We start from the raw sequence: 111,984 nt of genomic DNA on the forward strand, positions 1-111,984 counted from the left end.
AAAGACACTTATCAGTGCCCCCACATCAGTGATTTATGCCTGTCAGAGCCTGTCCTTCAGCCAATGCATTTCGAAGAGATAGAGAGGCCCACCACAAACCCAACCATCTCTCCTCCGTTCATCGCCAGAGGATATTCATCCTCAAATACCGAATGTGAGAGTGACCGTCTCCTCCCACGACCGGCGCTGGCTCAGCGTGAGATCGAAATGTCTCCCGGTCCTTCGCTGAATAGAGACAGTATAAGGTCAGACAAACAGGGCGGGGATGAGAGAGAGAAAAAGAAAGCTATCAACAATCGCACCACCCAAAATTCAGCACATCACAAAAATATTAAATTATTGAAATAATTCACCTAATTAGCCAATCCGCCACCACAAAAACCGAAAAAATCCCCATTCCCGAAATCGACCTCTTACACATTTCGCCTCCGCTCTGCGTCGAAGAATGCATCCTTAAGAGAAAAATGTTTCCGACATACAACCTAATGTCGTAAAAATTTCCTTTTACAATTACTTAGTTTGGTGTACTAAAGGTGGTGTATTTATGAAAAATACGCCTATTGATTGAATCATACTAAAGAATTTTTGCCTTAGAGCAAAGCATTTGAAGTGCCCTTTAAACAAGTCGACCAGTGCCTACGAGGAAATTGCTATGCGACACGTATGGGTCGGATTTGGGATATTTTCCGGCATCATCAATTTGCTCGGCTTAGCTGGCCCGTTGTTTATGCTGGAAATCTACGATCGCGTGATTCCAAGTCGCAGTATCCCAACGATGGTGGCACTACTGGCTTTAATTGCGGGCTTATATGCTTTCTCAGGCTTCCTCGATATTCTTCGTACGCGCATGTTAGCTCGGATGGCCGCAACAATCGACTTGCAGATTTCAAACCGGGTGTTCGCGGCGATTGCAGGTTCACCTTTATTGATCAAGACGAACAATGACGTACTTAAACCCGCGCAGGAGGCTGACCAGATCAAGGCCTTCTTAGCTGGACCGGGGGTGGCAGCACTATTCGATCTGCCATGGACACCAGTGTTTCTGGCGATCTGCTTCTTCCTTCATCCATTGATTGGCTGGCTCGTCGCAGGAACAATGGCTGCGCTCGTCACGTTGACGCTGCTATCAAATATGCTGACGAAACATCGCTCCGCAGAAAATGCCGCAGCGCTCGCACAACGGAACCGCCTGGGTGAAGCCGCGCATCGAAATGCGGAGGCCATTGCGGCCATGGGAATGCTAAATCAGGCGACTAACCGGTGGAACGCTGCTCACGAAAACGCCAGTTCCATTCAGCGAACAACCGCCGATCTCTCCGCCCTTTTTGCAGGCATATCAAAATCAGTTCGACAGATGGTGCAGTCGGCCACTCTCGCGCTTGGCGCCTGGCTTGTCATTGAGGGACAGCTATCGGCAGGCGCAATCATCGCAAGCTCCGTTATCGCCACAAGAGCCTTACAGCCGATCGAACAGATTATTGGCGTCTGGCGCCATATGGTCTCGGCACGGCAGGCGTGGCAGCGACTAAAAGCGTTGTGGACTCATTTTCCCATTACCCCAACAGATCGAACGAGGCTGCCGGTACCGACACAAACGCTACTAGTAGAATCCGTGTTCGCCGCACCTCCAGGCGAGCGGCAGCGTATGACCATACAAAATGTGAGTTTCAGAGCGGAGGCTGGAAGTGTTGTAGGTATCATCGGCCCGAGTGCTTCCGGCAAATCTACCCTCGTTCGAGCAATTACAGGCGCTTGGCCCATAATACGTGGTCGCGTCTGTATTGACGGGGCAACGCTAGATCAATGGCCTGCTCACGAGCGTGGTCGCCACATCGGGTACATGCCACAAAGCTCAGACCTTTTCCCAGGCACTGTAGCGGAGAACATAGCCAGACTTGATCGCTCTGCCGATCATGAAGATATTATCGCCGCCGCACAGGCTGCCGGTGTACACGACATGATCGTATCCTTGCTTGATGGCTACGAGACACAGGTAGGTGATGGTGGGACAAATCTCTCGGCCGGTCAACGCCAGCGGGTCGCCCTTGCCCGCGCCCTATTTGGCAAGCCTTTTCTAGTGGTACTGGACGAGCCCAACTCCAATCTTGATGTCGATGGTGACAGGGCACTGACCGAAGCTATTGCCGGCGTCAAAGCCCGGGGCGGTATCGTCCTCGTGGTAGCACATCGTAACAGCGTCATGTCGCAAATCGATTTCTTGCTCGTTGTGGAAGATGGCATTGCGCGCGCCTTCGGGCCGAGAGATACCGTCCTGAAATCCTTACAGCAACAAACCCCAAGACAGCGCCTCTCGACCGCTCCAGCTCTAACAGTTGTCGTAGGAGAGGATCCGTAACGATGGCAACCCATACAAAATCTGACCTGACACACTCGCTGCACCGGCACCTTGTCGCTGGCGCGGCCGGTACCATCTTCCTATTTGCCGGTGTCGGAGGATGGGCAATGAACACCGAACTGTCCAGTGCGATCATCGCCCCAGGTATCTTGATGGTGGATGGAAACACCAAGAAGGTGCAGCATCTATCTGGAGGTATCGTCTCTGAACTTCTAGTCAGAGAGGGGCAGACTGTTGAAACAGGTGATGTCTTGATACGGCTTGATGCAACCGTCGCAAAGGCGAACCTGATCACCACTTCCCACAAACTCTACCAACTCTATGCCCGTCAAGCACGACTGGAGGCAGAACGTGATGCACAACTGCTCGTCGTTGTTCCTTCAGCGCTTCTGTCACGGGTATCACTTTCAGATGCAAATATGTTGATGGCCAGCGAGCGACAGCTTTTCGAGGATCGCCGTATCTCACGAGAAGGCGAGAAGACCCGGTTGCATGAGCAAATAAAGCAGATTCAACAGCAGATCATTGGCGTTGAAGAACAACGGAATGCGAAAACCGAAGAAATCGGCCTCATAGAACAGGAACTCTCTGGCCTTCGCAGGCTGTATGCATCAGGCGCTATTCCGTTAAGCCGCGTGAACAATCTCGATCGTAACGTAGCACGGTTACGCGGCGAGTACGGGCAGCTGATGGCCTCTATCGCCTCGGCACGGACCCGCATTTCCGAAACAGAGGTGCAATTGCTACAGATTGATCAGCAAATGCGTACGGAAGTGGCGACGGAACTTCGCGACGTGGAGAACCAGCAGATCGAGCTCCGCGAAAAGGAGACCACAGCTCTCAATGAACTGAAGCATCTCGATATCAAAGCGCCAATTGCGGGCGTAGTCCATCAGCTTGCTGTTCATACCATCGGTGGAGTGATTACCGCCGCCGAACCTCTTATGCAAATCGTCCCACAAAGCACGCTCATGGTGGAGGCGCGCATCGCACCGCAGGATATTGACCAACTCACTATCGGCCAATCCACAACACTACAGCTGACTGCGTTCAACCGTAATACCACGCCGGAAATCGCGGGGGCAGTTATCCGCATCTCCGCCGACCTAGAGATAGACCAAATGACCGGAACAAGCTTTTACAAGGCAGGAATTGCCATACGGGACAGCGATATCCGGCGAACCGACGAGATAGGTCTGGTTCCCGGCATGCCCGTAGATGCCTTCATACGAACGGGAGAGCGTAAAGTCATTTCATACTTCACCAAGCCTGTGCGCGATCACATGCAACGCGTGTTCCGGGAAGAATGACGATATTCGCGACATTGTTCGTCGCGAGAGAGATACGGACGCAGCAGCCCAAGCCTGGAAAGCATAGCTGCAGCGCCCGTCCGAAACCGGCGAAATAGTTCGCCGGAAACCCAAGGAGTGTAACATGCCTACACGTAGTGGAACAGATTCAGCAAACACTATCGACCTGAGATATGAAACCCTAACCCCTTCTGCAGGTTGGCCTGCATATCAAGCTTGGTGGTCCGTTTACGCTCAAGGCGGCAATGATACGGTATATGGCAGTGCGTACAATGACTGGATCGACGGTGGCTCTGGCAACGACACCCTCCGCGGCTATAACGGCAACGACAATCTGGAAGGTGGCGCCGGAACCGACTACCTCTACGGTGGCTACGGCGATGATCGCCTTTCGGGCGGAGCCGACAACGACTATCTCTACGGCGAGGCTGGAGAGGATTGGTTGGACGGAGGAGATGGTAACGATCGGTTGGAAGGCGGCGCCAACAACGACGTTTTGGTCGGTGGTGCTGGAACCGACGTATTGCTGGGCGGATCGGGAGATGATCAAATCTTCGGGGACGCAGGTGCTGATACTATGAATGGCGAAGCCGGCGATGATCGCCTTTGGGGTAACTCTGGAAACGACCGGTATCTATTCAATGGACAAGGCTGGGACACCATCAATGATGGGTTAACAAACGGTGGCACCGCTAGGACCGATACAACATTTGATACCAGCGACCGGCTGATCGTCAGTTATGCTACAAGCGACGTAAAGTTCTACACTTTCACGGATAACAAAAATCTTCTTGTCACATCGGAGACTGATGCCAATGACGGCACGGTCGACAACGCAGTGATCATTGAGAACTATTTTGCCGGTGGACACTATGTCGTGGAAATACTACAGACAAGTGACGGTGTACACTACCTTCCCGATTACTTCCCACTCGCTGCCTAATAGCAGCAGGAAACCGTGAATTAAGGAAGGGGATCGGCGATCCGATCCCCTTTTCTGATATATTATAAGAATAATCTCCTGTTCCCCTTATACAGCCGCAAACTGGGTGCGCCAGCTTAAATATCCCTCAAATACTCGGCCCGCTCCTTTTGATAGCGCGCATAATCTTGCATCCAGCCTTCGATTTGCGCATAACGCAGATCAGCCTTCATACCCACATGATCAACCGCCACTCGGGTTTCTGGTATTGGAGGCAGCGAATTAAACTGCCTTTGTGTCAGGGCCGTACCGGCCTTCTGTATTCGGCCCCCAACCAGATTGGCGATCTGCTCTGCAATTTTTTGGGCAAAATCAGGGCCAGATACGCCATCCAGACCCGCTAACTGGTTACGGAGCCGCTTGCCTAAAGCGTCGTCGCTCGTCACTGCTCCCTGATTATCGATGGTCGCAACTACATTTCCAGCAATAACGACGTTCGCATAGGGTTTAAGGCCGGCATAATTGGAAAGATCAGGAGCTTCATGGGTGCTATACTCGCTTTCCAGGCTGCTCATACTAGTCTCGATAAGCTGTTTCTTTGCTTCCATAAATTCATCGTATTGATCCTGGGGCAGAGCAGAGATGTTCATGGGCTTAGCATTCGATAAATCGAACACGTACAAGCTGGTCAGTTTTCCCTGGAGCTTAAGAGTGACCGTCGAAAGACCAGAAGGATTGTCGCTCGCGCCCAATGACTTGCTTCCATCCCCCGGCAGTTGCGACGTCGCGTATGCGTCAGCGGATTTAGTATCGTTCTTCTCTAGTCCACCGTAGCGACTAGCGGAGCTATAATATGTTACCGATCCAATCGTATTCATAGCAAATCTCCTACATTACTCCCCAATCATGCCGGATTGAACTTGCCTAAAACTAACCATTACCCAGATAAATACTTAATAGCATCGCAGCATTTATTCTAATACGATAATCAATCGCACCCAAAAAAATTGCCGTAATATAACATTGCTCTTTTTTGCTCGAGAAGGCTAAATGACATCGTCAGTGGACAGCCACGCCACAAATCTTCATCATCCTGGCCTGCTGCCGGTTTTATGAACATCGAGTTAAGGTGTTCCTCCTGAAACCGGAGAGCATGAATGCAAAGACGTATAAGCTTGAAGCAGTGAAGTTGGTCAGGGAACGTGGGGATCACTGTTGCGCAGGCTGCTCTTGATCTTGATGTCCACGAGAATGTCTTGTGCAAATGGTTCGGGAATACGGCGACGATCCCAGCCAGTGTATTCCTACGGCGCCACTGCGCCACTGGCGCTGACCGCAATCCTGGCGGCATCCACGGTCGCACTTGCCTTGCTGCAGACCCTGTCCGTGACGCCAGATGCCTAAAACGTATATACTGCCCGGAATTTGGTCCGGGCAGGTCTTTTTTGAAAAGCCGATTTTCTTGCCGTCGCTCGGGTTACTTGCGGTAGGCTAGCCCACCCCAGATGCGGCCTTCGTCTCTGTGGCGGCCGCCGTGTACTGCGCCGATATAGGCAGCCGCAGCGGAAACGAGCGCGGAAGCGGCCAGCAGGAATGCTGTAAGAATACCTGCGACCCGTGCTTTTTCTGCGGCATCCGCAGCCTTGGTCTTGGCATCGTCCAATGCCTTCTGCGCATCAGCCTTCACGGTCTCGACCTGCTTCTGGGCTTCATCGACCTTTTTCTGTGCTTCCGCCCTGACGGCCTGCACACGTTCAACCGTCTGGTTCACGCGCGTTTGCGCATCGGTCTGGCTGATGTTTGTGCGGGCAGCGACCTGATTGGCGAGCCATGTTTTGTCGGCATCAGATATCTCGCCTGTTGCCATCAGATTGCCGAGGATCCCGCTAATCTGGCGCTGGTAGTCACCGGCGCTCTGTTCACCCGTCAGAGGGGTGGCGGGCGTATCGGTCCTCAGTAGCGTATCCGTGAAATAGTCGATCGGGTTGGTTCTCAGGCCTTGCGGAAGCATCTGCTCAATGCTGGGTGCTGCAGCCTGACCGGCTCCTTGCGCCAGACCACCGGCTGCACTGCCAGCGCCGGAAATGATGCCGCCTGCCAGTTGGCCAGCCCCTTGAACGGCGCCGCCGACTGCGGAACCCGTGGCCTCGACGGCGGTCTGCGCCACGCTGCCGACAGCCTTGGCGCCACCGGACAGCACGCCGAGCGCGAGAAATGCCGAGACGACCGTCCCTAGACCCCATACGACCAAGCCATTCACACCATCGCGGACCGTCAGTTCGTTCCTGTCGGCAGCGCCGGCAGGCCGACGCATGCGGCCGGCAATATAGCCGCCCAGCATGTAGGAGCCGACCATGGAAATGATGACGAAGAGCGCGGTTATGATGAGCCAGACTGTGCTGATCTCGCCGCCATCGTCAGCCGAGATGGAACTCAGGCCCAGGCCGCCCGCAAATGCGGTGAGGACTGCCATGGCGCCCGAGGAGATGACGGCACCGGCGAAAATCGCCGGCCAGTCCACATAGCTGCGGTTTGGATTTGTTTCGATACCCGTTGGATCAACCATCAGCGTAGCCCCAGCAATGAGAGAATGAACAGAACAACGACGACGAGTCCGACTAGATAGATGATGGAATTCATGCGGTATCTCCTCCGAAAGGATGACCAATCCTCCGCGTAGCGGGTGATTATATGCAGCGAGAAATGTGAGCCGAGTGCTCCTGCACCAAACTCATCGCACCCGAAAAAGTTTCACGACTTCTCGTTGTTTCGGAAGGATTTTGCGCAAATTCAGCCGGCGGGCGACGGTGTGCGCTCGGATGAGGAGGAGCCTGGTCACTGGGCGAATATGAGCCTTGCGAGGAAATCCGGGCGCGAGATCGCAAGAGGGTGCTCGCCGGCCTTTAAGCGCGGCCTTGCCACCGTGGCGGTGCGCACTGCTACGATTTGATACATAAGTGCGGGTTTCAGGAAACATGCCGGATACCTGCCGGGCACATCATTACCTGATCTATTTCGGATCAGGCAGGATTTCCCATGAAAAGCCAGATTTTCTTCGCCGTCGCCCTATCGGTTGCGGCAGCGGGTTTTGGAACCGTTTATTCAAGTTCAGCGGACACGCTGCCGGAAAACGCCTCTCCCATCTATGGTGTCACTCTTCCTGACGGATATCGTGACTGGACGTTCATCGCGCCCGCGCAGGAAGCGCCGCCGCTGGACGAGCTTCGCGCTGTTCTGGCAAACGATGTCGCCGCCAACGCCTACAAAAGCGGAACCCTGCCCTTTCCGGATGGCTCGATACTGGTGAAGCTTGCCTATAAGCGGCAGCAATCCACGGAGTTTCCGCCGGCCACGGTGCCGGGAGCGGCAACCACCGTGCAGGTGATGGTGAAAGATTCCAAGAAATATGCCGGCAGCCACGGCTGGGGCTTCGGGCGGTTTGTCAACGGCAAGCCGGTGGATGCCGCGCAACATGAGACCTGTCTCTCCTGCCACGAGGGCAACGTCAAGGACCATGATTTCGTCTTCACGCGCTATGCGCAGTGACAAATGACGGGGACATGCGGTTTCGCTTTAGCCGCCGTGCGCCGGTGGCGGCTTTTACACTCGATTACAAATTCACCGAAGCGCCGACACATCAGGGATACGTGAGGCCGGGAAATTGGCGCCATCGCCGGGTCGCCTTCGCCGCCCGGAGCCCCGAACTCCTGCCTGAAAGGAAAAGATGATGACGTTTCTGGTCATTGCCTATCTCGGAGGGGCGCTGACAATTCTCAGCCCCTGTATCCTGCCCATCCTTCCCTTCGTTTTTGCGCGGGCGGGGCAACCGTTCCTGCGCAGCACGCTGCCCCTGCTTGCGGGAATGGCGGCAACCTTTTGCGCCGTCGCGACGCTGGCCGCGGTGGGCGGCAGCTGGGCAATCAGCGCCAATGAATATGGCCGGCTCGCGGCTCTTGCGCTGCTTGCGGTCTTCGGCGTCGGGCTGCTCTCGCCGCGTGCGGCCAGCATCATCACCCGTCCGGTCGTCGAACTCGGCAACCGGCTCGCCAATGCCGCCGGCAAGCCCGGGGCAATGCCGACAGTTGCGGGCTCGCTGTTACTCGGCATCGCCACCGGCCTTTTATGGGCGCCCTGCGCCGGACCGATCCTCGGGCTCGTGCTGACGGGTGCGGCCCTGAAGGGGGCCAATCTGGAAACCAGCCTGCTGCTTGCCGCCTATGCCGCCGGGGCTGCGACCTCCCTTGCCGTCGCCATCCTCGTCGGCGGCAGGGTATTTGCAGCCATGAAGCGGTCGCTGGGTTTCAGCGAGCGGATCCGGCAGGTGCTTGGCGCGGCGGTGCTTGCCGGCGTCGCGGTCATCGCGCTCGGGCTGGATACGGGTTTCCTGTCGCAGATATCCTATGCGAGCACGGCATCCTTCGAACAGCGGGTGCTCGATCGGCTCCACACCGCCGTAGCGCCCGAAGTGGCGGCGGCGGGCGTCAGCGCCGCCACGGCACGGTCGGAGCTGCCGGTTGAGGGCAAGGCCCCATCCCTCGACGGCGCCGTGGAGTGGCTCAATTCCCCGCCGCTCACGCGTGAGCAATTGCGCGGCAAGGTCGTTCTCGTCGACTTCTGGACCTATTCCTGCATCAACTGCATCCGGACCATTCCCTATGTGCGTGCCTGGGCGGACAAATACCGGGATCAGGGCCTCGTGATCATCGGCGTTCACGCCCCCGAATTCGCCTTTGAAAAGAAGATCGACAATGTCAGACAGGCCGTCGCCAACTTCAAGATCGATTACCCGGTGGCAATCGACAATGATTACAGGATCTGGCGCGCCTTTGATAACAGCTATTGGCCGGCGCATTACCTGATCGATGCCAGGGGCCAGATCCGTTACCACCATTTCGGCGAGGGCAATTATCGCCAGACCGAAGAGGCGATCCAGGATCTGCTGCGCGAGGCCGGCAGCAGCGCCTCCGCCAGCGCACCGGTGAGCCCGCAGGCGACAGGAGCCGAAGCCGGTGCGGATATCGGGCAGATGCGCTCGGGCGAAACCTATATAGGCTACCGGCAGGCTCGAAGCTTCGCATCCAACGAGGCGATGCGTGCAGACACGCCGCGCGACTACTCCGTCAAGACGCCTTCCCTCAACGAATGGGGACTTTCCGGCACTTGGACGGTTGGCGCGGAGGCGGCCACACTTGATGCGGCTGATGGCGGCATCACCTATCGCTTCAGCGCCCGTGACCTGCATCTGGTCCTTGGGCCGGATGCAGCCGGAAAACCGGTTCGTTTCCAGGTCACCATCGACGAGCATCCGCCGGGTGCGGACCATGGCGCCGATACGGATGCCGAGGGCAATGGCGTCGTCACCTCAACCCGTCTTTACCAGCTCGTCCGCCAGTCCGGCGCCGTCGAAGCGAGAACCTTTACCATCCGCTTCCTCGACCCCGGCGTGCAGGCCTATGCCTTCACTTTCGGCTGACCCGGATTTTCCTCCCGTTCCCATCAAAACCAAAGGAGAAATATGATGCACCATCGTCTCATGCCAAAATTCGCACTTGCCGTCGCAACCGCACTGATCGCTTTTGCCGCACAGGCGGCAGAGGTGAAGAATATCGTCATCGTCCATGGCGCGCTGGCCGATGGTTCGGCCTGGCGCAGGGCGACAGACATCCTTGAAAGCCGTGGTTTCAACGTCACGATCGTGCAGGAGCCCATCACCTCTCTTGCCGATGACGTGGCGGCCACCAACCGTGTTCTCGATCTCCAGCAGGGGCCGAGCCTGCTCGTCGGGCACAGCTACAGCGGGATGGTGATCTCGGAAGCGGGTAACCGGCCGGATGTGGCCGGGCTGGTTTATGTCGCCGCCTTCCAGCCGGAGAAGGGAGAGAGCCTTCTCGACCTCGCCGGCTCGAAACCGCCGGCCGGCAACGGCATCAAGCCGACGAAGGATGGCGCGTTCCTTTATCTCGATCCCGCCGTCTTTGGACAGGATTTCGCCGGCGATCTGCCGCGTGAGGACGCGGCCTTCATGGCAAGAAGTCAGGTCTTCGCCGCCAAGGCCGCCTTTGCCGCCAAAGCCGGCGAACCCGCCTGGAAAACCAAGAAAAGCTGGTCGATTGTCGCAACGCAGGACCGCTCGATCAACCCCGATCTCGAGCGCGACATGGCCAAGCGCGCCGGCAGTGCGGTGACCGAGATTGCGGCAAGCCATGCGGTCTTTGCCTCCCAGCCCGAAAAGGTCGCAGACGTCATCGAACAGGCCGCCCGGCAATCCGCCAAATAAACCGCGCCCGCCTCGAGTCCAACACAGCCGCCCCAGACACCGGGGCGGCTGATTGCGTAAGGAGGGCGGACCGAATGTATCAGTCTGTATCCGGAATGCCGCCTGCTACAAAACCATTCACATTCGTCCTCCTTGCGACACATCGAGGATACACGCACCGCGTTACCTGCCCGCATCCAACATGGACAGGAGAGACAGCAATGAATTCCGAGATCAATTTCCAGCGCCGCCGCTTCTTCGGCATCGCCGCAATGACAGTTGCCGCCGTCGAATTCGGGGCCGCAGGCCTTGCTCATGCCAAGGGCGAAGCGCCTTCGCCTCAGCCGTCAACCGGACGCGACGGAGCCACCTCCTTTGGCGCCCTGAAGCAGGTTGAAGCGGGCGTACTCAGCGTCGGTTATGCAGAAGCCGGCCCCGCAGACGGCCCGGTCGTGCTGCTGCTGCACGGATGGCCTTATGACATCTACAGCTATGTCGATGTCGCACCCATCCTTGCATCGGCTGGATATCGGGTACTCATCCCCTATCTGCGCGGATATGGCACGACCCGTTTTCTCTCGGACGACACCGCACGCAACGGACAGCAGGCGGCGCTTGCGGTCGATATGATCGCCTTTCTCGACGCGCTCGGCGTCAAGCAGGCCGTCGTTGCCGGTTATGACTGGGGCGCTCGCACCGCCGACATCATGGCGGCGCTCTGGCCCGAACGTTGCACCGGGCTCGTATCGGTCAGCGGCTACCTTATCGGCAGCCAGGAGATCAACAGGAAGCCGCTTCCGCCCAAGGCGGAACTCTCCTGGTGGTATCAGTTCTATTTCGCGACGGAACGCGGCCGTGCGGGCTATGCCGCCAACACCCGCGACTTCGTGCGCCTGATCTGGCAGACGGCATCTCCGACCTGGAAATTCAGCGACGAGACCTTCAATCGTTCGGCCCCCGCATTCGACAATCCCGACCATGTGGCCATCACCATCCATAATTACCGCTGGCGGCTGGCACTGGCCGACGGAGAAGCCAAGTACGATAATTACGAGCGCCAGCTTGCGAAACTTCCCGTCATCACCGTGCCGACGATAACGCTGGAAGGCGACGCCAACGGCGCGCCGCATCCGGATCCTTCCGCCTACGCATCGAAGTTTTCCGGCACGTACCAGCACCGCAACATCAGCGGCGGCATCGGCCACAACCTGCCGCAGGAAGCACCCGAGGCTTTTGCCAGGGCTGTTCTGGACGTCGCAAAGCTTTAAACTTGCCGAAGCCCGCGAACCGTTGTCATGTGACGCAGGGAACGCGGTAGCGGGCCACTCGAACCGTCCGGACGACGAAGGCATCCAATGGAACATATCGACCATATTCTCGTCGTAGACGACGACAGGGAAATCCGGGAGTTGGTTTCCAGCTACCTGAAGAAGAACGGCCTGCGCACGAGCGTGGCGGCCGACGGACGGCAGATGAGAAGTTTTCTCGACGGCAATACCGTCGATCTCATCGTGCTCGACGTGATGATGCCTGGCGATGACGGGCTGGTCCTATGCCGTGAGCTGCGAGCGGGGAAACACAAAGCCACGCCGGTCTTGATGCTGACCGCCCGCGATGACGAGATGGATCGCATTATCGGGCTCGAAATGGGAGCCGACGACTATCTGTCGAAGCCCTTCGCTGCCCGTGAGCTTCTTGCGCGGATCAAGGCCATCCTGCGCCGCACGCGGATGCTGCCTCCCAATCTGCAGATCAGCGAGGCCGGGCAGCTCCTGACCTTTGGTGACTGGCGCCTCGACACGGTGGGCCGTCACCTGCTCGACAGGGAGGGCACGACCGTTGCCCTGAGCGGAGCTGAATACCGGCTTCTCAGGGTCTTCATCGATCATCCCCAGCGCGTCCTCAACCGGGACCAGCTGTTAAATCTCACCCAGGGACGCGATGCGGAGCTTTTCGACCGGTCGATCGATCTTCTTGTGAGCCGCGTGCGCCAGCGCCTGGGGGATGACGCGCGCGAACCCATCTACATCAAGACCGTACGGGCGGAGGGTTATGTCTTTGCGGTGCCCGTGGAGATTTCGGAGCCGAGGATATGAACGGCCCGCGCCTGCTCGCCGGCTGGTGGCCACGCTCATTGCGGTCCAGACTTTTCATCATCCTTTTTGCCGGCCTCGCCATTGCCTACGGCCTGTCGTTCAGCATCCTCTTTGCCGAACGATATATGTCGGCAAAGGCGGTCATGCTCGGCACTCTGGAGCAGGATCTGGCGGTATCGATCGCCATCATCGACCGCCTGCCTGCGGAAGAGCGGGCGCAATGGGTCCATCGCCTGAGTCGCAGCAATTATCAACTCGTCCTCGGCCCCGGTCTTCCCGGTGTTTCCGACATGACCGGCCGCGGCGCTGAAATTGCGCAGAGGATCGAGGAAGCCGCGGGACACCGTTTTCCCGTCAGGGTCGAGTCCATTCCCGGCGACGGCAAGCGGCTTCAGGCACACCTGACGCTTTCGGACGGCTCGCCCCTGACGATCGACGTGACACCGCGCGGCGTGATGCCCCTGGCGGAATGGCTGCCTTATGTCTTCGCCGCGCAGATGGCGCTTCTCCTCCTCTGCACCTGGTTTGCAGTGCGACAGACGACCAGACCCCTCAGCGCGCTTGCTGCGGCAGCCGAAGCGCTGGATCCGGGGGAAAAGGGGTCGCCGATGAGTGAGGGCGGCCCAAGCGAAGTTGCTCACGCCGCCCGCGCCTTCAACGCCATGCGCGATCGCGTCGCGCAATATCTCGAGGAGCGTGTCCAGATTCTTGCGGCGATTTCGCACGACCTGCAGACGCCCATCACCCGGATGCGGTTGCGGGCCGATATGGCAGACGATACGCCGGAAAAGGAAAAGCTGGTCAGTGACCTGCGTGAAATCGAACGCCTGGTGCAGGATGGGATCGCTTACGCACGCAGCGCTCACGGCAACGGCGAGAAATCCTCCCGTATCGATCTGGCCTCTTTCATCGACAGCATTGCCTACGACTATCAGGATACCGGAAAAGCCGTAACGGTTGCCGGCATGGTGCGCGGCACCGCGTCGACAAAGCCCCATGCATTGCGAAGAATCCTGACGAACTTCATAGATAACGCCCTCAAATTCGCCGGCAGCGCCGAGATTAAAGTGGACCGGCGTGGTGAAGGCACAGTGGTCATCACGGTGCTCGATCGGGGGCCGGGCATCCCGGACGAGATGCTGCAAAATGCCATGCAGCCCTTCTTCCGGATCGAAACATCGAGAAACCGCGATACGGGCGGAACCGGTCTCGGACTGGCGATCGCGCAGCAACTCGCCGGAACGATCGGCGGCTCGGTTCGCCTCTATAACAGGCAGGGCGGCGGGCTTGCGGCCGAGGTGGCTTTTCCCTGACAGGGAAACGGGTCGACGATAACCAGTGACAAAGCGCCGATACTTTTCGATACAGTTTCGCAGTTTCCGGAAACATGCCGGATACGCTGATCCATCACAAAGCTCCTATCACGAAACGCCGCAGCAGCGGCAAATGAAAGGAGCCTCCCATGACCAAGATCGAGACTGTTCTTTATACCGGCAAGACCCACACGACCGGCGGGCGTGACGGATCGGCGCAAAGCGATGATGGCGCGCTGGGCATCAAGCTCTCGCCTCCGGGCAGCGGAAAGCCGGGCACGAATCCCGAACAGCTTTTTGCGGCCGGCTGGTCGGCATGTTTTATCGGCGCCATGACAAAGGCGGCGGCGAAACGCCAGCTCCGGCTTCCCGCCGACACCGCCGTCGATGCGGAAGTCGATCTCGGCACGACGGGCGGCGAGTTCTTCCTGCAGGCTCGCCTGTCGGTAAGCCTGCCCGGGATCGATCGTCCCGTAGCACAGGCCATCATCGAGGATGCCCATCAGATCTGCCCCTATTCGAAGGCAACCAGGGGAAACATCGATGTTACGCTCAAGCTCGCTTAAGCCGATTGTCTCCGCCCGTGCGCTTGTCATCGCCATCGTGTTTACGGCGATATTTGCAGCACCGTGCGTATATGATGCAACATCCGACGAGCCCTCGCCGCTTGCGGGACTTCTGGGCGCGGTCTCATCGATGTGACCACAAGGGAACGGCTCGGCGCCCGCCGCAGCCGTTTTCGCGTTTCCACTTCTTCCTGCCATCCCTCTGATCAACTCAATGAAGCCTGCTTGGACCCATGCGGCGCGCCTCCAGCGCGTTCCGCGGCAGCCAGACGAGCCGGATTTCCAACCATCTTAAACGAGGCCAGATCAATGCGATCAATTGAACACATCTATATCGACGGTAAATTTGTGGTGCCAGACGGCAATGAACGGCTGGACCTTTTCAATCCGGCAACGGAAGAAAAAATCGGCGATGTCCGGCTTGGCAATGCCGATGATGCAAAGGCCGCAGTGGCAGCCGCGAAACGGGCTTTTCCCGCCATGGCAACATCCACCAAGGCGCAGCGTATCGACATGCTGCGCAGCCTGCGCGATACGATCGAAGAGCGACCGGATGAGCTTACGCAGGTCATGACCGAAGAATACGGCGCGCCCGCTTATTTCACGGCTTTCTCCGTTCAAAACGCAGCGTCGATTTTTGATGTTATGGCTGAGACCGTGGCGAACTACGACTTTGACCGGGTCGTGGGCAAAAGCACCGTCAGGATGCTGCCGCGCGGCGTTCTCGCCGCCATCACGCCCTGGAACAGCAATTTCGGTTTTATCGCCACCAAGCTTGCGCATGCAATCGGTTCAGGCTCGTCCCTCGTCATCAAGCCGGCCGAACAGAGTGCGTTTCAGACGGATATTCTGGTGAGAAGGCTGCATCGGGCCGGCCTGCCGGCAGGAGTTTTCAACATTGTCAACGGCACGGGTCCGGTGGTCGGTGCGGCGCTGACGCAGGATCCCGACGTGGCGACCGTCAGTTTCACCGGTTCCACCCAGGCTGCAAAGATCATTCAGCGAGCGGCGATTGACGGCATGAAAAGGGTGGTTCTGGAGCTGGGAGGCAAAGCACCCACCATTATCCTGCCGGATGCCGACCTCGACAAGGCTATACCTGTCGCCCTGATGTCGGGCTTTGCAAACAGCGGCCAGGCCTGCGTCGCGGGTACCCGCATTCTGGCTCCGAGGTCCCGTCTCCCCGAGATTGCCGAGCGGTTGAGGATGGCGGCTGAAAAATTCAAAGTTGGCGATCCCCGTGATCCGGAGGTTCGGGTAGGCCCTCTCGCCAGCCTTGCCCAGTGGGAAAGGATCCAGACTTACATCCGGCTTGGTGTCGAAGAAGGAGCAACCCTGCTGACAGGCGGAACCGGACGCCCGGCCGGGATTGAAAAAGGATGGTTCGCCCGCCCGACAATCTTCGCAGATGTCACTAACGAAATGCGCATCGCCCGCGAAGAAATCTTTGGTCCCGTCCTGTGTCTTCTCGCCTATGAGGACGAAGATGAGGCCGTCAAAATCGCCAATGATAGCGACTACGGATTGCAAGCCTATGTGCTTGGATCCGACATCAGACGTGCCGAACGCATCGCCGAGAGGCTGATGGCCGGCCGCGTCGTCATCAACGGCGCACCGCATGATCCTCGCGCGCCCTTCGGCGGTTTCAAGCAATCCGGTATCGGCAGGGAGATCGGCGCCTTCGGTCTCGACGGCATGCTCGAACCGCGAGCCGTTCTCACCCCGTAACGCGAGAAGTCTGCAGCGCCGGTCCCGGCGCACTCTCCGTTCTGCTTCAGGCCGACTTTGTATCCAGAAGTGTCAGCCGTGCGAAATCCGACGTTTGGTGACGCAACAGCAGGTCGAAAGAAACAGCCGGGATACGATCAACATCTACCTGTTCCGGACGCGACACTGCGTTAGTAATATCGGATCTCCATCATGAATAACGATATTGCGCCACTTGATGGAGAAGTGTTGTGTCGAGAGTTTTCCATCGAAACCTAAAACGGTACCTCGATGTAGCCTGTCTGGTTGCTGATACAATAAGCTACGGTCGAGGACGGCAATCACATCGATCAGACCTGAAATTTCGTTTCGTTGTTCGAAGGATCCGGCTTCGCATCGACGCGATTTTCCGCCTCGGCCTGCTGCGACAGGGGAAGCTCCAGTTGGATGTCCTCCATCTCGGGCAGGCTGGCGATGCCGTCACGAAGGGCAAGGTCTTCATAAGATGGTTTGAACGGCATCGGAATCTCCTTCCGCGCGGGAAATTGGCCGCCATCCGCTTTTTCCGGCGGCGACCCTTTACCGGTGATCAGCTCTTCACGAAGGCCAGCAGATCCGGATTGATGATGTCGGCATGAGTTGTCAGCATGCCGTGCGGATACCCCTTATACACCTTCAGCGTGCCATTCTTCAGCAATTTGACCGACAATTCGGCAGAATCTGCGATCGGCACGACCTGGTCGTCATCGCCGTGCAGAACGAGCGTCGGCACCGTGATCGCCTTCAGGTCTTCCGTCTGATCGGTTTCCGAGAAGGCCTTGACGCCGTCGTAATGGGCCTTGGCGCTGCCCATCATGCCCTGACGCCACCAGTTCTGGATAACACCGGGAAAGACTTTGGCATCCGGACGATTGAAGCCGTAAAACGGACCGGTCGGCACGTCGAGGAAGAACTGGGCGCGGTTTTCGGCCACACCCTTGCGGAAGCTGTCGAAGACTTCGATCGGCAGACCGCCGGGATTGGAAGGCGTCTTCAGCATCAGTGGCGGAACGGCGGAGACGAGAACGGCCTTGGCGACACGGCCCTGCGGTTCGCCGAATTTTGCGAGGTAACGCGCGACCTCACCACCGCCAGTCGAGTGTCCGATATGAACAGCATTCCTGAGATCGAGATGTTCGGCAACGGCGGATGCATCGGCGGCATAATGATCCATGTCGTGACCGTCGCTCACCTGCTGGGAACGGCCGTGGCCGCGACGATCATGGGCGACGACGCGGTAACCGTTGTTTACGAAGAACAGCATCTGCGCATCCCAGTCGTCGGAGGATAGCGGCCAGCCGTGATGGAACACGATGGGCTGGGCATCCTTCGGACCCCAGTCCTTGAAATAGATATCGACGCCGTCCTTGGTCTTTACGAATGATTCGGTCATTGGAAATGCTCCTTCGTTGCGGGATGGGATGGATTTTGAAAAGGCTGTTGATGGCATTGCCATCGCAGCGGAAAGCGCGGCACCGGCCAGCAGAAGACGTCGTCTCGAAAGCGCCAGCGCAATTGGATCGTCGGTCATGTCGGTTCCTGCCTGGCTTCAGCGGGAGCGACGGGTGGTTTCGAACAGGAACCATGTGCGGCGCTCGGTCTCGTCGATCCAGTTTTCGATCAGGCTGGTGGTGGCGTGATCGTTGAGGTCGGAGGTGAGGTTGTGCGTTTGTCGCAGGATGGCGGTCAGCTGCTTGTTGTCCTCGCGCAGTTCGGCGAGCATGTCCTCCGGGGTGACGAAGTCGGCATCATTATCAAGGAGACGCTGGAGGCGGCCGATATGACCGATGGAACGGATGGTAGTGCCGCCGACCTTGCGCGCCCTTTCAGCAATGTCGTCGGTCATCGCGAATATCTGCGCTCCCTGTTCGTCCAGCAGCATGTGATAATCACGAAAATGCGGGCCGGAAACATGCCAGTGGAAATTCTTGGTCTTGATGTAGAGCGTGAAGACATCCGCCAGCAGGGCGGTCAATGCGGCGGCGATGTCGCGGCTCGCTTCGGCACCGAGGTCAGTCGGCGTTGCGAGTGGAAGCTTGCGGTTGCTGGCAACTGTGGTCATGTCCATGATCGTTCTCCTTTTGCAATCGACCGCCCGATGTTGAGCGCCCCTGTTGCGGCTGTCTGATCGGCACCGAGGATAGAAAGAAGAATGGCTCGGGAGAAATCGGCTGGTGGTACAGTCCACCCGATACCTAAGTGTAGTTTCGGCGGGTTCTCACCCGGGATAGTTTTTGCCTGTCGCCCCGCCCCAGGGCGATTGGCTCGCAGAAGCCATGAACTCCGGTGTCCCCTCTCCCGGAGCCGCGGATCTCCTCCCGATCCGCCAAGGCCGCCCCCGCCGCAGGAGGCGGCCTTTTTCGTTCCGCCCTCCAGGGAGCAGGCAACCTATGCCTGAGTATGATGTTTACCCATCCGCAGTTGCGCTAGCGTCAGCGGGCACGACAATCGTCAATCTGCAAAATCGAAGGAACTCCGACATGGCAGAAGAGCGGCCGGAAGGTATCGAAAAATACGATCATCCCGCTGGCGGCTGGGATGCGTTGAAAGCTGTCGCGAAAACGCTCGCGCATCAGCAGATCGTCGCACAGGGCACGATGACGCTCCTCAAGGCCAATAAGCCCGAAGGTTTCGACTGTCCCGGCTGCGCCTGGCCCGACCCCAAACACACCTCATCGTTCGAGTTCTGCGAAAACGGCGCCAAGGCAATCACCTGGGAATCGACGGCGAAACGATCCGGACCCGAATTTTTCGCGCAGCATACGGTTTCCGAACTGTGGCAATGGACCGATCACAAGCTCGAGGATGCCGGCCGGCTAACCCTTCCCCTGCATTACAATTCCGAGAAGGACCGCTATGAACCGATTGCCTGGGACGATGCCTTCAGCCTGATCGCACGGGAACTCAACAAGCTTGACGACCCCGACAAGGCTGAGTTCTACACGTCCGGCCGGGCATCCAATGAGGCTGCGTTTCTCTACCAGCTTTTCGTGCGCGCCTATGGCACGAACAATTTCCCTGACTGTTCCAACATGTGCCATGAGGCGACAAGCGTCGGCCTTCCGAAATCCATCGGTGTCGGCAAAGGCACGGTGACGCTGGAGGATTTCGACCATGCCGATGCGATCTTCAGCTTCGGCCACAATCCCGGCACCAACCATCCCCGCATGATGACGACGCTGCATAATGCCGCAAAACGCGGCGTGCCGATCGTCGTGTTCAATCCGCTGAAGGAACGCGCGCTGGAGCGCTTCGCCGCGCCGCAGGACCCGATCGAGATGGCGACGCTCTCTTCGACGCCGATCGCCTCCGCCTATCACCAGCTTCGCACCGGAGGCGATCTCGCCGCCCTCAAGGGCATTATGAAGGCGGTGTTCGAACTCGATGCGGAGAGCCTTCAGGCGGACCGCGGCGGCGTACTCGACCGGGCTTTCATCGAGGAACATACCGCAGGCCTCGACGCGCTTCGCGCCGATATCGACGCGACGTCCTGGGATATGATCTGCTCAGTCAGCGGGCTGACGAAGGAGGCTATAGAGAGTGTTGCGAGGATTTATGTGAACGCTTCTAACGTCATCATCTGTTACGGCATGGGTATAACCCAGCACGCCAAGGGTACCAGCAACGTACAGCAGATCGCCAATCTCCTGCTGCTGCGTGGAAATATGGGTCGCCCCGGGGCGGGAATAGCGCCCATTCGTGGCCATTCCAATGTTCAGGGGGACCGTACCGTCGGCATTACCGAAATCCCGAACAAGGCGCTGTTGGACGGCATGGAGCGCGCTTTCGGTTTCCGCCCATCTGCGGAGAAGGGTCACAACGCGATAGAAGCCGTGGAGGCAATCATCGCCGGCAAATCCCGCGCACTTATCTGCCTCGGCGGCAATCTCGCCGTCGCCATGTCGGATACAGGCGCGACCTTCGAGGGCATGCGCAACCTCGATCTGGCCGTTCATATCGCAACGAAGCTCAACCGCTCTCATCTTTTGACAGCAAAGACATCGCTGATCCTGCCTTGCCTTGGACGCACCGATCTGGATACTCAGGCGTCAGGACCGCAGGCTGTAACAGTCGAGGATTCGATGTCGATGGTGCATGCCTCTCGCGGTTTCCTCAATCCACCAGGGGAACCGGTGAGGTCAGAGCCCGCCATCATCGCCGGCATCGCCAAGGCGACCGTCGGAAACCGTCACGGAATTGATTGGGACTGGCTGATTGCCGATTACGACCGAATCCGTGACAAGATCGAAGAGGTCTTTCCAGATTTCAGGGATTTCAACAGCCGGGTTCGGGTAAAAGGCGGTTTTCGCCTTGATGTCGCGGCCTCCTTCCGCCGTTGGAACACGCAGAGCGGCAGGGCCAATTTCCTCGTCGCCACAGGACTTGAGGAAGACCCGCTCATCTCCAATCCGGAAGCACTCGTGCTGACCACGATCCGCAGTCACGATCAGTACAATACGACGATCTATGGCATGGATGACCGTTATCGCGGCGTCTTCGGCCGAAGGGACATCATCTTCATGAACCGGCACGACCTTGCCGCGCGCGGCCTGAAGGATGGTGATCGCATCGATATTCACGGCATCGGCCCGGAAAATGAGGACCGACACCTCGTTCAGGGTTTCACGGCGGTCGAATACAATATCCCGAAGGGATCGGCCGCAGGCTATTATCCGGAGATGAATGCGGTGGTGGCGCTCGGCCATTATGACCGCCTTTCCGGAACGCCCTCCTACAAGGGTGTCCCGATCACGGTGAGTCCGGCAGCCGCCTGACGCCCGGAGGCCCGGCGCGCAATGCAACGGTCTTTGCACGCTCTTTTCCCCACCGTTTGGGCTGGACGTCACCTCGGGCCATCAGGCATGGCCTGTGGAAGACGGGCCATATATGCGGATTTTTCGATATATCGCCGTGCCGTTTTACCGCTATCCTGATGTTTCGACGACGGTGGCAACCAAGACCTATGTATAGGTCAGGTTGTGCTGAAAAAACCGTATTGTCGGCAAAAATCGCATCGGGGGAACAATGTCGATTGCGTCAAGGATGTTTCGCGCGCGCGAACCGGAAGGTGGAGCGCACCATCTGGCCTTTGGCCTTGGGGCGCTGGCGCTGGCGGCCGCGGTATTTTACGTTGATACCTATACCGACATAGAAGGCGCGATCGCGGTGCTTTATGTCATCACGGTCCTTTTGGCCGCGCAGACTGTAAGCTGGTCGGGACTGATCGTGATCTCCTGCGCCTGCGCCATTCTTTCCCTCCTGTCCTATGCAGCGACCCACGCGCAGGATGCGGATTTCCAGTCGGCGCTTCGGTTGGTCGTCGCCCTTGCGGCACTTGCCGTCACCACCATGCTGCTTTTGAAAACCGAGACCGCCCGGCTGGCAATGTTGTCCGTCAATGCGGCGCTGAAGGAAAGCGAGGAGCGTTATCGCTCCATTTTCGACCGTACGCGCGTCGCACTTTGGGAACGCGACTATTCGAAGCTTCACGCCCTGCTGATGGGCCTCAAGCAACGGGGCATCACCGACATGCGGGCCCATGCCCGCGCCAATCCGGGTTTTACGCAGCAATGCATCGATCTCATCACCGTCGTTGCATCGAATGAAGCCGGAAAGGAAATGCTGGGTTACGATTCCTCTATCCGCGGCACCCTTCAGCGATCAGTCGTGTCTTCGTCCGGCAAGTTCGTCGATGTGCTGCAGGCGATCATCGACAATCAGGGTGTCTTTGAAGACAAGGTGGTGGTGCGCACCGACAGCGGCGAAGACAAGCTGGTGCTTCTTTCAATCAGTTTCCCCGCGGAGGCGGCCTCCTTCAATCGTGTGGTGGTCAGCATGGTGGATATCACCCAGCGCGAAATGGCGCTGAAGGCGCTGGCCGAGGCACAGGCGGAATTGACAAAGGCCTCGAAGGCGGCGGCCGTCGGAGCCATGTCCGCATCGCTCTCCCACGAACTGAACCAGCCGCTTGGCGCCATCATCGTCAATGCGCAGACATTGCTGCGCTGGCTCGATCGCGATCCGCCGGATCTCGCCGCCGCCCGCCGCTCGGCCGAACGCATGATCCGCGACGGGCAGCGCGCTAGTGAAATCATCCAGAACACGCGCAGCCTGCTCGCCCATACGAGCGGCAAGGTGGAAACCTTCGACCTCGATGAGTTCATCGACGAAACGCTAAGCCTTCTCGAACATGAGCTGGAACGCAGCAGAACCACTGTGCATGTGGAAAAAGCGGTAACGCCGCCGATAACAGCCGTCAGGATCGAATTGCAGCAGGTCCTCATCAATCTTCTCACAAACGCCATTCAGGCCATGGAAGAGGCGGGCACCGGCAATCGCACCATCACGGTGCGGAAGGAACGTGAAGACAGTGACAATATTCATATTGCGGTTCACGACAACGGACCGGGTTTCCCGGCGCAGATGAAGGAAAAGCTGTTTTCGCCGTTTTTCACGACCAAGGAAACGGGAATGGGCATGGGGCTTTCCATCTGCCGCACGACACTGGAAGCACGGGGCGGCAGGCTTACCGGTGACAATCATCCTCTCGGCGGGGCGGTCTTTACCATTTCCATGCCGATCAGCCAGGAGATGGAACATGCCTGAGCCACGCAAGACGACAAAGGAGCCGCCGTCACCCATCGTGTTCATCGTCGACGACGATGTGTCGATGCGCGAGGCGCTCACCGATCTTTTCCGCTCCATGAAGTTCGATGCCGAGGCTTTCGACAGCGCCGGCGCCTTTCTTGAAAAAGCCAATCTGAACCGGCCTGGCTGCCTGCTGCTTGATGTGCGGCTTCCGGGCATAAGCGGCCTGGATTTCCAGATGCAGCTGGAACGCGTCGGCAACCGGATGCCGATCATTTTCATGACCGGCTTCGGCGATATTCCGATGAGCGTGCGGGCGATGAAGGCGGGCGCCGTGGATTTTCTGACCAAGCCCTTCAAGGAACAGGACATTCTCGACGCCGTCGCGGCCGCGATGGAGCGGGATGCGTCACGACGCCGCGAAAGCGCCCAGAACGACGCCGTCACCTCCCTTGCCGAACAGCTGACGCCAAGAGAACGCGAGGTCATGGGCGCCGTTGTCCGCGGCCTGATGAACAAGCAGATCGCCTACGAGCTCGGCATAAGCGAGGTCACCGTGAAGCTGCATCGGGGCAATGTCATGCGCAAGATGGAGGCGAGATCCCTCGCCGATCTCGTGCGCAAAGCGGAGCTGATCGGCGAGAAGCTACGGCCACCTGTATCTTAGTATGGTATCTTTGATAGCGGCATGGGCGCATAGAAGAAGAAAGAAAAACAGAAAAGGTCGCTTTCATTGCCCCCCGTTCCCGTCATTGCTGTCGTCGACGACGATCCCGCCATTCGCGAAGCCATGGATGATCTGATCATATCCTTTGGTTACGAATGCCGCCTGTTTGCTTCTGCCGAAGAATTCCTGGAATCGAAGCAGCAGGCGGGCATCGACTGCATCGTCGTGGACGTGAAAATGCCCGGTCTTTCCGGCATCGAGTTGCAGAGCGAGCTGAACCGGCGCGGCGACCATCCACCCATGATCTTCGTCACCTCCTATCAGGATGAGCGCACCCGGAACGCGGCTTTGAACGGCGGCGCATTGGCCTTTCTCGGCAAGCCAGTCAATATCGTCAGTCTGATCGGATGCCTGCAATCCGTGCTCAACGCGCAATCCTGACGACAATCTTTCCCGAGTGAAATCCATCGCTATTTCATGCTCCGACGCCTGCGTCCGGGCATGCGTTGTCGTTGGGCGAGCGCCATTTCCTGGATTGTTTCGCCGCCAAGACGTTCCGCTATACGAACTAGACCTCTGTATAGATGCCGGCCCCGCCTCTCCGCCGTAACCTTTGCTCCAGTCAAGCGCCTCCCTTCCGGACGCTCCCGACGACACCACCACCCATTTCAGGAGCAGGGCATGACCTCCATCAGCAAGAATGCCGACGCGCAAAGACGGCGTCACCTCAAAGTCGCAGCAATGTTGGTTCTGGGTGCGGTCGCCTTGTTCGGAGGAAATGTACTCCTGATCAGGGATAGCGAGCCGGCGCTCGCGGCCTCCGAAGACGTCGCATCAGCCAGCGCCTTCCGCATCCTCACACCGCAGACGATCGACAGGCCTTACGGACATTCCGCGCCTGTCGCGACCGCCGACGATGCAACCGAAGGCAAAGAGACTGTAGCGGCCACCGACGACACATCCTGCGTCGCCATGCGCGCCGCCCGAAAAACGGACCGGCACGACACGCTGGATCCAAAAGCCTTCTGTCAGCTCCAACACCGCCTCTTCAATGCCGAGCTGATCGACCGCATCGCCTTGCTCCAACTCGCATCACAGACCCACACAATCGACACCTCGTCACAACTCGCTATGAACAAGGAGTTCTGAAATGGAAACGTTGACCAGACGCGCAGTCCTCGCAATCGGCGCCGTCGGCGGCACCGCCCTTGCCGCCAGCGCGGCCGGAGCAGCATCTTTCGGCAATCCCGATCAGCCCGCCGAGGGAGCAATTAATGCCAATGCCGCCGGCCTCAGCGATCCCGGCCCGAAGAACCCTGCGATCAACAACCAGTTTCCGTCTTTCCAGAGCCCACCGGCGACCGATGTCGGCGACATGCAGCTTTTCTGGGGTTCGTTCAACAACGCCGCCAAACGTATCCAGAATGGCGGCTGGGCACGTCAGGTGACCAAGTCGGACTTCGCGATTTCGGATGCCGTGTCCGGCGTCAACATGCGGCTCGGACCGGGCGGCATTCGCGAGATGCACTGGCACCGCGCCGCAGAATGGGCGATCATGACCAATGGCCATTGCCGCATCACCGTGCTCGATACGCAGGGCCGCGCTTATGTGCAGGATGTGGAGGCCGGTGATCTCTGGTATTTTCCGGCCGGTTACCCCCATTCGCTGCAGGGACTTGGTCCCGACGGTTGCGAATTCGTCATCGTGTTCGACGAAGGCGACCAGTCCGAATATGGCACCCTGCTTCTCACCGACTGGTTGGCGCACACCTCTCCCGAACTGCTGGCCAAGAATTTCGGCATCGCGCCGGACGTGTTCCGGAACATTCCACTGCAGAACCTCTGGATATTCCAGGGCAAGGAGCCGGGACCGCTCTCCCGGGATCAGGAAGCCGTTGCCGGCGCGGGGCTTCCCCCGTTTCCGTTCACCTATAAGCTCGCGGCATCAAAGCCACTGAAGGAAAACGCTGCCGGCGTCATTCGCCTCGCCGACAGCAGCGCCTTTACGGTGTCCAAAACCATCGCCGCCGCCATCGAAACGATCAAGCCCGGCGGGGTGCGCGAAATGCACTGGCACCCCAACGCGGACGAATGGCAATACTGGATCAAGGGTGAAGGCCGGATGACCGTGTTCGACGCGGGTCCACGCAGCCAGACCGCGGATTTCCGTGCTGGCGACATTGGCTACGTGAAGAGGAGCCAGGGCCACATCATCGAAAATACCGGCAAGACCGACCTGCAATTCGTCGCGGTCTTCAAGACCGCCGAATACCAGGAGGTCAGCCTGTCGTCCTGGCTGACCCACACCCCGCCGGCGCTCGTGGCCCAGCACCTCAACGTCAGCATCGAGGATGTGGCGAAGTTTCCCGCAAACCAGCCGGCGATCATGCCGGGCTGAACATCCTGCCCACACTTTGACCGGCGTTTCGGCATACCCGATCCGCAGGTCTTCCAAGACAGGACGCAACGCAAAACCAGTATCAACAGTCAGGAACAGCCATGAAACCATTGACGATCCGGATCGCCGGCGGCTCGCTTGCCGGTCTCTTCACGGCGATATTGCTTCAGCAGGACGGGCACGATGTGAAAGTCTACGAACGCTCTGCATCCGGCCTCGCAGGGCGTGGTGCAGGATTGGTGCCGCAGCAGGAATTATTCGAGGTTCTGGGCCAGATCGGCTGCGAAGACGTCTCCCATGTCGGTGTGGTTGCGAAGGAGCGCATCTACCTCGACGCCGGCGGCCACGTCGCCCAGCGCCAGAAGACGCCGCAGATGCAAATATCATGGGACTATCTCTTCGAGCGCGTATCCTCCCGCCTCCTTGCCGATACCTATCGTCTCCGACACCATATCAACGCGGTTCGGGAAGGCCCTGATGGAGTGACACTATCCTTCACCGACGGCACGGAAGACCGCGCCGATCTGGTGATCGGCGCGGATGGCCTGGGTTCGGTCATCCGCAAGGCGGTTAATCGCCATTCAGAAAACGCCTTTGCGGGTTACGTCGCCTGGCGCGGACTGATCCGGGAAACCAAATTGCCGGCCGATGCATCCCTGCTGCTCGACCGCTTCGCTTTTTATATCGCACCCGGCATTCATGTTTTGGGTTACCTCGTGCCGGGCCCAAAGGGTGAGACACAACAGGGACAGCGCCGTTACAACTGGGTATGGTATCGCCCCACACCGGCTGACGAGCTGCCCCGCACCTTCGCCGGCCGCGACGGCAGGCATTTCGAGCATTCGCTCCCCCGAGGTGAGCTGGCCGAACAGCGCCGCGAGCAACTGCGCAGGGACGCGTTTTCCCTTCTGCCGCCGCAACTGGCTCTTGCGGTGGAAGCCGAGGAAACCCCATCGATCCAGGGCATTTTTGACTATGAGGCTGAACAGATGGTGTCGCCACATATGGCGCTGGTCGGGGATTCCGCCTTTGTGGTTCGCCCTCACACCGCAATGGGCGTTTCCAAGGCCGCGGGCGACGCAATGGCACTACGCGACGCCCTGCGACAGACGGACGACCTGCCTGCAGCCCTTTCACGATATCAGAAAACCCGCCTGCCGGTGGGCAAGTCAATTGCCGCCTATGGCCGGAGGCTTGCCGAGACCGCGATCTGACGACGGGTCAAAATCAGGTCCGCCCGGCGTCATTGTCGTCCGGGAGCTTGTGCCTACGGCTAAGCGTAGGGGGTCATCCGGATTTTGCGATCAGCGAGCGAAATCGCTCGCTCATTTCAGGGTTGGCGGGATTATAGACCATCATGTTGAGATCCGAGCGTCCCTCCACCGCAAAGCATGAAAACTCCAGTTCGATTGTTCCCAGAACCGGATGGTGTAGGCGCTTGAGGCCCTCGTGCATGCTTGTGACCTCGTTGTCATCCCACATGGCCTTGAATTCGGAGCTGGCGGCCGAGAGCTCATCGACAAGTTGCTGGATGCCTGCGCCAGCGCCAGCGCGCGCGGCATCTGCCCGGAACGCGCCGACCACGTAGCGGGCGACATTGCGCCAGTCCTCCTGGGCAGTGCGCACCCGTTCATCGGCGAAAATCAGACGCAGAATGTTGCGGTTCTCCCTCGCCAGTTTGCTGTAATCCGCGAGGATGACGGCGGCGGCCCGGTTCCATGCCAGGACGTCCCATGTCGCTGTTCTGATGATCGCGGGGCTGAAGGGCAACGCGTCAAGCACGCCCTGAAGACGGGGCGTTATCGTCTCGGGCTGACGATAACGCTGCTCGGGCAGATGTCCGAAGGCCAATATATGCAGGTGGTCGCGCTCAGGATCGGTCAGCATCAGTCCTTTGGCGATACGATCCAGCACATCCGCCGAGGGCGAACCGCCGCGACCCTGCTCCAGCCACGTATACCAGGTGGGACTTATGTTGGCACGCTGGGCGACCTCCTCGCGCCGCAGACCCGGTGTGCGGCGGCGGCCGATGGGAAAACCAAACGTTGCAGGATCAAGCCGCAGGCGGCGATCGCGCAGGAAGGTGCTGAGTGCATTCTCCGTCATTGCATTCCTCGTCGCAGCCTGTTGAGAATTATACCATGATAAAGTCACTACTTTAACAGGACAATTCTTCATGAGATCACCCTCCCCGTCAACGCGGGAGATTTTGTATGCGTGTTTTTCTGACAGGTGCCACCGGGTTCATCGGCTCCCGGATTCTTCGTGAACTGCTCATCGACGGCCATGAGGTAGTCGGCCTCACCCGCTCGGAGGCCGGCGCAAAAGCGCTGCAGGCCGCCGGAGCTTCCGCCCACATCGCAACGCTGGAAGATGCGGCCAGACTCGCCGGGGGTGCAGAGACTGCCGATGCCGTCATCCATACGGCTTTCGACCATGATTTCGCGAATTTCGCCGCCAATTGCGAAAAGGACCGCCGGGTGATCGCGGCGCTCGGTGCCGTATTGGCTGGTTCCGACAGGCCGATGCTCATCACCTCAGGGGTCGGCATGGGTGATCCCGGCAATGGCGAACCCGCCCGGGAGGATGTGTTCGATACGCATCATTTCAATCCGCGCATCGCCTCGGAACTCGCGGGCCAGGAGCAATTGCAGGCGGGCGTCAATCTCGGCGTCATCCGGCTCCCGCAGGTGCATGACACGGTAAAACAGGGCCTCATCTCACCCTATATCGAGATGTCGCGCGAAAAAGGCATCGTCGCTTATGTCGAGGATGGCGGCAATCGTTGGTCAGCCGGGCACGTGCACGATGTGGCGAAGCTCTACGTGATGGCGCTCCTTCGGGCCGAGCGGGGTGCTCGCTATAATGCCGTGGCGGAAGAAGGCGTTATGGTGCACGATATTGCCGGGATAGTTGCCGAGAGGCTGGGGCTGCCGCTCGTTTCCATAGGCAAAGAGGACGCCGCCGGCCATTTCGGCTGGTTTGCCCTGTTCGCCGCCATGGATCTTACGGCCTCCAGCGCGCTCACCCGGGAGAAACTCGGCTGGATACCCACTGGACCGGGCCTGCTCGACGATCTCAGAGCCATGGACTACGCGACGATCAAATAACCGGCAGGCAGGCGTCCGCCTCACGCCTGTCGTCAGGATCAGATGCGGCGAAGATGGCAGCACCGGGGAAACCGATGCTGCTTCCGAACATGGTGGATGTTCAGGTGGCAGGCATCACTTGCCCGACGCCCGTCTGCCAAGGCCCAGCAGGTGGTAAAAGGCAATCGCTCCGATTGTTGCCGTGCCGATGCCATCGAGCGTGAAGCCCGCGACATTGAGCTTGAAGTTGCCGGCGCCCAGCACCAGCGCGATACCCACGGTGATGAGGTTGCGCGGCTCGGAAAAATCGACCCTGTTTTCAACCCAGATCCGCCCAGCTGTCGCCGCGATGAGGCCGAAGACCACGACGGAAAGGCCGCCGATGACCGGTCCGGGGATGGTCTGAATGAGCGCACCGAATTTCGGCGAAAAGCCGAGAATGATGGCCACCAGGGCAGCTACGACGAAGACGAGCGTCGAAAAAATGCGGGTTATCGCCATGACACCCATATTTTCGGCATAGGTCGTCATGCCGGTTCCACCGAAGGCGCCTGAGAACATCGTCGCAATGCCGTCACCGATAAAGGCGCGACCGAGATAACGATCGAGGTTCTGCCCGGTCATCGCGCCTATCGCCTTGATATGCCCGAGATTTTCCGCCACGAGAATGACGACGACCGGAGCAATCAGCGCAATCGCGGAGCCGGAAAATACCGGCGCGGTGAATGTCGGCAGACCGAACCACGATGCGGCCGCAACGCCTGCAAAATCGACCGGTTTGCCGAGACCGAGGCCGTTCGCCACCACGAGATAAGCGATATAGGCAATCGCGCCGCCGAGAAGAATGGGCAAGCGGCGCGCCATGCCGGGCGCATAGACAGCAATCGCGCCGACCGATGTGACAGTCAGGATCGCAATCCAGCGCGACAGCTGGTCGCCGTCGGGATTGCCCGGGCCGGAGCCGGAAGCGCTTGCAATCGCAATGGGTGCGAGAACGAGACCGATTGCCGCAACGATCGCGCCGGTCAGAACCGGCGGCATCAGCTTTTCGATCCAGTCATGGCCGGCGATCATGACGATGACGCCGATCAGGGCATAAAGCACACCTGCGGCGATGATGCCGCCGAGCGCCAGCGCGATATCAGGACTCGCCGCGCCCGCGGCCGCACCCGTTGCCACGAGCACCGGTCCGATGAACGCAAAGGAAGAGCCAAGATAGCTCGGGACACGTCCGCCAACGGCGATGAAGAAGATCAGTGTCGAGATGCCCGAAAACAGGATAGAGACATTCGGATCAAACCCCATGATCAATGGTGCAAGAACCGTCGACCCGAACATCGCCACGACATGCTGAAGACCGAGCACCGCGGTCTGCCCCGCAGGCAGACGCTCATCGGGCAGGATGCGCCCTTCGGTTTTCAGTCGCCAGCGCGGAAAATAACCACCGGTATCACTCATGTCGCCCCCCAGGAAACAGCCGGCACGCGCTTCCCGGGTTTTCCGGTTTCAGTTCGTCGCCGTGCAAAAGATTTGCTTTTTATGATTTGCGCCCGCCTCCGGAGATCGAATCGGCAGCCGATGCATCTTTTCTCCGTTAGCGCGATCGGCTGCACCTGTCATCGGCAACGGACCGTTTCCCACTGTTACGCATTCCGGCGCGGAACAATCAGCTCCCGCGCCGGTAAAAAGATACCAGATCGACGGTATTAGCGCGCTTTTTCAAGCGCCGTCAGAATCTCATAGGCCGCCGAAACCCGCTCCTCATTGGGGTAGTTTTTATTGGCCAGAATGACGATTCCCAATTTCTGCTTTGGTATGAACGCCACATAAGCGCCAAAACCATTGGTGGAGCCGGTCTTGTTGATGAAGACATCCTGGCGCGGCTTCATGGGCGGTGAGATTTCGGAAACCGGAACAGTCTTGAGCAGGGCACCGGAATTCAGCTCTCGCAATGTCTTCAGCGGCGCGGGATGGGCATATTGCTCCCATACCATGTCCTGCGTCATGGCGCCGACGCTGAAATATCCCGTATGGGTGTTGGTGAGCGCCTGCTGGATTTTTCCGTCCAGCTTTTCCAGTCCCATATTCGCATTGACGAAACGGATCATATCTTCCGCTGTCGATTTGACGCCGTAGGCTTCCGAAGAGAGAACGGCCGGTGTCACGCGGGCGGGCTCGCCCGTTCGCTTGTAGCCCTGCGCGTAATCGGCCATCTTTGCCTCAGGAACCACGGTAAAGGTGTTCTTCAAGCCCAGAGCGGGAAAGAGCGTATCTTTCATGGCGTCATCGAAGCTTTGGCCCATGGCCTTTGCGGTGATGTATCCGAGCATTCCAATGCTGGGATTGGCATAAGTTCTGTGTGTTCCGGGCTTGTATGAGGGTTTCCAGGCCTTGAGATAGGCCAGCAACTGCTGCTCCGACTTGACGTTATCCGGCACCTGCAACGGAAAGCCGCCGGCGGTGTGGGTGCCGAGTTGCATCAGCGTGACATCACCAAAGGGCTTGCCCTTCATGGAGGGAAGATGATTTTCCACCTTGCTCGAGAGCGAAAGCTGGCCATTCATTTCGGCATAGGTGCTGAGGGTGACCGTGAAAGTCTTGGAGATGGAGCCGAGTTCGAAAAGCGTCTGCGCCGTCACCGGCTGGCCCGAGCTTTTGGACATGACGCCATAGGTGAAGATGTGGCTTTCGCCGTCGACACTGATACCAACGGCAAGGCCCGGAATGCCGTTTTTCTCCATGACCGGTTTGATCGCGGCATCCGTTATCGCTTTCAGCTTCGCATCATCGGCGGCGAGCGCCTGCGTGAACAGGCCCGTCGAAAGCAAAGTGGCCAGTGCGATATGTCTGCGATTAAGTTTCATCTTTCGCGTTCTCCAAAACCTAGGGTGGATTTTCAGCCCGTGGGCCGTTCCCAGCGAAAGACGTTTAACCGGCCTACATTGCACGAACAAATCATGATATCTCGGAGAAGACACAAGAAAATCTAGGTCTCGAATGGTTCGGCAATTTCTTCCACTGAACGGCTTACGGGCTTTTGAGGCATCGGCGCGGCACCTGAGCTTCACCCGCGCGGCCATCGAATTATGTGTGACGCAGGCGGCTGTGAGCCAGCAGGTGAAAGGACTGGAAAAGCGGCTTGGCGTTTCGCTTTTTCAGCGGCTTCCGCGCGGCCTGAAGATTACCGCCGAAGGCGAGGCCCTGCTGCCGACGGTGACGAGTTCCTTCGACCAGATGGCGACGACGCTCGACCGGATCGAGGCCGGTCAGGTGCGCGAACTGCTGTTTCTGGGTGTTGTGGGAACCTTTGCCGTGGGCTGGCTGCTGCCCCGGCTGAAGGCGTTTCAGAAGCAGCATCCCTTCATCGATGTCAGGGTTTCCACCAATAATAACCGGGTGGATATGGCGGCTGAAGGGCTGGATTTCGCCATTCGTTTCGGCCAGGGTTCCTGGCATGGCACGGATGCCTTTCGGTTATTCGAGGCGCCTCTCTCCCCGCTCTGCACGCCGAAACTGGCAGAGACGCTGAAAACGCCCGCTGATCTGATGGAATCGACGCTGCTGCGCAGCTACAGGGCCGATGAATGGAGCAACTGGTTTGCGGCGGCCGGCGTGACGCCCACCGCGCAGGTGAATGCCGGCATTGTTTTCGATACGTCTCTGGGCATGATGGAGGCCGCCCTGCAGGGGCTGGGCGTGGCGCTGGCGCCGCCATCGATGTTTTCGCGGCATCTCGCCTCCGGCGCGATCATCCAGCCTTTTCCGGTTACCATTTCGCTCGGAAGCTATTGGCTGACCCGGCTGCAATCGAAACCGCCGACACCCGCCATGCAGGCCTTTTCCGACTGGATGTTCAATAGCATAGGCGCTGCGGGATAAGGCCTATGCCAGGGCGAGCAGAACGCCGCCGGCCGCGCAGAGGACCACCACGGCCCATGGCGGGGTTTTCCAGATCGTCAACAGGATGAAGCCAGTGAGCGCCAGGGTGAAATCCTTCGGGGTGAAGATGGCGCTTGTCCAGACCGGATCATAAAGCGCTGCGCCCAGAATGCCGACGACAGCGGCATTTGCGCCGCGCATGGCAGCCTGCGCCAGAAGGTGCTTGCGGAACCCTTCCCAGAAGGGCAGCGCGCCGATGAGCAGCAACATGCCGGGCAGGAAGATCGCGACAAGGGCGATAGCCGCACCTTCAACGCCGTTGGGCTGTGGCCCTGCCACCGCACCGAGATAGGCGGCGAAGGTGAAGAGCGGGCCGGGCACGGCCTGGGTTGCGCCATATCCGGCGATGAAGGCATCTTCCGTAACCCAGCCCGTGGCGACGACTTCCGATTGCAGCAGCGGGAGCACCACGTGCCCGCCACCGAAAACCAACGCGCCGGCGCGATAAAAGGCATCGAACAAGGAGAGGCCCTGTGACGCCGCGACCGCCGCAAGCAGCGGCAGGAGGCCAAGAAGCAGGGCAAAGGTGGCGAGCGCAATGTATCCCGCACTTTTTGGCACCCGGAAGGCGAGATGGGTGGCCTGCCGCGCGGCATCGGCGCGACAGAAGGCAAGCCCGGCGAGCGCGCCGACGGCAAGCGCCAGGATCTGCCCGAAGGCGCCGGCGACAAACACGACGCAGACGATGCCGGCAAGCGCGATGCTGGCCCGCTCACGATCCGGCGCAAGGCTTTTTGCCATGCCCCAGACCGCCTGCGCCACGACGGCGACCGCGACGATTTTCAGCCCATGCAGGAGGCCGGTGCCGACTGGCCCTTCGATGGAGGCGGCGACCATGGCGAAGAAAAAGAGGAGAATGGCGGATGGCAGGGTAAAAGCCGTCCAGGCCGCCAGCGCACCGAGCGGGCCTGCCCGCAGCAGCCCGAGCGCAAACCCCACCTGGCTGGAGGCCGGGCCGGGAAGAAACTGGCAGAGCGCCACAAGATCGGCATAACCGGCCTCGTCGATCCATTTGCGCCGCACGACCAGCTCATCGCGAAAATAACCGAGATGGGCAATGGGGCCGCCGAAGGAGGTGACGCCGAGCTTCAGGAAGGCCGCGAAGACCTCGCCGGGCGTGCCGTGTCTCTGGCCCTGCACTTCGGCCTCCATGCTTCGCGTTGACGATTTCACCAAAGAACTCCCTGCGTGCAACGGCTAGTCATCAACACATATCAGCCTCAAGACGGTTTCGGTATCAGATACCATTATGACAGGCATATGAAGGGACTGACGGCGTTGACGCCGGAACGTTGCGATAACGTTCCGGCGTCGTTTGGCGATTATCCGGCGAAGGGCCTATCGCTCGGTGGGCAACAATGCGGTGAAGTGCGAAATCCAGCCATTTTCATCGGTGCCGCCGGAAAAGCCCGTCGCATCCCAGATGATGTGATGCCGGTTGCTGCCGTTGTGGATCGTCACCGCGGCGGCGATGGGGGTTGGGGATCGCCATGAGAAGTTTTGGTTGGCGCCCGGCGCGAGGTGGCTGAGGGATTCAAGCTGGACATCGTCGAGGAACAGGACAGTGCTCATCTGGGTCTCATAGAGATATTCCCACCGCGCCTGCGCCAGCCCATTCGCGGCGGCAACGAGAAGGCTGCTCTGCCCCATGGGATCGGCCAGGGCCGCAAGACGCCAGGCGGCGAAGATACTGGCGATATCCCCGCCGCTGAGCCCGAGACTTGAGAGGAACTCGATGGTTTGATCATTGCCGAAAGCATTATAGCCTGCTTCACCGAAGGGCCGGATATGCTTGACGACGAAATTGCCAAGAAGTGGCATGTGTATCTCCTTTTGGACATGGACCACCTGTTCCCGGACGTTGGCGTGCAGGGATAGCATGGTGGGATCTGTGGTTGATTGGGCGCCGGATAAATCCGGCAATCGATGGAAATGCGGCCGGAGTTCGGCCTAGCGGCTTAGCCGAAGGTGATGGCGACGCGGGCCGGCATGGCCAAAAACGCCTGCAGGCCGAGCCGCGTTCTGGCACCGCCCCGCCCGGCTGGCCATGGATCGAGGATATGAAGTTCCAGATCCTTGCCATTCACGGTGTAGCCATAGACGAGGTAATAGTGGTACTCCGTGCCGATCACGAAGACGCGGTTGTTATCGATCTCGTGCCTGACGATATCGGCCGTCAGGCCATTGACGAAGTGGCCGCCGGTCGTTTCGTGATCGAAGGCGTTCCACTGGCCGGAAACCAGCTGGACGATATTGCTGTTCTGGTTGGCGCCGGCCTGTTCATTGATGCCGCCGGTTTGATCCAGAACCTCCGCCAGTTCCCAGCGCTCGCGAACCGCGGGATCGACGGTGGCGAGTGCTGCGGTGTTGCGCCTTGCAATGACGTATTGCGTCGCCGCGGGAAGTCCATAATAGGCCCGCACCATCTGTTCGACGGCGGCAAAGCACCAGGCGGGGGTTAGCTGGGGCACCAGGGCGGGAGGGTTGTTGACTGTTGGCATGGTCTTCTCCTTGTTGAAAATGACGGGGTACGGGTCAGAGCCGGGTGCCCGTCGTTGATTACATCTGCCGGGTGTTGAGGTCTGGGTGGTGTTGGCCGTCCTGCCGGCATCTGCGCCGGCAGGACATTGCCCATGATCCCATTCCCGAGGGGACGTGTTCGGCCGGGATCATGGAGACGCTTCCTGTCGGGCCGGGACAGGAGCGGCAGGCTCTTAAGGGATCAGGCAGTTTTGCTGAGGTCCTGACGATAGGCCTGCAACGACGCGATTTTTGCGTCCGCGGCAGCCTCGCGTTCGGCGACGATGGCCGAGAGCTTCTCCGCGACACCCGCCAGATAGGCCGGCAGATTGGCACTGTCGATATATCCGCCCTGCAACTTGTTGAGCTTCGACCATCCTTCGGCAAAGCTGCGGTTGAAGCGGTCGGAGACGATCACCACCGCGTGCCACTGGGCGGTTTGCCTGACGAAGAACTCGTCGACGGAGCGGATGAGCTGCGCGAAGCGGTTCTTTCGCAGCGTCTCCTGCCCGGCGACATTTTCGATGCCGGTGATCTGACGCTGGGCATCATCTGCAACCGCCTGCATGAAATCGGCAAAGCCCTTGAAGAAGAAGGCGATTTCTTCAACGATTTCCTTCATGCGTTTCAGCGCGGAAATGCTGACGTTGAGCGATTGCACCGCAAGCTTGATCTTGTCATCCTCGGCCTGCTTTCCCTTCAGCAGGGCATTGATCCTGATGAGCTCGGCCGCCTGGGTACGGCGTTCCTTCTCATAGGCCTCCGCCTTGTCGATCATCTGCATCTGGATTTCGCGCAGGCTGGCGGCCTGTTGCTGCTGCTCTTCGGAGAGCTTGCCCAGCCCCTTGTCCAAAGCATCGAGCGAAGCCTGCAGGCTGGAAATAACCGTTTGCTGAGCGGCGATCTTTTCTTCCTGCGCCTTGAGTTCCGCGGCACGCGCAGCCAGACGTTTGTCGAGTTCGGCAAGCTCGATGGCCTTGCTCGATTTGGGGTCCGCGCTCTCCGCGTCCTGCGCAAGCTTCGCCTTGGCGTCCTCGAGCGACTTGACATCCCCCTTCAGAGCGTCGCGTTTTTCCTCGCTCTTGCGAAGCTCGGCTTTCTTTTCGGAAAGCTCGCTCTGCTTGGCGGCCGCATCGGCCTTGCTTCCGCCGCCTGACGGGGTGCGGGAGCCGCCGCCCTGCCCCTGCCCGTCTGCATCCTGCCCGCCCTTGGACTGTCCCGAAAGCGCGCCGCCGACCGACGAGGCCAGCATGGAGGCAGGACCGCCCGCCACCATGGCGATGGCGGGAATTGCGCTTGAAATCATCTGCGCGCCGACGCGGACGATCGACATGACAAAAGCACGCTGCTCGGCCGTATTGGCCCGCTGCTCATATTCCCGGGCCTTCTTTTCGAATGCCGCAACCTGTTCCTTGAGATCGTTGACAAGCGATTCAAGCTGTTCCCGCCGTGCGTCCGCCTCGCGGATTTCCCGTTCCATCACCGCTTTATCGGCGAGGCGTTTGCTCAAGGCCGTTTCGCTCATATCCGTGGTTTGCGCCGTGTCCCTGATGATGGCGTCATAGGTCGCAGCAAGGGCAAGAAGCTCGTCTCGAACGCTGAGAGCCCTATCCCGGATATTCGTTGCGAGCTTTATCAGATCGTTGGAGACAAATGCCTTGATTTCGGCCTGATCGTTTTCTTCCCTGACATCGAGCCAGTCCGGGAAAAGATCGCCGATGGACAGGCCGATGCGGGTGGCCGCCTCCATCGCGTTCTTCATGACTATTTCGCTTTTCTGCTGCGACGTGATCAGCCTGTTCATGATTGCGCTGATGCGGACGCGAATATCGCCGTTTTCCTGCGGCGTGGTGTTATAGGCGATGTAAAGCAGATCGATCGCATTGTCGGTGTCGCGCTTGGCGCGCTCGACATCATAGGTCCCCTGGATCTTATCGACATAAGACCGGACAAGCGCCGTATCCGACTTGGGAAGGCTGAAATTCGGTTGCGAAACGATAGCGTCGACGCCGGCGTCGATTGCGCTGTTGATCTGGGCGGTCCGGCTTTCGAAAGTCACGACATTGTTCATTTTCATGCTCCTGTTGATGGGTGGTTACGGAGAGTCATTTTTTTGGGGGGGGTGATCGTTCACGATCCGCACTGCTTCTTCGCGTCGTCCGGCAGTCCGGCCTCGGTGGAGGAAATGAACTGCGGCACGTCTTTGGTCAGGCCGTCGATCTCGGCGGACAGCCGCGTAACCTGACGTATTTTCGCGTCGTCAGGATTGACCTCGCTCGCTTCCTTCAGAGCGCTGGTGAAGTTGCCGACCTGAATGTTGAAGTCCTGAACCTTGACGTTGATGGTGGAGATCGCCGCTTTGAGCTTGGTGATCTGCTCCTCCAGAGTTTTCACCGCCTTCTGGTTTTCCGCGTGGCTCTGCTGTGCCGCCGCAAGCTGGCGGCGATTGTTTTCGAGCTGGTTGCGAACGCCTTCAAGAGCCGCCCGGGCATTGTCCAGCCGTGGCTGCGCGGTCCGGTATTCCCGCTCCGCATCATTCATCCAGCCCAGCGCCTTCACCGCGGCGTCACCGGCCTGGCAAATTCCCGGCAGGAAGAAGAGGACGCCGCTGCATATTTTTACTCGCTTGGCCTGCTCGTCCCTTTCCTTCCGGGCTTTTTCGAAGGTGGCCTGGCGCGCCTTAACGTTCTCGTTTTCGGACTGAACCAGCTCCTCATAGCCCTTCACGCTGGTTTCGGACTGCACCACCTGCCGCTCCAGCTCGATCTGCAGGTACATGGCCTCCCCCAGCGCCTTCTCGCGGTCGGCGCTGAGCTGCTGTTGCGCCGTCAGATGGTCCATCAGGCACACGGATCGGCGGCCGAGCAACTCGCGGCTCGCTTCCGCCTGTTCCAGTTTCGACTTGAAAGCCGCCGTCTGCTCGGCGGTGAGGGTGGCCGCGTTCGCAATGGCCGGCTGGCCCATGGACGGGATATCGAATTGCATTGCGAAGGCCGCAAGGCCGGCAAAAACAACGTGTTTAAGTTGCATCATTTTAACCTCCTATGGAGAATTGGGGATGAATAAAAGGCATGACGGGCTCCATGCGCCGCCCGGCATCGCTGCCGACCGTGCCGGAGACATGGCAGTAACATTCGGATATCAGGCGCTTTCGGACGCATCGTCTGCAACGTCGTCAAGACCTAAAAAGCAACCATCAAAGATTGCATTCCGGGAAAATGGACGAAAGATTCCACATCCGACGCTTCATTAAATTATGCAATAAAAACAGCATATAACGCTATTGTCAGCGTTACTCCCGCAAACCGTTTCAAAAGGGAACACATTTTTACGCGCCCCTTAACATTCAATTTATGAGAGTATTTTTTAATACCGCTCAACGGGGCCTCGGGGGAGTGCAACAAAATGCACGCATCTTACGGAGGGGAACCTTCCGGCTGTCACGACTGCCCTGCACGGCCGTTGTCAGCGAACAGAACTCACGTTTTCGAATTCGCCATAAAGTAGCGATGCGCAAAAAACCACGGGAGAAAGGTATCCGGAAAAGCAGGCGCCCCAGCTTCAAAGACGCACCCGAGGAGGGACTTCGCCCGGCCTCGGCCGGACATGCTTCGAGAGAGGCTGGACCTACTTGCGAACCGAATCCTGAACGACGATGCCTTTGGTGATGCCGTCGCCTATCTTTGCACCCACCTATCGAACGCCTTCAAACAGGAGCAGCGCCTCGTCCGTGCACTCGGAGACTTCGGCGCATTCGCCACCGTCATGTGCGCCGTGGGCATCGCATCGGTCCATGGCGGGCAATTTACGCTGGCGGCGGTTCAGGCCGTCGTCGTTCCACCCGGCTGGGCATCCAGCCGCAGGACACGCGCCTTGATCGACTGGCTGGAACTGGAAAATACCGCGCAGCGTCACCCACCCGGCGGCGACAACCGTGAGCGGCCATGGTCGCTAAATGGCTGGATTATTTCGGCAATCGAGACGCTTGCCAGCACCTATTGCGTCGCGGCCTCGCCATGGCAAACCCTCCCGGCGACGGAGACGCCTGCGGAGGAAGCCATCGGAACGGGCGCGCTGATCGACGGTGTGAGCTGGTTTCTGCGGCACGCGCAGGATTTGCCTTGTCTCTCAGAGGAAATGCGGATGTTCCTTGGGCATGCGCCGGGTTTCCTGATCCTGTTGGACCTGCTGTCCGCTGCGCAGACGGACGCGTGCGATGCGACGGGTTGCGTGTTCTCCCGCAAGGCGACGGCGCGCGCCTATGGGGTCAGCCGCGCTCATGTAACGGCCATACTCGCCAGGGCCGAGCGTTTGAACATCTTGCAAAGAAACGGACCCAGAATAGTTCTGAGCGATCTGGCATTGCAGAACGTCCGGCGCGATCTGGCCTATCAGCTCGCCTTCGTCGTATTATGGGCGGAAGCGGTGAGAACGTCTCCGCCGTCTGCCGATGCCCCGGAGAGCCTGTCCGGCCGGAATGGCTCCAGCAATCCGCGATAGGGCTTGGCGAGCGGCGTGGCATAGGCACCACGCTTGGCGGTGGACAACCCCATGGACACCAGCGATTCCGCCTGCTTGACGGCCGCCGCGACGCCATCGACAACCGGCACGCCGAACTCATCGCGCAGTTCGGCGGCAAGGTCCGCCATGCCGGCGCAGCCGAGCACGATCGCCTCCGCCCTGTCCTCTTTCAGGGCCAGCGAGATTTCCGCGCGCAGCCTTTCACGAGCGTTCGAGGCGGGATCTTCCAGCGACAGCACCGGAATATCGGCGGCGCGCACATTGCAGCGGGCGGACATGCCATAACGATGGACGAGATGTTCCAGCGGCAGCCGCGAGCGTTCCATCGTCGTGACGATGGTGAATTTCTGCGCGATGAAGGCGGTGGCGGAGACCGCCGCCTCGCAGATGCCGATAACGGGAATATCGGCGAGAGCCCGGGCGGCATCGAGCCCGGTATCATCAAAACAGGCGATGATCGCCGCGTCGGCTCCAAGCGCCGGCGCCTTTGCCAGCTCCAGCAGCAGGCCGGGCACGGCGAAAACCTCGTCGTAATAACCTTCGATGGAGACGGGGCCCATGGACGAGGTAACGGCCATTATGTCCGTATCGCGGCCGGCTATCCGCGTCGCGGCGTCGGCGATGGTCGCGGTCATGGATTGCGTTGTGTTGGGATTGATGACGAGAATGCGCATTTTACGTTTCTTTATCCGCGTGAATGGCGGCGATTGAGCGTGACGATCAGGCCGAGCGTGGCCGCGATCACCAGGAAGGAAAACAGGGTTGTAACAGCACCGAGCGCATAAAGCACCGGCGTCGTGACATTGGTGGTCATGCCGTAGATTTCCAGCGGCAGCGTGTTGTAGGTGCCTGACGTCATCAATGTGCGGGCGAACTCGTCATAAGAAAGCGTGAAGCCGAAGAGGCCGACGCCGATCAGGCTCGGCGCGATCATCGGCAGCACCACATGGGCGAAGGTCTGCCAGGAGGATGCACCGAGATCGCGGGCCGCTTCCTCATAGGACGGCGAAAAGCGGTTGAAGACGGCCAGCATGATGAGCACGCCGAAAGGCAGCGTCCAGGTGAGATGCGCGCCGAAGGCCGATGTATACCATGACGGCTCCAGCCCGAGCTGCTGGAACAGAACGCCGATGCCGAGCGAAATGATGATCGACGGCACCACGAGGCTTGCGACCGACAGATAGAACAACGGCGTCGCCCCGATGAATTTGCGCCGGAAGGCAAGGCCCGCCAGCAGCGAGACCAGCACGGTAACAGCCATGACCATCAGCCCGAGACCGAGGGAACGGCGGAAGGAGCCGCCGAAATCGCCGACGGCCTGCTGTTCGAAGAGATTACCGAACCAGTGCAGCGAAACGCCGTTCAGCGGGAAAGTCAGCCCGCCATTCGGCCCCTGAAAGGCGAGGATGAGGATGGCCGACAGCGGACCGTAGAGGAACAGCACGAAGAGGGCGAAAAAGAAGGCGAGGACATAGAATTCGCGGCCGCGTTTTTCCTGATGCATGGGATCAAAGCTCCTTGCGGATATCGACGATGCGCAGGATGCCCGCGACCATCAGAAGAACGAGGATGAGCAGGATGACGGCGTTCGCAGCGGCGGCCGGATATTGCAGCAGCGACATCTGGTTCTTCATCATCAGCGCCACCGAGGCGCTCTGACCGCCGGACATCACCTGAACGGTGGAGAAATCGGCCATGACCAGCGTGACGACGAAGATGCTGCCGATGGCCATGCCGGGCTTGGCAAGCGGAATGATGACGTTGGTGAGCGTCTGCCAGCCCGTCGCGCCGGCGTCACGCGCAGCCTCGATCAGCGATTTATCGATACGCATCAGCGTGTTGAAGATCGGCGTGACCATGAACAGCGTATAAAGATGCACCATGGCCAGCACCACGGCGAAATCCGAATAAAGCAGCCATTCGATCGGTTCGGGAATGATGCCGGTACCGACCAGGGCGCTGTTGACGAGGCCGTTTCGCCCAAGCACCGGAATCCAGGAAATCATGCGGATGATGTTCGACGTCAGGAAGGGCACGGTGCAGACGAGAAACAGCACCATCTGCATGGTGGTGGTGCGGATGTGGAAGGCAAGAAAATAGGCGAGCCAGAAACCACAGAACAGCGTGATCGCCCAGACCATGACAGCATATTTCAGGGTGTTGAGATAGGTCTGCCAGGTGACCCACGAGCCGAGCGTTTCCAGATAGTTGAACGTCACGAAATCCGGATACATCTGGGCGAAATCGTAATCCCAGAAGCTGACGACGGCGATCATGAGGATCGGCAGAGCCAGGAAAAAGCCGAGGATCAGCAAAAGCGGAGCGGCCTGAACATAGGACACGAACTTTTGCGGCAGCGCGAAGCTGCGGGGCGGCCTGTCCTTTTTATCGCTGACGCCGATGAGTCTGACCGTCACCATGGGTGTGCCTTTCGCTGGATTTGCAGAAGTACCGGCAGCTTTCGCACCAGGCACTGTGTCAGGCAAAGCTCTCTTCAAACGCGACGTCATCCTCGGGCTTGTCCCGAGGACCCAACCACGTTTGATGTGGTGGGTCGTTAGATCCTCGGGACAAGCCCGAGGATGACGGAGAGTTTAGAGGCTCTGTTGCCGTCAAGACCGGCAGCCAACGCCACCGATCTTAACCGTTTCGGGTACTAAGCCGCGATGAATTCGTTCCAGCGGCGGACCATGTACCGGTCCTCGTCCATGACGGAGTTCCAGCACGCGACCTTGCCCATGCGTTCCTCGAAGGAGCCGCCATCGCGCACGGCGCCGGCCTTTTCCATGACCTTGCCGTCGGGCGCGATGATATCACCCTGCGCCGGCTTGCCTTCGACCCAGTAACCCCACTCGTCGGCGCTCATGTGTTCCTTGGCCGTTTCCATGGCGGCGGAATAATAACCCTGACGGTTGAGGTAAGCGCCGACCCAGCCCGAGGTGTACCAGTTGATATATTCATAGGCCGCATCGAGTTTCGCGCCCGAGAGGTGCTTGGCAAGCCCGAGACCGCCGCCCCAGGACCGATAACCTTCCTTCAGCGGCTGGTATTTGCAGGCGATGCCCTTGGAACGGACCGCCGCGACGGCGGGCGACCACATGGACTGGATGATGACTTCGCCCGAGGCCATGAGGTTGACGCTTTCGTCGAAGCTCTTCCAGAAGGCGCGGAACTGGCCGTCCTTCTTGGCCTTGATGAGGAAGTCGATGGTCTTGTCGATCTCCTCCTTGGTCATGTTGCCCTTGTCGGCATATTTGATGTTGCCCATGGCTTCCATGATCATCGCCGCATCCATGATGCCGATGGAGGGGATGTTGAGAATGGAGGTCTTGCCCTTGAACTTCGGGTCCATGATATCGGCCCAGCTGGAGATATCGCGGCCGACGAGATCGGGGCGAATGCCGAGCGTATCGGCATTGTAGATGGTCGGAACCATGGTGAAATAATCGGTCTCGCCCTTGGCGAACTTCTTGTCGCCGGGCTTTTCGACGAAACCGACGGTGTGCGGGGCCGTGCCCTGCGCCACGACGCTGTCCGGCTTCAGCTTGCCGTTCTTGAACAGCGGCACGATCTTGTCGTAATATTTCAGCTTCTTGATTTCCATCGGCTGGATAACGCCGGCCGGATAGACCTTCTTCAGGATCCAGTATTCGATATCGGCGATATCGTAGGAATTCGGCTGGGTGACGGCGCGCTGGGCGGCAGCATCCGAATCCGTTGCCGTCATTTCGAGCGTGATGCCGAGATCGGCCTTGCACTTTTCGGCAATGGCGTTGAGGTTCGACACGCCGGTGCCGAACTGGCGGATGGTGATCGGGTTCTGCGCCCAGATGGTCGGGAAGCCGGTGATGAGGCCGGAGCCGATCGCCGCACCCGTGGCGGCAGCGCCCGCCTTCAGGAGGCCGCGGCGGGACAGGCCCTTTTTGCTGTTGGTGGTATCGGTCATTTCAAAGTTCTCCTCTGGTTATTTTTGGGGTCACTTCTCTACCCGGCCGAGCACGATGGCATCGGCCGCATTCCATGAAAGCGGTATGGCGTCGCCGGTCCTGACCGGATTTTCGAAGAAGGCGGCATCGCTGAGGATGACGTTGAAATCCTCGATACCCGCGCCGGCGACGGCGATCTTCACGCTTGCGCCGCGATATTCGACATTCGAGACGATGCCGGTGAAACCGAGGCCCGGCTGATCCGCCTCGCCGACGCGCACGCGGTCGGTGCGCACGGCAATATCGACCGCGCCGTCATCCGGGGCCACGCCACTGGCGATAAATGTGCCGCCGCCTGCCACTTCGAGCGTGACGAAATCATCCGTTTTTTCCCGGTAACGCCCGGAAATGACATTGTGGTCGCCCATGAAGCGGGCAACGAAGGCGGTGGCGGGACGCTCGAACACCTCGCGCGGGGTGGCGGCCTGTTCGATGCGGCCGTCATTCATGACAACGATGATATCGGCCAGCGCCATGGCCTCTTCCTGGCTGTGGGTGACGTGGACGAAGGTGATGCCGAGCGAGGTCTGAAGCTTCTTCAGCTCGGCGCGCATGCGGATCTTGAGAAACGGATCGAGCGCCGAAAGCGGCTCGTCCAGCAGCAACGCCTCGGGATCGGTAATCAGCGCACGCGCCAGCGCCACGCGCTGCTGCTGCCCGCCGGAAAGCTGGGCCGGCCGGCGGCTGGCATAGGGTTCCAGCTGCATCAGCCGCAGCATTTCGAGCGCCTTCGCCCGGCGGGTCTCCTTGTCCACGCCCTTCATCTTGAGGCTGAAAGCGACATTGTCGACGAGATCGAGATGCGGAAACAGCGCATAGGACTGGAACATCATCGCCGTGCCGCGCCGGGCGGGCGGCAGATCGGTGACGACTGTATTGCCGAGCCGGACATCGCCGCTGGAGATGCTTTCGTGGCCGGCAATCATCCGCAACGTCGAGGTCTTGCCGCAGCCCGACGGGCCAAGCAGGCAGCAATAGCTCCCGGCGGGAATCTTGAGGCTTATCGCATGCACGGCGGTGGTGTTGCCGTAAATCTTGGATACGGACGCGATGTCGATTGCTGCGGCTTTGCTCATAAACACTCTCCTGCGACGTCTTTGTCATGCAGGAGGCGTGCCAATCGGCTTAGCCATTGATGTAAAATGATATTTTTTTGCGCTTCGGAGACCCGTGCGCGGACCTGCCCAATTTTACAGCGATTGTTTTCGATTCATTGCAGAAATTGTATGCAATCTGAAAGCCCAAAATGCCCCGCGCTTCACCCGGCCCTGAACCGGTCGAAAGCGGTGAGATATTTGACCGTCGGATCGGCGTCCCAGCGGTAGATTTCGGTCCGCAGGAAATGCAGCTCCTCTTCGAGCTTTTCCTCCGGCAGCTCCACCCACCAGGATTTCGGCCGGCCATCGGAGCCGTCCGACCAGCGATAGCCGCGCTTTTTCAGATGATCCTTCATGTCGAACGGGCTGTTTTCCGCGTAGAGGCGCACCCTTGAACGCCGGCTCGCCTCATCAAGTTCGGCAAAGGGCGTGCTGCTCTGGCCGGGGCGCGTCTGCTCCAGCACTTCCAGCAGCGCGAAACAATCGTCCACCGCGCGATGGCCATCATGGAAATAGCCGGATTGGCCGATCAGATAACCGAGCTTGTTGCCCTCGAAACCACGCGTGCGCCAGTCTATTTCCGAAACGGAGCAGGCCCATGCCTTGTCGCGGAAGATCGGCGAGAAGGCCTCGCAAAAGGGACGGTCGAAACCGGCATTGTGGGCGATGATCAGATCGGCATGGGCAACGAGGGAGGTCAGCCGGTCCATGTCTATCGACTGTCCCGCGACCATCTCATCGGTGATCCCGGTCAGGCGGGTGATTTCTTCGGGAATGGCGATACCTGGCTGCCGCAACCCGCCATAAATGCCGGTGACATCGCCGATTGTGCCGTTATCGTCGAATGTGAAGGTGATGACGCCGATTTCGATGATCTCATCGGTGCGATGGTCGAGACCCGTCGTTTCCGTATCGAGGATCACACCCTGACGGGCAAATTCCGGCCTTGGCCGATCGACGACCGCGCGCGGTTGCAGCCGGCGCAGGACACGATAATTGCCGGTGGATTGAAGATATGCGGCAAGGGCCTCATCGTCCGTACCGGTCTTTTGGGCCGTTTCGCGACCACCCGCTTTTCGCCCTCGTTCACCCTGCGGAAGCCGCGCTGCCGCGGGTGCGAAAAAATCCAACTGGGAGGTCATTATGCGCCTGTCCGCCTTGCCCGGAAATCAAGATTGAGTATTCCAGCATATGCGCACAGGCTCACAGTAACAACAGCGGTCGCTCTCATCCACAGAAACGGCATATCTCACGGGGTACAGTTAAGGGTTGCGGCTTCAATTTACGATGGTAAAAAAAGCGCACCGTTCCCGTGTTTCAGGAGAGAAGAAGAATGCCGCTTCCATCGCCTTCCAACCCGAAAACGCTCGCTGACCAGAGCCGGCTAAAACTGTTTCCGCTGCAAAGCGGGCCGCATTTCGCCAATGCAGGCCTTACCAACGGGGCAAGCGGCATTGTCTTTACGGGCTATACGCGCGATGCGAGCCCCGACAATGAAGCCTTCTCCTGCTGCGGCAGTTACACCCTGCGCAATTCCGTGCACGCCGCGATTGCCGGCACGACAAGCGACAATTGCACGGTCTTTGCCCTGAAGAGCATCATCAACCAGCGCCCTTGCCTGGCGGTCGGGAAGTTCGACCCGGATGGCAAGCCGCTGGCATTGTCGACGTCGGAATTCGAAGAGGTCACCAAACCCCTGTTCCAGTTCGCGGACAAGGTATCGCCGATCCTCGGCAGCGAGCCGGCGCCGGGCATCCAGATCCGCAGCGGCGACGCCTCCTATAATTATCAGGTGGACGCACGCAGCGGCCGCTTCCGCTTCACCTATAAGGACGCCATGAACGGCGGTCGTTTCGGACCTTCGGCCGATGGCAATTTTTCCCTGGAACATGACGGCCATCGCCTCGCCAGAATAAGCGCCGGCGGCAGCTATAGCAGCTCGGACAATTCGATTGCCGCCTCGGCCTATCGCGACCTCGAATCCCGCGGTTTCGAAACGACGGTGCGCAGCGGCCAGGCTTCCGCCATGTTCGGAAGAACCTACACGGAAAACGCCATTACCCGCAAAATCGGCGTCGGTTACGGCGACACCTCGTTCCGGCGCGAAGATACGCCGGGAGGAACGATCAAGGAAACCCTTGGGCACAAGATGGACAAGGTCACGCTTGAAGTCTCCCGCACGCGTGACCGGGCGAAGGGCACCGAATATATGCTGACGATCAAGATGGAGCTTTGAGGATTCGGCAAGCGGAGCGGCCGCGACAGCAGTTCCTCAGGAGGCCTGGCTGTCGAGAAGGTTCTCGCAATTGGCCGGATTGCCGATGATCTCGCTCGTCCTGACGATGGAGGCGGCATCTGCGGTTATCTTGATGATGCAGTCGCGGCGATGCTCCTTGATCTTCATGCCCTCGGTTTCCGAGACCTGCGCCTGCCCGTCTACGGTCTTGACTTCGCGCCTGTTGCTGAGACCGGCATAGGTCTCCCTATCGACTTTCAGCCAGTAGGATTCGGTTTCGCCGTTTTCGATGATGACCTTGTTCGGACGGCCGAGTCGGGCGACTGCGGCCTCGCGCGGTTGCCCGACGAAACCGGCGACAGTGCGGGAAATCTCCGTCTCGCCGGCGCTGGTGCACGCCGTAACGACGACCAGCACGGCCGCCAGACATCCTCTTTCAAGCCATCTCATTTCCAGGTCATTCCCTACAAAACGTCACCGGCCCCGGCTCTCGGCCGGCGTCCGGGGCAAATCTAGGAACGATCCTTTTGCACGGAAAGATGGAACGGCCGCAAAGCCGATCAACTTGTTATGATCAGCCCTGTCGCGAAAGGACGATTTACCGGTTCGGCGCGCGCCGTTTTTACCTGTTGCGGAACACGGTGCAAGGAACGCCCGCCCGCCGGATATCGCCACAAAGCGCATTGGCTTCGGCTCTGGTTTCCCGGCCGATGCGGGCGGCATAACGCGGCCGCGAACCGAAATTTCCGCCCCGCTGCCGCACGATCAAAGCCCGCTCGGCATTCAGCGGGTCCGAAAGCTGCAGGATCGCCCGGGTGAAAAGCCGGTTCGCCACGGACGGATTATAATGCGCCGCAAGCTGCACGCCCCATGGCGCCCAGTCGGCCGATGCAATGAGAACGGGATCGTTCATGGTGCGGGTGTCGGCGAGACGCACGCAGGCATCGAGGAAGGAACGGTTGTCATCCAGCGCCGGCGCCGCCTTTTCCGGCGGATTGTCCTTCCATGTCTCCACCGGATAACCGGTTATCGCAAACACATAATCGCGGGTTTCGGTGGGCAGGCGGCCGTTGGCGATGAAGTTCCGCAAGCCCGCCTCCCCCGCATTGTAAGCTGCGGCGGCAAGGCCGAAATTGCCGAACTGCACGTTCAATTCGGAGAGATATCGGGAAGACGCCTCAAGCGCGGCGATGATGTTGAAACTGTCTTCGAGACCGCGCAACCGGGCCGTTCCCGGCATGAACTGGGCGATGCCCTCCGCCCCCTTCGGACTGACCGCATTGGGCCGGAACAGGCTTTCCCGCCAGATCAGCCGGGCGAAATAATCCGGCGGAACGGCATGGCGGGCGGCGAGCACCTCAATGGCATGGCAAAGATCATTATTGTAACTGCCTGCATGGATGCACAGGTCCGGCGCGACATCATGGCTATACGCGCAGTCGGCTTTTTCCCCGGCGGGCTCTTCGGCTTGCGCCGCGCCGAAGGCTGCGGTCAGCAGACACAGGGCAAGAGCCATGCGGCTTGTCGATATCCCTGCCAAGCGAAAGTCCCCGAAAATTCCAGACGCGATGTGCCGATTATCGGCCAATTCGGAAGATATGCCCAGCTTTCCGGCTTGTCATCACGTATCGAACACCGAATGGACTGGCGTGATCGGATGGGAAGGCAAGTCGAGCCAATCACGCCGACGTCATCCTCGGGCCTGTCCCGAGGATCTGCAACGTATTGATTTTATTCGACGTGATCAGATCCTCGGCACAGGGCCGAGGATGACGCCGAGAGAGTGTTGATACTCAGCGGCTGACTTTAACGGGTACTGGGGACCGTCCGGCATTTAAACCGGACGAAAGTGGCACAGGGGCCGATGATGAGAGAATGTAGGCTCACCACCGGCTTCAGAGCCGTTGAGGCCTCACCCTAAAAGTCCTGCCACTCCTCAAGCTTGACGGCAACCGCGGCGGAACCGCGCGCCGCAAGCGGGCGGGGTGCGCTGCGATGCGAGCTCACCGGCGCGGATTGCTGCTCGAAGCCGCTGCGCGCTGAGGCGGAGGATCGGGCCATGTCCTCGAACCGGAATTGCCCGAGAAGTTCGAACAGGGCCGCCGCTTCCCGCGCAAGGCTGTGGCTTGCGGCGGTCTGTTCCTCGACCATGGCGGCGTTCTGCTGGGTGCCCTGATCGACGGTGTTGACCGCCTGATTGATTTCCGCAAGCGCCGTGGACTGTTCGCGCGCGGCATCGACAATCGCCACGACATTGGTGTTGATATCCCGCACCTGCTCGGCGATTTCCTGCAGGGCCGAACCCGCCCGGGTGACGAGGCCAACGCCGTTTTCCACCTGCGCGCCGGAGGCATTGATCAGGCTCTTGATTTCCTTGGCGGCCGTTGCGGAACGCTGCGCGAGTTCGCGAACCTCCTGCGCAACCACGGCAAAACCTTTGCCCGCCTCACCCGCGCGCGCGGCTTCCACGCCTGCATTCAATGCCAGAAGATTGGTCTGGAAGGCGATTTCGTCGATCACGCCGATAATGTTGGAAATCTCGCGCGATGATTTTTCGATCTGGTCCATGGCGCCGATCGCATCGCGCACCACCTGGCCCGAATGTTCCGCATGGTCACGGGCACGGGCGACGATCTTGCCGGCCTCTTCGGCGCGGCGGCTCGAATCGTTGACGGCGGTGGTGATTTCTTCGAGCGCGGCTGCCGTTTCCTCGATGGAGGCGGCCTGCTGCTCCGTGCGTCTGGCGAGATCGTCGGCAGCGGACCTGATCTCGTTGGAACCGGACGAAATGGCTCCGGCATTTTCAGACACCAGCGTCATGGCCCTTTTCAGCTTTTCCGAAGCCGCGTTGAAATCCGTGCGCAATCTTTCAAGCGAGGGGATGAAGGGTTTGTCGATGCTCTGGGCAAGATCGCCCTCGGCCAGATCGGTGAGACATTGCGCCAGCTTTTCGACGTTTTCGACGCGGCCAGTCACGTCGGTCGCGAATTTGACGACCTTGAACACCTTGCCGTTGAGATCGAAGATCGGGTTATAGGACGCCTGAATGAAGACCTTGCGGCCGCCCTTGCCAAGCCGCATGAACTCATCCGCCACGAGATCGCCGCCGGCCAGCCTTTCCCAGAACTGCTTATATTGCGACGACTGCGTATAGGCGGGTTCGCAGAACATGGAATGATGCCTGCCCTGCACTTCCGCCAGCGAATAACCGAGCGCGGCCAGAAAATTCTCGTTTGCGGTCAAAACCTCGCCATTCGGGGAGAATTCGATGATGGCCTGCGCCCGTGACAGGGCGTCGATCTTGCCCGCATCTTCCGCCGCCTTCAGCTTGCGGTCGGTAATATCGGTGGCGATCTTGACCACCTTCACCGGCTTGCCGCGACGAAACACCGGATTGTAGGACGCCTCGATCCAGACTTCCCGGCCGCCCTTGCCGATGCGCTTATATTGCCGCTGATCGAACTGGCCGGCCGAGAGCTTGGACCAGAAGGCCTTGTAATCCTGCGAGGACACGACCGCCGGCTCCACGAACATGCTGTGGTGCCTGCCGACGATTTCCGATAGCTCATAACCGAGCGCCCGACAGAAATTTTCGTTGGCGTTGAGAATTTTTCCCGAAAGGTCGAATTCAATGATGGCCTGGGATTTGGAAAGCGCGGCGAGAACCGCAAAAGCATTGGCACCACGATCAAGAATACTCACGCGCGTTTCTCCGATGGAAAGGGATGATTCCTATTCAAAATCATTCGTGAATATTATGATTACATTCTTAAATAATATTTAAGGATAAAGTTGATGTTCATCATTTGAAGTTGCAAATACCGTGGCAATGTGTTGCCTGCCGGCTTTTTTCTCGCCGCCTTTTTTTGGGAACGTTCGGCGCATGCTCGCATTCTATACCGAATGGGGAACCGGCAATGGCCGGCGAATTTCCGCGCCGGCGCTACGACGATTTCAATTTGGGAGGAGCACACAAATGGAAAAGAACACGATCTGTATCTGGTACGACAAGGATGCCGAGGCTGCGGCCAGATTTTATGCCGAAACCTTTCCGGATAGTGCGGTAACCGGCGTTCACCATGCGCCGAGCGACTATCCTTCCGGCAAAAAGGGAAATGTGCTGACGGTGCAGTTCACCGTGGCAGGCGTTTCCTGCATCGGCCTCAATGGCGGGCCGGTCTTCAAGCAGAGCGAGGCTTTCTCGTTCCAGATATCGACCGAAGACCAGGAAGAAACCGACCGTTACTGGAACGCCATCGTCGGCAATGGCGGGCAGGAAAGCGCCTGCGGCTGGTGCAAGGACAAATGGGGCGTTTCCTGGCAGATCACGCCGCGCGTGCTGATGGAAGCCATGGCCGCCGGCGGCGCGGAGGCCAAACGCGCCTTCGACGCGATGATGGACATGAAGAAAATCGACGTCGCCGCCATCGAGGCTGCACGTCGCGGTTGACTGGCGAAAGCTGTTCAGCAGCAAGTAGCGAGGCAGGCCAAAAACCGGAAGCCACTGATAAATCAGCTTAAATTCCGGTTTTTCGTATTTGTCGCCCATTTTTCGCCGCGCAGAATGGGCTGCGCGGCCAGTCATCATAAAACGTTCAACAAACTGTAAGCCATCCGTCAAAGACGGCTGTTAGCAGAGCCTCCGTGGCTTCGTGCCGGGGACGTGAAGTCCTTGCCGAGCAGGCCATCATTCCAGCAACGGGGCTCAACTCATGAAATCTTCCGCTCTGACTTCCTTCGTGGCCGGCGTCGCCATCGCCGCCGCCTTCGGCGCCACCGCCGCCCAGGCAGAAAAGACCAAGTTCGAATTCTGGTACGGTCTTTCCGGCGATCTCGGCGACCGCGTGCAGGACACCTGCAAGAAGTTCAACGACTCCCAGGCCGAATTCGAGATCGTCTGCACCTCGCAGAACGATTACGAATCCACCCTGCAGAACACCATTGCCGCCTATCGCGCCAAGAAGCAGCCCGCCATCACCCAGATTTATGACGCCGGCACGCTGGACATGATGCTGTCCAAGGCTTTCGTTCCCGCCAAGAAGCTGATGGCCGACAATGGCTACAAGATCGACTGGAACAATTATTTCCCCGGCATCGCCAATTATTACGCCACGGCTTCGGGTGAATTGAACTCCTTCCCCTATAATTCTTCGACCGCGATGTTCTATTACAATGTCGACGCTTTCGAAAAAGCCGGCATCACCTTCAAGCCCGACACATGGGAACAGGTCGAAGAAGCTTCCAAGAAGCTGAAAGCCGCCGGTTTCGAATGCCCGCTCGCCTTTAACTTCGACACATGGATGCTGATGGAGCAGTTCTCCGCCATCCACAACCAGCCGATCGCCACCAAGGCCAACGGTTATCAGGGTCTGGACGCGGAACTTGCGATCAACAAGACCAAGTTCGTCGACCACGTGAAATTCTTCAAGAAGATGCAGGACGAGAAGCTGTTCGTCGTCAAGACCAAGCAGCTCGGCATGGATATCCTGCCGGCCTTCACCTCGCAGACCTGCCAGATGTTCATGACTTCCATCGCCAACCACGGCACCGTCGGCAAGTCCATGCCGGAAGGCGTGAAGTGGGACGTCGCCATGCTGCCGATCTGGAAGGGCACCGAACGCCACAACTCGCTGGTCGGCGGCGCTTCGCTGTGGGTCATGGCCGGTCGTCCGGAAGCCGAATACAAGGGCGCTGCCGCATTCCTGAACTTCATCGCCCAGCCCGAAATGGTTGAGTGGTGGTCGACCGTTACCGGTTACATCCCGGTCACCAAGACCGGCTTCGACGCCATGAAGGCCAACGGTTTTTACGACAAGGCCCCCTATAAGGGCCGCGAAAAGGCCATCGAGAGCCTGACCTTTACGCCGCCTTCCGAATATACCCGCGGTATCCGCCTCGGCGGTTTCACGCAGATCCGCAAGGAAGTCGCCACCTCGCTCGAAGCCATCTTCATGCAGAACGCCGATATCCAGGCTGAACTCGACAAGGCCGTCGAGCGCGCCAATACCGGATTGCGCCGCTTCGAAAAGACCTATGAAGGCGCCAAGCTGAACTAAGCGTTCTTTCCTCGCCGTCAAAGGCCTGTCCGGACAGTCGTTCGGGCGGGCCCGCCGAAATCTCGAACTCTGCCGGACACCAATGGAAAAGCGTACCGTCTTCAAAAGCACATGGCTGCCTGTGCTCTTCGCCCTGCCGCAGTTTCTGCTTATCCTTCTGTTCTTCTATTGGCCGGTTGCGGCGGTGCTGAACTGGGCATTCACCCTGGAGCCGCCCTTCGGCGGCCAGGCGGAATTTGTCGGTTTAGCCAATTTCATCGAAACCTTCGGCGATCCGCTCTATTGGCAGTCGATCCTCACCAGCCTGATCTTTGCGGTCGCCGGGCCGTTTTTCGCGATCCTCATCGGCCTTGTGCTCGCCCTTGCGGTCGATCGCCAGCTTCCCGGCTCCGGCTTTTTCCGGGTGCTTTATATCCTGCCCTATGCGATTGCCGGTCCCGCCGCCGGCATGGCCTTCCGCTTCATCCTGTCGCCGGAACGCGGCATCGCCGCATCGCTGAATGCCTGGTGGCCCGATATCTGGAACCCGGCCAAATATGGCGAGCACGCGCTCATCCTCGTCATCGTCATCTTCATCTGGAAATGGGCGGGTTACACCTTCATCTTCCTGTTCGCCGGCCTGCAATCCGTGCCGCGTTCGCTGACCGAGGCCGCCGCCATGGACGGTTCCGGGCCCATTCGCCGTGCCATCGACATTCAGGTGCCGCTGCTTGCACCCACCCTGTTCTTCCTCACCGTCATCATGATGACCGAGGGTTTCGTCGGCGCCGATACGTTCGGCATCGTCGCCTCCACCACCGAGGGCGGCCCCAACCACGCCACCGAAGTGATGGTCTACCGCATCGTCAGCGAGGCCTTCGAGGGGCTGAACTATTCCGGCGCCTCTGCCCAGAGCCTCGTCCTCATCGGCCTCATCATGGTCTTCACCTTCATCCAGTTCCGCTTCGTCGAGCGGCAAGTCCATTACAAGTGAGGCGGCGATGATCCAGCGCACACCCTATGCCGACGCCCTGACCTATGCGATCATGGTGGCCGGCTTCGTCCTGCTCATCGGCCCTTTCATCGTCGTCATCTCAGGCGCCAGCCAGACGGTCCAGCAGGTCAACAGCGTCCCCTTCAGCTTCATGCCGCAGGGCGAATTCTTCACCAATGCGCAGGCGGCCTGGCAACGCGCCAATCTTGGCAACGCCCTCCTCAACAGTATCATCATGGCGACGCTGGTGACCGTCGGCAAGGTGGCCCTCTCGGCCTTCACCGCCTTCGCCATCGTGTTCTTCCGCTCACCGCTCAGGCATCTGTTCTTCTGGACGGTGTTCATCACCCTGATGCTGCCGCTCGAAGTGCGCGTGGTGCCGACCTATTCGGTCGCCGCCGATCTTTTCCAGCCGTTCCGCTCCATCCTCGGCCTGTTCGGCATCGAGGTCACCTTGGAATGGAACCTGCTGAACTCCTATGCCGGCCTCACCCTGCCGCTGATCGCCACCGCCACCGGCACTTTTCTCTACCGGCAGTTCTTCATGACGATCCCGGACGAGCTGGCGGAGGCCGCGCGCATGGACGGTTCGGGTGCGGCGCGTTTCTTCGTGGACATGCTGCTGCCGCTGTCGCGCACCAACATGCTGGCGCTCACCACCATCATGTTCGTTTACGCCTGGAACCAGTATCTGTGGCCGCTGCTGATGATCACCGATCCGTCCTACAAGACGGTGATGATGTCGCTGCGCGCGCTTCTGCCCGCCGATGACGGCACGCCGGACTGGAACGTCACGCTGGCCGGTTCCCTCATCATCATCCTGCCGCCGCTTCTCGTCGTGGCCTTCCTGCAACGCTGGTTCGTCCGCGGCCTCGTATCGTCCGACAAGTAACAGCGCGGCTTTCAACAACAAGGTTTCCCATCATGGCTCAGATCGATATCCGTCAGGTCCGCAAATCCTATGGCAAGACGCCCACCCTGCACGGCGTGGACCTCACCTTCGACTCCGGCGAATTCGTCGTCATCCTCGGCCCATCGGGCTGCGGCAAATCCACGCTCCTGCGCATGATCGCCGGTCTGGAGGACATCACCTCCGGCGAGATCGCTATTGGCGGGCGGGTGGTCAACACGCTGGAACCGCGCGAGCGCGGCTGCGCCATGGTCTTCCAGAACTACGCGCTTTATCCGCATATGTCGGTGGCCGGCAATATCGGCTATGCGCTGAAGGTCGCCGGCGTTCCGAAGGTCGAACGCCAGCGCCGCATCGAGGAGACCGCAAAGATCGTCGGCCTTTCCGATTATCTTGAGCGCAAGCCCGCGGCCCTTTCCGGCGGCCAGCGCCAGCGCGTCGCCATGGCCCGCGCCATCATCCGCGAACCTGCGGTGTTTCTCTTCGACGAGCCGCTCTCCAACCTCGACGCCAAGCTGCGCGTGACCATGCGCGCGGAAATCCGCAAGCTGCACCAGCGCCTCTCCGCCACCTCCATCTTCGTCACCCACGATCAGGTGGAGGCCATGACGCTGGCCGACCGGCTGGTGGTGATGAACAGGGGCAATGTCGAGCAGGTCGGCCATCCGCTGGATATCTATCACCGCCCGGCCAGCACCTTCGTTGCCTCTTTCATCGGCTCGCCTGCCATGAACCTGTTCAACACGAGGGTGGAGGTAGAATCCCCCGCCGTGATGCTGCATGGCACGCCCATAAAGCTCTTCCCCGAAACCGCGCTGGAACTGCGCGGCCGCGACGTAACCGTCGGCGTCCGCCCGGAACAGTGCGTGGTCAGCACGGATGGCGCCGGCGTGCCGGCAGTCGTGGATTTTGTCGAAGAACCGGGCTCGGGCCGCATCGTCCATGCCGATATCGCCGGCGAGACCTTCTCCGCCGCCATCGGTGAGGACCTTTCGGTAAAACCCGGCCAGCGCATCCACCTCGATCTCCCCGCCGCCCACCTTCATTTCTTCGATCCGGCCACGGGAAAACGGATCGAAACCGAGGGCGCCGTCGAAACCACCCGCATCGGCAACGAGAAACTGCTGGCGGTTTAGGCCCGCGTAAGATGCCTCCGGTGCGGTTTCGGATATAGTCCACCCGCACCGGCTCCGGAAGCGATGGTGTCGAATGACTGATCAAGTCGGATAAATCACATCAGAAAACCTATTTAATATATTGAATATTATATATTTCTTCATGGAAATTTGACAGCGAAAGCATCCACCGTCAACTGTCTTGCCGTGGCCACTCCGCCGTTGCACTTCAAAGATGGCCGAGCGGCTACCGCCACAGGCTCATCGCCAGATGCAGAATTTCAGCAAAAATCTTTCGGTACCGAAATCATAATCGGAATAGTCTTTGCCGCGCCAATCCCCCGGCGGGGATATCGTCGCGACGAGCAAAGGCCTGCCTGCGGCAAACGCGCCGCGCAAGCCAAAACATCGACGAAAGTGAAGCCCAATGGCAAATGATCGCAAACTGCATCTCGGCGCCTTCATGCGGCCCGTCAGTCTCCACACGGGCGCATGGCGTTATCCGGGCGCCTTCCCGGATGCGAATTTCAATTTCGCCCATCTGGCGCGCTTCGCGCAACAGCTCGAGGCCGCGAAGTTCGATGCATTCTTCATGGCCGATCATCTGGCGGTGCTGAACATGCCCACCGAGGCGCTGCGCCGCAGCCACACCGTCACCTCCTTCGAGCCCTTCACCCTGCTTTCAGCGCTCGCCGCCGTCACCTCCCGCATCGGGCTGGTCGCCACCGCCTCCACCACCTTCGATGAGCCATATCACGTCGCCCGGCGTTTCGCCTCGCTCGATCACCTCAGCAACGGTCGCGCCGGCTGGAACATCGTCACCACGTCAAATCCCGACGCGGCCCGGAACTTCGGCCGCGAGGAACAGCCGGATCATGCCGAGCGCTATGGCCGCGCGCGGGAATTTTACGATGTCGTCACCGGTCTCTGGGATTCCTTTTCCGACGACGCTTTTATCCGGCATGTCGATAGCGGGCTGTTCTTCGATCCCGAAAAGATGCATGTGCTGGACCACAAGGGACCTGAATTTTCCGTGCGCGGGCCGCTCAATATCGCGCGTCCAGTGCAGGGTTGGCCCGTCATCGTGCAGGCCGGAGCTTCCGAGCCGGGACGCCAGCTTGCCGCCGAGACGGCAGAGGTGGTTTTTGCCGCAACACCCACGCTTGCGGCGGGCAAGGCGTTTTATAAGGACGTCAAGGACAGGACCGTCGCCGCTGGCCGTTCACGCGACGGAATTGTCATCCTGCCGGGCGCTTTCGTTCTCGTCGGCGACAGCGTCGAAGAGGCGAAGGCCAAACGCGCCCGGCTCGACAGTCTCGTCCATTATGACAGCGCAATCGCCTCGCTTTCGATTGCGCTCGGCCACGATGTTTCCGGCTTCGATCCCGACGCCCCCCTGCCTGATATTCCGGAAACGAACGCCAGCAAATCCAGCCGCGAAAGGGTGATCGAGCTTGCCCGAAGCGAGGGCCTGACGGTGCGTCAGCTTGCCCAGCGGCTGGGCGGTTATGCGGGTCTTGCCTTCGTCGGTACGCCAAAGACCATCGCCGACGAGATGGAGCAATGGCTCCATGAAGAGGGTTCGGACGGTTTCAATATCACCTTCCCTTTCCTGCCTGCCGGCCTCGACGACTTCACGACGAAGGTGGTGCCGGAACTGCAAAGGCGCGGGCTGTTCCGCAGGGACTATGAGGGGCCGACATTGCGCGACCATCTCGGCCTGCAACGACCAGCCAATCGTTTTTTCACCTGAATAAAGCGCCGTCGCGCCGATTGCGCTCCCGGTAGGCAGATTTTTCGCGCCACAGCTCTCCAGTCTCAAGAACGAGGTACTGACCGCCCTGCACAATGCCCACTCACCCCTTCACACCCGACGAAATCATGATCGCCTCCGTCACGCGCCGCTGGAAGATGACATAGGCGATGATGACCGGCAGGGCCGCCAGCATGGCGACGGCCATCAGCCGCGCATAGGCGACGCCGAAAGCGTCGTTGACTTGGGTGATCCCGACCGGGATCGTCATCATGTTTTCGGAAGTGACCACGAGGAAGGGCCAGAAGAAGGCGTTCCATACCGTAATGAAGGTCACGATTGCCATGGCGGTCGTGATGCCCCAGTTGAGCGGCAGATAGACCCGGAACAGGATCGTGTATTCACCGCCGCCATCCAGCACCACCGCTTCACGCATCTCCTTCGGCACGCTGTCGAAAAACTGCTTGTAGACGATGATGACGATGGGCGTGATCAACTGCGGCAGGATGATGCCAGCCCAGGTGTTGATCAGGTTGAGGTTCTTCATCAGGATGAACTGGGTGACGACCAGCGTTTGCGCCGGCACCATGAAGCTCGCCAGCACGATGCCATAAAGCAACCGCCTGCCCGGAAAGCGTATCTGCGACAGCGCATAGGCGCAGAGCATGGAAATGAACAGCACCGAAATTGTGACGATGACGGCGACGCCGATGGAGTTCACATACCAGGTCATCAGCCGGGTATTGAATATCGCATTGAAATAAGCGCCGAGGCGAAACTCGTCCGGCAAAAGCGACATGTTGCCGGCAACGTTCTCATCGGCGCGAAGCGAGGTGACGAAGCTCCAGTAGAGCGGAAAAATCCAGACGAGGGCCGCCGAAAAAGTCAGCAGCGTCAGAACGAGGTTCTCGAATTTTCTCATCGGGCTCATGAATTCCTCCGGATGCGCAGCAGCTGGAACTGGAAAACGGAAACGATGACGATCAGCAGGAAAAGCACCGTCGCGACGGCAGACGCATAACCGCCATTGTTCATCTGGAAGGCCTCGCGATAGACCTTGAGAAGCAGAACGAAGCTGGAATTGAACGGCCCGCCGCCGCTTAAGAGATAGATCTGGTCGAATATCTTCAGCTGCAGGATCAGTTGCAGCGTCAGCACCAGCGCAGTGACCGGCCACAGAAGCGGCCAGGTGACGCGGCGGAAGCGCTGCCAGGTCGTCGCGCCATCCAGAGCGGCCGCCTCATAAAGCTCGGCCGGTATGTTCCGCAACCCGGCAATGAAGAGCAGCACATTGAAGCCGTTCGTCCACCAGATGGTGACGACGGCGACCATCGGCATGACCCAGTAGGGGTTCTTGAAAACGGCGACGGGTTTGCCCGCCAGCAGCGATATGACCGGCTGGAGAATGCCGAACTGCAGATCGAGCATCCACGCCCAGATTTCGGTGACGACCGAAACCGGCAACACATAGGGCAGGAAAAACAGGCTCATGGCAATCGTCTGCTTCACGCCCGAAAGGCGGCTGATGGCGAGAGCGATCATCAGGGCGATGGCGGTCGTGGGCACGACGGTCAGAAGCACAAAATAACCGTTGTTCTTGAGCGAGGTGACGAACAGGCGGTCGCCCAGCAGCTTCGCGTAATTCTCCAGACCGACCCAGTTTCCCTCACCGATCAGCGGCGCATCGGTGAAGCTCATGCGCACCATCTCTATCAGCGGATAAAGAAAGAAGGTGGTGAAGACCAGAACGAACGGCGTCACCATCGACAGCGCGATCAGCGATTTCTTGCGCCGGTTTTCAATCATTGCCATGGAATGTCTCCGGGAGCTTGCGCATTGCAGCCTGCCCTGCGGCCTCAAACCGGAGGGCAGGCTGTCGATTACTTGAGCTTGCCCTGCAGCTCATCCTTGATCTGCTCCACGGCGTCGGTGCTGCTCATGAAACCCTGAATGGCAGGGGCGATGACGTTGAGAGCGGCGTCATAGGCGGGCGAAGCGACCCCGGTTATGGTGGTCTTCGGATCGAACACCGCCGCTTCCGCCAGCGAGGCATAGGTGGCATTCGGCTGCATCGCCTTGTATTCGCTGCTTTCGGTGATGGACTTGTAAGCCGGAATATGCCCGGCATCGGCCCAGCTGATGGCGTGTTTTTCCATCCAGCCGATCACCTTCATTACCGCAGCGCGTTTTTCGCCGGAGACCGTTTTATCGCCTTCATTCGGAATGGCGAAAGCATGGGAATCCGCCCAGGTGGCGCGCTTGCCCATCAGCGGCGGCACTTCCACCGCACTCCATTTGAAGCCGAGCTTGCCGTTCTTTTCCAGATCCTTGTAGGTCGGAACTTCCCAGACGCCGTTCAGCTGGAACGCGGATTTGCCGGCGGAAAACAACGCCACCGAGGCTTCATATTCCGCCTGTTCCGGGGCCCAGCCGTTTTCCCGCCATCTGGACATGGTCTCGATGGCCTTTGCCGCCTTTTCGGCATTGTCGCCGGCCAGAACCTCTTTTTCAGTGACGAGTTCGCCGCCCTGTTGCGACAGCAGCGTATAAAAGACGCGCCACACCCCGCCTTCGCCACCCGATTGATAGGTGATCGGCGTCTCAACGCCATTGTCCTTCGCCCAGGCCAGCGCCTTCTCGAAATCCTCGATCGTCTTGATGCCGGTCAGCTTGCCCTCGGCGTCGAGATAGGGCGAGCCTTTGAGAAGATCGGCGTTGTAATAAAGGACAAGCGCGTGGATATCGAAGGGCACGGCGTAGAGTTTGCCGTTCTGGGTGGCCGCATCCACGGGTGCGCTGAAGAAGTCTCCAGCCTTCAGCCCCGCATCCTCGAGATCCTTTTCGGTGATTTCGCTCAGCACTTTTTCTTCAAGGCCAAGCGGCGCGCGTGACAGGTGATAGGTCATGATATCCGGCCCCTCACCCACCGCAGAGGCCGTGCGCACCTTGGTATAAAAGGGTACGCCCCATTCGAGCGTCGTTCCCTTGATCTGGATGTCGGGGTGTTCCTTGTTGAAGGCATCGATCAACGCCTTCATGCGCACGCCGTCACCGCCCGACAGAAAGTCCCACCAGACGATATCCTGCTTCGCGAGAGCCGGCAGGGCGCTGAGACCCAGAGCCGCACCAACAAGCAATGTCTTGATCAGTCGCATCGTTCACTCCTCCCGTTTGATCGAACATCCCGTTGAGGGATGGTTTGCTGTTTCGAAAGACGCCTCCTCGCGCCTATCGCAACCGTCTGCCGTCATCGTCGAAGACAAGGACATGGTCGGGCGAGGCGGTAAGCGATACCGACCGGCCATCCAGCCTTTCCCGCGTGCCCTGCCGCTGCACGATGATTTCTTTCCCGGCTCCGGTGCGGGTATAGAGGTAGGAAAGATCGCCAAGCTCTTCCGCGACCTCGACGACGACCGGCAGGGCGCCCTGTTCCGCAATCGTCAGATGCTCCGGCCGAATTCCGATCTCGACCCGCTGGCCGGGGGAAACGGACTGGGCAAGCCGGGCCCTGAGATGCCCCGCCCCGCCCTCGGGCGCGAGCGTCACGATGCCATCCGCCTGGGAGACGATATCGGCCCGCAGGAAATTCATCGCGGGCGATCCGATAAAACCGGCCACGAAGCGGTTGTCCGGATCGTCGTAAAGGGTAAGCGGCGCCCCCGCCTGCTGCACGATGCCGCCCTTCAGCACGAAAATCCTGTCCGCAAGCGTCATGGCCTCCACCTGGTCATGCGTGACATAGATCATCGTCGCGCCCAGCTTGCGGTGAAGCCGGGTCAGTTCCAGCCGCATCTGCACCCGCAGTTCGGCGTCCAGATTGGACAGCGGCTCATCGAACAGGAAGACCTTCGGCTGCCGCACGATGGCGCGGCCGATGGCCACGCGCTGCCTCTGGCCGCCGGAAAGCTGCGAGGGCCGTTTGTGCAGATGCTCCTCAAGCTGGAGGATGCGCGCGGCCTCGCCCACCCTCTCCGTCACTTCCGCCTTCGGTCGGCGGGCAAGACGCAGGCTGAACGCCATGTTCTCGAACACCGTCAGATGCGGATAGAGCGCATAGTTCTGGAACACCATCGCAACCCCGCGATCCGCCGGTTCGACCGCAGTGACATCACGCTCATCGATGGCGATGCGCCCGCCGCTGGTTTCCTCAAGGCCGGCGATCATGCGCAACAGGGTGGATTTTCCGCAGCCGGAAGGCCCCACGAAGACCGCGAAGCTGCCGGCTGGAATTTCCATCGAAACATCCCGGATCGCCGCGAAGGATCCGAAGGACTTGGCGACATTGTTGAGACGGACACCCATGGCCGCCTCACTGAACCTTCAGCCGCAGCACATGATAGGACAGCGCCGGCACCGAACCCTTCAACGCCCCGTCCTCCACGGCGACGCCGCTGCCCGGCACCGGCACAACGCGATCCGGCTGATCCGGGCCGTTGCCGAGACGCAGATCATATCCCGCCATGGCAAGATGCAGGCTGAGAGTGGCGGATGAATAGCCGGTGAGGCTGACATCGATCTCCGCCGCTTCTGTCAGATGGCGGTTGAGCACGAACAGCGTCACGACGCCTTCCGCTTCGTCATAAACACCGGCAACATCGAGATATTTGACGTCGTCGGCCGCGTTGCAATCGTAAGTCGGGCAATCGACGGCGACGTTCAGCGCGACGCCACGGCCATAAAGCGAAGCGAACTGATAGGGATAATAGATCGTCTGCCGCCATGCAGGCCCGTTCTTTTCCGCCCGGATGGGGGCGATGACATTGACGAGCTGGGCGATGCAGGCAATGCGCACGCGGTCCGAACGGCGGATGAACTCGTTGAGCAGACCGGCGACAAAAAGCGCATCTTCGAAGTTGTATGTCTCTTCCAGAAGTGCAGGCGCTTCCGGCCAGTCCCAGCTCTTGATGCGTTTGCCGTCTTCTTCGCGGATATGATACCAGACGTTCCATTCGTCGAAGCAGATGGAAACCTCGTTCTTGGCGCGCTTCTTGGCCTTCACGTAATCGATGACGCCGGCGATCGTCTGGATATAGCGCCCGGTTTCCTCGATCTTGCCGAAATAATTCAGCGTGTCGCGGCTGTTATTGCCGAAATATTTGTGCAGCGAGATGTGGTCGACATTCTCATAGCACTCCTCCAGCACCTCGCGCTCCCATTCGGGATAGGTCGGCATGCCGTCATTGGAGCTGCCGCAGACAATCGCCTCAATCGTCGGATCGAAACCCTTGAAGGCCTTGGCGGTTTCATTGGCCAGCCGGCCATATTCCACCGCCGTCTTGTGACCGATCTGCCAGGGACCGTCCATTTCGTTGCCGAGGCACCACATTTTCACGCCGTGGGGCTTTTCCGCGCCGTGGCTGCGGCGCAGATCGCTGAGCGTGGTGCCGCCCGGAAAATTCACATATTCGAGGAAATTGCGGGCATCATCCAGACCACGGGAACCGAGATTGACGGCGAGCATCATCTCGATGCCGGCCATCTGCGCCCAGTCGGCGAATTCGTTGATGCCGATCTGGTTGGTTTCCCTGGAGCGCCATGCGAGATCGAGACGAATGGGGCGCTGGTCGCGCGGCCCAATGCCGTCTTCCCAGCGATAGGCGGAAACGAAGTTGCCGCCGGGATAACGGATGGCCGGAATTTTCAGGTCTTGCACGAATTTCAGAACGTCCCTGCGAAAGCCGTTCGCGTCCGCCTGCGGATGGCCGGGCTCATAGATGCCGCCATAGATGGCACGCCCCATATGTTCGATGAAGGCGGAATAAAGACGATCGTCGATACGCCCAATCCGGAAGTCCCGGTGGACTGAAACCCGCGCTTTCATAAGGCTCTCCTCCCTGCGCATTTATATCTTAAAATACGATATGAACCATATTTGATAATATAGTTGCCGAGGGAATCCGCGCCTGTCAACCGCGAAAATCATACTTTTGAAAATTGGCTGGATCAGCCTGCGGTGCGCAGGCGCAGAACGATGTCCTGATCGTAATTCCCGAAGCCGCGGCCAAAGATATTCAGCCCGCCCGGATGTTTTGCATCGGCCTTGACCTCGATGCGCAGGCGGATGGAACGGTGGCTGGTCAGATCGATATCCGCCAGCGTCACATCCGAAATCCGGGTTCCGTCGACATAGGTTCCCTGCGCGGTGATGCGCCAGGTCTTGAGCATGCCATATTGGGAACCGGAGAGCTTCCACCAGTCCGGCGTAAACGCACCGCGCTTGTCGCCGAAGTCGCCGGGCGAGGTCCAGACGCCGATTTCCCGGCCGTTGACGGATAGCGTAATATCGGACGGCCAGTTGCTGTGCGTTCCCGGCACTTCAGAGCTGACCTCCATCGAAAACTCGATTTCTTCGACTTCCCGGCCTTGAATCTTGGCATTATTGGGAAACTGATATTCCACGAAGCCGGAGGTCAACCATAGCAGCGCCGCCTTCATGCGGTCCGGATCCATGAATGTATCGGGCACATCGAGAAGGCCGATGATGCCCTCCGGCGAGCAAATGCCGCAGGGCGCGGTTACCGAACTTTGGGTGTAGAGACCGAGCGGCATAGCGACCGCGATGTAATTTGATGCGGCCGGCGCCTCGGGTTTTCGGAAGGAAACAATCAGTTCGTCACAGGTGGCGAAACAGATTTTCTGGTTGCCCTTGCGCGCCTTGCGCGTTTCGGTTCGCAGCAGCCCCGCTTCCTCGAGAACGGCCACGCCGGCGGAAACGGTGGACTGGGGAAGCTCCAGTCTCTGCGCAATTTCGTTGACGTTGAGGCCGCTCGCCTCATGCAGCAACTTCAATATCTGCACGCGGATCAGCGACGCCGCCGCTTTCAGGACATCGAATTCTTTTTCAGCATCAACGAGGAGGAAATTGGGCGCCATATTCTAATCTTCAGATTTACCGATCCAGATCAGAATTTCTGGCTTAAATGCCATGCACTTGTCCAGTGCTGTTTGTCATGCTGGTGCTTTTGAAAGGCGTGAAGCGCCATTCACCCCCGTCACTTCACAAAAAAGAGCACCGCCACACGGTCTCGATACCGCGCGGCGGTGCCCGTTTCGTCGTCAGCCGCGCTTGCGCAGGGTCCGCGTGCCGGTGTCGACGAGGTTTTGCGCCGCTTCATCCACGCTGGCGCGGCCGAAGGCGAGCGAATCGGCAATGGGGCGCATCACGCCGCGGTCGAACTCGTTGGCGCCGATCGGCGCGGGTTCCGGATAGGAATCGAGCTTGCCCGACAGGCTTTCGATATAATCCACCGTCTTGCGCTCGGTCTCGTTGAGGCTCGGCAACAAAGCCTCGCGCACGACCTTGGCCGGCGGCACGCCACGCTCGACGCCCAGCACCTTGCCGGCTTCCAGATCGTTGACGAAGAAGTTGATGAATTTCGCCGCCGCTTCCGCATTGGTCGAGGTGGACGAAATGGACCAGATGAGGCCCGGCCGGTAATAATGCCCGGTCGGCTTGCCCGGCCCCTCACCCGGCAGCATGCCGATGGACAGCGTTTGTTTATTGAGCTTCTGATAACCGACAAGCTGGTTGGAATAAGCAAAGCCGATAGCCGAATTGCCAAGCGTCAGGGCGTTGGATTCGATGGTATTGTCGTCACGCGTCTGGATATCGGCGGAAACGCAGAGCTTGTTCTCGCGCAGATCCTCCCAATAGGCGAACCATTCCTTCGCATCTTCCTTGTTGAAGCCGATGGTGCCGTCCTGAAACAGCAGCTTGCCGCGCTGGCGCAGCCAGACATCGAAAACATAATGATAACGCGCGCCATAGGGCACCGCCCAATAATTCCGTTTTGCCGGACCGTTCTTCTTGAAATCGCGCGCCAGTTCCGAGAGCGCCTTCCAGGTAATCTGGTCCTGCGGCACGGAAACGCCGGCTTCCTTCAGCGTGTCGGCATCATACATCATGCAGAAGGAATTCAGCCCGAGGCCGACGCCGTAAAGCTTGCCATCGATGCGGCAGAGATCGACCTCGCTTTTGCCGAAGGTGGAAAGATCGAGCGACTTGCCGACGAACTGGTCCAGCTCCATGCAGGCGCCACGGCCGGAATAATCGGCGATGGTGGAAGGTTCGAGCTGGAAGATATCGGCGACGTTGCGCCCCGCCATCGATGTCGCAAGCTTGGTCCAGTAATCGGAGCCGGCGATCATTTCGCCGCTGATTTCCGTTTGCGGGTTAGCCTTCTGGTAAAGGGCGATCACGTCGTTGGTGCGCTTGCTGCGGTCGGCCGATCCCCACCATACGCAGCGAAGCCGGGTCTCAGCCGCGGCCGCGCGAAAACCGCCCCCCACTGCACCAAGACCGACCACGCCGAGACCGGCCAGCGCCGCCGTCACCAAAAATCCACGTCTGTCGATAGTTTGCATCTGCTCCTCCCGCGTTTTGCAAATTTTTCATTGAGTATTAAAATTCTTGCAAATTTTCCTTGTTTGCAATATTTGCATCATATCAGAATTTTTTGCAAGCGCAGGAGACGATATGAACGATACGCCCGACATCAGCCGCCCGCGCCAGTCGGATATCGCCCAGCGCGCCGGCGTTTCCATCAGCACCGTCTCGCGCGTTCTTGCGGGAGAAAAAGGTATCAGCGCGTCGATCCAGACCAAGGTTCTGGGGGTGGCCGCGGAGCTCGGTTATCCGTTGCGACCGGTCGCGAACCAGACCGGCGGCGTGCCGCTGGAGGGCAAGAAAATCCTCGCACTCATGTCCGCCGAAAGGGCGACCGGCGATATCGGCGCTTTTTATCACGATATTTTCGACATGCTGCGCAGCCTTGCCCAGACCGACAGTTTCGAACTCGACATCCGGCTTTTGCACCAGAAACAGGTGGATGACGCGCTGACCCAGCGGGTCTGCGAGGTGGACGGCCTTCTCGCCATCGGCCTCGATCCCGAGGATGAAATCATCCACCGCATCACGCAGGGTGTGCTGCAACCGGTTCTGGTCAACAGCGCCGATCCTTCGATGATGCTGGATTGCGTCTCCCCTTCCAATTTTTACGGCGGCGCGCTGGCGGCGCGGCGGCTGCTGGAACTCGGCCACCGCAAGGTCGCCTATATCGGCCCGCATCATCGCCACACCATAAGGGAGCGTATGCGGGGTTTCCGCCACACGATCCTCGAGGAAGAGGGAACGACCTATGAGGAGTTTCTGCTTTCGACGGCGGATAGCGGCTTCGGACAGGCGGGCGATGCCGTTCGCCAGCTATTGGCCAAAAACCCCGAACTCACCGGCATTTTCTGCATGAATGACGCGATTGCGCTCGGCGCGCTGGGGGCGGCGCAGGAACTTGGCCTCGCAGTGCCGGACGATCTTTCCATTATCGGCTTCGACGACCTGCCCTTTGCCGAACTCTCCACCCCCCGTCTCAGCACGATCCGCGTCGACCGTCGCGAAATCGCCCGCGAGGCGGTGGAACTGATGCGCCGCCGGCTGACGGAACCCTCCGCCAATGCCCGCCAGGTACAACTTGGCGTGCAGCTGGTGGAAGGGCAGACGGCCGGCAAGGCGAAAAAGACGGGAAAGGCGGCACGCGATGCATGACACCATGAATAAGCCCACCATGGCCAGATTCAATCCGCTGCACGGCAATCCGCTCAAAAGTCGCGCCGATGTCCGACGAGCGCTGGATGACAGTTTTGCGCCGCTTCTTCCCTATTTTTCGCCGGGCGGCGCAAGAGTGACGCTCAGCGGCGCCGCCGCGCATTTCGACCGGGCGGCGGCCGATCTGGAAGGTTTTGCCCGGCCGCTCTGGGGCATCGCACCGCTTGCGCTGAGCGGCGATCATTTCGACCACTGGCCGCTTCTGGCGCGGGGAATAGCCAACGGCACCGACCCTTCCCATCCCGAATATTGGGGCGACGTGCGCCAAAGGGATCAGCGGCTGGTGGAGCTTGCCGCGCTTGGTTTTGCGCTGCGGCTTGCGCCGCAGCACCTGTGGGAACCGCTCTCCGACGCGCAGAAAGACAATGTGCGCCGCTATCTGCTGACGGCGCGCGAGCGCAATTACGCCGACAATAACTGGAAGTTTTTCCGGGTGATGGTCGATATGGCGCTGGATCATCTTGGCATCGATTTCGACCGCAGCCTGACCCAGACATTCCAGAAGGAACTGGATGAATTCTATATCGCCGACGGCTGGTATCGCGATGGCAATTACCGCCGCATCGACCATTACATCGCCTTTGCCATGCATTTTTACGGCCTGATCTACGCGAAACTCAGCAAGCCTGACGATGCCTACGCCGCACGCTACCGGGAACGGGCGCGCCTCTTTGCCGGCGATTTCGCCAGCTGGTTCGATGAGGATGGCGGCACGCTCGCCTTCGGCCGCTCAATGACCTACCGCTTCGCCTGCGGCGGCTTCTGGGCCGGTCTCGCTTTTGCCGATGAGGAGGCGCTGCCCTGGGGCGAGATCAAGGGGCTTTATCTGCAACATCTGCGCTGGTGGGCGAAAAACCCGATTGCCGACCGCGACGGCGTGCTTTCCATTGGCTACGCCTATCCGCAGCTCACCATGTCGGAAAGCTATAATTCAGCGGGCTCGCCCTATTGGGCCTTCAAGGCCTTCCTGCCGCTCGCCCTGCCGGAAAGCCATCCCTTCTGGCAGGCAGAGGAAAAGCAGCCCGAAACATCGGCAAAACCAAAGCCACTCATTCATCCCGGCATGGTGATGATGCGGACCAGCGGCAACATCACGGCGCTTTGCAGCGGGCAGGAAAACCTCTCCATGCGCGGCGGACCGGAGAAATATGCCAAATTCGCCTATTCCTCCCGTTACGGTTTCGGCGTCGAAGTGGATGAGCGCGGTTTCAGGACCAACGGTTTCGACAATATGCTGGCCTTCTCCGAAGATGGCCTGCATTACCGCGTGCGCGAAACCAACGAGAAGGTTCTGCTGGCCGGGGAAAGCCTGCGGGCGACATGGAAGCCGTTCCCGGATGTGGCGGTTGAAACGACGCTGGTTGCGGCTGGCGGCTGGCATATCAGGCTGCACCGGATCACCTCTGCCCGCGCCCTTTCGGTGACGGAAGGCGGCTTCGCGATCAACCGCAACGACGGCGACCGCGATGCCGTGCGCGAAGAGACCGGCCGGGCGACCGCCGATTGCGGCACAGACATATCCGCCATCGTCGATCTCGGTTCGAGCGTTACCCGCCACGGCGTGGCACTGAAGGCGCTGCCCAACACCAATCTCATCAACGCCAAGACCACGGTGCCGCAACTGCGGGGCGAGATTCCGGCGGGCGAAACCCTGCTTGCCTGCGCGGTCTTTGCCGGGGTGACCGGGCCAGAAAGCGAAACAGCGCTGGCGACAGTTCCGGCACTTCCGGATATGGAGGCGCTCGACCGCCTGTTTACGGAACGGGGCGTTCCGGTCAGCAGCATGGCGGCAACGGGAGAGCCGCAATGACGAGCCCGCTTCCGCGTCTCAGTCTTGCCATGGACCCGGAGCGAACCCAGCATGTGCTGACACCGCAGGCGCTCGAAAGGCTGTCACAGAGCGTCGATATTCTCGACACGGGGCGGATCTGCGATTTCCACGCCGCTTCCGTGAAGGAGCAGCTGGCGAGGACGGATATTCTTCTGACCGGCTGGGGCTGTCCGGATATCGGCGCGCGGGAGCTGGCGCTGATGCCGCGCCTCAGGCTGATTTCCCATGCCGCCGGCACGGTCAAATATTTCCTGTCGCAAGCGGTGTTCGATCGTGGCGTTACCGTGTGCAGCGCGGCGGAGGCGAATGCACAGCCGGTCGCCGAATTTTCTCTGGCGATGATCCTGCTCGCCGGCAAGCGCACCTTCCGCTTCCGACGCCTTTATCTGGAGCATCGCGACCGCGCCCCTGTCGAGCTGTTACAGGCGCAGGCCATCGGCAATCTCGGCCTGACGGTCGGCATCGTCGGCGCATCGCGCATCGGACGTCGCGTCATCAATCTGTTGCAGCCCTTCGATCTCAACCTCATCCTTTTCGATCCGCTTCTAAGCGCTGCGGAGGCGGAAAAGCTCGGCGTGCAGCTTGTGTCGCTCGAGGAGCTGATGGCGGTGAGCGATGTCATTTCGCTGCATGCACCCTCCCTGCCGCAGACGCGGCATATGATCGGTGCGGCAGCGCTTGCCCGCATGAAGGACGGCGCGACCCTGATCAATACGGCGCGCGGCGCACTGGTGGATGAAAACGCGCTTCTGGCCGAACTGAAAACCGGACGCATCGAAGCCGTCATCGACGTGACCGACCCGGAAGTGCCGCCGCCGGATTCACCCTTTTACAGCCTGCCGAACGTGTTCCTGACACCGCATATCGCCGGCGCCACCGGGCTTGAACGCGCAAGGCTCGGCGACATGGCGATTGCCGAAATCGAACGCTTCTGCCGCGCGGCACCCTTGCAACAGCAGGTGCGGCCGGAACATCTGGAACTGATCGCATGAGATTTTTCGAGCCGGGCCTCTGCTCCGTCACCTTTCGCTCCCTGTCGCCACAGGCAGTCATCGAGCTTGCCGCCGCAAACGGCATCAGGTCCATCGAATGGGGCGCGGATATCCATGTACCGCCCGGCGATCTCGAAAATGCAAGGGATGTTGCGGCGCGGACGGCGGAAGCCGGCCTCTCCGTCTCCTCCTACGGCTCCTATATCTTTGCGCCGGATTTTGCGCCGGAAGATGTGACCGCCGTGCTCGAAACCGCAAAGGCCCTCGGCACCGGCCATATCCGCATCTGGCCCGGCAGCCGCAGACGCCCATCTGCCGATTACTCCCCCGGAGAACGCCGCGCGGCAACGGAAGCGCTGGCGACAATCGCCCGCCGGGCGCACGACCATGGCATCACAATCGGCCTCGAATATCACCCCAACTCCCTGACGGACACCCTGCCCTCGGCCCTGCAACTCATGCAGGATTTGCCGATGCCCAACCTGTTTTTCTACTGGCAACCCGCCCCCGGCCTGCCCCTGGAAGACGCACTCGCGGAAATATCCGCACTCGGCCCACGCATCTGCCATCTCCACGTCTTCGCCTGGCTCGCCGACACCAGCCGCCTGCCGCTTCACGAACACGTGGATTATTGGCGGGCGTGCGTAAATGCATTGCCGGAGAGCGAATGGACGAAACCGGCCTATGCGATGCTGGAATTCGTCAGGGGCGATGACATCGGCCAGTTTGGGGAAGATGCGGCGACGCTAAGCAAGATACTCGCTGGCCACAGAGCGGCAGATTAGCGCACGATCGAAACCTCGCGCGCGACGTCATCCTCGGCCCTGTGCCGGGGATCTAATCACGTTGAACAAAATCAATACGTTGCAGATCCTCGGGACAAGCCCGAGGATGACGAACGCAAGCTTTGCGGACTTCGTTAGCCGCCCTATGGTGAGACGGATCACCCACTCGTTCTCATATCCGCCGCCCATCCGCCCCGAAGAGATGCGTCTTAGAAAGATCGAACGCAAAGGGAATGGTCTCGCCGATGCGGATATGGCGCTGGCCGTCCAGCAGCACGGTGGCGGGCTGGCCGTCGGGGGTCGCGGTGTAGACCACCGTTGAGCCGCCGAGATGTTCGACGAGCTGGATGGAGGCCTCACCCAGAGAGGCGGATTGCACCTGCGGGTTCACATGTTCCGGGCGCACGCCGAAGGTGAGCGGTTCGCCCTGTTGCGCGGCGACCGGTTTTTCCAGCACGATGCGCTGGCCGGCCACTTCGATGGTGCGGTTGGAACTGTCGCCTGAAGCCACTTTCGCGGAGAGGAAATTCATCTTCGGCGAGCCGATGAAACCGGCGACGAACTGGTTGGAGGGGTTGTTGTAGAGATCGAGCGGGCGGCCGACCTGCATGATGCGGCCGTCGCGCAGCACGACGATCTTGTCGGCCATGGTCATGGCTTCCACCTGGTCGTGCGTTACATAGATCATGGTGCTGCCGAGCGTCTGGTGCAGCTTGGCGATTTCGACGCGCATCTGCACGCGCAGTTCCGCATCGAGGTTGGATAAGGGCTCGTCGAACAGGAAGATTTTCGGTTCGCGCACGATGGCGCGGCCGATGGCGACGCGCTGGCGCTGGCCGCCGGAAAGCGCCTTCGGCTTGCGCTGCAAAAGCGGGCCGATCTGCAGGATATCGGCGGCCTTCTGCACCCGCGCCTGGACTTCCGGTTTCTTGTAACCCGCCGTCTCCAGCCCGAACGCAAGGTTCTTGTAGACGCTCATATGCGGATAGAGCGCATAGGACTGGAAGACCATGGCGATGCCGCGCTTGGAGGCGGCGGTTTCGTTCACCCTTTCGCCATCGATACGCAGGTCGCCTTCGGAGATTTCCTCAAGCCCCGCGATCATGCGCAGAAGCGTGGATTTGCCGCAGCCCGAGGGGCCGACGAAAACGGTGAACTCGCCCGGCTCAATCTTGAGATCGATGCCGTGAACGACCGGAAAAGCGCCGAACCGCTTGACGATTTTTTCGAGCGTAATGCTGCTTGCCATGCTGTTTCTCCCGACTGTCGCGCCGCATGCAGGGCGGCAGCGACAGTGTTGATTGTCTTAAAATGCGTTCCCGATGCGGGTTCTGTTCAGCGTTTCATTCCGGTGGTGGCGATGCCTTCGATCAGCAGCCGCTGGAAGAACAGGAAGAACAGGAAGACCGGCACCAGCGACAGGTTGGACATGGCGAAAAGCGAGGTCCAGTCCGAGCTGCCGGTGGAATCCACGAAGGATCTGAGGCCGAGCTGCACGGTGTAGGTGTTGATGTCGTTCAGATAAATCAGCGGACCGAAGAAATCGTCCCATGTCCAGATGAAGGAAAAGATCGCGGCCGTCGCCAGAACCGGCAGCGACAGGGGCAACATGATCTTCCAGTAGATGCGGAAGGGCGAGCAGCCATCCATGACAGCCGCCTCGTCCAGTTCACGCGGGATACCGCGAAAGAACTGCACCATCAGGAAGATAAAAAAGGCGTCCGTCGCGAGATACTTCGGCACGATCAGCGGCAGCGAGGTGTTCACCCAGCCCATTTCCAGAAACAGGATATATTGGGGAATGAGCACGACGTGATAGGGGAGCATGAGCGTGCCGAGCATCAGCGCGAACCAGAAATTGCGCCCGCCGAAACGCAGCCGGGCAAAAGCGAAGGCGGCGAGCGAGCAGCCGACCACGTTTCCTATGGTGGCCAGCACCGAGATGAAGAAGGAGTTCCAGAAGAACTGTCCGAAGCTCACCTGCAGCCCGGTCCAGCCGCGAATATAACCGCCGACATCCACCGCCGAGGGAATGAGCGAGGAAGAGCCGAACAGCTCGTCCTGCGGCCGGAAGGAACCCGATATCATCCACAGGATCGGATAGAGCATCGCGAAGGACGCGATGATCAGCGCCGTGTGGAGCATCACCGATTTCAGCGGCGAACGTTGCGGGCCCTGGCCCGGCCGGGGGGCGGTAACAGCATCAGTCATCGTAGTGCACCCAGTATTTCGCGCTGAGGAACGAGAAGGCCGTGAACAGCGAGATGATGATCACCAAAATCCAGGCAAGCGCCGAGGCATAACCCATGCGGAAGAAACCGAAGGCTTCCTGGTAGAGATAAAGCGTGTAGAACAGCGTCGAGTTGATCGGACCGCCGGTGCCTTCGGAAATGATGAAGGCCGGTGTGAAGGCCTTGAAGGCATCGATGGTCTGGATCACGGCGTTGAAGAAGATCACCGGCGTCAGGAGCGGCAGGGTAATGCGGAAGAACTGCCGCACCTTGCTTGCACCGTCGATTTCGGCGGCTTCATACATATCCTGCGGGATTTGTCTCAGACCCGCGAGGAAGATGATCATCGGCGAACCGAACTGCCAGACGGACAGGATGACCAGCGTGTAGATCGAATAATCCGGATTGGAAATCCAGCTTGGTCCTTCATAACCGAAGGCCTGCCAGAGGATCATGTTGACGAGACCGTCAGAGGCGAAAAGCTGGCGCCAGAGCACGGCAATCGCGACGCTCGAACCGAGCAGCGACGGCAAGTAGAAGATCGCCCGATAGAGCGTCAGCCCCTTGATGCCGCGGTTGAAGGCGAGCGCGACCAAAAGCGCGAAGATCAGCTTCAGCGGCACCGACAGCAGCACATAGGTAAAGGTGACCTGCATGGCTGCGGCGAATTTCGGATCGGCCGTGGCGATGCGCACATAGTTTGCCGCCCCCACCCAGTCCGGCGACTGCAACAGGTCGTAATTCGTGAAAGACAGGTAAAGCGAGGCGAGCGCGGGACCGAGGGTGAGGCCGAAAAAGCCAATCAGCCAGGGCAGCAGAAACAGGTAGGCGTGAATGTTGCGGTCGAAAATCCGCTTCACGCCGCCCCGCTTCGGGAGAGCCGCGCCACGGCTCTCCCCCACAAGAGTTTCAGATCGAAAGGCCATAAACCATCACTTCCGTTTGATAACGGTTTCGGATTCCTTGACGAGGCGGTCACCGCCCTCTTCCGGCGTGATCTTGCCGAAGCCGATTTCCTCCGCCGTGCGTTTGAGGACGAAGGCGAATTCGCCGGCACCCGGAGGCGGCGCCGGCGGCAGATCGCCGACGCCGGGGGTAATCTCGGCAATATAGTCCACCATCGTCTTGCTCACCTCGTCGAGCTTGCTGCTCAACTGGCTACGCATGGATTCCGAGGCCGGAACGCCGCGCTCGACGCCGAGAATATCGATGCCCTGCGGTTCGGCCACAAGGAAGTTGATGAAACCGACGGCCTGCTCGATGCCGGCGCTGCCATTGGCGACGCTGATAAGCATGGAGGGTTTCAGATAATGGCCGGAAGGGCCATCCTTGGTGCTCTTCGGATAGGAGCTTATGGCAAGCTTGGACTTGTTGAGCTTCTGATAACCGACGAACTGGTTGGAATGGGCGAATGCGGTTGCCGCCTTGCCCGTCGTCAAAGGGTTCGTTTCGATGTTAAGCTGGTCGAGCGCCTGCACATCGGCCGGCACACAGGCGCCGCTCTTACGCAGATCCGCCCACAAAGTGAACCACTTGGTCGCATCGGCAGGATCGAAGCCGATGCCGCCATCCTGCGTGTAAAGCGACTTGCCGTTCTGGCGCAGCCAGTTCTCGAAGCTCGGCTCCACGCCGCTGGCATCCGCCGTGGCGTAATAACCCGGCTTCGGCTTGTTCTTGCTGAGCTTGGCGGCATTTTCGGCAAACTCCTCCCAGGTCTGGCCGATCGCCGGCGGTGTCGCACCGGATTTTTCCCAGGCCGCCTTGTCGAAGAAGACGGCGCTGGAATTGACGCCGAGATTGATGCCGTAAAGCTTGCCATCGACCCGGCCGGAATCGATGTTCATCTTGCCGAAATCCTCGATCTTCAGGCCCTTGCCGATATATTCATCGAGGGGTGCCAACGCGCCGCGACGACCATATTCGAAGATGTAACGATAATCCATCTGAATCAGGTCAGGCGCGTTGCGGCCCGCCACCTGCGTGGCAAGGCGCGGCCAATAATCACTCCAGCCTGCGAATTCACCGGCAATATCGAGATCCGGCTTGACCTGCTTATAGGCTGCTATCGCCTTGTTGGTGCGGTCGGCGCGTTCCTGCGACCCCCACCACAACATGCGAAGGCGCGCGGCCTGGGCCTGCGCTGAACCACCTCCCAGTGTTGCAAGCGACAGGGCCGCAAGCCCCGCTGAAAGCACACCTCTCCTCTGAAGCATCACGGGCATTGGCAACTCCTCCCTATTGACTGCCAATTGATGATGAACGTAAACGACACTTGCCGTTTTATAACTAATTGGTTACATGGGAACACTGATCGCAAACATTGTCAAGCGGGTGCTGAAATGGAAGAAACGACAAAAAACCAGCCGTCCGATCCTGCTCCCGATGCGGCCATGGAGAAAACGCCGTCACCCAAGCGCAAACGCGCGACGACACAGGTGCGAAACCCGGAAAGAACGCGCGCCGCCATTCTCGAAGCCGCCCGCCGCGAGGTGGCCGCCAAGGGGCTGGCAGGGGCGCGAATCGATGTCGTCGCCCGGCGCGCCGGCACCAACAAGCGGATGATCTACCATTATTTCGGCGACAAGGATGCGCTTTATCTCGCCGTTCTGGAAGACGCCTACCGCCATATCCGCCATACCGAGAGACGGCTTGACCTGGCCCGCAAGGCCCCTTCGGAGGGCTTGCGGGAGCTTGCGCTTTTCACCTGGCACTATTTCCTCGACCATCCCGAATTCCTGAGCATTCTCGCCACGGAAAACCTCAATAAAGCCCGCTATCTCAGGCAATCTCCGGCAATTACGGCGATGCATTCGAATTTCATTTCAGAGCTGGAAGACGTGCTGCGGCGCGGCAGCGACGCGGGCGAATTTCGTGACGGTCTCGATCCGATCGACGTCTATCTGACCATCGCTTCGCTCGGCGCCTTTTATCTTTCCAACCGGTTCACGCTGTCGACGATCTTCCAGCGCGACCTGACAGACCCCGCCGAGCTGGAACGCTGGGGCCAGCATATCGTCGACACCCTGCTTGCTGCAGTGCGGCCGGTCTGAGCCGGCCGAACTGAATTCCTCTTTAACAACAGCGACGACGCGCCATTCGCATCCGCGAAGCGCGTCGTTTTCTTTTGCGGCGCGGTGGAAACACAAAAACGCAACGGTCGTCAGACCATGAATTTTTCCTGTCAAAAACACCTTGACAGATCGCATCCTTCACGACCACAAATAACCAAATGGTTACAAATTGCCATGTTTGACGGAAGCGGCTTTCGAGAAGAGGCCGCCTTGGGAGGAAATTCATGAAACGTATCGGCGTCATCATGCACGGCATCACCGGCCGCATGGGTTACAACCAGCATCTCGTGCGCTCCGTTCTCGCCATTCGCGATCAGGGCGGCGTGCTGTTGAAGAACGGCGAAAGGGTCATGCTCGACCCCATTCTGGTCGGCCGCAACGGCGCAAAGATCGAGGAAATCGCCAAAAAGCACAATGTCGCGCGCTGGACGACCGACATCGACGCCGCATTGGCAAACCCCGATGATACGCTGTTCTTCGATGCCGGCACGACGCAGATGCGCGGCAGCCTGCTGGAGAAAGCCATCAAGGCGGGCAAGAACGTCTATTGCGAAAAGCCGATTTCCGACACGATGGAAGAGGCGCTGGCGATTGCGCGGCTTGCCGAAAGCGCCAGCATCAAACATGGCGTTGTGCAGGACAAGCTGTTCCTGCCCGGCCTTCGCAAGCTCGCCATGCTGCGCGACAGCGGCTTTTTCGGGAAAATCCTCTCGGTGCGCGGCGAGTTCGGTTACTGGGTTTTCGAAGGCGACTGGCAGCCGGCGCAGCGCCCTTCTTGGAATTACCGTCTGAAAGATGGCGGCGGCATCATTCTCGATATGCTGTGCCACTGGCGTTATGTGCTCGACAACCTGTTCGGGCCGGTGAAATCCGTCAGCTGCCTCGGCGCGACCCATATTCCGGAACGTTTCGATGAACAGGGCAAAGCCTATAAGGCGGATGCCGACGATGCCGCCTATGCCACCTTCGAGCTGGAAGGCGGCGTCATCGCCCACATCAACTCTTCCTGGGCAGTGCGTGTGCGCCGCGACGACCTCGTGACCTTCCAGGTGGACGGCACCCATGGTTCGGCAGTAGCGGGCCTGACAAAATGCTTTACCCAGCACCGCACCAACACACCGAAGCCGGTATGGAACCCCGACCAGCCGCAGACCATCGATTTCTACAAGACCTGGCAGGAGGTGCCGGACAATGTCGTCTATGACAACGGCTTCAAGGCTCAATGGGAAATGTTCGTTCGCCACTTGGTGAACAACGATCCGTGGCCCTATGGCCTCATGGAAGGCGTGAAGGGCGTGCAGCTTGCGGAGCTTGGACTGAAATCGTGGAAGGAACGCCGCTGGCTCGACGTTCCCGCCCTTTCCTGAGGAGGCGACGGTGAGCGAACTCAAGCTTCCGAAGGACGACCGCAGCATTGAAGTCTACAGACTATCAGGCACGCCGGTCGCGGTTGAAAAACGCAGTGCGGCGGATTTCAACCGCGTCGCCTTCGCCGCCGCCCATGTGGTGGCCGATCCCCTTGCCGATAACGACCCATGGCTGACGCCCGCCATCGACTGGGACGCGACGCTGCGTTTCCGTCACCGCCTGTGGGATCTCGGCCTCGGTGTTGCCGAGGCCATGGATACGGCCCAGCGCGGTATGGGGCTGGCGTGGCCGCAGGCGCAGGAACTGATTTCCCGTTCGCTGAAGGAGGCGGCCAATCGCAAGGATGCGCTGATTGCCTGCGGCGTCGGAACAGATCATTTGAATGGCGGCGGTTACGACCTAAACCAGATTGTCGACTCTTACCTGGAACAGCTTGATTTTGTTCAGGGAGAAGGCGGACGCGTAATCCTGATGGCGAGCCGTGCTCTGGCCGCTGCCGCCCGCTCGCCGGATGATTATCTCAAGGCTTATGCCAGGGTTTTATCCCATGCCGACCAGAAAGTGGTGATCCACTGGCTGGGCGAAATGTTCGACCCGGCGCTTGAGGGTTATTGGGGGGCTGGCGACCATATGGCGGCGATGGAAACCTGCCTTACCATGATCGAGGAGAATGCCGACAAGATTGATGGCATCAAGATTTCGCTTCTCTCCAAGGAAAAGGAAATCGTCATGCGCCGCCGCCTGCCCGCAGGCGTGCGCATGTATACCGGTGACGATTTCAACTATGCCGAACTGATCGCCGGTGACGAGAAGGGCCATTCGGATGCGCTGCTCGGCATTTTCGACGCCATAGCGCCTACGGCTTCGAAAGCGCTGGCCTGCCTGAAGCGCGGGGCGGACAACGAGTTCTTCGATATTCTGGAGCCGACGGTGGCGCTGTCGCGCCATATCTTCAAGGCCCCGACCCGCTTCTATAAGACCGGCGTGGTGTTCCTCGCCTATCTCAACGGGTTGCAGGACCACTTCACCATGGTCGGCGGGCAGGAAAGCACCCGCTCCACGCAGCATTTCGCTGAGCTTTTCCGGCTGGCGGACAGGGCCAATGTGCTCGCCGAGCCGGATCTGGCGACGCAGCGCATGAAGGCGTTTCTGGCCGTCCGTGGCATCGGGTGAAGCAAAACAAGGGGAGATACCGAGATGAGCCTTGAAGGCCTTTCCATCAATTTCGCCACCGTGCGTCAGGGCGGAGACTTCGGCGCGATCGTCGATGCCTGCCTCGCGCACGGCATAACCGCCATCTCGCCCTGGCGTGAGCAGGTGCATGGCGTTGGTCTTACGGAAGCCGCCCGCATTGTCGAGCATAACGGCCTGCGCCTCAGCGGCCATTGCCGGGGCGGCTTCTTCCCTGCGCCCAATGCGGAAGGCCGCCGCCTCGCCATCGAGGACAATAAACGCGCCGTCGATGAGGCAGCCGCCATGAAGGCCGATTGCCTCGTGCTGGTCGTAGGCGGCCTGCCCGCCGGCTCACGCGACCTGAAGGGCGCGCGGCAGATGGTGGAGGACGGCATGGCCGAGCTTCTTCCCTATGCGCGGGCTGCCGGCGTGCCGCTCGCCATCGAGCCGCTGCACCCCTTTTATGCCGCCGACCGCGCCTGCTTCAACACGTTGAAACAGTCGCTCGATCTCTGCGACAGGCTGGGTGCCGGCACCGGTGTCGCCATCGATGTCTACCACGTCTGGTGGGATCCGGAACTGGAAGAACAGGTGGCGCGCGCCGGCAGGAACGGGCAAATTCTCGCCCACCATATCTGCGACTGGCTGGTGCCGACCACCGATCCGCTCAACGATCGCGGCATGATGGGCGACGGCGTGATTGACCTCAAGGCATTTCGCGCCATGATCGAGGCCGCCGGCTTCCACGGCCCGCAGGAAGTGGAAATCTTTTCGCATCGCTGGCAGGCGCGCCCGATGGACGAGGTCCTCGCCACCGTGGTCGAGCGTTTCAAGACTGTTTGTTGATTATCCGGGAGAGAGACGATGCCTGAAAAGGTGAAACGCAAACGCTATGCACTGGTCGGCACCGGCAATCGCGGCACCACCATGTGGGGCCGCGAATTGCTGGCCGGCTGGAGCGACTATGTCGAACTGGTCGGCATTTGCGACCTGAACCTCATGCGCGCCGAACGCGCCCGCGCCATGATGGGATCGAGCGCGCCGCTTTACGACGATTTCGACCGGATGATGGAGGAGCAGCGACCCGAACTGGTGATCGTCTGCACACCCGATGACACACATGACGACATCATCATCCGGGCGCTCGAAGGCGGGGCCGATGTCATCAGCGAAAAGCCCATGACCACCACCCCGGAAAAGATCGACCGTATTCGCGCGGCGGAGGCCAAAAGCGGCCGCCGTGTCGACGTCTCCTTCAATTACCGTTTCTCTCCCACCGCTGCCCGCATCAAGGAGCTGATCGACGAAGGCGCCATCGGCACCGTCACCTCGGTCGATTTCCACTGGTATCTGGATAACCAGCACGGCGCAGATTATTTCCGCCGCTGGCATGCCTTCACCGAACATTCCGGCAGCCTGTTCGTGCACAAGGCCACCCACCATTTCGATCTCTTGAACTGGTATCTCGATTCCGATCCCGTGGAGGTGAAGGGCTTCGGGCAATTGCTGCATTACGGAAAGAACGGTCCGTTCCGCGGAACGCGCTGTCGCACCTGTCCGCACAAGAACGAGTGCGATTATTTCATGGATCTCGGCGCCGATCCGTTTCTCGATGCGCTTTATGAAGACCCTTCGACGGTGGACGGTTATGTGCGCGATGCCTGCGTCTTCCGCGAGGAGATCGACATTCCCGATACGATGAGCGCCTCGATTCGTTATGCCAGCGGCGTGCAGGTCTCCTATTCGCTCAACACCTATATGCCGATCGAGGGCCATCACATCGCCTTCAACGGCCATAAGGGCCGCATCGAGATGCGCCAGTATGAAAAGCAGCCCTGGACGGAACCGCCGGCCGATGAAATCCTGCTGGTGAAAAGTTTCGGCGGTGGCGTCGAACATATCTGGGTGCCACATGAGCCGGGCGGCCATTATGGCGGCGACAACCGCATGCGCGACATGATCTTCAAGCCCGGCTCCAACGACCGGCTGCGGCAGCGGGCGGGTTCGCGCGCCGGCGCCATGTCCGTCCTGACAGGGGTGGCGGCGCTGAAAAGCGCCCGTGAAGGCGGCACGGCAGCGGTGAAATCGCTGCCGGTTTAACCGCCTTCGTCTGCGGCCCATCGACAACTGGGCCGCAGATGGCAATTGCCAAAAAAGAACGGACGATATTCCACAGATTACGCGCTTCTTCCATACCGGTAAAATGGTCGCCGGGGGAAGAAAGAGTGAGTCATGTCCAGTTTTGAATCCTTCGTTCCGCTCATAATCATCGGCCTCAGCCTCGTCGTATTTTTCAAATGGGTGGGGCGAGATATGAACCGGGAAGAGAAAAAGCCGCGTTCCCGCCGCTGACGGAGGAAAAGCGCGCCCGCGCGGTGTGGAAACGGAACCCGCGCCTTTTCCCCTGCGTTTCCCCTTTAAAAGGAGGACGCGACATGACGAACAAAACGAAGCCGAAAACAGTTGACAAACGGCCTTCCAGCCCGAACGACATTCCTCCCGCCGGCCCGCACGCCAAACCGTCCCTCACCGACTATGACAAGACGCCGGGGGCAGGCAGCCTGCCGGATGACCGTGCGAAGGACGTGTCTCCCGGTGGAGGTTGATGCGCGCGAAACCAAAGGCCGCGCCAAACCGGGCGCACGATTGGGTCAGCGGGAAATAGCACCGTGAACCAGATACTTAGCCAATGATCGGTCGCTCGCCAGTGCTTTTTCCTTCAATGCCCATTGCAAAATCAAAAATTGCGCCTATATTTTCTTTATCGACCATTGCTTGTGACGTCGTTCTGGAACAGACTGTTCCCCGTCGGATTTCCTCTCAAATAATCGATCTTATCCCGCAAGGTATCGCGGGAACCACAACGATTCTACGAAAGGAAATCGTTATGAACACTGGTACTGTAAAGTGGTTCAACGCCACCAAGGGCTTCGGCTTCATTCAGCCTGACAATGGCGGCACGGACGTTTTCGTTCACATCTCCGCTGTTGAGCGCGCTGGCATGCGTTCGCTGAACGACGGCCAGAAGATCAGCTACGAGATCGTCCAGGACCGTCGGTCCGGCAAAAGCTCGGCTGATAACCTTCAGGCAGCTTGATATTCATCATTTGACCCCGCAGACCACGGATGTACTGGCTGCAGGTTAGAATGATTGTGAGAGGTCGGGTCAAAGCCCGGCCTTTTGTTTTTGGGCCAGGGAAAAAGCGCGTCCGCGAAGAAGCCTAAGCCGTGCGCCACCGCCGCAAGAGGGCAAAGAAGAAAATTCAGCGCGAAGGGCTGCTGCCTGCCCCCAAAAAGGTTACCCGCCCCCGACAGCCTTCCGATACCGCTCTTCCATAAAGGAGAATGCCATGGCCGCGTCAAAGGAAGCTTTTTTCAAACCCGGCAAACTATCCGCACAGGACAGGGCGTCATTGACGGATAACGCCGCAAAGCAGATCATAAACGCCGAGGCCGACCAGCGCGCCCGCAAAACGGAACGCCTTCGCCAGCTTCGCGAAGCACAGGAAGCGACGATTATCGCCGACGTGCCGGTTTCCGCAAAAAAACGATCCGGCAAGAACTGACTGGCCGGATTTCCAGCATCGCCCGCTCGAACGGGCCTTGAACGGATTGTCTCATAGCCGCTCAAGGCCGCATCAATCCAACAGGAGGAGTACACCGTGGCCAAGGGTCAATTGCGCAGCAACAAGGAAATCCGCAAACCGAAGAAGGACAAGACGAAAGCGCCTGCCGCGCCGCCCACCGGTTCGCAGGTCAAATTCGCAAACGCCACGACAGCGGATAGCAAAAAGAAATAGGCGCCAAGCGGGCCGACAAGTCACGGCGAATAAAAGCATCGCCATCCATGCCGGACTTGTTTTGGCCACATTGCCCATTTAAACAGCTCTCATGGCAACTGCTGGTGAGCGCGAATGAAATCGACGTTCGCAGTTGTTTTAGTCGCTTCAGACTTTTGACCACGGATGTACTGGCACGGGTGTTGAGGGCGATATGAGGAAGGTCGGTGCAATATTGCCCCGGCCTTTTTTGTTGCCTGCGGGAACGCGTGCCAAATTGCCCGCTCTACGAGACAGAATTAACTTGCCTATTCTCCTCAAAGGGCGCACGCTTCCCTATCGGCAATTAAAGGGCGTTGCCGCCGTAAGGCCTCTTGCAATCTTTGCCCTGTCCCGCCTGTTGACCAGGGGAACGATCTCCAAGCCACGCGACATTCATGACGGTACGGGCCGGAGACGGTTTGCCTGACGCTGTGCGCGTTTCGAGGCGTTGAAGCGTCCTCGCGCCACTTATGGGTGGCGACGCGACGCTCCAGCTTTTTTGCCCCCCACAGGAAAGGAGGACGTCATGTCTTCCGCGTATGAAAATTGCATCATCACATCGCAGGACCTCAAAATGCTCCAGTCAGTGCTGGAAGGTCTTGGTTATGACAGCCACACCATGGATGACGAAGTCATTCTCTACAACAATGCCGCCCGCAAGGTGATCCAGCTCTTTCAGGATGGCTTGACCGACCCTGCCGATATTTCGGAAGAAATGCTGTTCCTGTTCGGCGTTCACAAACATGAACGCGTCAAACCGTGGAAACCGCTGCCGCGTTACGCCATTCAGGGCCTGCCGCGTCTTTACCGGTGATGGGGCTTGCCGCCCTTTTCGTGGCGGCCTTCAAAATCACCGATGAAAATAACGGCTTGGCAAAAGCCGTATATCAGGCAACACTGAAATTGAGCGTCCCGCGCGCGATCAGGCGCGCCCCGGGAAGCTTGGGTATGGAATGTGCACCCTGTGCGTTGCGGGACCATGACCGGTCTTTGCCAAGCGTCGGTTGTTTCCAATGCCGGTAAGTTTTGCGTCTGCGTGGAGGTGAGTATGACGTATGACTGGAGCGGCCGCAAAATGCGCCGCATGCGAGCGGCGAAACTGACGATCATCAGCCTCGTCGCGGCTTTCGTGCTGACTGCCCCGATTTTCGCCCATTATTGAGGTTTTCAGCCGCGAGGCAGGGTCATACCGGCTGGCGGATTTCACTCGGCTTTCTCAACCGGTTCTTCAGCCATTTCTGAGCGGGCTGATCGTAATGGACCGTCAGCCACCATGACAGGCACGCCGTGGCGATGAGGAAAACAATTCCGACCGGCAAAGCCAGGTTTTCCTGGTGCACCGCCGGGATCAGAAGCTCCGTCCAGGCCAGAAGCGGAATATGCAGCACATAGACCGCGTAGGATGCCGTGCCCAGAAACACCGAGACCACTCCCACACCGCGCCCCGGAACCGTCTTGCTGGCGACGAACAGCAGCAGCGGCCAGACGACGAGGACAACCGCAAGATCGAAGAACGGCCGAAGCTCGCGCGACATCGGCACGGCCAGAATGAAACAGACCAGCAGAAGGCAAAGCGCCGCCTGAAAAGGTCTCAACTGCGGTACGCGATTGCGGAAACGGTAAATCAGCACGCCGGCAAAAAACGAGAAGAACACCCGCCCCATGCCGGCATACATTTCATGCCAGCGAAAACCGGCATGCAGACGGCCGAACTCGGCGGCGGCCACCATCAGCACAAGGGCGCTGACAATGAGCACCGCGGCGGTCTGTTTCGTCGTGGCCCGGACACCGAAGCGGGCGTAAAACGCATTCACCACCAGCTCGTTGAAAAGCGACCATGCCGGGCTGACGAGAAACAGCGCGCCGTTCAGAGTGAGCGTGAAGGGCGCCGGCAAAAAGAGCAGCCCCGTTACCAAGGCGAAAGCAAGCTCGCCGGGATCGATAAGACGATGCAGATCGTCGATCGGCGTCGGCAGGCCCAGCACGTAGAGACAGATGAAATAGGCGGCCATCAGGGCCAGCGCCAGCCCATAAAGAGGGTAAAGACGTGCGAAGCGCGCCTTCATGAAAAAGCCTGGCGTAATCGCCCCTTCGGCCAGTTTCCGGCTATAGGCATGCGCGAGCACGAAACCGCTGAGCGCAAAGAACAGATCCACGGCGAGATAGCTCGAAGCCGTGCTTTTCCCGAACAGATCCTCGGCATGGCGGTGGACGATGAAAAGGGCGGCTACGCCCCTTATGCCATCGAGCAATATAAAGCGTTCCGGGGACGACTGGACCATGGCATGAGGCTCGGTGTGGCTGACGGATTTGAGGTTCACAGGCAACGAGCTTTACCGCGTTGCGGTTCACCGCTGCCAGTCACAAACTGTTTAACGTGGCGAACATCCCATATTATTATGGAATACTAACGGGTGATCGACACTCTTTCACGGCTGCGAAAGGCGTGCTACGTCCGGATGTCATCGATCTTCCGAGCCTTTGACTCTGTGCCCTGTCCTTTCGAAATTCAGCTTGATTTCGCTTGGATATCTTCGGCGCAAATTCAGATGGAGCGGCGTTCGGCGGCAGGCAACTTTCGCGGAGTCTCACCATGTCCACCATTGCAGAACGTATCAGAAAAATCATCGTGGACCAGCTTGGCGCAGACCCTGCCACCATCGTGGATGAGGCCAGTTTTGCTGACGATCTCGGTGCGGATTCGCTCGAGACCGTTCAGATCGTCATGGAAATCGAAGAGGAATTCGGGGTGGAAATTCCAGATTCCGCCGCAAGCACGATCCTGACCGTTGGCGACGCCATCCGCTTCGTCGAAAAAAACAAGGCGTGACCGGCAAGGGGATTTACCCCGCAGACAAAGCCGCGACGGGATCGAGCTTCGACGCGTTGCGCGCCGGCAGATAACCGAAGACAACGCCGATCAGCGTCGAGCAGACGAAGGCGGCGATGATCGACGCCGTGGAATAGACCATGGCGAAATTGCTGCTGAAGGCGGAGAAAAGCGCGCCGAAGCCGAGGCTGCCCAGCACGCCCAGCGTACCGCCGATGATGCAGACCAGCACCGCCTCGATGAGGAACTGCCGCAGAATATCGGTGCGGCGCGCGCCCACCGCCATGCGCACGCCGATTTCCGATACGCGTTCAGACACGGAAACGAGCATGATGTTCATCACCCCGATGCCGCCGACCAGCAGCGAAATCACCGCAATGGCAGCAATCAGAAGGGTCAGCGTCTGCGTGGTGCTGGTGATGGTCTGGCGGATATCGTCGGTATTGAGAATGTAGAAATCCCGTGTGCCGTGCCGCTGGGTCAGAAGCGTCGTCACCGCCTGTTCGGCGATTGAGGCATCGACATCGTCGGCCACCTGCACCGTGATGCTGCGCAGCGACAGGCTGCCGAGAAAGCGCGACTGGACGGCGGTATAGGGCAGGTAAAGCGACAGGTTCTGGCTTGAGCCGAAACCGCCCTGCTGCGCCTGCGTGACACCGACGATGCGGGCCGGCACCTTGCCGATGAGAATGACCTGGCCGACAGGGCTGCCGTCGAAATCCGCAAACAGCGATTTGCGGGTATTTTCGTCGATCACCACGTCCTGCGCCTTCTGCGCCACGCTTCCGCCATCGAAAAAGCGGCCCTGCGACAGCTTGGTGCCCTTGGCGACGAAATAGCGCTCGCTGACGCCGTTCACCAGCGCATTCGCCTCCTTCGCGCCGAAACGCACCGTGCTGGAGGTCGAGACCGTCGGCGTCACCGCCGCGACATAGGATTGCTTGGCAAGCGCTTCGGCATCGGAAACGACGAGCGTGGTGATCTTGCCCGACCTTATGTCGCCGAAATCCTTGCCGGCGAAGATTTCCAGCGTGTTGGTGCCGAGGCTCGATATGTTCTGCAGCACCCGCTGCTGCGACCCCTGCCCCAGCGCCACGACGCTGATGACCGAGGCGATGCCGATGATGATGCCGAGCATGGTGAGAAAGGTGCGCAGCTTGTGCGCCCGCATCGACAGAAGCGCCATGCGCAACGCCTCGCGCAGAGACGAAACGAGACCCGCAAGACCGGAAGACCCGGCGGAAACGGCAGCGGGTTTGGCATCGACCTGCGGTACGGTCGTCGCATCCGTCCTGCGGTCGGAAATGATCGTTCCGTCGCTGATTTCGATGATCCGCCCGGCGCGTCTGGCAATCGACATATCGTGGGTGACGATGATGACGGTGCGGCCTTCAGCATGCAGCTCGCCGAGGATGCGCAACACCTCGTCGCCGCTGGCGCTATCGAGCGCGCCGGTCGGTTCGTCGGCAAGAATGATCTCGGCACCGTTCATCAGGGCGCGGGCGATGGAAACGCGCTGCTGCTGGCCACCGGAAAGCTGGCCGGGACGGTGATCGAGGCGTTCCGCCATGCCGAGGCGGCCAAGCAGCCTTGCGGCATTGTGCCTGCGGTCGCCCTGCGTCTTGCCGGCATAGATCGCCGGAATTTCAACATTGCCAAGCGCCGTCAACTCGGCCAGCAGATGGTAGCGCTGGAAGATAAAGCCGAGATTTTCACGCCTGAGCGCCGAAAGCGCGTCGGCATCGAGATTGCCCGTTTCCCGGCCCCTGATGCTGTAGCTACCCGATGTCGGGCGGTCGAGGCAGCCGAGAATATTCATCAGCGTCGACTTGCCCGACCCGGACGCGCCGACGATCGCCACCATCTCACCGGCCTCGATGGTGAGGTCGATATTCTTCAGCACGCTGATCGTGCCTTCGCCGGAGGGATAATCCCGCCGCACGGATTTAAGCGAAATCAAAGGTTCAGCCATGGTTCAAAGCCCCATCGGCGGGCCGCCCGGCCCCGGCATGGCGTTTGCGGTGGTGTCGGTGGAACGTTCGCCGGTCACCACGCGCTCGTTTTCGGCAAGGCCGGAACGCACTTCCGCCGTGACCTTGTTGTTGAGCCCGATTTCGACCTTGCGCTCGGAAACCCTGCCATCGGCGCCGGCCACGCGCACGGCATAGCTGCCGTCGCTGTCCATGCTGCCAAGGGCTGCCGAAGGGACGGTCAGCACGTTCTTCGCTTCGCCGAGAACGATATGGACCTCCGCCGTCATATAGGTACGCAGCTTGCCGTCCGGGTTCGGCACTTCGAACACGCCATTATAATAGATCGCCTCGGATGACGACGTGCTGGAAGAGGATGAGCTGGAGGATGAAGAGGTCGAGGAACTGAAGCTGGAATCGCTGCGCACCGATTCCGGCGCCGGCTCTATCGAGGCGAGCGTCGCGTTGTAACGCTGCTGCGGCTCGCCGAGCACCGTGAAATAGACCGGCAGGTCCGGCCTGACCCGCGTTACATCCGCCTCGGAAATTTCCGTGCGCACCGTCATCCGGTCGAGCTGGCCGAGAATGACGATGGTTGGCGCGGATTGGGTGGCGTTGACGGTCTGCCCTTCCTGGCTGACGATCGACAGAACCGTGCCTTCGATGGGCGCGGTGATTTTCGTATAGCCAAGATTGGCATCGGCCGTTTCCACCGCGACCTGCGCTTCCTTGATCTGGGCGTCGATGGCTTCGATCTGCGCCTCGGTGACGGCAAGGGCTGCGGTGGCGCTTTCGAAATCGGCGCGGGAGGCCGCGTTCTTTGACACCATCTCCTGCTGACGGGCAAGGCTCTGGCGGTTGAGAAGAAGCGTCGCCTGCTTCTCCACCCGTTGCGCCTTCACATTCGCCAGGGCCGCCTGCGCCGTGCGCAGACTGTTCGTCTGGGTAACGGAATCGATTTCGGCGATCAGATCGCCCGCCTTGACCGTATCGCCGAGCGCCACCTTGACGGCGGTGATGCGGCCCGAGGCCTGAGCGCCGACGGCGACCAGGCGAACGGGCTTCAGCGTTCCCGTCGCCAGCACCGTCTGCTCGATATCGCCGCGCGTCACCGGTGCGGTGATATAGCCGGGTGTGGCCGCCCGCGTATATTGCGAGGACAGCCAGTAGCCGCCCACGGCGAGAGCGACAACCGCCAGCAATGCACCTGCCTTGCGTGCCGTTTTCATATCGATGTCCTATCCAGCCGGTTCACTCGAAGGAAGAAACCGGCGTCATCTCGTGTTTTACGAGGATGAAACCCCTCTCCGCTTCGATCCATTCATAGGCAGAGGCCGATTTTCGCACCGCGGCCTTGCGGCAGGTGCTGCGAAGACGTCTCGAATCCATCTTTTCGCGCTGATCCTTCGCACAGGCGGGCTGACGCCGTTGTTCATCCTGCCGGGATTTGGCCGCCGGCTGTTGCACGGGCTTGTCCTTTGCCACGGCCACCGACCAGGCAAAGCTCAAACCAAAAGCCGTTGCCAGCACCAGATAGAAGTATCTCATCATCGTCTTCCTGCTTGAAAATCACGCGGGGGATCGCAGGCGTGCGATCCCCCGGCTCCAGCCGTCGCCGGCTGATTTCCTCCTTTACTGGGGGGCAGATTAAAGGAGGAAACTTCGAATAGTTGCCTCAGCCCCGTTCCGCCTCGGGAACCGGCGGCCTCATATCGCCATGCGGGGGAGCAAAGCCGCCGCGGTCTGCGGGGCCATGACGCGGGCCGGGAGGCGGAGGCGGCATCAGTGCACGCTCAAGCTCGGCAAGCTTCAGCACCTGCTGCGGCGAAAGCTTCGGTTTCAGCGCCGCAATGGCGTCCTGCAGGGCTTTGGCCTTTTCCGCCTTCTGCGCGATGATGCCTGCCAGCTCCTCTCCCGCAAGACGCGGCTCGGGCCTGGCCTTGCCTTCACCCGGCACCGACGGCGGCGGATTGCGCTCTGGACCGGGGGAAACGAGATCGATCAGCGCCGCGGTATAGGCGCGCCATGGACCGAGCTGTTCCGGCCTGACGCCGAGATAGATTTCAGCCGCCGAAAGCTTCGTCGCCAGCCCTAGAACATCCGGGCCGGGCATTCTGCGCATATGCGGCGGCAGCGGCCTTTCATCCGGACCCCGATCCGGGCCGATGTCCGGGCCGAGATCGAGATTGGCGTGCGGCGGCGCAGCCTGTTCGGTCGCCTGGGGTGCGGGCGCATTCTCTTCCGCTGCCTGCGCGGCGGCGGAAACGCCAATAGTTGCTGTCGCGATGGCGGCGGCCAGTAGCGAGTTTCTCATCTTACCTTCCTTCCGTTTTCCAACATGAAAGGACGATAGGAGCATCGCGTTTCCGGCTTTGGTCCGAATGTTTCCGGGCTGCTTCCGCAAACCGCCTATTTGTAACCGAATGTTGCCAGAACGGCGCCGGAAAGCTTTCGTTGCAAAAATCCGCCGTTTCTTTTCAACGCTTATGTATAGTGGCATCAAAAGGTTGGACGATATGACGACAGTTTCGGTGACACATATATTGATCGTCGATGACGATCCGGAAATACGCACATTGCTCGCGAAATATCTCGGCTCGCAGGGGTTTCGCGTGTCGATGGCCGCCGACAGGCGTGAGTTCGAGGAAAAGATCGCCAGCTCCGATCCCGATCTCATCGTGCTCGACGTGATGCTGCCCGATGGCTCCGGCCTCGATATCTGCCGCGATCTGCAGGGTCGCCGGCCGCGCACGCCGGTCATTCTCCTGACTGCGCTGAAGGAAGATGTCGACCGCATCGTCGGGCTGGAAATCGGCGCCGACGACTATCTCGGCAAACCCTTCAATCCGCGCGAACTGACCGCGCGCATCAAGGCCGTGCTCCGCCGCACCACACCGCAGGAAGCCCCTCGCCCCTCATCCGCCGCCTATGGTTTTGCGGATTTCACCGCCGATCCCGAGCAGCGCTCCGTCATCCGCGCCAGCGGTGAAAAGATAGATTTGACGGGAGCGGAATTCGATCTGCTGAAAGTCTTTCTCGACAGGCCCGGTCGGCTGCTCTCCCGCGATCAGCTTCTCGATCTCACGCAGGGCAAGGATCGCGGCCCGTTCGACCGCTCCATCGACGTGCTGATGAGCCGCTTGCGCAAGAAGCTGGACGCCGACACTCAAACGCCGATATTCAAGACCGTGCGCAATGGCGGTTACCAGATGACGGTTCAGGTCAAAACCCTGCCGGTGCAGCGATGAGCTCGCTTAAAAACCGCATCACGGCGCTGATGATCGTCTCCATCATCGCGGTCATCGCACTTGCGACTTTTGTAGCGGACCGGACGTTGCAGCCGCCGCCGCCCGACGCCACCATCGAGCCGCTCGCCCGCAGCCTCGCCTTTGCCGTGACTATGGCCGAGCGCGATCCTTCCCTGCAGCAGCCCGGCTATTTCCAGATAGAACAGAAGCCGCCGGAAGGCGATCTCGACGGCATGCTTTCGGAATTTCTGGAAAAGGCGCTGGCCCGCGTCGGAGAGCCGCGCACCGCGATGGTCATCCGCTCACCGGGAAATCCTGCGCCCGTGGCGGCTATCGCGCTGGAAAAAGGCGGCTGGCTGGTCGCGGAAATTCCGCATATGGGTCCGCCGCCGGGCGGCTGGAAGATTTTCGGCATGTGGATCGGGCTGATCATCCTCGGCAGTGCCGCCGTTTCGATCTTTGCCGCCAGCAAGATCACCCGCCCGCTCGACATGCTGGAAAATGCCGCCGCCAGCATCGGGCCTGACGGTTCGCTGCCGCACCTGCCGGAAACCGGACCGGGCGAAATCCGCGCCACCGCGCGGGCGCTGAACGAACTCGCCACCCGCCTGAAGGCGGCGATGGAAAGCCGCATGCGCCTCGTCGCCGCCGCCGGCCACGATCTCAGAACCCCGATGACCCGCATGCGGCTGAGGGCGGAATTCATCGAAAACGACGAGGAACGGGCCAAATGGCTGGCGGACCTGGAGGAGCTGGACGCCATCGCCGACAGCGCCATTCTTCTGGTGCGGGAAGAGGTCAGCCAGGACAGCGTCAAGACGATCGACATCGGCACGCTTCTCAGCGAGATAGTCAGTGATGTTTCCGATCTTGGTCATGCGGGCGCGCTCGACTTCATCGAGCCGGAAGCCGCCATGACCATCAAGGCGGCACCGCTGGCGCTGAAAAGAGCCCTGCGCAACCTCATCCTGAACGCCGTCACCCATGGCAAGAAGGCGCATATCGATCTGACCGGAGACGAGAGCGAAATCGTCGTGACGATCAGGGATGAAGGCCCTGGCATTCCGCAGGAACTGATCGGGCGGGTTTTCGAGCCCTTCTTCCGGGTGGACCTCGCGCGGCGCAAATCAATCCCCGGCGTGGGTCTTGGTCTTGCCATCGCCAGGGAAATCATCGAGCGCTTCGGCGGCACGATCACCATCGCCAACCACAAGAAACAGGGCCTGGTCCAGACCGTGATCTTCACAAGGGCGTCGTGACGTCACGCCGCTGAAACAGCCTGCGCCTGCGGCTTGGCCAGAAGCAGGCTTTCGGCATAGGCCATCATCAGCGGCCCGACGCCCTTGGCATCGTCGGACACCACCGGCTCGGTCAGATAATACTCGGGCGTTCCATCGCGATAATTGCCCTCAAAGCCGCCAAGGCCCGCGACATGAACGATGCCGGTGAGGCGCGTCACGCCCTCTTCATCGGCTTTCAGCCGGGTTTCAAGAAGCGCCTCAAGCGCGCGACCACCCGCCGAAAGGGCGGCATTCGTCTCTTCGCCCTGCACGAGCTTCAGCCGCACTGCATGCAGCAAGGCATAGGCAAACATGGCTGAGGCGGATGTTTCCTCGTAATTGCCCGCAAGGCCCGGATTGTCGAGAACCTGCATCCAGAGCCCTGTCTCGGTCTGCCGTGCGATGATGCCGGTCAGAAGCGACTGCGTCTTGTTGCGAAGCGCCGCCGTCGCGCCGTCTTCCGGCAGGATGGCCAGCGCGTCCACCAGCGCCATGGCCAGCCAGCCGACCGCGCGCGCCCATATGGCTGGAGACTTGCCGCTTTGAGGATCGGCCCAGCGCTGGCTGCGGCTGTGGTCGTAACCATGGGCATAGAGCCCACCGCTATCCTCGGTCGCCGCGAGTGCCGCTGAAAACTGCCGCAGCGCATCGTCGATCAGTTCCGCCCGGCCCGTCGCCTGCGCATATTCGATCTGGAACGGAAGCCCCATATAAAGCCCGTCCAGCCAGACCTGATGTGGATAACGCTTCTTGTGCCAGTAATTCCCGGATGCGATGCGCGGATGGCTGCGCAGTTGCCCCGCCAGATGCTCCGCCGCAGCGAGGTAACGCGGATCGCCCGTTTCCGCCGCAAGGGGAAAGAGGATACGGCCGGCGAGAATATGGTCGATATTATATTCCTGCGGATCGTACCCGGCGAGCGTGCCGTCTGGCGCTATCTGCGCATCAGCGAGACGATGCAGATGCTCGTTCCAGCGCGCCTCCCCGGTCGCGTCGAACAGCTGCTGCAGGCCACGATAGACGCACCCATCCTCATAACACCAGCTTCCGCCCTTGTAATGTTTATAGCGACTGGAGAATTGATCAAAATATTCAGTGGCTTTCATCGGTTTTCTCAATCGAAATCTGACACAATGGAAACGGAAGCATCGCTCAACAGGGCGGGATTATCGCTGACTATATGCGCCTGCTCGAAAACAATCGCCTCATGGCGCATGGGGCGCACCCGGTCGGCCATTATCGGCGGCGTTGCGGTGGCCGAAGGATCACGCGAGACAATGGTGAGATTGCGGATGGCGATGTTGCGGATGGGCGCTTCGGCAAGGCCGAGAAAAGCACCGGCCGCATGGGAGAGATTGCGGATTTCGACATCCTCCACGGTAATACCGTCGATAAAGGGCGTGCCGCCATCGACCGGCGCAGGCTTTCGCGACTGCACCCAGTCGTCATGTCCATCGGCGTCGCAATGGTAATGGGCATTGGCGGAAAGCGCGGTGTGCACGCCATCCAGCAGCACCCGGCGCATGGCGATGTTGCTGACTGTTCCGCCCCGCCCGCGCCGTGTCTTGAGGCGCAGGCCGCGATCCGTGCCGACCATGTCGCAATCCTCGACCGCCACGTCATGCACACCGCCGGACATTTCCGAACCGATCACCAGCCCGCCATGGCCGCGCTGCATCAGGCAATGGCGCACCCGAATGCCGCGCGTTTCCGCGAGATGATCGTCCTCGCCATCGGGGCCGCGCTTTCCCGCCTTCACCGCGATGCAATCGTCGCCGACGGAAAAGCGCACGCCTGATATCGTAACGTTGCGGCAGCTTTCGGGGTTGAAACCATCGGTGTTCGGGCTGTCATGCGGTGCGACGATGCTGAGGCCGGCGGCGATCAAGTCTTCGCAGCCCTGCGGATGGATCGTCCAGGAGGCGGCGTTTTGGATGGTGAAACCGAGCAGGTTTGTGTTCCGGCAGGAAACGAGATGCAGGCCACGCGGCCGGCGCGCGCCGTCGCGAGTTTCTTTCGGCCAGCTCCACCAGTCGCCGCTATCGCCCGAACCATCGAGAACGCCCCTGCCCTCGATGACGAGATTGTCTGCCGCGATGGCATGAACCGGCGCGGCAAAACAGGCATCCGGCAAGCCTTCCCAGCTTCCGAGCATACGGCCTGCCTCATCGCGGGCAGGCAGGATCGGCCAGCCCCTGCGGGTGGAGGGCGCGCGCAGCACGGCTCCTTCAGCAAGGTGGAAGGTCATGTTGCTTTTCAGGCGTACGGGAAAGGCTGTCCAGAGACCGGCCCCGAGACGCAATGTGCCGCCGTGCGGTACCGCAGCCACCGCCCTTTCCAGTGCTTGCGCATTGGCGCGCGCACGTGTCTCATCATCGAGCGCAACATCCGGCATGAGGGAAAATTCCGCAGCCTCGACAAGCCCGGCACAGGGGGCGGTTCTGAACTCCAGCCGCCCGAACCCCTCCGCTTCGAAAACATAGCGCGTATCCGGGGAGAGATCATGCAACGGCGTCACCACGGTCGCGGTTTCGCCTCTCCTTTCGGCGCCATCCGCCGACGTCAAACGCCATGCCGTTTTGGACGGAAGGAAATAGCGAGCGCCGGGCACGGCAAGGCAAAGCGCTGCCGTTCGCGCCGAAGACGCGATGATAAGGGGTTCGTTCATGCTCTTTTCTCGTCTTTGGTGCCTGTCCGGCCAAACCCTTGGCGGACATGCCTCACATCATCCGGCAGCCGGATAGGGAGCCTGCCGCCATTGAGGCGGCAGGCCATCGTCGTCAATCGAATTTGGCAAGAACATCGTTGGTCGTATCGATGATCTGCTCGGCCGCTTCTTCCGCCGTCAGCTGGCCATAGGCATATTCCTCAAGCGTATCGATGAAGCCCGAGCGGATTTCAGGATGCTCGTTGAAGGGTGACACCACCGGTCCGGATGCCGCCATGACGATGGCGTTGGCGGCCCGCACCTCCGGCTCGCCCTTGTCACCCAGACGCGCCGCCGCTGCCTTCGAAGCGGGCAGGCCGCGTGAGGTGCCGAGCGCATCGATGCCCTCAGGTTCGTTCAGCAGGCAGTTCAGGATTTGCGCGGCCGCCTCCGGGTTCTTAGAGTTTTTCGAGATCGAAAACACCATGGAGGGCTTACGATAGACGCCCTCTGTTACGGCATCGGCAAGCTTCAGCATCGGGAACGGTTTCAGAACCTGCCCTTCCTTGAGCGGATCGGCATATTTCGAATAGGTCGAATCCCATTCATAGGAACCGGCAATCCGGCCTTCGGACCAGGACGGCTTTTCGTAAAGATTGACGTTACCGTCGGCCGCTTCCTCTTTCTGCGAGCGGATCGATCCGGTTTCGACCAGCTTGCCGACGAAGGAAATGCCCTCGGCCAGCTCCTCCGGCGTCCAGGCCACGCGGTTGGTCTTGGGGTCGACCAGATCCTTGCCGGTCTTCTGCACGACAGCCAGCGTCACCAGCAGCTGGGCAGTCTCCTTCACGGCATTGAAGGTGTAATAGTCCTTGCCGAGCTTTTCCTTGATGGTCTTGGTTGCCGCGAAAAACTCGTCCCAGGTCTTCGGAATTTCAACGCCGGCCTTTTCGAAGGTGGTGGCGTTGAAGAAGAAGACGCGGCCGGTGGTGGAAACGGAAAGCCCCTGCAACACGCCATTCATCGAACCGGCGTCCAGATCGCTCTCCGCCCATTGCGAAAGATCGAGCGGTTTCAGCTGGCGCAGATCGGCAAAACCTTCGCCGTTCTTGGAAAACAGCGGCAGCCACGGCCAGTTGACCTGAACGATATCGGCCTCCGTCTTGCCGGCCATCTGCGTGGTGAGCTTTTCCAGATAGCCGTCGAAGCCGGTGAATTCCCCCTTCACCGTGTGGCCGTATTTCTCGCCGCAGGCGGCAATGGCCTTCTGGGTGGCGACGTGGCGGCTTTCGCCGCCCCACCATGACATGCGCAGTTCCACAGCACCCACCGCCGGGGCCGTCGCCATCGCCACATAACCTACGCCGGCGAGCATCGCCATCATTCTTGTCATCGTCTTCATTGTTCTTCTCCTCCTCGAAAAATCAGGCACGCCCGTCCGCTCCTCACAGCGAGACGTTGCGACCATCGGCCTTGTCGAAAATATGCAGCTTCTCCGGGTCCGGCTTCAGCCGCAGGATGCCGTCGCGCCCAAGCGCCTCGAACTCTGCCGCACCGACCACGCTCACCAGCTTCTGGCCGCCGAGATCGGCGTGCAGATAGACCTCGTGGCCCATGAATTCCGCATTGGTGAGTTTCGCCTGCAGCGCCGGGCCATCGGGTTCTCCCGCCAGAGCAAGATGCTGCGGGCGGATGCCGATGACGGCGTCTGCGGGTCTCGCCGATAGCCGTTGCTCCAGATGCGCACCGATGGGCAGGCGCTGGCCGGCGATGACGAACTCAGCGCCCTCGATTGCCACATCCACCAGGTTCATTTCCGGCGTGCCGATGAAACCGGCGACAAAGAGATTGGCGGGATGGTTATAAAGCTCCTTCGGCGTCGCGACTTGCATGATGCGGCCCGCCTGCATGACGCAGATACGGTCGCCCATGGTCATGGCCTCCGTCTGGTCATGGGTGACGTAAATGACCGTCGAGGACAGGCCTTCCGCCTTCAACTGACGGTGCAGATCGGTGATGCGCACCCGCATGGAGGCGCGAAGCTTTGCGTCGAGATTGGACAGCGGCTCATCGAACAGGAACACGCCGGGCTTCTTGATGAGCGCGCGGCCCAGCGCCACACGCTGCGCCTGCCCGCCCGAGAGCTGCTTCGGCAGACGGTCGAGCAGCGGCTCGATTTCGAGAATGCGCGCGACATTGTCGATTGCCTTTTCGATCTCGGGCTTCGCAACACCGGCGATCTTCAGGCCGAAGGCGAGATTGCCGCGCACCTTCATATGCGGATAAAGCGCGTAATTCTGGAACACCATGGCGATGGATCGCTTGCCGGGCGGCAGGTCGTTGACACGCTGGTCGCCGATCAGGATTTCACCACCGGTGATTTCCTCCAGCCCCGCCACCATGCGCAGCGTCGTGGATTTGGCGCAGCCGGAAGGGCCGACGAACACCATGAACTCGCCATCCTCGACCTCGAGATTGATGCCGTGCACGGCCTTGAAGCTGCCGCCATAGATTTTTTCGAGATTTTTAAGTTGAACGCTTGCCATTTTCAGCCCTTGACCCCGCCAGACGAGATCCCTTCAATGAAATACCGTTGCGCCGCAAAGAACACGATCAGCGCAGGCGCGATCGTCAGCACCGACATCGCCAGGATGCGGTTCCATTCGAAGGCTTCGGTGGTGTCGATGGAGAGTTTGAGCGCGAGGCTCACCGGATATTTGTCGACCGAGGACAGGTAGATCAGCGGCCCGAGGAAATCGTTCATCGTCCACATGAACTGGAACAGGCAAACCGAGATCAGTGCCGGCGCCAGCATCGGCACCACGATGTAGATGAGCGTCTGCAGGCTGTTGGCGCCATCCACCCGGGCGGCCTCTTCCATGTCCGATGGCAGTGAGCGCAGAAACTGCACCAGCATGAAGACGAAGAAGGCATCGCCGGCGAGCGCGGACGGCACCCAGAGCGGCAGGAAACTGTCCAGCCAGCCGAGATCGCGAAACAGGATATATTGCGGAATGCGGGTAACGACATTCGGCAGCAGTAGAATGGCGATGACCGAGCCGAACAGGATCTTCTTCAGCGGAAAATCGAAGCGGGCAAAGGCATAGGCCGCCATAGTGCAGGAAATCGCCGTGCCGATGACTTTCGGCAGGATGATCAGGAACGAATTCCAGAAGAACCGGCCGAATGTATAGGGCGTCGAGGTTTCCCAGCCGCGGATATAGCCGTCCAGAGTCGGGTTTTCGGGAATGAAACCGGCGCCGGAGAAAATTTCCGAATTGGTCTTGAAACTTGCGCCCACCAGCCAGATCAGCGGATAGAGCATGATGAGGCCGACCGCGAAGAGAAGCACGTAACGAACAGAGGTGGAGACGAGCCTCAGCCGTGCCCGGCGGGCCGCCTGCATGTCGTTTAGGGTTGCGATATCGGTCATGGCATCAGTTCCGCTTGTCGCCGGCGTAATAGACCCACTTCTTCGAGGACCAGAAGGCCACGAGGGTCAGCACGGTGATGATGGTGAAGAGCACCCAGGCGATGGCGGAGGCATAGCCCATGTTGAACTTCTTGAAGGCCTCGTCATAGATGTAAAGAGGCAAGAGATAAGTGGACTTCAGCGGCCCGCCCTGGGTGATGATGTAAGGCCCGTTGAACTCCTGGAATGCCTGAACCATCTGCATGATGAGATTGAAGAAGATCACCGGCGTCAGAAGCGGCAGCGTGATGAAGAAGAAGGTCCTCACCTTGCCCGCGCCATCGATGGCGGCGGCCTCATAAAGCGACTTGTCGATGGATTGCAGCGCGGCAAGGAATATCACCATGGCCGAACCGAACTGCCAGCAGCGCAGCAGCGTGATGGTGAAAAGCGCATTGCCGGGATCGCCGAACCAGTCCACCGGCGACAGGCCGATGACGGCCAGCGCCATATTGGCAAGCCCCTCGCTTGCGAAGATGTAGCGCCACAGAACCGCAATCGCGATGGAGCCGCCGAGAATGGACGGCACGTAAAAGGCGGTGCGGAAGAAGTTGATGAATTGCAGCTTATAATTGAGTATGGCCGCAATGAACAGCGCGAAGGCAAGCTTCAGCGGCACCGTCAGAAACACGTAGAACAGGGTAACGTTCAGCGATTTCATGAAGGTGCGGTCGCGGGTGAACAGCCGCTCGTAATTGGCTAATCCTGCCCAGCTGGGATCGCTCATCAGATCGTAACGGGTGAAGCTGAGATAGAGCGAGCCGAGAAACGGGATGGCCGTGAAAACCAGAAGCCCGACGATATAAGGCGTCAGATATCCCAGCCCGAGGAAGCGCTGAGATTTCATAATGCTCCTCCCCGCGCTCCAGCGGAGCGCGAATGACAGAATACAATTTCGTACAAGTGATTCTCCCGGAACGGGCAGCGGCAGGCGCGTGATGGCGCAATTTCTCGCCGCGACCGATCTCCTCCCTCATTGATACGGCGCGTAAAAGCAATTTATGCGGTGACAAAACCAAATTTCCGCGCCAAGGTGAATTAACAAAGACGAGGAAAAAGATGGACGAAATCGAAGGTGGCATTCTATCGTCCGTTCCGCCTGCGGCGCTCAACCTCAACCTGACGCGCGCAACGATCAAGATGGAGCATTCGCGCACCTGGCAGATCGACAAATCCAACCAGGTGGACGATCTCATCATCTGCCTGGAAGGGCGCGGGCATTATCTCGTCGATGGCGAGGCGCGGGTGCTGGAGCCGGGTGACGCCATGCTGATTTTCCGGGGGCAGCGCTTTGTCGGCTGGAACGAGCAGGCCGTCACCTATCGCGGGGTGGCGCAGCATTTCACGCTGGATATTTACGGCCGCCACAACCTGATCGCGCAGATGGACCTGAGGCCGAAAGTGAGGCTGAGCCGCTGGGCGCTTTTGGAACCGCTGGTGCGCCACTACCGGCAGAGCGCCCCGCCCTCCTCCGTCACGCTTGGCCAGCATCATCTCTTTATGGTGCTTCTCATCGCCTTCATTGACGACGCCTTCCTCGGATGGGTAGATCGCCCGAGTTTCCAGCCGGAGGGCACGGAAGGCCTCGACCTTGCGGTGATGAAGGCGATCACCATGATTTCGGCCAATCCGCTCGACCCCGACATTGCCGGCCGGGCAACCGAGGCGGCTCCCTATAATCGCGATTATTTTCTGCGCGAATTCCAGAAACGGGTGGGACGGACGCCGCGCAAATATCAGGAGTTCAAACGCATGGAACGCGCCATGCATTTTCTCGAGGCGGGGCTTTCGGTCTCGGCGGCGGCCGCCGAAGTGGGCTATGGCGACCCCTATTATTTCTCGCGCATGTTCAAACGGACATTGGGGTTAAGCCCGCGCGACCATATGAACCGCATACGCCGCAGCAGGCACGGCAATCTCATGGCCTTTGACGAACACGAACAGCAAAGGCTGCTTGCCACTGAAACGGAAAAGGCCCCGGCATAGCGGGGCCTTCTCGTTTAAAAGCGCTGGAATTACCGGAACAGTGACGGCAACCACAGGGACAGCGACGGAATATAGGTGACGGCAAGCAGCACCGCGATGCTGGCCCCAAAGAACGGCCAGATCGTCCGCATCGCTTCCCGTATCGATATGCCGCCGACCGCGCAGCCGACGAAAAGCACCGTTCCGACCGGCGGCGTGTTGAGCCCGATGCCGGCGTTCAGGATCATCACGACACCGAAATGCACGGGGTCGATGCCGAAGGCCTTCACGACGGGCAGAAGCACCGGCGTGGAGATGATGACCATCGGCGCCATGTCCATGAAGGTGCCGAGCAACAGCAGGATGACATTGATGACGAGCAGCACGATGATCGGATTGTCCGAAATCGCGCTGATTGCGGCAATCATCAGCGTCTGCACCTGCAGGAAGGCCATCAGCCAGCCGAAGGACGCCGCCGTGCCGATGACCAGCAGAACCATGGCCGTCGTGCGCACCGCACCCATCACCGCCTCCACGAAACCGCTCCAGTCCAGTTCGCGGTAGACGAGCATGGCAACGAGGAAGGCGTAGAGAACCGCGATGCAGGAACTTTCCGTCGCGGTGAAGATGCCCGAACGCACGCCGCCGAAGATGATGCCGATCAACAGGATGCCGGGGAACGAAGCCAGGAGATAATACATCAGCTTCGAGAAGCCGGGGAACGGCTCGGAAGGATAACCCTTGCGCCGGGCAACGATATAGGCCGTCACCATCAGCGCCGCTGCAAGCAGGAAACCCGGAACGATGCCGGCGGTGAAGAGATCGGCCACCGAAACATTGCCGCCCGCCGCAATCGAATAAAGGATCATGTTATGCGAGGGCGGTATCATCAGCGCGATGATGGCCGCATTGACCGTGACATTGACCGCATAGTCCCTGTCGTAACCGCGCTTGGCCATTTGCGGGATCATCAGACCGCCGACGGCCGAAGCATCGGCCACGGCCGAGCCGGAAATGCCGCCGAACAGCGTCGAGGCCACGATGTTGACCTGGCCGAGACCGCCGCGCAGGTGCCCCACGAGACCGGCCGCAAAGCGGATGAGCCGATGGGCGATGCCGCCGCGCACCATCAGGTCCCCGGCGAAGATGAAAAACGGTATCGCCATCATCGCAAACACGTTCATGCCGGAATTCATCTGCTGGAACACGACAATGGGCGGCAGGCCGAGATAAAGAACCGTGGCGAAGGACGCGATGCCGAGGCAGAACGCGATCGGCGTGCCGATCAGCATCAGCAGGGTGAAGACCCCGAAGAGAATGGTGTAAGCCATTTATGCGGCCTCCTGCACGATCACGTCGGCCGCAATCTCCTCGCCGATGGCGAGATCGACGAAACGTTCAGCCGCAAACAGCGCGATGAGGAAACCGCCGCCGATCAGCGGGAAGAAATCCGTGCCGCCCGGCCAGCCGAGAACTGGGATCGTCGCCGTCCATGTGCCCATGGAAAGCGAGGTGCCATACCAGGCCATGCCGGCACCGAAGAAGAAGATCAGCGCAAGGCTTGTCAGGTCCATGCCCTTCTGCACGCGCGGCGGCATCATGTAGCGCAAAATATCGAGCCCGAGATGCACGCTCTCGCGCACGCCCACTGCCGCCCCCAGCATGATGAACCACGACATGAGATGCAGCGACAGCGGCTCCGACCAGCTGGGTGAATCGTTGAGAATATACCGCGCAAAGACCTGCCAGCCGACGATAAGCGTCATGGCGATCATGCCGATACCGGCAATATAGAGCGACGCGTGGCTGAGCGCGCCGAGAAAGGGGCGAATGGCCCGCATGAAATTTCGCATTGTCTGTTCCTCCGCGTCAACGGCGACAAAAGAAAACCGGCCCTGTTCCCAGGGCCGGTTTTCCGCGCATTACTTGACCGCTTTCACCCGTTCCAGAAGGTCTTTCATCTTCGGATCGGTGACGAATTTGTCGTAGACCGGACCCATCGCGGCAGCGAATTCCTCCTTGTTGACCTTGATGACATTGACGCCACCGGCGCGGACCTTTTCTTCCGATGCCTTTTCGCGGGCGCTCCAGAGTTCACGCATCTTGCCGACGGAATCCTTGGCCGCCTGACGCAAGAGCTTCTGATCTTCCGGAGAGAGCTTGTCGTAAGAGACCTTGGAAATGACGAGGATTTCCGGGTTCAGCGAATGTTCCGTCAGGGAGTAGTTTTTCGCGACCTCGTAGTGACGGGCGGATTCGTAAGAAGGCCAGTTGTTTTCCGCACCGTCGACAACGCCGGTTTCAAGCGAGGAATAGACCTCGCCCATCGGCATCGGCGTCGGGTTGGCGCCGAAAGCCTGCATCATCGAAATCCACAGATCCGACTGCTGCACGCGGATTTTCAGGCCCTTCAGGTCCGCGAGTTTTTCGATGGGCTTTTTGGTGGTGTAGAAGGACCGTGCGCCGGAATCGTAAAAGGCGAGACCGATGAGGCCGTGCGGTTCGAAGGCCGCCAGAACCTCATCGCCGATCGGGCCGTCGACCGTGTTGTGCATGTGTTCCGTCGAGCGGAACAGGAAAGGCAGGCCGAGGACGGTGGTTTCCTTGACCAGATTGTTGAAGGGCGCGGCATTGACGCGGTTCATGTCGATGACGCCGAAGCGGGTCTGCTCGATGGTATCCTTCTCGCCGCCGAGAACGGAATTGTTCATGACCTGTATCTTGATGCGGCCCTTGGTGCGCTCGGCCAGAAGCTCGCCCATATATTTCACGGCTTCGACCGTCGGATAACCGTCGGGATGAATATCGGCAGAACGCAAGGTGATTTCCTGCGCCTTGGCGGAAACACCGGCGAGCGCGATCCCCATCGCGACGCACATCATGCTTGCAATCTTTTTCATGCTTTCCTCCTCCATTGTTGAAACGATCCAGCCCCTCCAAGGCTATCGGACCGTATTTTTCACGCCCATCCGGGCCGGCATGCGAAGACCTTTCAGTTTAAAAGGACGATGGGGACCTCCCTTCCCCAGCCATCCCCGATTGACCTATCCCGCCGTGACTGGCGGCAGCTTGAACAGCGCTTCCGGATTTTCCACCAGCGCGCGATGCCGCGCCGCTTCATCCGGTAGCCAGCCGAGTATAACTTCCGCAAGGCGAGCATCGTCGGGATAGGCCGCCGTCTCGCGGATGGAGTTATGCGGCCAGTTTGTGCCCCAGACGATGCGCTCCGGCGCATGGGCGGCGATGACGCGCGAAAAGGCGGCGATGTCCTCATAGGGCCAGCTCTCACGCGAGCTTTCGTAGACGCCGGCGAACTTGAACCAGAGATTGCCGCGGTCGATGAGTTTCAGAAGCGCCGCCATTTCCGGGCCATCGGTTCTGATGCCCTTGAAGAACTTGCCGTGGTGATCGAACACCCAGCGCGAGCGGATGTTCTGAAGGCGCGGCAGGTGATCGAGCAGCGTATTGCCGTCGAATTGCACCGCCACCATCCAGTCGGCCGCGTGCGCGCGCTCGTCCACGGCTTCCAGCTCGGAAAGATTCACCGCACCACCCGGCAGATCCATGATACGCGCACCGACGGCCCCTGAGGCGGCAAGCTTTTCCATGTCCTTTTCGGTCGTTCCCGCATCGATGATGACCACCGCGCGGGCCGCCTCGCCCATTTCCGCGACACAGGCGAGTGTGTTGCCGTTATCGCGCTGATGGGCGTTGCCCTGGGTGATGATGACCCGGTCGATGCCGAGCCATTGCATGAGGCTGCGATAATCCTCCGGTCCGGGCAGAGCGCCCGGCGGCAGGCCCGGTCCACCAGGCAGGGCGGGATAGTGGGGCAGATAGAGATGCATCTGCGTATCGACGGCGCCTTTCGGGAAAGCGGGCCGGGGCGCTGTGCCGCTCAGTTTTCTGACAAGTTCGCTCACGGGTCTGGCATCCTGAATTCAAGCAATGCGTCGCGGTTGATCTCTATTCCGAGGCCGGGGCCGTTCGGGATCGCGACAACGCCGTTTACCGCCTCTATCGGCTCGCGCAGCACGGCCTGCCGGAACGGATTATAGGTGCGGTCGAATTCCATGATCGGCTCGATGGGATTGACCCGCACCGGATCGGGCGTCATCGCCGCCATGAATTGAAGGGCTGCCGCAATCTGTACGCCGGTGCCCCAGACATGCGGCACGATGCGCACGCCGTGCAGCGTGGCGAGCGCCGCGATCTTCTGCGTTTCTGAAAAACCACCGCAGCCGCAGAGATCGGGCTGGAGAATATCCACGGCGCCGGCGGAAAGCGCCTGCCACATGCCATAACGCCCGTGCCAGGTCTCGCCGCCCGCAACCGGTATCGGCTGGCCGGCCCGCACCCGGGCATAGGCATCGAGCTGTTCGGGAACCACCGGCTCCTCGAACCAGTCGATACCATACTCGGCGGCGCGGTTGCCGAGCGCGACGGCTTCGGTGACGGTGTAGCCGTGATTGGCGTCGATCATCAGCCGCATATCCGGCCCAATCGCCTCGCGCACCGCGGCGATGACGCGGAGGTCTTCCTCGATGCCGAAGCCGATCTTGATCTTGCAGGCATGAAAGCCGTCCGCCCGACGCTCCGCCATCTCGGAGGCATTGTCGGAAACGCGGTCGACGCCATCGCGCTTGAAGCTGCCGGTGGCATAGGCCCGCACGCTTTCGCGCCAGCGCCCGCCGAGCAGCATCGAGATGGAAGCGCCATAATGCTTGCCCTTGATGTCCCACAGCGCGATATCGATGCCGGACAGGGCCGTGAGGCTGAGGCCGCGCTGGCCCTGATCGCGCAGGGCATTATAAAGCACGGCCCAGATCTTCTCGGTCTCACGCGGGTCCTGGCCGATGAGCCAGCCGGAATAGGCCTGAACCACGGCGGCGTTGGGCCGCGCCGGGCCGAGGCATTCGCCCCAGCCGACGGTTCCGTCGTCGCATTCGATTTCCACCAGAATATGGGCGCGGCGGTCAAAACGCATGGATGCGCTTTCGAACGGCGTGTCCAGCCGGTGTTCGAGCAGATGCGTGCGCACCGCTGTGATCTTCATGGCTCCCCTCCCGCTTGTCTCGATCAGGCCTCCAAATCAGGCTTTGCGCTTATGCGTGCCGATCAAGGCGTCGAGCATGCCGATTTCCTCATTGGTCAGATCCTTCAGCGGCGCACGCACCGGACCGGCGTTGAAGCCCTGCAGGCGCACGCCTGCCTTGACGGCGGAGACGGCATAACCCTTGGCGCGGTTGCGGATCGCCATGAACGGATAGAAGAATTCCGTCAGGATACGCTCGCAGGTGGCGCGTTCGCCGGCGCGCAGGGCGGCGTAGAACTCATTGGCAAGACCCGGCACGAAGTTGAAGACAGCCGAGGAATAGGTGGTGAAACCGGCGCCGAGATAGGCTTCGGCAAACAGTTCCGCCGTCGGCATGCCGCCGAGATACATCAGGCGATCACCCATCTTGGCGGTGATCTGGCGAACGAGACCGATATCGCCGGTGCCGTCCTTGAAGCCGACGAGGTTCGGGCATTCGTCGCAGAGACGCGCCAGCGTATCCGCCTGCAGCACGGAATTGTCACGGTTATAAACCATGACGCCGATGCCGACCGACTGACACACCTTCTTGATGTGGGCGTAAAGGCCTTCCTGCGGCGCATCGATGAGATAATGCGGCAGAAGCAGGATGCCGTCCGCGCCGACCTTTTCGACCGAACGGGCGATATCGACGGCGATCTCGGTGCCGTAACCGCAGCCGGAAACGATGGCGGTTTCACCGGCCACATCCTTGGCGGCGGAAACGATGGTCGGAATTTCATCCGGCTTCAGCGAGAAGAACTCACCCGTGCCGCCGGCGGCAAACAGCACCGGCGCTTTATAACCGGCAAGCCATTCGACATGCGCCCTGTAGCTATCGGCCGCAAAACGACCCTCGGCATCGAAATGGGTGACCGGGAAAGACAAGAGGCCGGAGCCGAGCGCCGCCTTGATTTGTTCAGGGTTCATGTTTGGTATTCCTTTGCAAATTCATTGACTGGAAGCCACCTAACCCGGTTGCCGCATGCTTGTCAACAATTCATCATACATGTTGTATGATGAATTGTTGAAATCTGTAACAGATCAGCGCGCCAGCCAGCCGCCGTCGACATTGAGAATGGCGCCATGCACATAATCCGCCGCCGGCGAAGCAAGGAAAACCGCTGCCCCGGCTATATCGTCGGAATGGCCCCAGCGGCCGGCCGGAATACGCTCGAGAATGGCCTTGTTGCGGGCCGCATCCGCACGCAGCGCCTCGGTATTGTTGGTTTCGATGTAGCCGGGCGCAATCGCATTCACATTGATGCCCTTCGCCGCCCACTCATTCGCCAGAAGCTTGGTGAGGCCCGCGACGCCGTGTTTCGCCGCCGTATAGGACGGCACGCGAATGCCACCCTGAAAGGAAAGGAGCGACGCGATATTGACCACCTTGCCGGACCGGCCTTTCGCCAGCAACTCTTTCGCAAAAGCCTGGGTGGTGAAAAACAGCGCCTTGAGATTGACGTCCATCACCTCGTCCCAGTCGAGTTCGGAAAACTCGACGGAATCGGCACGGCGGATAATGCCGGCATTGTTGACGAGAATATCGAAACCGGCTCCGGCAAAACTGTCCTTCGCCGCCAGCGGATCGGCAAAATCGATAGACAATGCGCTGGCCTTGCCGCCGTCCCTGGCGATCATCTCCAGCGTTTCATCCGGCGCGCGGCGGGCGGCGCAGACCACCTCCGCCCCGGCAGCAGCGAGCCCCACCGCAATTGCCTGGCCAAGCCCCGTATTCGCGCCGGTGACGAGCGCTTTACGCCCCTGAAGCGAAAAGGGATTCTTCATTTCAGATCTCCCGGCTGGATGAAGTCCATGTCGGTGTAATCGACATTGTCTCCCGCCATAGCCCAGATGAAGGTGTAAGAACCGATGCCGGCGCCGGAATGGATGGACCAGGGCGGGGAAATCGCACCCTCTTCATTCGAAATGAACAGATGCCGGGTTTCCTGCGGCTCACCCATCAGATGCAGCACGCGCGACTTCTCATCCATGCCGAAATAGAGATAGGCCTCCATGCGGCGATCGTGAATGTGGGAAGGAATGGTGTTCCAGACCGAGCCGTCCTCCAGCGTCGTATACCCCAGCACCAGCTGGCAGCTTTCCATGACCAGCGGATGGATGAACTGGTTGATGGTGCGCTTGTTGGAAGTTTCGGTCGCGCCGAGCTTGACCTCCTTGCTATTGGCCAGTGTCACGAGCTTCGCCGGCAGGCTGCGATGCGCCGGGCAGGAGGTGATGTAGAATCGCCCTGCCCCGTCAAAGGTCACCGCACCGCTGCCGGCGCCGAGATAAAGCACGTCGCCGCGATTGAGCGTATAGGTCTCGCCGCCGGCGCTGACCGTGCCGGTCTCGCCGACATTGACGATGCCCATCTCGCGCCGGTCGAGGAATGACGGCGTCTTGGTCTCTTCCACCTTGTCCAGCGTCAGCCGCGCACCGTTCGGCACCGCGCCGCCCATCACGAAGCGGTCATAATGGGTGTAGATCAGCCTGATTTCGCCGGAACGAAACATGTCGTTGGCGAGGAAATGCCGGCGGAGCCCTTCGGTATCCAGCGTTTTTGCATATTCCGGGTTCACGGCCTGCCTTGTTTCAACGGTCAACATCAAACTCATCCTTCATGATTGTTGCGTATGGCACATAATATATGTTATCCGCTTTTTGTACGATCTGTATGACAAGGTCAAGAGGCATAGGCATATCTCGACCACGCCAGGGACGTGCAACGCTGAGGGAGAATGGCAATGAAACGGCTTCTTGTTACCGGTGCTGCGGGCCAGCTTGGCCGCGTTATGCGCAAACGCCTTGCATCGATGGCCGAGACCATTCGCCTTGCCGATCTCGCCCCGCTCGATCCGGCAGGCCCGAACGAGGAATGCATGCAATGCGACCTTGCGGACGCGGACGCAGTGGACGCCATGGTTGCCGGTTGCGACGGCATCGTCCACCTCGGCGGCATATCGGTGGAGAAGCCTTTCGAACAAATCCTTCAGGGCAACATCATCGGGCTTTATAATCTCTACGAGGCAGCCCGCGCCCACGGCCAGCCGCGAATTGTTTTCGCCAGTTCCAACCATACGATCGGCTATTATCCCCAGACCGAACGGCTTGGTCCCGACGTTCCCTTCCGCCCGGATGGGCTTTACGGCGTGTCCAAATGTTTCGGCGAAAACCTCGCCCGCCTGTATTTCGAGAAATTCGGTCAGGAGACGGCGCTTGTGCGCATCGGCTCCTGCACGCCGGAACCCAACAATTACCGCATGCTGTCCACCTGGTTTTCTCATGACGATTTCGTGTCGCTGATCGAAGCGGCGTTCCGCGCCCCCGTTCTCGGCTGCCCGGTCGTCTGGGGGGCCTCCGCCAACGATGCAAGCTGGTGGGACAATTCGCATCTCGGCTTTCTGGGATGGAAACCGAAGGACAATGCCGAGACCTTCCGGGAGCACATCGCCCGGACAGTTCCCAAACCGGACCCGAGCGACGCGCTAGTCCGCTTTCAGGGTGGCGTGTTTGTCGACAACCCGATCTTCAAGGAGACGTGAAATGTCGCACGGACCTTTCCTGCTAAAACGGCGGGATTGCATGCCAGGCCGCGAATGACGTATCGAGGAACGGTGCACGCAACCGACATTTTTTAGAACGGCGACCAAGATGACAAAAGCGACAAGCTTCGAACCGGCAGCTCCACAAGGCAGAACGCTTGTGGTGAAGGTTTCGGAGGAACTCCGCAGCCAGATCGCCAAGGGTCGTTACAAGACGGGTGAGCGCCTTCCCTCCGAAGCGCAGATGACGCAGGAATTCGGTGTCAGCCGTACCGTGGTGCGGGAGGCAATCGCCTCGCTGCGATCCGACGGTCTGGTCGAGCCGCGTCAGGGCGCTGGTGTTTTCGTACTGGAACCCGCACCCACTGAGCGGCGCCCCTTCCACAATGTCGATCTTGCGCGCGTCTCGTCGCTGATCGAAATGCTGGAATTGCGCACCGCCGTGGAAGGTGACGCCGCCGGTCTCGCCGCCATCCGCCGCTCGCCGGCGCAGGAGGAAAAGATCATCGAGGCCTTCGATGCCTTCCGCGCCAGTGCCACCAGGGGCGTGCCGACGGCGGAGGCCGATTTCGCCTTCCATCTCGCCATTGCCGAAGCGACCAACAATCCCCGCTTCAGCGAGTTTCTGCAGGTGCTCGGCCCCACCCTCATTCCGCGCCGCGCCGTGGCCGAAAACGGCACGGAAACCGTGCTTTCGCCCGCCGATCTCGCCCGGCTCGTCGGTGAACATGAAGCGATCCTGATCGCGATACAGGACGGCGACGAGGAGGCGGCGCGCAGCGCCATGCGCAGCCACCTGAAAAGCAGCCAGACGCGTTATCGCTCCATGCTGCGCGCGCCGCGCTGAGACTACCTGTTTAAACCGCATTGCATGACTGAGGAGAACGATATGCAGCAGCTTCCGACCTTCCCCACCGTTTCCCCCGACGATGGCGTGGAGCGCACCGTGCTTTCCGAAGCGCCGGAACTGATGGTGGTATCCTTCCGCTTCAAGACCGGCGCCGAAGGCAGGCTGCACAGCCATCCGCATGTGCAATCCACCTACGTCGCCAGCGGCAGCTTCCGCTTTTACCGCGACGGAGAAGCCTACGACCTTCAGAAGGGCGATAGCCTCGTCATTCCCGGCCATATCGAGCACGGCTGCCTGTGTCTGGAAGAGGGCGAGCTGATCGACTGCTTTACCCCGCGCCGCGACGATTTCCTCTGATCCGGCGCTCAGTCCGCCGATAAATCCCGCAGGCTGCGCGGCAGGCTGTTCATGCATTCCGCGCCGGAGGGGGTGACGAGGAACTGGTCCTCGATCATCAGCGCGCCCAGCCCTTCGCCATAAAACGGCGCTTCGAGCGCCACGACCATGCCGGGAAGAATGATTTCCGGATTGTCATGGGAAAAGAACGGCCATTCCTCAATGCCCACGCCACCGCCGACGGAATGGCCGAAATGGCCGCGATAATATTCGCTGAAACCTTGCCTGCGCATCGAGGCCAGCATGGCGGCGTGCACAGCACCGAATGTATTGCCGGGACGAATCACTTCGAGCCCGCTGGCAAAGGCCGCCTCCAGGGCGCTGAAAACATCGGCGGCCAGCGGCGAGACCGGCCCCCACGAAAAGCTCCGCGCGCCATCCGATGAATAACCGTCGACCAGCGTGCCGACATCGGCCTTGATGAGCGCACCCGGCGTAACAACCGCCGCCATATCCGACAAAGCGGGTCCGACGGATATGTAGTCCCAATGGCCGCTCAGCGAAAACCCGGATTTCGCGGCATGGGCCTGCGCGCCGGCCTTCCAGGCGGCGGAAAGCCCGCCGAGCGCCGCGCCAGGCCTGACGGCAGCGGCCATCGCGACCAGCCCGGCCTCTGCCGCCGCAGCCGCGCGCCTCAGAAGCTCGATCTCACGCCCGGATTTCACGGCGCGCAGGCGGCGCAGCACGGGCGATCCATCAACCCAATCGACATCGGGCAGCGCCTGACGCAGCGCCAGAAAATCGGCGGCGGGCATGAATTCGAGGTCTGCGCCAATGCGCGCCGCCGACAGCCCGCGCTCCCGCAGCAGGTCAGCCAGCAGGCCGAAACAGGCAGCGCGGTCGAATGTTTCCGGCCTAGGGCCACCGGAATTGTTGCGGCGATAGGCATCGTCCACCTGCGCGATGGTTTCGGCGCCCGACAGATCGACCATATCGATCCAGATGCGATGGCAGCGCAGATCGATATCCGGCGCGGCTCTTCTGACAAGCGAGGCGGCATGATCGCTGACGACAGCCGCAATTGGCGCATCGGCATCGGCCGGCACCAGCGCAATCGCCGAACCCGCCCTGCCCCACATGGTCGCGACACCGGCATGGGCGCCGACCGCATAACGGAAGGCTTCGGGTTGGAACAGCACCAGCGCCTCGATATCCGCTTCCCGCATCAGTTGCTGGGCACGGCTTCGGTCGATATCGCTCATGGGAACCCCGGTATATCATTTGCCTGCAATGCCAGGCCGCACGGTTTATGAGCCTACGCTTTAGCAGTCACCGGGGAAGGAATGAAGGTGGAAGATAACATCTCCACCTCGAAGATCGCCAGTTGGAACGAGCGGTTACCGCCTGTTTCTTCTCCCCGCCGGGGAGAAGTCCGCGGCAGCGGGATGAGGGGGCAAGGATAGAGATAAACCGAGAGCTTG

Annotated in this window: 103 protein-coding genes and 1 pseudogene; 51 read left to right on the forward strand and 53 right to left on the reverse strand. The window is 60.0% G+C overall.

Going from position 1 to position 111,984, the window contains the following annotated elements; genetic code table 11:
• The 4 genes from AGR7B_RS26100 to AGR7B_RS14460 all read left to right on the forward strand — a co-directional run.
• On the forward strand, window positions 1–348 hold a 348-nt coding region (locus AGR7B_RS26100), incomplete at its 5' end, for a hypothetical protein (protein ID WP_208616045.1).
• A 304-nt stretch (window positions 349–652) separates the two neighbouring features.
• On the forward strand, window positions 653–2,356 hold the full coding sequence (locus tag AGR7B_RS14450) for a type I secretion system permease/ATPase (RefSeq protein WP_080857122.1): 1,704 nt from the start codon (window positions 653–655) through the stop codon (window positions 2,354–2,356).
• A 2-nt stretch (window positions 2,357–2,358) separates the two neighbouring features.
• On the forward strand, window positions 2,359–3,666 hold the full coding sequence (locus AGR7B_RS14455) for an HlyD family type I secretion periplasmic adaptor subunit (protein ID WP_080857123.1): 1,308 nt from the start codon (window positions 2,359–2,361) through the stop codon (window positions 3,664–3,666).
• Between the two features lie 124 nt (window positions 3,667–3,790).
• Window positions 3,791–4,609 (forward strand): calcium-binding protein, encoded by an 819-nt coding sequence (locus AGR7B_RS14460; protein ID WP_080857124.1) that lies wholly within the window; start codon window positions 3,791–3,793, stop codon window positions 4,607–4,609.
• Between the two features lie 116 nt (window positions 4,610–4,725).
• On the opposite strand, the gene AGR7B_RS14465 is transcribed toward AGR7B_RS14460, so the two are convergent.
• Window positions 4,726–5,466: a hypothetical protein gene (locus AGR7B_RS14465; RefSeq protein ID WP_080857125.1), complete on the reverse strand. Its 741-nt coding sequence runs from the start codon at window positions 5,464–5,466 to the stop codon at window positions 4,726–4,728.
• Window positions 5,467–5,741: 275 nt separating this feature from the next.
• Here AGR7B_RS14465 and AGR7B_RS25555 point away from each other — a divergent pair.
• Window positions 5,742–5,894 (forward strand): annotated as a pseudogene (locus AGR7B_RS25555) (transposase); the annotation flags it as partial.
• Between the two features lie 171 nt (window positions 5,895–6,065).
• Here the strand turns inward: AGR7B_RS25555 and AGR7B_RS14470 are convergent.
• Window positions 6,066–7,154 (reverse strand): hypothetical protein, encoded by a 1,089-nt coding sequence (locus tag AGR7B_RS14470; protein WP_080857126.1) that lies wholly within the window; start codon window positions 7,152–7,154, stop codon window positions 6,066–6,068.
• A 470-nt stretch (window positions 7,155–7,624) separates the two neighbouring features.
• Between AGR7B_RS14470 and AGR7B_RS14475 the strand changes: the two genes are divergently transcribed.
• The 8 genes from AGR7B_RS14475 (at window position 7,625) to AGR7B_RS14510 (ending at window position 16,547) form a co-directional block, all read left to right on the forward strand.
• On the forward strand, window positions 7,625–8,134 hold the full coding sequence (locus AGR7B_RS14475; RefSeq protein ID WP_065656028.1) for a cytochrome P460 family protein: 510 nt from the start codon (window positions 7,625–7,627) through the stop codon (window positions 8,132–8,134).
• A 181-nt stretch (window positions 8,135–8,315) separates the two neighbouring features.
• Window positions 8,316–10,061 carry a cytochrome c biogenesis protein DipZ gene (locus AGR7B_RS14480; protein WP_080857127.1) on the forward strand — a complete coding sequence of 582 codons (1,746 nt, stop codon included), beginning with the start codon at window positions 8,316–8,318 and terminating at the stop codon, window positions 10,059–10,061.
• A 45-nt stretch (window positions 10,062–10,106) separates the two neighbouring features.
• Complete coding sequence (locus AGR7B_RS14485) at window positions 10,107–10,865, forward strand: alpha/beta fold hydrolase (RefSeq protein ID WP_065656079.1); 759 nt, start codon at window positions 10,107–10,109, stop codon at window positions 10,863–10,865.
• A 200-nt stretch (window positions 10,866–11,065) separates the two neighbouring features.
• Window positions 11,066–12,112, forward strand: coding sequence for an alpha/beta fold hydrolase (locus AGR7B_RS14490; protein ID WP_080857128.1), 1,047 nt, complete (start codon window positions 11,066–11,068; stop codon window positions 12,110–12,112).
• Between the two features lie 87 nt (window positions 12,113–12,199).
• Window positions 12,200–12,940, forward strand: coding sequence for a response regulator (locus tag AGR7B_RS14495; protein ID WP_026372362.1), 741 nt, complete (start codon window positions 12,200–12,202; stop codon window positions 12,938–12,940).
• Entirely contained in the window at window positions 12,937–14,253 is a 1,317-nt protein-coding gene (locus AGR7B_RS14500; protein ID WP_080857129.1) for an ATP-binding protein, read from the forward strand. Before AGR7B_RS14495 ends, AGR7B_RS14500 begins: the two co-directional genes overlap by 4 nt.
• Before the next feature lie 149 nt (window positions 14,254–14,402).
• Window positions 14,403–14,819, forward strand: coding sequence for an organic hydroperoxide resistance protein (locus AGR7B_RS14505; RefSeq protein WP_060726459.1), 417 nt, complete (start codon window positions 14,403–14,405; stop codon window positions 14,817–14,819).
• 309 nt (window positions 14,820–15,128) lie between these two features.
• The gene (locus AGR7B_RS14510; RefSeq protein WP_080857130.1) at window positions 15,129–16,547 is read left to right on the forward strand and encodes an aldehyde dehydrogenase family protein; all 1,419 of its coding nucleotides are present in this window, start codon (window positions 15,129–15,131) and stop codon (window positions 16,545–16,547) included.
• A 329-nt stretch (window positions 16,548–16,876) separates the two neighbouring features.
• Here AGR7B_RS14510 and AGR7B_RS25925 read toward each other — a convergent pair whose 3' ends face one another.
• The 3 genes from AGR7B_RS25925 to AGR7B_RS14520 form a co-directional block, all read right to left on the reverse strand.
• A complete protein-coding gene (locus AGR7B_RS25925; RefSeq protein ID WP_162934162.1) occupies window positions 16,877–17,047 on the reverse strand; it encodes a hypothetical protein in 171 nt (56 codons plus the stop codon).
• A 68-nt stretch (window positions 17,048–17,115) separates the two neighbouring features.
• Window positions 17,116–18,096: an alpha/beta fold hydrolase gene (locus AGR7B_RS14515; protein WP_080857131.1), complete on the reverse strand. Its 981-nt coding sequence runs from the start codon at window positions 18,094–18,096 to the stop codon at window positions 17,116–17,118.
• An 18-nt stretch (window positions 18,097–18,114) separates the two neighbouring features.
• On the reverse strand, window positions 18,115–18,633 hold the full coding sequence (locus tag AGR7B_RS14520) for a Dps family protein (RefSeq protein ID WP_065656035.1): 519 nt from the start codon (window positions 18,631–18,633) through the stop codon (window positions 18,115–18,117).
• 412 nt (window positions 18,634–19,045) lie between these two features.
• On the opposite strand from AGR7B_RS14520, the gene AGR7B_RS14525 reads away from it, so the two are divergent.
• From AGR7B_RS14525 to AGR7B_RS14555, 7 genes are all read left to right on the forward strand, one after another.
• Window positions 19,046–21,340, forward strand: coding sequence for an FdhF/YdeP family oxidoreductase (locus tag AGR7B_RS14525; RefSeq protein ID WP_080857132.1), 2,295 nt, complete (start codon window positions 19,046–19,048; stop codon window positions 21,338–21,340).
• Window positions 21,341–21,590: 250 nt separating this feature from the next.
• On the forward strand, window positions 21,591–23,171 hold the full coding sequence (locus tag AGR7B_RS14530; protein ID WP_080857133.1) for a PAS domain-containing sensor histidine kinase: 1,581 nt from the start codon (window positions 21,591–21,593) through the stop codon (window positions 23,169–23,171).
• Window positions 23,164–23,820: a response regulator transcription factor gene (locus tag AGR7B_RS14535; protein WP_065656038.1), complete on the forward strand. Its 657-nt coding sequence runs from the start codon at window positions 23,164–23,166 to the stop codon at window positions 23,818–23,820. Before AGR7B_RS14530 ends, AGR7B_RS14535 begins: the two co-directional genes overlap by 8 nt.
• A gap of 66 nt (window positions 23,821–23,886) precedes the next feature.
• Window positions 23,887–24,261 carry a response regulator transcription factor gene (locus AGR7B_RS14540; RefSeq protein ID WP_065656039.1) on the forward strand — a complete coding sequence of 125 codons (375 nt, stop codon included), beginning with the start codon at window positions 23,887–23,889 and terminating at the stop codon, window positions 24,259–24,261.
• 240 nt (window positions 24,262–24,501) lie between these two features.
• Window positions 24,502–24,969, forward strand: a complete 468-nt coding sequence (locus AGR7B_RS14545; RefSeq protein WP_080857134.1) for a hypothetical protein — start codon at window positions 24,502–24,504, stop codon at window positions 24,967–24,969.
• 1 nt (window position 24,970) lies between these two features.
• Entirely contained in the window at window positions 24,971–26,218 is a 1,248-nt protein-coding gene (locus AGR7B_RS14550; protein WP_078053579.1) for an oxalate decarboxylase family bicupin, read from the forward strand.
• A gap of 101 nt (window positions 26,219–26,319) precedes the next feature.
• On the forward strand, window positions 26,320–27,432 hold the full coding sequence (locus tag AGR7B_RS14555; protein ID WP_080857135.1) for an FAD binding domain-containing protein: 1,113 nt from the start codon (window positions 26,320–26,322) through the stop codon (window positions 27,430–27,432).
• Between the two features lie 73 nt (window positions 27,433–27,505).
• Here the strand turns inward: AGR7B_RS14555 and AGR7B_RS14560 are convergent, their stop codons facing one another.
• Window positions 27,506–28,324 (reverse strand): helix-turn-helix transcriptional regulator, encoded by an 819-nt coding sequence (locus tag AGR7B_RS14560; RefSeq protein WP_080857136.1) that lies wholly within the window; start codon window positions 28,322–28,324, stop codon window positions 27,506–27,508.
• A 107-nt stretch (window positions 28,325–28,431) separates the two neighbouring features.
• Here AGR7B_RS14560 and AGR7B_RS14565 point away from each other — a divergent pair, with 107 nt between their 5' ends.
• Window positions 28,432–29,328, forward strand: coding sequence for an SDR family oxidoreductase (locus tag AGR7B_RS14565; RefSeq protein ID WP_080857137.1), 897 nt, complete (start codon window positions 28,432–28,434; stop codon window positions 29,326–29,328).
• A 114-nt stretch (window positions 29,329–29,442) separates the two neighbouring features.
• Here AGR7B_RS14565 and AGR7B_RS14570 read toward each other — a convergent pair whose 3' ends face one another.
• Both AGR7B_RS14570 and ampC read right to left on the reverse strand, forming a co-directional pair.
• Entirely contained in the window at window positions 29,443–30,765 is a 1,323-nt protein-coding gene (locus tag AGR7B_RS14570) for a solute carrier family 23 protein (protein WP_078053583.1), read from the reverse strand.
• 248 nt (window positions 30,766–31,013) lie between these two features.
• A complete protein-coding gene (ampC, locus tag AGR7B_RS14575) occupies window positions 31,014–32,171 on the reverse strand; it encodes a class C beta-lactamase (protein WP_080857138.1) in 1,158 nt (385 codons plus the stop codon).
• Window positions 32,172–32,304: 133 nt separating this feature from the next.
• Between ampC and AGR7B_RS14580 the strand changes: the two genes are divergently transcribed.
• Window positions 32,305–33,186, forward strand: a complete 882-nt coding sequence (locus tag AGR7B_RS14580) for a LysR family transcriptional regulator (RefSeq protein ID WP_080857139.1) — start codon at window positions 32,305–32,307, stop codon at window positions 33,184–33,186.
• A gap of 3 nt (window positions 33,187–33,189) precedes the next feature.
• Here AGR7B_RS14580 and chrA read toward each other — a convergent pair whose 3' ends face one another.
• From chrA to AGR7B_RS14605, 5 genes are all read right to left on the reverse strand, one after another.
• The gene (chrA, locus tag AGR7B_RS14585; RefSeq protein WP_080857140.1) at window positions 33,190–34,398 is read right to left on the reverse strand and encodes a chromate efflux transporter; all 1,209 of its coding nucleotides are present in this window, start codon (window positions 34,396–34,398) and stop codon (window positions 33,190–33,192) included.
• A gap of 186 nt (window positions 34,399–34,584) precedes the next feature.
• Window positions 34,585–35,067 (reverse strand): hypothetical protein, encoded by a 483-nt coding sequence (locus AGR7B_RS14590; RefSeq protein WP_080857141.1) that lies wholly within the window; start codon window positions 35,065–35,067, stop codon window positions 34,585–34,587.
• A 137-nt stretch (window positions 35,068–35,204) separates the two neighbouring features.
• Entirely contained in the window at window positions 35,205–35,747 is a 543-nt protein-coding gene (locus AGR7B_RS14595) for a hypothetical protein (RefSeq protein ID WP_080857142.1), read from the reverse strand.
• Between the two features lie 221 nt (window positions 35,748–35,968).
• Complete coding sequence (locus AGR7B_RS14600) at window positions 35,969–37,837, reverse strand: tyrosyl-tRNA deacylase (RefSeq protein ID WP_080857143.1); 1,869 nt, start codon at window positions 37,835–37,837, stop codon at window positions 35,969–35,971.
• Window positions 37,838–37,896: 59 nt separating this feature from the next.
• Window positions 37,897–38,799, reverse strand: a complete 903-nt coding sequence (locus AGR7B_RS14605) for a hypothetical protein (protein ID WP_080857144.1) — start codon at window positions 38,797–38,799, stop codon at window positions 37,897–37,899.
• Between the two features lie 573 nt (window positions 38,800–39,372).
• Between AGR7B_RS14605 and AGR7B_RS14610 the strand changes: the two genes are divergently transcribed.
• Window positions 39,373–40,266: a hypothetical protein gene (locus AGR7B_RS14610; RefSeq protein ID WP_080857145.1), complete on the forward strand. Its 894-nt coding sequence runs from the start codon at window positions 39,373–39,375 to the stop codon at window positions 40,264–40,266.
• On the opposite strand, the gene AGR7B_RS14615 is transcribed toward AGR7B_RS14610, so the two are convergent.
• The 6 genes from AGR7B_RS14615 to AGR7B_RS14640 all read right to left on the reverse strand — a co-directional run bounded on the left by AGR7B_RS14615 (window position 40,158) and on the right by AGR7B_RS14640 (window position 46,512).
• On the reverse strand, window positions 40,158–40,961 hold the full coding sequence (locus AGR7B_RS14615) for an aspartate/glutamate racemase family protein (protein ID WP_065656053.1): 804 nt from the start codon (window positions 40,959–40,961) through the stop codon (window positions 40,158–40,160). The two genes, AGR7B_RS14610 and AGR7B_RS14615, sit on opposite strands and share 109 nt — an antisense overlap.
• 11 nt (window positions 40,962–40,972) lie before the next feature.
• The gene (locus tag AGR7B_RS14620) at window positions 40,973–41,791 is read right to left on the reverse strand and encodes an ABC transporter permease (RefSeq protein WP_080857146.1); all 819 of its coding nucleotides are present in this window, start codon (window positions 41,789–41,791) and stop codon (window positions 40,973–40,975) included.
• A 4-nt stretch (window positions 41,792–41,795) separates the two neighbouring features.
• Window positions 41,796–42,707, reverse strand: coding sequence for an ABC transporter permease (locus AGR7B_RS14625; protein WP_080857147.1), 912 nt, complete (start codon window positions 42,705–42,707; stop codon window positions 41,796–41,798).
• Between the two features lie 236 nt (window positions 42,708–42,943).
• Window positions 42,944–44,233 carry an ABC transporter substrate-binding protein gene (locus AGR7B_RS14630; RefSeq protein WP_004432888.1) on the reverse strand — a complete coding sequence of 430 codons (1,290 nt, stop codon included), beginning with the start codon at window positions 44,231–44,233 and terminating at the stop codon, window positions 42,944–42,946.
• Between the two features lie 30 nt (window positions 44,234–44,263).
• Entirely contained in the window at window positions 44,264–45,349 is a 1,086-nt protein-coding gene (locus AGR7B_RS14635; protein ID WP_080857148.1) for an ABC transporter ATP-binding protein, read from the reverse strand.
• 182 nt (window positions 45,350–45,531) lie between these two features.
• Window positions 45,532–46,512 (reverse strand): 3'-5' exonuclease, encoded by a 981-nt coding sequence (locus tag AGR7B_RS14640; protein ID WP_080857149.1) that lies wholly within the window; start codon window positions 46,510–46,512, stop codon window positions 45,532–45,534.
• 191 nt (window positions 46,513–46,703) lie between these two features.
• On the opposite strand from AGR7B_RS14640, the gene AGR7B_RS14645 reads away from it, so the two are divergent.
• A complete protein-coding gene (locus AGR7B_RS14645; protein WP_080857150.1) occupies window positions 46,704–47,606 on the forward strand; it encodes a hypothetical protein in 903 nt (300 codons plus the stop codon).
• 36 nt (window positions 47,607–47,642) lie between these two features.
• On the opposite strand, the gene AGR7B_RS14650 is transcribed toward AGR7B_RS14645, so the two are convergent.
• From AGR7B_RS14650 to AGR7B_RS14665, 3 genes are all read right to left on the reverse strand, one after another.
• A complete protein-coding gene (locus tag AGR7B_RS14650) occupies window positions 47,643–48,056 on the reverse strand; it encodes a hypothetical protein (protein WP_080857151.1) in 414 nt (137 codons plus the stop codon).
• A gap of 172 nt (window positions 48,057–48,228) precedes the next feature.
• Complete coding sequence (locus AGR7B_RS14655; RefSeq protein WP_080857152.1) at window positions 48,229–49,122, reverse strand: transglycosylase SLT domain-containing protein; 894 nt, start codon at window positions 49,120–49,122, stop codon at window positions 48,229–48,231.
• Window positions 49,123–49,523: 401 nt separating this feature from the next.
• A complete protein-coding gene (locus AGR7B_RS14665; RefSeq protein ID WP_080857153.1) occupies window positions 49,524–51,308 on the reverse strand; it encodes a methyl-accepting chemotaxis protein in 1,785 nt (594 codons plus the stop codon).
• Between the two features lie 274 nt (window positions 51,309–51,582).
• Here AGR7B_RS14665 and AGR7B_RS14670 point away from each other — a divergent pair, with 274 nt between their 5' ends.
• The 6 genes from AGR7B_RS14670 to AGR7B_RS14695 all read left to right on the forward strand — a co-directional run bounded on the left by AGR7B_RS14670 (window position 51,583) and on the right by AGR7B_RS14695 (window position 58,413).
• On the forward strand, window positions 51,583–52,056 hold the full coding sequence (locus tag AGR7B_RS14670) for a VOC family protein (RefSeq protein ID WP_080857154.1): 474 nt from the start codon (window positions 51,583–51,585) through the stop codon (window positions 52,054–52,056).
• Window positions 52,057–52,318: 262 nt separating this feature from the next.
• On the forward strand, window positions 52,319–53,662 hold the full coding sequence (locus AGR7B_RS14675; protein ID WP_080857155.1) for an extracellular solute-binding protein: 1,344 nt from the start codon (window positions 52,319–52,321) through the stop codon (window positions 53,660–53,662).
• 82 nt (window positions 53,663–53,744) lie between these two features.
• Entirely contained in the window at window positions 53,745–54,635 is an 891-nt protein-coding gene (locus tag AGR7B_RS14680; RefSeq protein ID WP_065656065.1) for a carbohydrate ABC transporter permease, read from the forward strand.
• Window positions 54,636–54,642: 7 nt separating this feature from the next.
• A complete protein-coding gene (locus tag AGR7B_RS14685; RefSeq protein WP_080857156.1) occupies window positions 54,643–55,527 on the forward strand; it encodes an ABC transporter permease subunit in 885 nt (294 codons plus the stop codon).
• A gap of 32 nt (window positions 55,528–55,559) precedes the next feature.
• Window positions 55,560–56,681, forward strand: a complete 1,122-nt coding sequence (locus AGR7B_RS14690; protein ID WP_080857157.1) for a sn-glycerol-3-phosphate import ATP-binding protein UgpC — start codon at window positions 55,560–55,562, stop codon at window positions 56,679–56,681.
• A 406-nt stretch (window positions 56,682–57,087) separates the two neighbouring features.
• Window positions 57,088–58,413 (forward strand): LLM class flavin-dependent oxidoreductase, encoded by a 1,326-nt coding sequence (locus tag AGR7B_RS14695; protein WP_080857158.1) that lies wholly within the window; start codon window positions 57,088–57,090, stop codon window positions 58,411–58,413.
• 103 nt (window positions 58,414–58,516) lie between these two features.
• Here the strand turns inward: AGR7B_RS14695 and AGR7B_RS14700 are convergent, their stop codons facing one another.
• The 7 genes from AGR7B_RS14700 to AGR7B_RS14730 all read right to left on the reverse strand — a co-directional run bounded on the left by AGR7B_RS14700 (window position 58,517) and on the right by AGR7B_RS14730 (window position 66,777).
• Window positions 58,517–59,344, reverse strand: coding sequence for a carbohydrate ABC transporter permease (locus AGR7B_RS14700; RefSeq protein ID WP_065656069.1), 828 nt, complete (start codon window positions 59,342–59,344; stop codon window positions 58,517–58,519).
• Complete coding sequence (locus AGR7B_RS14705) at window positions 59,341–60,225, reverse strand: carbohydrate ABC transporter permease (RefSeq protein WP_059757167.1); 885 nt, start codon at window positions 60,223–60,225, stop codon at window positions 59,341–59,343. Before AGR7B_RS14705 ends, AGR7B_RS14700 begins: the two co-directional genes overlap by 4 nt.
• A gap of 68 nt (window positions 60,226–60,293) precedes the next feature.
• Window positions 60,294–61,568 (reverse strand): extracellular solute-binding protein, encoded by a 1,275-nt coding sequence (locus tag AGR7B_RS14710; RefSeq protein WP_080857159.1) that lies wholly within the window; start codon window positions 61,566–61,568, stop codon window positions 60,294–60,296.
• 73 nt (window positions 61,569–61,641) lie between these two features.
• Entirely contained in the window at window positions 61,642–62,715 is a 1,074-nt protein-coding gene (locus AGR7B_RS14715; protein WP_080820842.1) for an ABC transporter ATP-binding protein, read from the reverse strand.
• Between the two features lie 7 nt (window positions 62,716–62,722).
• Window positions 62,723–64,234: an arabinosylfuranosidase ArfA gene (gene arfA, locus AGR7B_RS14720; RefSeq protein ID WP_080854735.1), complete on the reverse strand. Its 1,512-nt coding sequence runs from the start codon at window positions 64,232–64,234 to the stop codon at window positions 62,723–62,725.
• Between the two features lie 122 nt (window positions 64,235–64,356).
• The gene (locus AGR7B_RS14725; RefSeq protein WP_065656073.1) at window positions 64,357–65,286 is read right to left on the reverse strand and encodes an ArsR/SmtB family transcription factor; all 930 of its coding nucleotides are present in this window, start codon (window positions 65,284–65,286) and stop codon (window positions 64,357–64,359) included.
• A 183-nt stretch (window positions 65,287–65,469) separates the two neighbouring features.
• A complete protein-coding gene (locus tag AGR7B_RS14730) occupies window positions 65,470–66,777 on the reverse strand; it encodes an ABC transporter substrate-binding protein (RefSeq protein WP_065656074.1) in 1,308 nt (435 codons plus the stop codon).
• 112 nt (window positions 66,778–66,889) lie between these two features.
• On the opposite strand from AGR7B_RS14730, the gene AGR7B_RS14735 reads away from it, so the two are divergent.
• From AGR7B_RS14735 to AGR7B_RS14750, 4 genes are read left to right on the forward strand one after another with little or no spacing between them, the layout of a single operon-like run.
• A complete protein-coding gene (locus tag AGR7B_RS14735; protein ID WP_080857160.1) occupies window positions 66,890–67,954 on the forward strand; it encodes a LacI family DNA-binding transcriptional regulator in 1,065 nt (354 codons plus the stop codon).
• Window positions 67,947–69,824, forward strand: a complete 1,878-nt coding sequence (locus AGR7B_RS14740) for a DUF2264 domain-containing protein (RefSeq protein ID WP_080857161.1) — start codon at window positions 67,947–67,949, stop codon at window positions 69,822–69,824. Before AGR7B_RS14735 ends, AGR7B_RS14740 begins: the two co-directional genes overlap by 8 nt.
• Window positions 69,821–70,837, forward strand: a complete 1,017-nt coding sequence (locus tag AGR7B_RS14745) for a hydroxyacid dehydrogenase (protein ID WP_080857162.1) — start codon at window positions 69,821–69,823, stop codon at window positions 70,835–70,837. Before AGR7B_RS14740 ends, AGR7B_RS14745 begins: the two co-directional genes overlap by 4 nt.
• Entirely contained in the window at window positions 70,834–71,622 is a 789-nt protein-coding gene (locus AGR7B_RS14750; RefSeq protein WP_080857163.1) for a sugar phosphate isomerase/epimerase family protein, read from the forward strand. Before AGR7B_RS14745 ends, AGR7B_RS14750 begins: the two co-directional genes overlap by 4 nt.
• 172 nt (window positions 71,623–71,794) lie before the next feature.
• Here the strand turns inward: AGR7B_RS14750 and AGR7B_RS14755 are convergent, their stop codons facing one another.
• The 4 genes from AGR7B_RS14755 to AGR7B_RS14770 form a co-directional block, all read right to left on the reverse strand.
• Window positions 71,795–72,871 carry an ABC transporter ATP-binding protein gene (locus AGR7B_RS14755; RefSeq protein WP_080857164.1) on the reverse strand — a complete coding sequence of 359 codons (1,077 nt, stop codon included), beginning with the start codon at window positions 72,869–72,871 and terminating at the stop codon, window positions 71,795–71,797.
• Between the two features lie 86 nt (window positions 72,872–72,957).
• Window positions 72,958–73,833 (reverse strand): carbohydrate ABC transporter permease, encoded by an 876-nt coding sequence (locus tag AGR7B_RS14760; protein WP_020809242.1) that lies wholly within the window; start codon window positions 73,831–73,833, stop codon window positions 72,958–72,960.
• The gene (locus AGR7B_RS14765) at window positions 73,826–74,779 is read right to left on the reverse strand and encodes a carbohydrate ABC transporter permease (RefSeq protein WP_003520181.1); all 954 of its coding nucleotides are present in this window, start codon (window positions 74,777–74,779) and stop codon (window positions 73,826–73,828) included. The genes AGR7B_RS14760 and AGR7B_RS14765 overlap by 8 nt, the downstream gene beginning before the upstream one ends.
• Before the next feature lie 6 nt (window positions 74,780–74,785).
• Window positions 74,786–76,075 (reverse strand): ABC transporter substrate-binding protein, encoded by a 1,290-nt coding sequence (locus AGR7B_RS14770; protein ID WP_080857165.1) that lies wholly within the window; start codon window positions 76,073–76,075, stop codon window positions 74,786–74,788.
• A gap of 117 nt (window positions 76,076–76,192) precedes the next feature.
• Here AGR7B_RS14770 and AGR7B_RS14775 point away from each other — a divergent pair, with 117 nt between their 5' ends.
• The 10 genes from AGR7B_RS14775 (at window position 76,193) to AGR7B_RS14815 (ending at window position 84,100) form a co-directional block, all read left to right on the forward strand.
• A complete protein-coding gene (locus AGR7B_RS14775) occupies window positions 76,193–76,903 on the forward strand; it encodes a TetR/AcrR family transcriptional regulator (RefSeq protein WP_080857166.1) in 711 nt (236 codons plus the stop codon).
• A 245-nt stretch (window positions 76,904–77,148) separates the two neighbouring features.
• The gene (locus AGR7B_RS14780) at window positions 77,149–78,291 is read left to right on the forward strand and encodes a Gfo/Idh/MocA family protein (protein ID WP_162934164.1); all 1,143 of its coding nucleotides are present in this window, start codon (window positions 77,149–77,151) and stop codon (window positions 78,289–78,291) included.
• 10 nt (window positions 78,292–78,301) lie between these two features.
• Entirely contained in the window at window positions 78,302–79,465 is a 1,164-nt protein-coding gene (locus AGR7B_RS14785; RefSeq protein WP_080857167.1) for a dihydrodipicolinate synthase family protein, read from the forward strand.
• 24 nt (window positions 79,466–79,489) lie between these two features.
• The gene (locus AGR7B_RS14790; protein WP_080857168.1) at window positions 79,490–80,311 is read left to right on the forward strand and encodes a sugar phosphate isomerase/epimerase family protein; all 822 of its coding nucleotides are present in this window, start codon (window positions 79,490–79,492) and stop codon (window positions 80,309–80,311) included.
• An 18-nt stretch (window positions 80,312–80,329) separates the two neighbouring features.
• Window positions 80,330–81,565: a Gfo/Idh/MocA family protein gene (locus AGR7B_RS14795; protein WP_080857169.1), complete on the forward strand. Its 1,236-nt coding sequence runs from the start codon at window positions 80,330–80,332 to the stop codon at window positions 81,563–81,565.
• 335 nt (window positions 81,566–81,900) lie between these two features.
• A complete protein-coding gene (locus AGR7B_RS25930; protein WP_162856817.1) occupies window positions 81,901–82,071 on the forward strand; it encodes a hypothetical protein in 171 nt (56 codons plus the stop codon).
• Between the two features lie 281 nt (window positions 82,072–82,352).
• Window positions 82,353–82,562 (forward strand): cold-shock protein, encoded by a 210-nt coding sequence (locus AGR7B_RS14800; RefSeq protein WP_003508146.1) that lies wholly within the window; start codon window positions 82,353–82,355, stop codon window positions 82,560–82,562.
• 253 nt (window positions 82,563–82,815) lie between these two features.
• Entirely contained in the window at window positions 82,816–83,031 is a 216-nt protein-coding gene (locus AGR7B_RS14810; protein WP_078053614.1) for a hypothetical protein, read from the forward strand.
• A gap of 96 nt (window positions 83,032–83,127) precedes the next feature.
• On the forward strand, window positions 83,128–83,265 hold the full coding sequence (locus AGR7B_RS25935; RefSeq protein WP_162856819.1) for a hypothetical protein: 138 nt from the start codon (window positions 83,128–83,130) through the stop codon (window positions 83,263–83,265).
• A gap of 547 nt (window positions 83,266–83,812) precedes the next feature.
• Complete coding sequence (locus AGR7B_RS14815; protein WP_080857170.1) at window positions 83,813–84,100, forward strand: hypothetical protein; 288 nt, start codon at window positions 83,813–83,815, stop codon at window positions 84,098–84,100.
• Between the two features lie 370 nt (window positions 84,101–84,470).
• Here the strand turns inward: AGR7B_RS14815 and AGR7B_RS14820 are convergent, their stop codons facing one another.
• Window positions 84,471–85,568 carry an acyltransferase family protein gene (locus tag AGR7B_RS14820; protein WP_080857171.1) on the reverse strand — a complete coding sequence of 366 codons (1,098 nt, stop codon included), beginning with the start codon at window positions 85,566–85,568 and terminating at the stop codon, window positions 84,471–84,473.
• 311 nt (window positions 85,569–85,879) lie between these two features.
• Here AGR7B_RS14820 and AGR7B_RS14825 point away from each other — a divergent pair, with 311 nt between their 5' ends.
• On the forward strand, window positions 85,880–86,116 hold the full coding sequence (locus AGR7B_RS14825; RefSeq protein WP_003520197.1) for an acyl carrier protein: 237 nt from the start codon (window positions 85,880–85,882) through the stop codon (window positions 86,114–86,116).
• A 13-nt stretch (window positions 86,117–86,129) separates the two neighbouring features.
• Here the strand turns inward: AGR7B_RS14825 and AGR7B_RS14830 are convergent, their stop codons facing one another.
• The 4 genes from AGR7B_RS14830 to AGR7B_RS14845 all read right to left on the reverse strand — a co-directional run bounded on the left by AGR7B_RS14830 (window position 86,130) and on the right by AGR7B_RS14845 (window position 90,400).
• Window positions 86,130–88,088 (reverse strand): MacB family efflux pump subunit, encoded by a 1,959-nt coding sequence (locus AGR7B_RS14830; protein WP_080857172.1) that lies wholly within the window; start codon window positions 88,086–88,088, stop codon window positions 86,130–86,132.
• Window positions 88,089–88,091: 3 nt separating this feature from the next.
• On the reverse strand, window positions 88,092–89,315 hold the full coding sequence (locus AGR7B_RS14835; protein ID WP_080857173.1) for an efflux RND transporter periplasmic adaptor subunit: 1,224 nt from the start codon (window positions 89,313–89,315) through the stop codon (window positions 88,092–88,094).
• Between the two features lie 22 nt (window positions 89,316–89,337).
• Entirely contained in the window at window positions 89,338–89,637 is a 300-nt protein-coding gene (locus AGR7B_RS14840; protein WP_245317717.1) for a hypothetical protein, read from the reverse strand.
• Window positions 89,638–89,761: 124 nt separating this feature from the next.
• Window positions 89,762–90,400: a hypothetical protein gene (locus tag AGR7B_RS14845; protein ID WP_080857175.1), complete on the reverse strand. Its 639-nt coding sequence runs from the start codon at window positions 90,398–90,400 to the stop codon at window positions 89,762–89,764.
• 202 nt (window positions 90,401–90,602) lie between these two features.
• Between AGR7B_RS14845 and AGR7B_RS14850 the strand changes: the two genes are divergently transcribed.
• Together AGR7B_RS14850 and AGR7B_RS14855 are read left to right on the forward strand one after the other, a co-directional pair.
• A complete protein-coding gene (locus AGR7B_RS14850; RefSeq protein WP_208616047.1) occupies window positions 90,603–91,334 on the forward strand; it encodes a response regulator in 732 nt (243 codons plus the stop codon).
• The gene (locus tag AGR7B_RS14855) at window positions 91,331–92,593 is read left to right on the forward strand and encodes an ATP-binding protein (protein ID WP_078053622.1); all 1,263 of its coding nucleotides are present in this window, start codon (window positions 91,331–91,333) and stop codon (window positions 92,591–92,593) included. Before AGR7B_RS14850 ends, AGR7B_RS14855 begins: the two co-directional genes overlap by 4 nt.
• Window positions 92,594–92,595: 2 nt before the next feature.
• Here AGR7B_RS14855 and AGR7B_RS14860 read toward each other — a convergent pair whose 3' ends face one another.
• The 6 genes from AGR7B_RS14860 to AGR7B_RS14885 form a co-directional block, all read right to left on the reverse strand.
• The gene (locus AGR7B_RS14860; protein WP_078053623.1) at window positions 92,596–93,720 is read right to left on the reverse strand and encodes a glycoside hydrolase family 88/105 protein; all 1,125 of its coding nucleotides are present in this window, start codon (window positions 93,718–93,720) and stop codon (window positions 92,596–92,598) included.
• An 8-nt stretch (window positions 93,721–93,728) separates the two neighbouring features.
• Entirely contained in the window at window positions 93,729–95,282 is a 1,554-nt protein-coding gene (gene pglA / locus AGR7B_RS14865) for a polygalacturonase PglA (protein ID WP_080857177.1), read from the reverse strand.
• 112 nt (window positions 95,283–95,394) lie between these two features.
• On the reverse strand, window positions 95,395–96,663 hold the full coding sequence (locus tag AGR7B_RS14870) for an ABC transporter substrate-binding protein (protein ID WP_080857178.1): 1,269 nt from the start codon (window positions 96,661–96,663) through the stop codon (window positions 95,395–95,397).
• Between the two features lie 43 nt (window positions 96,664–96,706).
• On the reverse strand, window positions 96,707–97,807 hold the full coding sequence (locus tag AGR7B_RS14875; protein ID WP_080857179.1) for an ABC transporter ATP-binding protein: 1,101 nt from the start codon (window positions 97,805–97,807) through the stop codon (window positions 96,707–96,709).
• Window positions 97,808–97,809: 2 nt separating this feature from the next.
• Window positions 97,810–98,694 (reverse strand): carbohydrate ABC transporter permease, encoded by an 885-nt coding sequence (locus tag AGR7B_RS14880; RefSeq protein ID WP_059757080.1) that lies wholly within the window; start codon window positions 98,692–98,694, stop codon window positions 97,810–97,812.
• Between the two features lie 4 nt (window positions 98,695–98,698).
• Window positions 98,699–99,580, reverse strand: coding sequence for a carbohydrate ABC transporter permease (locus tag AGR7B_RS14885; protein ID WP_065656162.1), 882 nt, complete (start codon window positions 99,578–99,580; stop codon window positions 98,699–98,701).
• 212 nt (window positions 99,581–99,792) lie between these two features.
• Here AGR7B_RS14885 and AGR7B_RS14890 point away from each other — a divergent pair, with 212 nt between their 5' ends.
• Window positions 99,793–100,719 (forward strand): helix-turn-helix domain-containing protein, encoded by a 927-nt coding sequence (locus AGR7B_RS14890; RefSeq protein ID WP_080857180.1) that lies wholly within the window; start codon window positions 99,793–99,795, stop codon window positions 100,717–100,719.
• Window positions 100,720–100,748: 29 nt separating this feature from the next.
• On the opposite strand, the gene AGR7B_RS14895 is transcribed toward AGR7B_RS14890, so the two are convergent.
• From AGR7B_RS14895 to kduI, 8 genes are all read right to left on the reverse strand, one after another.
• Window positions 100,749–102,029, reverse strand: a complete 1,281-nt coding sequence (locus tag AGR7B_RS14895; protein WP_059757073.1) for a TRAP transporter large permease — start codon at window positions 102,027–102,029, stop codon at window positions 100,749–100,751.
• Window positions 102,030–102,551 carry a TRAP transporter small permease gene (locus AGR7B_RS14900; RefSeq protein ID WP_003522682.1) on the reverse strand — a complete coding sequence of 174 codons (522 nt, stop codon included), beginning with the start codon at window positions 102,549–102,551 and terminating at the stop codon, window positions 102,030–102,032.
• Window positions 102,552–102,620: 69 nt separating this feature from the next.
• Window positions 102,621–103,598 carry a TRAP transporter substrate-binding protein gene (locus AGR7B_RS14905; protein WP_080858108.1) on the reverse strand — a complete coding sequence of 326 codons (978 nt, stop codon included), beginning with the start codon at window positions 103,596–103,598 and terminating at the stop codon, window positions 102,621–102,623.
• 144 nt (window positions 103,599–103,742) lie between these two features.
• A complete protein-coding gene (locus AGR7B_RS14910; RefSeq protein ID WP_080857181.1) occupies window positions 103,743–104,621 on the reverse strand; it encodes an amidohydrolase family protein in 879 nt (292 codons plus the stop codon).
• Window positions 104,618–105,754, reverse strand: coding sequence for a D-galactarolactone cycloisomerase (locus tag AGR7B_RS14915; protein ID WP_080857182.1), 1,137 nt, complete (start codon window positions 105,752–105,754; stop codon window positions 104,618–104,620). Before AGR7B_RS14915 ends, AGR7B_RS14910 begins: the two co-directional genes overlap by 4 nt.
• Before the next feature lie 36 nt (window positions 105,755–105,790).
• Window positions 105,791–106,702, reverse strand: a complete 912-nt coding sequence (kdgD, locus tag AGR7B_RS14920) for a 5-dehydro-4-deoxyglucarate dehydratase (RefSeq protein ID WP_080857183.1) — start codon at window positions 106,700–106,702, stop codon at window positions 105,791–105,793.
• Between the two features lie 114 nt (window positions 106,703–106,816).
• A complete protein-coding gene (gene kduD / locus AGR7B_RS14925; protein WP_078053632.1) occupies window positions 106,817–107,560 on the reverse strand; it encodes a 2-dehydro-3-deoxy-D-gluconate 5-dehydrogenase KduD in 744 nt (247 codons plus the stop codon).
• Window positions 107,557–108,381: a 5-dehydro-4-deoxy-D-glucuronate isomerase gene (gene kduI / locus AGR7B_RS14930; RefSeq protein WP_080857184.1), complete on the reverse strand. Its 825-nt coding sequence runs from the start codon at window positions 108,379–108,381 to the stop codon at window positions 107,557–107,559. Before kduI ends, kduD begins: the two co-directional genes overlap by 4 nt.
• Before the next feature lie 138 nt (window positions 108,382–108,519).
• On the opposite strand from kduI, the gene AGR7B_RS14935 reads away from it, so the two are divergent.
• From AGR7B_RS14935 to AGR7B_RS14945, 3 genes are all read left to right on the forward strand, one after another.
• Complete coding sequence (locus AGR7B_RS14935; RefSeq protein WP_080857185.1) at window positions 108,520–109,317, forward strand: NAD-dependent epimerase/dehydratase family protein; 798 nt, start codon at window positions 108,520–108,522, stop codon at window positions 109,315–109,317.
• A 109-nt stretch (window positions 109,318–109,426) separates the two neighbouring features.
• On the forward strand, window positions 109,427–110,164 hold the full coding sequence (locus AGR7B_RS14940; RefSeq protein WP_078053634.1) for a FadR/GntR family transcriptional regulator: 738 nt from the start codon (window positions 109,427–109,429) through the stop codon (window positions 110,162–110,164).
• Window positions 110,165–110,206: 42 nt separating this feature from the next.
• Window positions 110,207–110,524, forward strand: a complete 318-nt coding sequence (locus AGR7B_RS14945) for a cupin domain-containing protein (protein WP_003522691.1) — start codon at window positions 110,207–110,209, stop codon at window positions 110,522–110,524.
• A gap of 8 nt (window positions 110,525–110,532) precedes the next feature.
• Here the strand turns inward: AGR7B_RS14945 and AGR7B_RS14950 are convergent, their stop codons facing one another.
• Entirely contained in the window at window positions 110,533–111,765 is a 1,233-nt protein-coding gene (locus AGR7B_RS14950; RefSeq protein ID WP_080857186.1) for a M24 family metallopeptidase, read from the reverse strand.
• Window positions 111,766–111,984: the final 219 nt, after the last annotated feature.

This window comes from Agrobacterium deltaense RV3, from assembly GCF_900013505.1.
GTDB lineage: Bacteria > Pseudomonadota > Alphaproteobacteria > Rhizobiales > Rhizobiaceae > Agrobacterium > Agrobacterium leguminum.

What these genes read in the sequence shown, in the direction of transcription:
- AGR7B_RS14895 (WP_059757073.1), bottom strand. Translation starts at nt 102,029, where the DNA reads ATGGCTTACACCATTCTCTTCGGGGTCTTCACCCTGCTGATGCTGATC.
- AGR7B_RS14490 (WP_080857128.1), top strand. Translation starts at nt 11,066, where the DNA reads ATGAATTCCGAGATCAATTTCCAGCGCCGCCGCTTCTTCGGCATCGCC.
- AGR7B_RS14515 (WP_080857131.1), bottom strand. Translation starts at nt 18,096, where the DNA reads ATGACCGACGATCCAATTGCGCTGGCGCTTTCGAGACGACGTCTTCTG.
- AGR7B_RS14945 (WP_003522691.1), top strand. Translation starts at nt 110,207, where the DNA reads ATGCAGCAGCTTCCGACCTTCCCCACCGTTTCCCCCGACGATGGCGTG.
- AGR7B_RS14545 (WP_080857134.1), top strand. Translation starts at nt 24,502, where the DNA reads ATGACCTCCATCAGCAAGAATGCCGACGCGCAAAGACGGCGTCACCTC.
- AGR7B_RS14705 (WP_059757167.1), bottom strand. Translation starts at nt 60,225, where the DNA reads ATGGCAATGATTGAAAACCGGCGCAAGAAATCGCTGATCGCGCTGTCG.
- AGR7B_RS14775 (WP_080857166.1), top strand. Translation starts at nt 76,193, where the DNA reads ATGGAAGAAACGACAAAAAACCAGCCGTCCGATCCTGCTCCCGATGCG.
- AGR7B_RS14940 (WP_078053634.1), top strand. Translation starts at nt 109,427, where the DNA reads ATGACAAAAGCGACAAGCTTCGAACCGGCAGCTCCACAAGGCAGAACG.
- AGR7B_RS14655 (WP_080857152.1), bottom strand. Translation starts at nt 49,122, where the DNA reads ATGGCTCTTGCCCTGTGTCTGCTGACCGCAGCCTTCGGCGCGGCGCAA.
- AGR7B_RS25925 (WP_162934162.1), bottom strand. Translation starts at nt 17,047, where the DNA reads ATGCCGTTCAAACCATCTTATGAAGACCTTGCCCTTCGTGACGGCATC.
- AGR7B_RS14535 (WP_065656038.1), top strand. Translation starts at nt 23,164, where the DNA reads ATGCCTGAGCCACGCAAGACGACAAAGGAGCCGCCGTCACCCATCGTG.
- AGR7B_RS14480 (WP_080857127.1), top strand. Translation starts at nt 8,316, where the DNA reads ATGACGTTTCTGGTCATTGCCTATCTCGGAGGGGCGCTGACAATTCTC.
- AGR7B_RS14550 (WP_078053579.1), top strand. Translation starts at nt 24,971, where the DNA reads ATGGAAACGTTGACCAGACGCGCAGTCCTCGCAATCGGCGCCGTCGGC.
- AGR7B_RS14560 (WP_080857136.1), bottom strand. Translation starts at nt 28,324, where the DNA reads ATGACGGAGAATGCACTCAGCACCTTCCTGCGCGATCGCCGCCTGCGG.
- ampC (WP_080857138.1), bottom strand. Translation starts at nt 32,171, where the DNA reads ATGAAACTTAATCGCAGACATATCGCACTGGCCACTTTGCTTTCGACG.
- AGR7B_RS14870 (WP_080857178.1), bottom strand. Translation starts at nt 96,663, where the DNA reads ATGAAGACGATGACAAGAATGATGGCGATGCTCGCCGGCGTAGGTTAT.
- AGR7B_RS14820 (WP_080857171.1), bottom strand. Translation starts at nt 85,568, where the DNA reads ATGGTCCAGTCGTCCCCGGAACGCTTTATATTGCTCGATGGCATAAGG.
- AGR7B_RS14520 (WP_065656035.1), bottom strand. Translation starts at nt 18,633, where the DNA reads ATGGACATGACCACAGTTGCCAGCAACCGCAAGCTTCCACTCGCAACG.
- AGR7B_RS14850 (WP_208616047.1), top strand. Translation starts at nt 90,603, where the DNA reads ATGACGACAGTTTCGGTGACACATATATTGATCGTCGATGACGATCCG.
- AGR7B_RS14450 (WP_080857122.1), top strand. Translation starts at nt 653, where the DNA reads ATGCGACACGTATGGGTCGGATTTGGGATATTTTCCGGCATCATCAAT.
- AGR7B_RS14460 (WP_080857124.1), top strand. Translation starts at nt 3,791, where the DNA reads ATGCCTACACGTAGTGGAACAGATTCAGCAAACACTATCGACCTGAGA.
- AGR7B_RS14765 (WP_003520181.1), bottom strand. Translation starts at nt 74,779, where the DNA reads ATGGCCTTTCGATCTGAAACTCTTGTGGGGGAGAGCCGTGGCGCGGCT.
- AGR7B_RS14700 (WP_065656069.1), bottom strand. Translation starts at nt 59,344, where the DNA reads ATGAGCCCGATGAGAAAATTCGAGAACCTCGTTCTGACGCTGCTGACT.
- AGR7B_RS14555 (WP_080857135.1), top strand. Translation starts at nt 26,320, where the DNA reads ATGAAACCATTGACGATCCGGATCGCCGGCGGCTCGCTTGCCGGTCTC.
- AGR7B_RS14750 (WP_080857163.1), top strand. Translation starts at nt 70,834, where the DNA reads ATGAGATTTTTCGAGCCGGGCCTCTGCTCCGTCACCTTTCGCTCCCTG.
- AGR7B_RS14950 (WP_080857186.1), bottom strand. Translation starts at nt 111,765, where the DNA reads ATGAGCGATATCGACCGAAGCCGTGCCCAGCAACTGATGCGGGAAGCG.
- AGR7B_RS14580 (WP_080857139.1), top strand. Translation starts at nt 32,305, where the DNA reads ATGGTTCGGCAATTTCTTCCACTGAACGGCTTACGGGCTTTTGAGGCA.
- AGR7B_RS25930 (WP_162856817.1), top strand. Translation starts at nt 81,901, where the DNA reads ATGACGAACAAAACGAAGCCGAAAACAGTTGACAAACGGCCTTCCAGC.
- AGR7B_RS14885 (WP_065656162.1), bottom strand. Translation starts at nt 99,580, where the DNA reads ATGAAATCTCAGCGCTTCCTCGGGCTGGGATATCTGACGCCTTATATC.
- AGR7B_RS14645 (WP_080857150.1), top strand. Translation starts at nt 46,704, where the DNA reads ATGCCGCTTCCATCGCCTTCCAACCCGAAAACGCTCGCTGACCAGAGC.
- AGR7B_RS14615 (WP_065656053.1), bottom strand. Translation starts at nt 40,961, where the DNA reads ATGCGCATTCTCGTCATCAATCCCAACACAACGCAATCCATGACCGCG.
- AGR7B_RS14795 (WP_080857169.1), top strand. Translation starts at nt 80,330, where the DNA reads ATGCCTGAAAAGGTGAAACGCAAACGCTATGCACTGGTCGGCACCGGC.
- chrA (WP_080857140.1), bottom strand. Translation starts at nt 34,398, where the DNA reads ATGGAGGCCGAAGTGCAGGGCCAGAGACACGGCACGCCCGGCGAGGTC.
- AGR7B_RS14565 (WP_080857137.1), top strand. Translation starts at nt 28,432, where the DNA reads ATGCGTGTTTTTCTGACAGGTGCCACCGGGTTCATCGGCTCCCGGATT.
- AGR7B_RS14725 (WP_065656073.1), bottom strand. Translation starts at nt 65,286, where the DNA reads ATGGCGCCCAATTTCCTCCTCGTTGATGCTGAAAAAGAATTCGATGTC.
- AGR7B_RS14650 (WP_080857151.1), bottom strand. Translation starts at nt 48,056, where the DNA reads ATGAGATGGCTTGAAAGAGGATGTCTGGCGGCCGTGCTGGTCGTCGTT.
- AGR7B_RS14510 (WP_080857130.1), top strand. Translation starts at nt 15,129, where the DNA reads ATGCGATCAATTGAACACATCTATATCGACGGTAAATTTGTGGTGCCA.
- AGR7B_RS14635 (WP_080857148.1), bottom strand. Translation starts at nt 45,349, where the DNA reads ATGAGCAAAGCCGCAGCAATCGACATCGCGTCCGTATCCAAGATTTAC.
- AGR7B_RS14670 (WP_080857154.1), top strand. Translation starts at nt 51,583, where the DNA reads ATGGAAAAGAACACGATCTGTATCTGGTACGACAAGGATGCCGAGGCT.
- AGR7B_RS14835 (WP_080857173.1), bottom strand. Translation starts at nt 89,315, where the DNA reads ATGAAAACGGCACGCAAGGCAGGTGCATTGCTGGCGGTTGTCGCTCTC.
- AGR7B_RS14620 (WP_080857146.1), bottom strand. Translation starts at nt 41,791, where the DNA reads ATGCATCAGGAAAAACGCGGCCGCGAATTCTATGTCCTCGCCTTCTTT.
- AGR7B_RS14890 (WP_080857180.1), top strand. Translation starts at nt 99,793, where the DNA reads ATGGACGAAATCGAAGGTGGCATTCTATCGTCCGTTCCGCCTGCGGCG.
- AGR7B_RS14675 (WP_080857155.1), top strand. Translation starts at nt 52,319, where the DNA reads ATGAAATCTTCCGCTCTGACTTCCTTCGTGGCCGGCGTCGCCATCGCC.
- kduD (WP_078053632.1), bottom strand. Translation starts at nt 107,560, where the DNA reads ATGAAGAATCCCTTTTCGCTTCAGGGGCGTAAAGCGCTCGTCACCGGC.
- AGR7B_RS14710 (WP_080857159.1), bottom strand. Translation starts at nt 61,568, where the DNA reads ATGCGACTGATCAAGACATTGCTTGTTGGTGCGGCTCTGGGTCTCAGC.
- AGR7B_RS14525 (WP_080857132.1), top strand. Translation starts at nt 19,046, where the DNA reads ATGGCAGAAGAGCGGCCGGAAGGTATCGAAAAATACGATCATCCCGCT.
- AGR7B_RS14605 (WP_080857144.1), bottom strand. Translation starts at nt 38,799, where the DNA reads ATGATGCAACTTAAACACGTTGTTTTTGCCGGCCTTGCGGCCTTCGCA.
- AGR7B_RS14780 (WP_162934164.1), top strand. Translation starts at nt 77,149, where the DNA reads ATGAAACGTATCGGCGTCATCATGCACGGCATCACCGGCCGCATGGGT.
- AGR7B_RS14595 (WP_080857142.1), bottom strand. Translation starts at nt 35,747, where the DNA reads ATGCCAACAGTCAACAACCCTCCCGCCCTGGTGCCCCAGCTAACCCCC.
- arfA (WP_080854735.1), bottom strand. Translation starts at nt 64,234, where the DNA reads ATGAAAGCGCGGGTTTCAGTCCACCGGGACTTCCGGATTGGGCGTATC.
- AGR7B_RS14735 (WP_080857160.1), top strand. Translation starts at nt 66,890, where the DNA reads ATGAACGATACGCCCGACATCAGCCGCCCGCGCCAGTCGGATATCGCC.
- AGR7B_RS14625 (WP_080857147.1), bottom strand. Translation starts at nt 42,707, where the DNA reads ATGGTGACGGTCAGACTCATCGGCGTCAGCGATAAAAAGGACAGGCCG.
- AGR7B_RS14740 (WP_080857161.1), top strand. Translation starts at nt 67,947, where the DNA reads ATGCATGACACCATGAATAAGCCCACCATGGCCAGATTCAATCCGCTG.
- AGR7B_RS14825 (WP_003520197.1), top strand. Translation starts at nt 85,880, where the DNA reads ATGTCCACCATTGCAGAACGTATCAGAAAAATCATCGTGGACCAGCTT.
- AGR7B_RS14790 (WP_080857168.1), top strand. Translation starts at nt 79,490, where the DNA reads ATGAGCCTTGAAGGCCTTTCCATCAATTTCGCCACCGTGCGTCAGGGC.
- AGR7B_RS14495 (WP_026372362.1), top strand. Translation starts at nt 12,200, where the DNA reads ATGGAACATATCGACCATATTCTCGTCGTAGACGACGACAGGGAAATC.
- AGR7B_RS14810 (WP_078053614.1), top strand. Translation starts at nt 82,816, where the DNA reads ATGGCCGCGTCAAAGGAAGCTTTTTTCAAACCCGGCAAACTATCCGCA.
- AGR7B_RS14465 (WP_080857125.1), bottom strand. Translation starts at nt 5,466, where the DNA reads ATGAATACGATTGGATCGGTAACATATTATAGCTCCGCTAGTCGCTAC.
- AGR7B_RS14760 (WP_020809242.1), bottom strand. Translation starts at nt 73,833, where the DNA reads ATGACTGATGCTGTTACCGCCCCCCGGCCGGGCCAGGGCCCGCAACGT.
- AGR7B_RS14815 (WP_080857170.1), top strand. Translation starts at nt 83,813, where the DNA reads ATGTCTTCCGCGTATGAAAATTGCATCATCACATCGCAGGACCTCAAA.
- AGR7B_RS14755 (WP_080857164.1), bottom strand. Translation starts at nt 72,871, where the DNA reads ATGGCAAGCAGCATTACGCTCGAAAAAATCGTCAAGCGGTTCGGCGCT.
- AGR7B_RS14630 (WP_004432888.1), bottom strand. Translation starts at nt 44,233, where the DNA reads ATGACCGATACCACCAACAGCAAAAAGGGCCTGTCCCGCCGCGGCCTC.
- AGR7B_RS14695 (WP_080857158.1), top strand. Translation starts at nt 57,088, where the DNA reads ATGGCAAATGATCGCAAACTGCATCTCGGCGCCTTCATGCGGCCCGTC.
- kdgD (WP_080857183.1), bottom strand. Translation starts at nt 106,702, where the DNA reads ATGAACCCTGAACAAATCAAGGCGGCGCTCGGCTCCGGCCTCTTGTCT.
- AGR7B_RS14640 (WP_080857149.1), bottom strand. Translation starts at nt 46,512, where the DNA reads ATGACCTCCCAGTTGGATTTTTTCGCACCCGCGGCAGCGCGGCTTCCG.
- AGR7B_RS14475 (WP_065656028.1), top strand. Translation starts at nt 7,625, where the DNA reads ATGAAAAGCCAGATTTTCTTCGCCGTCGCCCTATCGGTTGCGGCAGCG.
- kduI (WP_080857184.1), bottom strand. Translation starts at nt 108,381, where the DNA reads ATGTTGACCGTTGAAACAAGGCAGGCCGTGAACCCGGAATATGCAAAA.
- AGR7B_RS14900 (WP_003522682.1), bottom strand. Translation starts at nt 102,551, where the DNA reads ATGCGAAATTTCATGCGGGCCATTCGCCCCTTTCTCGGCGCGCTCAGC.
- AGR7B_RS14470 (WP_080857126.1), bottom strand. Translation starts at nt 7,154, where the DNA reads ATGGTTGATCCAACGGGTATCGAAACAAATCCAAACCGCAGCTATGTG.
- AGR7B_RS14730 (WP_065656074.1), bottom strand. Translation starts at nt 66,777, where the DNA reads ATGCAAACTATCGACAGACGTGGATTTTTGGTGACGGCGGCGCTGGCC.
- pglA (WP_080857177.1), bottom strand. Translation starts at nt 95,282, where the DNA reads ATGAACGAACCCCTTATCATCGCGTCTTCGGCGCGAACGGCAGCGCTT.
- AGR7B_RS14745 (WP_080857162.1), top strand. Translation starts at nt 69,821, where the DNA reads ATGACGAGCCCGCTTCCGCGTCTCAGTCTTGCCATGGACCCGGAGCGA.
- AGR7B_RS14855 (WP_078053622.1), top strand. Translation starts at nt 91,331, where the DNA reads ATGAGCTCGCTTAAAAACCGCATCACGGCGCTGATGATCGTCTCCATC.
- AGR7B_RS14485 (WP_065656079.1), top strand. Translation starts at nt 10,107, where the DNA reads ATGCACCATCGTCTCATGCCAAAATTCGCACTTGCCGTCGCAACCGCA.
- AGR7B_RS14610 (WP_080857145.1), top strand. Translation starts at nt 39,373, where the DNA reads ATGCTTCGAGAGAGGCTGGACCTACTTGCGAACCGAATCCTGAACGAC.
- AGR7B_RS14685 (WP_080857156.1), top strand. Translation starts at nt 54,643, where the DNA reads ATGATCCAGCGCACACCCTATGCCGACGCCCTGACCTATGCGATCATG.
- AGR7B_RS14845 (WP_080857175.1), bottom strand. Translation starts at nt 90,400, where the DNA reads ATGAGAAACTCGCTACTGGCCGCCGCCATCGCGACAGCAACTATTGGC.
- AGR7B_RS14905 (WP_080858108.1), bottom strand. Translation starts at nt 103,598, where the DNA reads ATGAAAAAGATTGCAAGCATGATGTGCGTCGCGATGGGGATCGCGCTC.
- AGR7B_RS14840 (WP_245317717.1), bottom strand. Translation starts at nt 89,637, where the DNA reads ATGATGAGATACTTCTATCTGGTGCTGGCAACGGCTTTTGGTTTGAGC.
- AGR7B_RS14505 (WP_060726459.1), top strand. Translation starts at nt 14,403, where the DNA reads ATGACCAAGATCGAGACTGTTCTTTATACCGGCAAGACCCACACGACC.
- AGR7B_RS14530 (WP_080857133.1), top strand. Translation starts at nt 21,591, where the DNA reads ATGTCGATTGCGTCAAGGATGTTTCGCGCGCGCGAACCGGAAGGTGGA.
- AGR7B_RS14690 (WP_080857157.1), top strand. Translation starts at nt 55,560, where the DNA reads ATGGCTCAGATCGATATCCGTCAGGTCCGCAAATCCTATGGCAAGACG.
- AGR7B_RS14590 (WP_080857141.1), bottom strand. Translation starts at nt 35,067, where the DNA reads ATGCCACTTCTTGGCAATTTCGTCGTCAAGCATATCCGGCCCTTCGGT.
- AGR7B_RS14680 (WP_065656065.1), top strand. Translation starts at nt 53,745, where the DNA reads ATGGAAAAGCGTACCGTCTTCAAAAGCACATGGCTGCCTGTGCTCTTC.
- AGR7B_RS14500 (WP_080857129.1), top strand. Translation starts at nt 12,937, where the DNA reads ATGAACGGCCCGCGCCTGCTCGCCGGCTGGTGGCCACGCTCATTGCGG.
- AGR7B_RS14455 (WP_080857123.1), top strand. Translation starts at nt 2,359, where the DNA reads ATGGCAACCCATACAAAATCTGACCTGACACACTCGCTGCACCGGCAC.
- AGR7B_RS14570 (WP_078053583.1), bottom strand. Translation starts at nt 30,765, where the DNA reads ATGAGTGATACCGGTGGTTATTTTCCGCGCTGGCGACTGAAAACCGAA.
- AGR7B_RS14875 (WP_080857179.1), bottom strand. Translation starts at nt 97,807, where the DNA reads ATGGCAAGCGTTCAACTTAAAAATCTCGAAAAAATCTATGGCGGCAGC.
- AGR7B_RS14600 (WP_080857143.1), bottom strand. Translation starts at nt 37,837, where the DNA reads ATGAACAATGTCGTGACTTTCGAAAGCCGGACCGCCCAGATCAACAGC.
- AGR7B_RS14715 (WP_080820842.1), bottom strand. Translation starts at nt 62,715, where the DNA reads ATGGGTGTCCGTCTCAACAATGTCGCCAAGTCCTTCGGATCCTTCGCG.
- AGR7B_RS14915 (WP_080857182.1), bottom strand. Translation starts at nt 105,754, where the DNA reads ATGAAGATCACAGCGGTGCGCACGCATCTGCTCGAACACCGGCTGGAC.
- AGR7B_RS14935 (WP_080857185.1), top strand. Translation starts at nt 108,520, where the DNA reads ATGAAACGGCTTCTTGTTACCGGTGCTGCGGGCCAGCTTGGCCGCGTT.
- AGR7B_RS14830 (WP_080857172.1), bottom strand. Translation starts at nt 88,088, where the DNA reads ATGGCTGAACCTTTGATTTCGCTTAAATCCGTGCGGCGGGATTATCCC.
- AGR7B_RS14880 (WP_059757080.1), bottom strand. Translation starts at nt 98,694, where the DNA reads ATGACCGATATCGCAACCCTAAACGACATGCAGGCGGCCCGCCGGGCA.
- AGR7B_RS14860 (WP_078053623.1), bottom strand. Translation starts at nt 93,720, where the DNA reads ATGAAAGCCACTGAATATTTTGATCAATTCTCCAGTCGCTATAAACAT.
- AGR7B_RS14770 (WP_080857165.1), bottom strand. Translation starts at nt 76,075, where the DNA reads ATGCCCGTGATGCTTCAGAGGAGAGGTGTGCTTTCAGCGGGGCTTGCG.
- AGR7B_RS14800 (WP_003508146.1), top strand. Translation starts at nt 82,353, where the DNA reads ATGAACACTGGTACTGTAAAGTGGTTCAACGCCACCAAGGGCTTCGGC.